The organism is Rothia sp. HMSC065G12 (genome assembly GCF_001811455.1).
GTDB classification, from domain to species: domain Bacteria; phylum Actinomycetota; class Actinomycetes; order Actinomycetales; family Micrococcaceae; genus Rothia; species Rothia dentocariosa.
In genome coordinates, this window is record NZ_KV804815.1 from 400,380 (window position 1) to 500,298 (window position 99,919).

Consider the following 99,919-nt stretch of genomic DNA (forward strand, 5'->3'; position numbering starts at 1 on the left):
ACAAATTAACACCCCACCCGGTGCAAGAGCCTGCGCAACAGCATCCAAACATTCCCAAGGCGCAAGCATATCAAGTACCACACGATCGACACTGCCGGGCTGCTCAACTTCGGGAAGTCTCTCTTGGAGATCGCCAATGCTCAGCTTCCACGCTGGATGCGTTCCCCCGAACATAGTCTCAATATTTGCACGCGCGACCTCAGCGAATTCTTCGCGACGTTCAAAAGAATGCACACAGCCATCATCGCCTACAGCTCGCAATAAAGCGATAGAAAGAGCACCGGAACCAACACCGGCTTCGACAACACGAGCCCCCGGAAAAATATCGGCCTTCACAATAATCTGAGCGGCATCTTTGGGGTACACCACGGCAGCACCACGCGGCATAGACAACACAAAATCTTTGTACAGAGGGCGCAGCGCCTGATAAAGAAAACCGTGAGTGTTCTCAATAACAGTTCCTTCAGGCGCACCGATGAGTTCATCGTGTTTGAGGAACCCTCGATGTGAATGGTACTCCCCACCTTGCTGCAGAGTGATGGTGGTGATGCGACCACGCTCGTCGGTTAATTGCACGCGCTCGCCGGGGCGGAATGAACCACGGCGGTTAATGGCACCGGTGGGAGTGGTCATATGCTGTGTGTCTCCTTGTCACGTAGTTTATTTCTATTCTACCGGTTCTATGGATAAACAAAGGTTCCCATATCAAGACTCAAAGCTTAGTACGGGAACCAGTCGTTCATAGTAGAACCTGTTTTAGAGCACAACTCCTAGGCGTGCTGAGAGCGTGTCTCGAATAAGTTCTCCGCCGCCACAAGGCTCAGCGTTACCATCGCGCACCTGCTCAAGAGCCGAAATAGCCCAAGCGTCAAGTGCCATGAGCGCACCTGATGTTTTCAGATCATTCGCCAGATACTCCCGTACCTTCTCTAGCGCCTGTTCAGCCGCAGATGAATCAGTACCGTTAGCGCTTTCAACCGCCTGACGGTAAAGATCTAGGCGAGCCTGAGCCTTCTTAAGATCCTCATCAGTCCAGAACCAATCTTCACGGTAGTGGTGATCCATAATAGTGAGTCGGATCGTATTGGGGTCAACACCCGCTGCACGAAGTTTAGAAACCAGCACGAGGTTACCGCGGGATTTACTCATCTTATGACCATCAAGTCCCACCATCCCAGTGTGCGCATAGTGCAAAGCATGTGGGCGGTTCGAGACGGCCCATGAATGTCCGGCGCCCAAATCATGGTGCGGGAATTTTAGATCGGAACCACCTGCTTGAACCGTCAGCGGACCATCTATAAATTTACGAGCAATCATCGTGCATTCAATATGCCAGCCGGGACGGCCCTCCCCTAGAGAGCCTGCATCCCACGAAGGCTCACCTTCACGCTTAATACGCCACAAAAGCGGGTCTAAAGGGTCACGCTTGCCCGAACGCTCAGGGTCTCCCCCACGTTCAGAGAAAATATCGAGCATCTCATCGCGGCTCATGTGGCTGACTTCGCCAGGAGTCCAGGAATATCCGTCCTCATTCTGTGGAAGTGCCTGTACCGCCTTTAGATCAAGATAGATATCACCGCCGGGGTGCTGCACACCCTTTTCATCGACATACCCCGCCACACGATACGCCAGGGAACGTTCAACAAGATCCTCAATCACCGGGAAAAGCCATTGAATGGATTCAACGACGCCCACATAATGATCAGGCGGAAGCACATGAAGCGCCTCCATATCGGTCCTGAAAAGTTCAGTCTGCTCTTCGGCAAGTTCTTGCCAATCAACGCCAGTAGCAGTGGCACGCTCTAATAGTGGGTCGTCCACATCAGTCACATTTTGTACATAAGTGACAGTTACCCCGGCATCACGCCAGGCACGATTGAGCACATCAAAAGCAACATAGGTTGAAGCATGGCCCATATGCGTTGCATCGTACGGGGTTATCCCGCAGACATACAACCCTGCGTGTTGGGGCTCTTGAAGCTGAACCACAGTGCCCGTCGAAGTATCAAAGATCTGCGGTAGTGGTGCCGACCCCGGCAGAGACGGAACTGTGGGCGTATCCCAAGCTCGCATAGGGCTTCCTTTCAACGACCAAAAATCTACCTACAAGCATACCCGCCCAGCTCAACCTAGCGGACGGGTATAACATGGTGAACGCTCAAAGCGTACTACGACGTAATAAAGCCTGTACCCAGGCCTACGAAAATTAGCGTGCCCAGAATAATGCGGTACCACACGAAAATACTGTATGACCGAGTCGATACGTACTTGAGGAACCAACCGATGATCAAATAACCAACGACAAAAGCAATCACAGTTGCGATGAGCGTGGAGAGCAAACCGTAATACTCTAGGTGTTCTTGACCGATAACCACTTTACTGGCCTTATAAAGCCCAGACATATACACAGCAGGCATCGCCAGCAGGAATGAGTAGCGGGCTGCAGCCTCACGAGTGTATCCCATGAACAAGCCAGCCATAATGGTGCCGCCCGAGCGAGAAACACCTGGGATAAGAGCTAAGGATTGTGCCAAACCATAGACTAGACCATGATTCATATTGAGGTCTTTAAGCTCTCGTTGTTCCTTACCGAAACGATCGGCCACCGCAAGGAAGACAGCAAAAACGATCAGAAGCGCCCCGACAATCCACAAAGACCTGAACGAGGTGTCGATGTAGTCTTCCAAGAGGAAACCCAGAACACCAATGGGGATTGAACCAATAATAATGAGCCATCCCATACGTGCATCAGGGTCATCTCGCTTGACTTTACCGGTGAGCGAACCGAACCAGGCACGAATAATACGCACAATATCACGCCAGAAAAAGACTAGAACCGCCGTCTCAGTCCCCAACTGGGTAATAGCGGTAAAAGCGGCACCAGGATCAACATTTTCGGGCAACAGTTGACCGACAATGCGCAAATGGGCAGACGACGAGATCGGAAGGAACTCGGTAAGGCCCTGTACGAAACCTAGAATAATTGCTTGAATATACTCCACGATAATCAAGAATACCGTACCTGATAACGCATGTCTGGGTTTGTGAACCGTCGTCCTCACGCGTTCCCTAACAAACAGCAGGGTTCTAGCAGCACATGTACCACTAGAACCCCGTGTTTACAGGCAGGATTTACCTTTAGATGGATGATGAATGCGCTTCATCACGCAACGCACGGTTCACAGCTGAAACCATAGCCTTCAGCGCTGCACGAGTGGTCGAGTCATCCACCCCGATGCCCCAAAGCACACGCGCATCAATAGCAACCTCAATATAGCAGGCAGCGTTTGCGGTTGAACTGGAGGACATGGTGTGTTCAGAATAATCGAGCACACGCAGATCTACGCCTTCGTCACGAAGAATACTCTGAAGCGCATCCACGGGACCAGTTCCCGTACCGGTACGGGTAAAGAGATGACCATCAATATTCAGCCCTACGCGAAGGGATGTCGAGCCCGTGTCAGCAGACTCAATATTGATCGACTCAATACGATACTTACCCCAACGAGGCTGATCATCAGGAGCAGGCAAGTATTCATCCGTGAAAATATTCCACAGATTTTGCGAGGTCATCTCGCCGCCGTCGGCATCAGTACGAGCCTGCACAATCTGTGAGAACTCAACCTGGGCACGCTTGGGCAAATCCAGGCCGTAATCCTTCTTCAGCAGATATGCAACACCGCCCTTACCAGACTGCGAATTCACGCGGATAATGGCTTCATAGGTGCGTCCCAAATCTCGTGGATCGATAGGAAGGTACGGAACTTCCCAGAAAACCTCGTCCACAGTCTTACCCTGCTCGGCCGCACTAGTTTCAAGAGCTTCAAAACCCTTCTTGATAGCGTCTTGATGCGAGCCAGAGAAAGCGGTAAACACCAGATCGCCGCCATAGGGGGAACGCTCATGAACCGGCATCTGGTTACAATATTCAACGGTTTTGCGGATTTCATCAATATTAGAGAAATCAATCTGAGGATCGATCCCCTGGGTATAGAGATTCAAGCCCAGAGTAACCAGATCGACATTACCGGTGCGCTCCCCATTGCCGAAAAGACACCCCTCAATGCGGTCAGCACCCGCCAAATATCCTAATTCGGCGGCGGCAACACCCGTACCACGGTCGTTATGGGGGTGTAGGGACAAAACGATGTGGTCACGGTTATTGAGATGACGGTTCATCCATTCCACAGAGTCTGCGTAAACATTAGGCGTTGCCATCTCAACGGTAGCAGGCAGGTTTACGATGAGCTCGCGACCATTGACGCCGACCTCAAGCTCATCTGCGACGGCATTACATACGCGCGCCGCATACTCAAGTTCGGTCCCCGTAAAAGATTCCGGCGAGTACTCATACAGAACCTTGGTATCCGTAATCATTTGCTCTTCGTATTTCTTACACAGGCGTGCACCCTGCAGAGCAATATCCAAGATACCGTCTTCATCTTGACGGAATACTACGCGGCGCTGCAGCACAGAAGTTGAATTATAAAAATGAACAATGGCTCGAGGAGCGCCTTCGATGGCTTCAAAGGTACGAGCAATCAGATGCTCTCGTGCCTGTACCAAAACCTGAATGGTGACATCTTCCGGAATATGTCCGTCTTCTACCAGAGTGCGCACAAAATCAAAATCAGTTTGTGAAGCTGAGGGAAAACCAACCTCAATTTCTTTGTACCCCATACGAACGAGTAAATCGAACATCGCCAGTTTGCGTTTTGTGTCCATGGGATCGACCAATGCTTGGTTGCCGTCACGCAAATCAACTGCACACCAACGTGGCGCTTGAGTAGCTACATGTGAAGGCCAAGTACGATCCGGCAGATCGACTTTAATCTGCTCGTGAAAAGGACGATACTTATGTACTGGCATGGACGAAGGCTGCTGGAAGTTTTGCATACTAAATTCCTTGAGAATCGTGCCTTGAAATTAGGCTCATAAACGGGTGTGATAAATCGCGAAAATGCGCCGCACAAAATACCCGGAACGGGTGCGGAAATAACTAAGCCCCGTTCCGGCGAATAAGGAGAAGCAGATGCGAAACTGCACAGTCGCCGAGAGTCTTCATACCTCAACGCTACCACGAGACAGAAGAGGAGCTATTTCCCAACACTCCTATCGTCCATCATATGGAATAGAAATTTTCCAAGACGTACCTGCCTGAAACAGAAGCGGGAGGTGCAGCCTAAGGTTTTAAACCTTAGGCTGCACCTCCCGTAAGGTAGGCGTCAAAGCCTTACTACATTAGTAAGCAAATGCATGCTGGCAGGTGGCCTGATCAGCAGTCTGACCGGCAGCTCCACCCGCGATCTGCGAATCTTGTTTCTCCATCGCATCGCCACTGGGGAAATCGGTGCCGATGGTAAGCGTTACGCCGATAACCTGAGCGTTCGGCTCTACCCGCGTGATATTCATCTTTGCAGCAATTTCGCGCGCCTCAGCTTCGTAACCCTCGCCATAAGAAATTGTGGTGGTAGAAACAGATTCGGCAGTACTTGCCGGGGTTACACTTGTGTATCCAAGATTACCGATGATACGAGCAAGGGCTGCAGCACGACCGTCAATGCCCGTAGCGTTATACACGGTGATAGGTATCGACTTATCAAGCTGTGCAGGTGCACTATCGCCTTGCTTCGCTTCTTCAACCTTCAACGACTTATCATCACGAAGGCGCTGGAACACCGACTGTGCCTCAGAGGTAAGCTGCAGGCGGTTGGGATCTTGGTTCCACGGCTCGGTTGGGATAGTTGCAAAAACCACCTCGGACAGGTCGATGCCGCCAATAGTCGCACCAATACCGGCAATCTCGTTGGGATTGCCCAGATCATCATCAACCGTGACGTTCTGGGTGATAGCCTCCGCAATATTCAAAAGTTTATTTGGATTATCGAGTGTTCCCTCGGCCTTGACCTTACGAAGCAGAGCTGACAAGAATCCCTGTTGAGCTTGAATACGACCAATATCAGAGCCATCACCAAAGCCGTGGCGTGAACGCAGGAACGCAAGCGCCTGCTCTCCCTCGACCTTCGAGTTGCCAGCGGGTAGATTCAATCCGCTGTACTCGTCATTGACGGGGTTATCTACACAAACTTCAACGCCGCCTACTACGCGAGAGAGTTCTTTAACAGCATTGAAATCTACCAGCATGAAGTGGTCAATGTGTACGCCCGTGAGTTTGCTGATAGTAGCTGCCGTACATCCCGGACCGCCGCGTGCCAATGATTCATTGATTTGTATATCATCCTCAGCTTCATAGGCTTTATTAGTCTTGGGGTCGGTGCATTTTGGGATCGAAACCACCAAGTCACGAGGAAAGGACAGCACATTTACGTTCTTACGATCTGCGCTGATCTGCAGGAGCATCATCACATCGGAACGAGCTTCTGAGTTGCGGTCATCATCGTTCCCGTAGGCGCCATTATTACCTTTACGGGTATCCGATCCGATAATCAGAATGTCGAGTGCACCATTCTCAACTGCACCCGTAAAGTCACTAATATTTAGCGGCTCAGTATGCAAGTTTGCGCGCAGACGTAGCAGAATAGCTCCGCCGAAGCCCATGAGGACAACCAACATGCAGACGCTCAAGAGCGCAATCCACTTGTTACGCGCCGACTTCATGATGCCGTGGCGCATATGGCGACCACTACTCTTCATAGAAGGTGCCTGAGGCATACCAACTCTCTTTCTATGTATCAGGACCGCTTAAAAACCTAAACGATTCAGCGCTCGGGGATCAGATTGCCACTCTTTAGCTACCTTGACATGAATATTGAGGTATGCACGAGTGCCTAGCATAGCCTCAATCTGCTCACGCGCTTGTGTACCAATCTTCCGAAGATGAGAACCACCCTTGCCGATAATAATGTACTTTTGCGATTCGCGTTCCACAAACAGGTTAACATGTACATCCAGCAAGGGGTTATCTTTTGAACGGCCTTCTCGAAAGTTCATTTCCTCAACAGTGACGGCAATAGAATGAGGCAGTTCTTCACGCGCGCCTTCTAAAGCGGCCTCACGCACAAATTCTGCGATCATGGTAGCTTCAGGTTCGTCTGTAAGTTCACCCTCAGGATAGAGCGGAGGTGAAACCGGCATGTAACTTGCCAAAACGTCAGCAACGGCATCGACTTGAAAGTGCTGTACCGCTGAAACCGGGATAATATCAGCCCAACCACCCTGACCATCATGGACTGTGGGCTCATAATTTTTGCCAGTTCGTCGTTGAGCTGCGGGACCTGAACCTTTGGCAAAAGGTATATTTTTATTGTCTTTTTTGCTACGCGATACACGATTCTCACGATGCACAGCTCGGCGGGCTCGATCAGCGCGTTCTGCGCTCATTACCTCTTCACCAAGAGCCTGCACCTTTATAAGCTGTTCGGAGAGCTGGTCGCTACCGACAGTATCAGACTTTGTGACTATTGCCACGACAGGTTTATTACTTGAAGCCACCAACTGAGAAGCAATATAACGGTCACCGGGACCAATTTTCTCGTTTGCTGGGATGCAAAACCCCAGGACATCCACTTGAGAAAGAGTGCCCGCAACAAGATCATTAAGTCGCTCCCCCAAAAGGGTACGAGGGCGGTGAATACCTGGAGTATCAACAAGGATCAGCTGATAATCGTCTCGATGCACAATACCGCGAATCGTGTGGCGTGTTGTTTGGGGGCGACTTGATGTAATCGCCACCTTCTGCCCTACCAAAGCATTCGTAAGGGTCGATTTTCCAGCGTTGGGACGCCCTACTAAAGATACAAACCCTGCACGATAATGCTCAGGGAAAGCATGCTGAGCAGAGCCGCCACGTTCGATATCCATGATTCCTCGTTTCTGATGAAATGCTAAGCGTATAAAAATTAGTTAAATGTTTGCTAAGAAGAAGATGAATCTAGCGGCGTATTGAAACCTGCGCCTTGCGGTGAGTTTGATTCTTCGCCTAAGTGAGGCTGCGGTTCTTGACGGTACACTCGCAACATATCGACTTGATGGCGCCGCCCGCTGCTACCAATGGCACGAATGGTAATACCCTCAACCGTGACTTCAGACCCCACGATAGGTACTTTTCCTAGGTGCTTCGCTAACAAACCGCCTACGGTATCTACATCTTCATCGTCAAGGTCAATCCCAAAAATTTCTCCAAGATCTTCAACGCTTAGACGCGCCGACACTTTGAAGCTTCCATCTTCCTGAAGGGAATACTCAGGTTTCTCGTTGTCATATTCGTCCGAAATATCGCCAACGAGCTCTTCGATAAGATCCTCAAGCGTGACCATACCGGCGGTACCGCCATACTCATCAACCACGACGGCAACGTGCGTTGATTCCCGTTGCATTTGTCGCAAAAGATCCATAACTTTCTTCGATTCAGGCTCAAAACGTGCCTCACGCATAAGAGAGATAATGCTAGGATCTGGCGCATCACCGCGGCTATGGGCAAGATGAGCCTGCATGCAGTCCTTGAGATATAGGATGCCAAGCACATCGTCGTTTGATTCCCCAATCACCGGCATACGCGAATATCCCGAACGCAGAAAAAGGCTAAGCGCGTTCTCGATACTCTCATTAGCCTCAACAGTCAACATATCTGTGCGCGGCACCATAATAGAGCGGATGCGCGTATCATCAAGCTCGAAAACCGACTGAACAATCTGTGCCTCATCATCTTCAATAGTCTCAGCATCAGAGGCACGATCCAGGAACTCGCGAAGCTCATCTTCGGCAAAAACACCGGCGGGACCATCTAAAACACGCTGTGGTGCTGCCTTATGTACAAGTGCATCAAGAAAAGACGATAACCACCCGAGAGTAATCGCGGTGAAATGTACAGGAGCAGCAAGACCTTTTAACATCACGACCGCGCGGTTACGGCCTAAAGCCCGGGCCAACACCGTAAGCAGCGGATATCCCACTAACGCGACACATGCCAGAGTAATAAGCCCAGCCAGCCAGTGATGCTCGACTATGTTAAGGATAGCGACCATAAAGGCAAGAGTAGCCACCCCGGTCGTAAGAACCCGCGCCAACCGCAAGGGATGCGTATACCGCTCGTCATTTCCGGTACTTGCTTCGGTCAAAACCCGTGCAAAAACACTATGTGGGTGTTCTTGTGCGACTTCCTCTGCCTCAGTGCGTGGTAAATAGACAAAGGCGGTTTCCGCAACAGTGATTGTAAACGCTAAAACCGTTGCGATTAGAGCAAGGATAAAGAGTAATAGCCCAGCCATAAATACCCCTAATGTCGGGTCTCGACGGGGGCAGCGCGTCCCAAGAAGCCTTCAAGTAAAGAGCGTTGAAGCCTAAACATTTCAGCTTCTTCCTGTGCAGTCCCATGATCATACCCCAAACAATGGAGAATCCCATGCGTTGTCAGCAGACATAGCTCATCAAGCGTGGAATGCCCGGCGTCAGCACCCTGACGAGCCGCAACCGGCGGGCAGAGCACAATATCGCCCAGCATACCCTGGGTAAGCTCATCTTCAGTGCCGGGAACAAGCTCATCCATTGGAAAGCTCATGACATCGGTTGCCCCAGGTAAGTCCATCCATTCCAGATGAATCTTCTCCATCTGCTTCTCCCCAACAACGGCGATAGAGAGATAAGTATCTTTGCTTATGAAAAGCTTCGCGAAGATGTAATCCACCAGCTTGCTGAGAAATTCGGTATCTACTGACGCAAAAGCATCATGAACAAGCTGAGTCGTGACGTTACCAGGCTTCTCATTAATAATGTCCTCAACATGAAAATCAAGTACAGCCACTAGCGTTGTCCACCCTTCTGCTGTGACTGGTTCTCCCCAGACTCACCACCGTTAATTCCGGCTCGATCCAAAAGTTTCTCAGCCGCAGCTTCAATCGTGGCGCGCTTAACTTTACGATTACGTTTACGTTCCATAGCCTTTTGATCTTCGCCCCACTGATCGTACGCGGAGACAATGTTAGACACTAGACTATGGCGCACAACATCAGATGAATCCAGGGTGCTAAAAACAATGTCATCAACCCCGGTCAAAATATTACGCACCTGTTTAAGCCCCGAAGCTTGACCACCCGGCAAATCAACCTGTGTAATATCGCCGGTGATTACCATCTTGGAGCCAAAACCTAAACGAGTCAGGAACATCTTCATCTGTTCAGCCGTCGTGTTCTGTGCTTCATCAAGGATGACGAAAGCGTCATTCAATGTACGCCCGCGCATATATGCGAGGGGTGCAACCTCAATTGTTCCTGCCTCCATAAGCTTAGGGATAGCCGCCGGTTCAAGCATGTCGTGTAGAGCATCATAGAGAGGACGCAAATAAGGGTCAATCTTATCGTTGAGAGTTCCCGGTAAAAAGCCTAGACGCTCGCCTGCTTCTACTGCGGGGCGAGTTAAGACAATTCGGTTAACCTCGCGGCTTTGTAGGGCTTGCACTGCTTTTGCCATAGCCAAATATGTTTTACCGGTACCAGCGGGACCAATGCCGAAGACAACAGTATTTGCGTCAATAGCATCCACATATTTTTTCTGGTTTACCGTCTTCGGGCGAATCGTCGTACCGCGTGTTGAAAGAATACTCGCTGAGAGCGTATGCGCTGGATTTGAAAGTTCATCACCGAGCATACCCATCAGACGATGGATAACTTGTACTGTAATCTGTGTACCGTGACTAGCGAGTACACGGAGTTCATTGAGAAGCTTCGCAACCGTGGTAACAGATACGGACGGACCGGAAATAAGAAGATCAAGATCCTTGGGACGAATTGAAATATTGTCGAAATAGTCCTCAACAATAGTGAGATGCGCGTCTTGAGGGCCAAGAACCGCTATCATCTCTGCGGCGCTTTTGAAAGATACGGTACGTGCCGTTGAGAGGGGTCGTGAGGTAGTCGTCAAAAGTAAGCTCCTTGGCTTGTTGGTTCTTAAATAAGTGTAACGTTACTTACCAGCGTCCCAACACTACGTTGATAGTGCACAGTGCTGCGGCACCAGCAGTGGAGGCTCGCAGAATTTCAGTTCCTAACAGTGCCTTGTACGCACCCGCCCGCGTGAAAAGTTCGATTTCCCGTTCGGTGATGCCTCCTTCAGGTCCTACAAGAATATAAATTCTGGTGGGATTATCAGGGCTGTACCCAATCTTTCGCAGATATTCGCTTAAGGGTTCAGTGGCCTGTTCATGCAGAATATAGACATACGCTCCCTGATCCGTGAGCTCGCGTATGTGTTCTGCGAGTTCCTGCGAAGAATACAGCTCTTCCACGGTAGGAATGAGCGCTCGACGCGATTGCTTAGCGGCGGCAGAGACAGTATTTTGCCACTTTTGGTGAGCTTTAGTAGCGCGTTCCCCTTTCCACCGCACGATAGAGCGATCGGCACTCCACGGGATAACGCTCCGAATTCCAAGTTCGGTGCCGGTCTCAATTGCCAATATGTCTCGGTTATCTTTGGCGAGTGCCTGCACAAGGGAAACTGAGAGGCTGTTATCATCCTTATCTAGGTTTTGGACTGTAACTTCAAGTCCTTCAGAGGAAATCGCTGAAACAATACCGTGGATACGATGCCCTTGGCCGTCTGCAAGGTCAAGGTTCTCCCCTATAGCTAAGCGTTTCACCTTGGCGTGATGCGCTTCCGGACCAGTTAGAGTAAATGTACTCCCTGCCGTGCAGCTGGCTAGCTCTTTGGCGGTAATGTAGAAAATGGGGGCGCTCATAAGATCCTTGATAAAGCTGTATCCGAAGTGTTTCATCTTACCGTACTAGGATTTTCAGAACACTTCGGATACAAAGAATGTTGTCTATTTAAATTGGTCTTTGAGTCGCGAAAAAAGACCATGTTTTTGTTTGACGTGGGTGCCTTCGTGCAAGTCTTCTCCACGAAGTTCAGCGAATTTTTGGAGCAACTCACGTTGTTCGGAGTTTACATTGGTCGGTGTTGTGACCTGAATACGTACCTGTAGGTCTCCGCGTTTATCGGAGTGAAGGCGGGTAACACCTAAGCCGTTCAAAGTTACGATGTCGCCGCTTTGTGCGCCTTCAGGGATGGTGATCTCTTGAACCCCATCGAAGGTTTCTAAGGGTACGGTGGTTCCTAAAACGGCTGCGACCATAGGAATATTCACCGTTGTGGTGAGATTATCACCATCGCGAACAAAGTATTTATCGCGCTTAACGTTGAGATCAATATAAAGATCGCCATTGGGACCACCATTGAGTCCAGCTTCGCCTTTACCTCGCAGACGTATGCGGGCTCCGTCATTAACACCGGCGGGAACGGTGAAGGTCAGCGGGAGTTTTTCGCCCACACGGCCCTGTCCGTGGCATTCTGGGCAGCGGTGTTTGATGACGGTGCCATATCCCTGACAGCTGGGGCACTCTACCTGCTGCATGACGGTTCCTAGGATGGATTGAACACGGCGCTGCATGAATCCCTGGCCATGACAGGTCTCACAGGTTTCGGGGTGGGTTCCGGGAGCGGTTCCTTCACCTTCACAGGATTTACAAGTGACGGCCGTGTTAAGCTCTACAGTCTTTTCGACGCCAAAAACTGCGTCTTTAAGGGATATCGAGACGTTGATAAGTGCGTCTTGTCCCTGGCGTACGCGGGATGCGGGACCGCTTTGTCCACCGCCTCCGGTAAACATATCGAAAAGGTCTTGGAACCCGAAACTTCCTGAGCCAAAGCCGCCGAACCCTCCTGCGCCTCCAGGGAATCCTGCACGACCCTGTTCATCGCCGGTAGCGTCGTAATTACGGCGTTTCTCGTTATCTGAGAGTACTTCGTAGGCGAGGGTTACACGTTTGAATTCCTCAGCTGCCTCTTCGGATGGGTTAACGTCGGGGTGCAGTTGACGCGCCTTTTTACGGTACGCTTTTTTGATCTCTTCGGGGCTTGCATCCTTCGAGACTCCAAGAGTTGAGTAGTGATCGCTCACGTGTTTCTTCTATCCTTTTCGTACCGGAGTGCTCCGGATATGGTGTCAATATAAAATCGGTAAGTTTACGGGGTTCTGAGGAATTACTCGCACGATGTCATGATGCTCGTGTGCCTAAGACATGACCTAGATAGCGAGCTACCGCGTTCACCGCCGCAATGTTACCACGGTAATCCATGCGGACTGGACCCACCACGCCAAGTTTTGCCGTATGCTTCCCCAAGGCGCCTTCATTATCTGGTAAATGTTGTTTGCCGTATGAAACTACAACGGGTGAATCGTATTCACCAGTGACAATAGAAGCTCCTTGAAGCGCTTGCTCCGTATTCTCGTGACCGATCCTTACACTGTACCCGGCTTCTTGAACCGATGCGTGAGACAGCACGCGAAGCAGCGTAACTTGTTCTTCGAGCGCATCCAAAATGGGAGCTATGCTCGCCGAGAAGTCGTCGTGACTTCGTGCTAGGTTTGAGGTGCCAGAGATCGCGAAGCGAATATCTCGTTCAAAATAAGGTTGTGCTCGCAGATGATCCACGATAGCTTCGGTAAGCTCCGGAGAACGACCTCGCAACGCTGGATGATGCGCTTCTGGCAGCAATGCACTTATGTTTTCGAAGGGTAAACCCTGAAGCATTTTAAGCAGGTTTTCTTTAATCGCTGCAAGAGCTGACACAGTTTCATCATGCGATAAGGCTGTAGTCTCCGGCAATATCACGGTAACCCGGTGGATTGTGCCAAGATCACTGATAAGCAATGCTAAAAGCGTGCGTGAATCTAGGGGTACGAACTCAAGATGCAAGAGAGTTCCAGCGTTACGTGTTGGGTACTGGATAAGTGCTACCTGATGCGTGAGATGCGCAAGTGTTCGGGTGGCGGCTTCAATCATGTCTTCTACGCTGTGTGCGCTTTCAAGAATTTGCCGTAACGCCGAAACTTGGGTTGCAGAGAGAGCACGCGGCGCGGTTAGAGCATCGACGAAGAACCTGTATCCCTGTTCTGTAGGAATACGCCCAGCGCTGGCGTGCGGTGCGCTCAAAAGTCCCTGTTCTTCTAAAGCTGCCATATCATTGCGTATCGTGGCACTGGATACTTGAAGATGGTGGCGCTGTGCCAGCGTCTTTGAACCTATGGGTTCGCCTGTGCGCACGTAGTCTTCAACGATTGCCTGCAGTATGCGCATGCGGCGTTCGTGTGACATGGTACTCCTTGCGACCCTATCGGTGGTTAACAATCTGGAAAAGCATAATCTGGCACTCTTGTTGAGAGAGTGCTAAAAACTACTTTTATCATAGCCGGGTAACCCCTAACGGTACTAGTCTTTCGCCAGAAGCGAGTTATCAATACTTTAGAATTGGATGGGTTCTGCCAGAAGCTAACCTGCGGAAACCAGGCAATATCCGTGGTGCCGTTGTACGAAGGATGCAAGATATGAGTGAACGATACGCTTGGGGTGCACAAGATCTATCACGTGCCTCAATAAATAACAGGCCTGCTTCTCCTCGTCGGGTCGAGCTAAAACGCGGGATGGTCCTTGAGGATCTTAACGGGTGGGTTGGCGAAGTAGTGCGTGCCGAACGTATCGGTGGAGAAATATTTTTCGGGCTTGAAGACGCTCACGGACGGGTCAAAAATTTTCCTTTAGGAATCGGGTACTTTCTTGAGGGCGAACCGGTTGAGATTGTTGCCCCAACACCACGAAAGACCTCAGGGCGCAAAATTTCTCGTTCTGGTTCGGTAGCAGTTGAAAACGCTCCAGCACGGGTGGCGCGCGCATCCAGAATCTGGGTTGAGGGGCTTCATGATGCGGAACTCGTCGAGAAAGTGTGGGGCCATGATCTGCGGGTTGAAGGTATTGTGGTCGAGCCCCTTCATGGTGTTGATGATTTAGCAACTGCCGTTGAAGAGTTCTCCCCCGGTCCAGAGCGACGACTTGGAATTCTTGTGGATCATCTTCTGAAAGGCACCAAGGAAGAACGTGTTGTGGCGGAGGCTTTAGCTGTTCCCGGCGCTGCTGGAAATATTAAGATTGTGGGGCACCCTTTCATTGATATTTGGCAGGCCGTCAAGCCGCAGGTTCTCGGAATTCCGGCATGGCCGCAGGTGCCTCGAGGTGAGGACTGGAAGAAAGGAATTCTACGTCGGTTGGGACAGCCACATCAAAACCAGGAAGACGTGGCAAACGCCTGGAAACGTATTCTTTCCCGAGTTGACTCTTATTCTGATCTTGATCCTACGCTGCTAGGACCTGTTGAGTCGCTCATTGATTTTCTGACTGAATAAGGTAATGTGAGTAGCTCAGGTTGTCTATGCCGCGCCTCTGGCAAGGCGTTCGGTAAAACACGTTACAATAAATAAGGATTTTAGGTTGTACAGGTGCACCAACTGAGGCATGTGTACGGCAGAGCAAAATAGACGAGTAATAATCAGGATTTCTGTGGTTCAAGATACTCGCCCGGAGGGGCATAAACGAAACATTACACCTTTGCCTGTGTCGCAGGACCGGAGCATGGCGACTTTTGCTCACTTTAGCGGCATCATCGGGTTTTTGCCTGCCGCTGCTATCTACTATTTGTATCGTGACCGCGCCCCCTTCACTGAGCAAGAGTCACGTGAAGCCATGAACTTTACGCTTCTGCCTTCAATCATGATTCTTGTTCTTCTCATTTTGAGCTTCGTGCCCGGCATGGCAAGCCTCATGATGTTCTTTACTGCTATTCTGTGGCTTTATATGGCGATCAGTTCCGTAATTGCGGGCATCTACGCCGCTCAAGGAGAACCTCATAGGTACAAGCTCAACCTGCGTATCCTTGACCTTTTCCTCAAGCCTGCTGAAGACTTCAAAGAAAAGAAGAAGCAGCACCGAGAAGAAATGGAAGGGCAACAGCAACAACAGGCAGCCGAGCGCCGCGTATAAACAGACTTATACATCGTATAAGGCAAGGCATCCAGGGTCACTATTTCGATATGGAATATGTGGCCCTTTATTTTTACGCGCATATTACATACCACATAAAACACCTGTTAACGATTGAAGGCCCCTGATACACAAGGGACCTTCAACCGTATTCACTCAACTTCAGCAAAGACGACAACACGCTGTAACATATACCGTCCTGCCAATATAAACTCTACCTTAGTTTCAACCTAATGTCTAGTAATTCAATTATTTTATCCTGAAAGTTAAGGCAATTATATTTTTGGGGTAAGTATTCTCGCATATTTTACGAGACATTTATTTTATATCTGGAAGTAATTCTCGAGTAACAGCATCACCTAAAAGTCGCCCCTGCAGTGTGAGTTTTACCGAAGCATCAGGGTTGGGCGCACCAGTATTTGTAAAAATGTCGGGTTCAATGAGACCTTGCGAGAGCAACCACCGTAAAGAAGACCCCAGGTCAGCGGCAGGATGCACGGCTAGAAGCTCGTGCATAGGCAGCCCCTCACGTACTCGAATCAACAGCATAATCGTCTCAAAAGAACGAGAATCTGAGTCTAAAATCTCTCGCGCTGCGGCCGGCGACTGCCCAGCTCGAACGCGATGCGCATAGGGAACGGGATGTTTAATATTCCACCACCGGGTACCGTTTATATGTGAATGTGCTCCCGGTCCTATTCCCCACCAGTCTTGATTACGCCAATACGCCATATTATGGTCACTTCGAGTATGCTCAGACCGAGAATAATTCGAGACCTCATACCACCGATATCCGGCTTGCATGAGAAGATCTTCTGCACGCAAATACATATCTGCCATGAGGTCATCATCAGGCATTGTATATTCACCGCGCCGAATTTGTGCGGCAAGTTTAGTACCGTCTTCAACAATCAAAGAATATGCAGAAATGTGGTCTGGCTGATAAGAAATCGCCGCTTGCACACTTTGCTCCCACTGCTCCAGCGTTTCTGACGGAGAGCCATAAATTAAATCTATCGATACTTGAAGACCAATATCTCGCGCCCACGCCACAACTTTAGGAACATTTTCGGGCGTATGGGTACGGTCAAGAACTTTCAAAACCTCGGGCACAACAGATTGCATACCAAAAGAAACACGCGTAAATCCGCCGTCTTTTAACGTCTGCAGATCCTCATAGGTGACAGAGTCAGGATTAGCCTCGGTGGTGACCTCAGCACCATCTTCGATACCGAAAATATCAATTGCAGTTCTCAGGATGCGCACCAAATCATACGCAGGGAGTTTCGTGGGCGTACCCCCGCCGAAGAATACCGTATGCAACGGCCGCTTTACCACCCCGGATGCTTCAAGAGCGCGAGCGGCAAAGAAAATCTCAGCTGTAGCATCGTCCGCATACGTACCCAGCCCTATCCCGTCACCAAAATCTTCGGTGGCATAAGTGTTGAAATCACAATACCCACATCGCACTGAGCAGAACGGAATATGTACATAGAGGCTAAAATCACGGTTTTGGCACCCGTGCGCACACGAGGCTGGGATGCGTCCATCACGCGGCGCGGGCGCGCCAACCGGTTGCGCGGGTGCCATACGATGCCTCCTTCATGAGAATCTAGCCGAGTGCATGTGCGTAAAAATGATGGGTAGAGACGCTCTTTTCTTGGAGTCAGGTCTCTACCCGCAAGAAAGACGGTAAAGATTTACTTCTTTTTGTCTTTCTTCTCTTTCTCTTCGCCCGAAGATAGGGCGGCGATGAATGCCTCTTGCGGTACCTCGACGCGGCCGACCATCTTCATGCGCTTCTTGCCTTCCTTCTGCTTTTCCAGCAGCTTGCGCTTACGCGAAATATCGCCACCGTAGCATTTTGACAGCACGTCCTTGCGCATAGCGCGGATATTCTCGCGGGCAATGATGCGAGAACCAATAGCAGCCTGAATAGGAACCTCAAATTGCTGACGAGGTATTAGCTCACGGAGTTTACTCGTCATCATCAAACCGTACGAATAGGCCTTGTCGCGATGGGTAATAGCCGAGAAAGCATCCACTTTCTCACCCTGAAGCAGGATATCGACCTTCACCAGGTCAGCCTCTTCCTCACCATCGAACTTCCAGTCCAAGGATGCATACCCACGAGTACGGGACTTGAGCTGATCGAAGAAATCAAAGACAATCTCGGCCAGCGGCAGGCGGTACCGCATCTCAACGCGATCCTCAGATAGGTAGTCCATGCCGCCCATTTGCCCGCGGCGCGACTGGCACAACTCCATGATCGCCCCAATATAGTCGCTGGGGGCAATAATCGTACATGCCACCATCGGTTCACGAATGGTTGCGACCTTACCCTCGGGGAACTCGCTTGGATTAGTCACGCGCTTTGCATTACCCGATTCGTCCACAACATCGTAGATAACGTTGGGGGCGGTCGAAATAAGGTCGAGATTGAACTCGCGTTCCAAGCGTTCGCGCACGATTTCAAGGTGCAGCAGGCCTAAGAAGCCACACCGGAAACCAAACCCGAGTGCTGCAGAAGTTTCGGGTTCGTAGACAAGCGCAGCATCGTTGAGCTTGAGCTTGTCTAGGGCATCTCGCAACGCCGGATAATCTGAACCATCAATAGGAAATAGCCCAGAGAACACCATAGGTTTCGGGTCTTCATAGCCGCCTAGGGATTCTGCAGCAGGTTTGACGGCAGAGGTTACGGTATCGCCCACGCGGGACTGCCGAACGTCCTTCACGCCAGTGATCAAATAGCCCACTTCACCTACGCTCAGCCCTTTGGAGGGAATGGGGTCGGGTGAAATTACCCCAATCTCAAGCAGATCGTGTTCTGCTCCGGTAGACATCATCTTGATTTTCTGGCGCGGTTCAAGTTTTCCATCTACGACACGCACATAGGTGACCACTCCGCGGTAGGAATCGTACACCGAGTCAAAAATCATGGCGCGGGCAGGCGCATTCGCTTGGCCAACGGGCGCGGGTATACCTTCGACAATACGATCCAGTAGAGCTTCTACACCCTCACCGGTTTTACCCGAAACCCGCAGAACCTCCTCAGGTTCGCAACCAATAAGGTTTGCCAGCTCCTCAGCATATTTATCGGGCATAGCGGCGGGCAAGTCGATCTTATTCAGGACGGGAATAATCGTAAGATCGTTCTCCATCGCTAAGTAAAGGTTGGCGAGAGTTTGGGCTTCAATCCCCTGTGCTGCATCAACAAGAAGCAGAGCGCCTTCGCATGCGGCAAGTGAGCGAGAGACTTCATAGGTGAAGTCAACGTGTCCCGGAGTATCAATCATATTGAGTGCATAGGAAGTACCGTCGATCTCCCATGGCATACGTACTGCCTGGGATTTAATGGTGATGCCTCGTTCACGCTCAATATCCATGCGGTCAAGGTATTGTGCCTTCATATCGCGCGGCGCGACAACGCCAGTTGCCTGAAGCATACGGTCAGCGAGCGTGGATTTTCCGTGATCGATATGTGCAATAATGCAGAAGTTGCGAATAATCGCGGGGTCGGTAGCCGCCGGTATTGGCGGATTTTTCGACAGAGGAGCCACTCGCATATTCCTTTCATGGAGGTTCATCAGGCAGCTGGCACAATTATCTTTTATTTTCCCATAATGCACGCTGGAAGCGCGAACCGGCACGGCTGGCGGGCACAAAGAATTCCCCGCCGGGAGAGAACCGACGGGGAAACCTTATCACTTCGCAATGCGCCTCATACAGAGGCTGACATTAGGAAAGTTTGTTAACCAGATGCGCTAGACCGGACTTCTTGTTAGCAGCGTTCTTCTTGTGCAGAACACCCTTAGAAACAGCCTTATCCAGCTTGCGGCTCACAAAACGCAGTGCCTCTTCGGCAGCTTCCTTGTTCTGTGCCTCAACAGCTTCCTTAACCCGGCGGGTTGCGGTCTTCAGCTCAGATTTAATAGCGTTGTTACGCAGACGAGCCTTCTCGTTGGTGAGGATGCGCTTTTTCTGGGACTTGATATTAGCCACGATTAAACTTTCTGTTTGTCTTATTGGTCGGTGAGGGCTATGCTGACCGATCATCGACTGAGCGGCGTGGGGATGCCTATGGCAACCGGCCAGCAGTGCCTGATGACCACCAGACACTCAACCACAAATCATAGCAGATAAGTGCCTGTAAGAATACCTTTTATTTCAAGGATGATATATGATTTTCGCGCTTTTGAGATAGGTACAATCTCGGACTAACGGCGGTTGTAGGCTTGTTCGATAAGGCGGAAAGTCTCGTGAGGCATAATTGCCCCTTCACGGCGCATGTTCTCAGGACGCACCCGTAGGACGCGATTGAGTTTGACCTCGGAAGCCCGACCCTGGGAATCCCAAGAGCCTGAACCAATATCTAGATAATTAGAATCTGCATGATCGCGGTTGTTGTGGTCTTTGCTGGTCATCATGAAGGCAAGCAGGTATTCCCCGTCACGCCCTACAAGGATGACCGGGCGGTCTTTCCCCTGAGTATGGTCTTCTTCGTAAGGAACCCAAGTCCACACGATCTCACCAGGATCTGGATCGCCGTCCAATGAGGGAGAATACTCAAAGTCAATAGACCCGCGATAGTCTCCTGGATAGTCTGAGCCCTGTCCCTGCGAACTCTGCTGTTGAGAGGGCGCAGACTTAGAAGCACCGGGGCCTGGTTTCGGCGCATTTGATGTCTGAGGTTGTTCAGAATCGTGGTTGGTCTGTGCTTGCGACTGTTGTGCATTATCGCGCAGAGCATCTTCTGCTGCTTTCCGAAGCGAAGGCAAAACGGCGAAGAATGCTTTTTTCAGTGTTTGTAGCATGGAGTCCATTATGCCTTATGACGCAAATCTTTCCCTAGCTCATATATGAGCAAAATAAAAATGCATTTATGAGCGGTTATGAGGCAACGCAATGGCAAGTACCGCGCGTTCAACCGCATATACTGGGTCTAGTCCCTCCCCCTTGAGCTGTGCGTCGGCATCAGCAAGTAGCTGCACGATACGGGCGATCTGTTCCCCGGTGAAACGCCTTCCGTCGCGTTGTGCCTGTTCAACCTGCCACGGAGCCATACCTACCTCACGGGCAAGTTCCTGGGCACTGGCACGCACATGATGCACGCGGGCAATATTGCGAATACGCATGGCAAGTGCCCCCAACAGAGGGATAGGTTCTGTTCCCGTTGCTAAAGCATGTCGTAAAAGCCTAAGCGCTTCTGCTGCGTTTCCCGTAACGGCGGCGTCTCCCACCCGAAAAGCAGTAACTTCGGTTCGCCCGCCATAGTAACGGTTCACGATCTCTTCGGTAATATTTCCCGCAATATCTGCTTGAAGTTGAGCACAGGCAGAGGCAAGTTCGGCGGTGTCGTTGGTAGCGGCTACGAGTAGGCGGAGGGCCCCGGGATCGATAGTGCGTTTAGCCTCTCGGAATTCACTGGTGACAAATTCCGTTTTTTCGCGCTCGGCTTTGAGCGGTTTACAGGGAATAAGAACGTGGTTTTTACGTATGGCATCAATGAGTTTTTTGCCGCGATTGCCGCCAGAATGCTGCATAATGAGCATAATGTCGGATTCTGGGGCAGCAATGTAGCTGAGAACATCGTTAAGGAAGTCTTCACTCATGGTGGCGACGTTGTCAGCATCTATTATTTTGGCAGTCCCGAAGAGCGACGGGCTCGCGAGGAGAGTGAGTTCCCCCGCAGTGTAGGTGGAAGCGTTGATGGTGACTAGGTCTGCATTTGGATAGGTGCTATAAAAAGCGGTGCGCAGACGTTCACGTGCTCGTGAAGCGAAATACTCTTCGGAACCGTGGAGCATGATGACCGGTGCGGGATCTACGGTGCGCCATGCGTTATCAAGCGTTTTATTAGCGCGTTGGCCGCGGTAGTTGCCGCGTGATGAGCTTCCCCTGGGAGTCACGGTACCTCATTGCTCGTTCGGTGTGTTGCTGTTTCTATCATACCGAAGTGTCTTTGACCGATTTGGTGCGTTGGTGATTGACGGCGCGTGCTGGTTGCATGCTGAGTACCGGGTATACGTACATAATCGAGGTGAAGCTCGCGCTTGTAAATACGGTAATCCCAGAGCCATATCAGCAGGCTACCCGCAAAGACAGTAACTCCAGCAAAAGCTACAGATGCCAGAGTAACATCTACATCGAGTGGATTTGCGGGTGCGTGTGCAAAATATTTCGCTATGTATTCGATGCCCTGTACCGGTATTCTACCGAGAATAAGAGCAATATCCGTGATGGCCGTGAAGTTGATGCTGTAGCTCAGGAACGCGGCAAGACCAGCAAACATGGTGATCGCGGTTAGTGGAGCGGCGAGCATATTTGCGGGAATGGTATAGAGCGGTATTTTGCCGCTGATACCTAAAATAACAGGGGTACACCAGAGCGAGGCGCTGGCGGAAGCTGCTATAAGTTCGGCGAGGGTGTGCGGTAGGACGCGCATCAAGAGACGCGTGAGTGAGGGTCCGAGCGCTATCAGCGATGCCGTAGCCACGGTGGAGAGCATAAAGCCGAGGTCACCGGCGAGTTTCGGCGCAGCGATGAGGCAGAACACGATAGTGGTGGCGAGCGCGCTAAGAGTATTTCTCCCGGTGCCGCGGAGCATCGCCAAAGCTCCTAGTGACCCCATGAGAATAGAGCGGATTACGGATCCCTCAAAAGTGAGAATCGTGGAGTAGAGAACGACGGCGGTAATACCCATTCCGATCATAAGGCGGCGTGGAACGCGCACGAGAATTCCAAAACGGTAGCCAGCCATGAAAATGATGGCGATATTTGCTCCAGAGACTGCGGTAAGGTGACTGAGCCCGCTAAGCTTATAGTTTTCCTTACTGGTGTTGGGCATTGCGGAGTCATCGCCATAGGCGGTACCTAGAAGTAACGCCGTGGTTTCGGCATCGAGGTGTCGGCGGGCATAATCGCGCATCCTAGTGTTTAGGGCGCGTGTGTGCTCAAGATTTTGGTTCGGTTGAGGGAATATGCTTGCACCTTTGAGGAATGCGGTGGTGCCTTTATTTTCAAGGGTTCCGAGCGCGTTAACCCGGGTTCCGGGGTTAAGCTGCTGTTTTTGTGTGTTGCTGTAAATACGAATATCTTCATGAATTGGTGCTCGAAGACTACGGTATTGAGCCGTGTCGGTGCTGAGAATGATCATATTCGTATGCGAGTCAAGAGGGCGTATTTCCCTGATGACTCCGGTTATACGTAACGAGGTTCCTTCAGCATCTCTTAGGGTCGTGCGGCTGGAATCCGTTCCGGTCAGCATGAGCAGGACAGCTTGCAGAGTCACCAAGAGCATAATGAACATGAACTGCCCGAGGATAGGACAAAGAATATGGGCGATTTTGCGTCCATAGAAGGTATTAAGCGTTATGGTGATTATTCCAAGCAGGCTAATAGCCACTAAAACGCAGTATTTATAGGGCTGAAAAGTACCGTGATACATGGCGGCCAGCGTGAAAATCCAGAGTACGACCGCCGAGACTATAAGCCGTATATCAAGGTGAATAATGGCACTAACAGCGCGAAACCATTCGTGGTTATGGTCGCGGCGATAGCGCATCCACTCGGTACGGGCGAAATTTCGGGTGAGATATGGTTTGAGCTTAGGCGGAATGTGCAGAAAACTCATGATGCGGCTCATTACCTATATTGTTTGACGCTAACGGATTTAGACTGTGACGAGCGGGCGCAACGAACTCATGAGAGAGGGACCGATGCCAGGTACTGCATCCAGCTCATCAACACTTTTGAAGCCTCCGTGAGCATCACGCCAAGAAATAATGCGGGCGGCTAGAGAAGGACCAATGCGCGGCAAAGTCTGCAGCTGCTCAGCAGTCGCAGTATTCAGGTTGATAGGAGAACCCGGTGCGCCCTGCTGCCCAGTGCCCGCAGAAGATTTCGGTGCCGCAGGATTTTGCGCGGCTCCCGGAGAACCGTTGGGTGAAGCACTGTTTCCTCCGGCTGGTGCGGCAAGTACCGGTGCAGCGGTCTCCCCTGTCTTAGGGATATAAAGCTGTGTGCCGTCGCTAAGGCTGCCCGCGAGGTTTACCCGGTTGAGGTCGGCATCCGGGGTTGCGCCTCCTGCGGCTTCAAGGGCATCAATGGCGCGGGCATCAGCAGGGAGCGTTTGCACGCCAGGAGTTTTGACTGCTCCAGCTATATGCACTCGAATAGTGCCATTCTTATTCGGAATTTTATTCTGCGCAGATGAATCCGAAGGGGTGGCACTCGGAATTACGGATGAGCTAGCCCCTGGCGCCGCCACCTGGGCGCTACTGGTAGACTCTTCGTTTGCTTGCGGAGTGGGTGTAAATCCTAGCAACCCCCAGAGAATAATTCCTAGAACGCCCAAGGCTAAAACGAAGACGGCATAGGGCGGAACCTTCCACCGAAAAGCACGGGTTTTCGCTGGTGTTTCCCATTCGTCCCATTCATCCTGAATGAGCTCTTCGGGCATATTCTCACGCTGTGCAATAACGTGAGTAGTGCGCTCGCCGCGCTGTTCATTGGCAGGGTTGTGCGCAGGTTTTACCGCGGAGATCTGCTGCTGTGTGCCCTCGTAGTAGCTTTCCGCCAAATCGTCTGGTTCGGTGCTATGAGTGGCGCGTTGTCTAGCTCGTCTTAAAAGCTGTTCAGATGCCGACTCATGCTGCTCATACACGGTTTGTTCGTAAGAATCTGAGTAGAGTCTTCGAGGGCTCTTCCCCACCGAGGCAGAAGAAGCAGACCCTTCCGCAAAATCATCATGCGGCATAAGGCGTTCTGTGGGCTCGTCATCCCAGATCCCATAGGGGCTTTGCTTCTCTGTCTGAGCTTCCTGTGCTGGTACCGACGTCTCAGCTCTTTCGGGTAGCGTCTGCATAGAAGAGCTTAGTGGGTGAAATGCTTGGTGGGCGTTATCGCGGGTCATAGTGCAAGCCTAGCCGCGTGCTTATGCCCCTGCCGGGCGGTTCCTATATTCTGTGGATAACTATCCGAGCGGGACATAAAAACCGGCTATCCACAGGGATTGCGCCAATTTTTGCGGGTGAATCGGGTAATTTTAGCGGCTACACAAAGAAAAATGACATTCTCACATCGCATGGCTAATAGATGACAGCGGCAAGTGCACCCAGTCCGGAATGCGCCGCCAATACGGGCGGGAGAGAGCTAAGAACCGCATCCGAAGCGAAGGCTCCCAACGAATCTTGCAAGGCTTTAGCCTCCGCAAAGTTACCCATATGGTGAAGCGCCACCACATGACCGGTTGGCCGCACGCCGTGCTGCGCAGCCGCAGCTGCAGGATGCTTTTTTACCGATTGGTGCTTAGTACAAACGTCACGAATAATCTGCGTGAGGCGTTCTTTCGCGCGCGTTGCGGTACGGGGGCGCTCAACATAGGTCAGTTTTCCATCCGCGACCGTGCCGATAGGCTTGATCTGGAACATCTGCCCGACCATCGCCAACGCGGGCGAGACACGACCCCCGCGGCGAAGCGCATCGAGAGTAGGAATGTAGAAATAAATGTCGGTCTCGGCGCATATACCGGTAACTACTTCGGCAAGTTCCTCAGGACTATCGCAAATATCGGCTACATCATGGGCATGCAGCGCCGCATGCCCATAGGCTCCGGCGACGGTACGGGAATCAAGTACGGTCACTCGCGCTTTAGAAAGCTGCGCACCCACTCGCGCTGACTCAACGGTTCCAGAGAGCTCTCCCGAGAGGTGTATCGACAGAATATGCTCGTACCCTTCATCAACGAGGGCATCGTAGGTATCGGCAAAGACACCGGGGGCAGGGCCGGAGGTATTGACCGTATTTCCGAGGACATGCGCCATTAAAATGGCTTCGTCAATTTCCTCGAGGCTAAGACCGGTTAAATCGCGGGTATTCGTCTCGGTTCGTGTGCCCCTGATGCCTGCGCGTGCGGGCGTCTCTTGAACGGATACCGGCATGGGTACCACAGCAAACCCACCGCGTTCTTGACGCTCCTTAAGAATTTCAGGAGCAATAGCAGCGGCTGAGTCTGTCACAACAGCGATGCGTCCCATAAGGCACCCTCCTGAATCTTAAAAATACGGCAATTTGCAATAACCGACTTTCTCATCATAGCTAAAAAGAATGGTGCCGCCGGAAGCAAAACCCGAAAAGTTTTCTTCCGGCGGCACCGCATCAACGTTCTGAAAACTCTAGATGACGATATTCACCAGTTTGGGGACTCGCACAATCACCTTACGGATTTCGGAGCCTTCCACCAGCTTCGCGATAGTCTCGTCCTCCAGGGCTTGTTTTTCAAGCTCAGCTTCAGAAATATCCTTTGATACCTCAAGGCGCGCCTTCACTTTGCCCTTGATCTGCACGATTGCGGTGACGGTATCATCCACGAGCAGGGATTCATCTACCTGCGGGAAACCTGCGGTCAGCACCGGGTTATCGTATCCCAGCGCGTGCCACATGTCCTCGGCGGTGTACGGCGCGTAGAGTGACAACAAGATCGCAATAGTTTCGGCGGCTTCGCGCACCGCAGGGTCCGCTCCCCCAGGGCCCGAATCGATAGCCTTACGGGTAGCATTCACCAGCTCCATAGTCTTGGCGACCACCACGTTGAACTTACCCGAGTCAAGAAGCTGCTTCACATCATGTATGGTACGCGCCACCAGCTTGTGCAGGTTCGCATCGCCGGATGCCGCATCCACACCAGGTTCGGAGGTAACGTCCTGAGCAATACGCCATGCGCGCGCCAAGAACTTCTGCGAACCGGCGGGCGAAACATCCGCCCAGTCCACATCATCTTCGGGCGGCGAAGCGAAGATCATGGTAGTGCGCACTGCATCCACACCGAACTTATCAAGCTGCTCACCCAGGTTTACACCATTGCCCAGCGATTTCGACATGGCCTTACCGCCGTTGAGAACCTGACCCTGATTCATGAGAGCTTTGAACGGCTCGCCGTGCTCAATCAGCCCCAAATCACGAATAACTTTCGTGAAGAAACGCGCATACAGCAGGTGCAGAATCGCGTGTTCCACACCGCCCACGTACATATTGACCGCGCCCCATTCCCTGATCGCCTGCGGGTCGAAGGGGCCTTCGGCGTAACGGGGCGAAACATAGCGCAGGAAGTACCAGGAAGAATCCACGAAGGTATCCATCGTGTCGGAATCGCGGCGGGCGCTCTTACCGCACTGTGGGCAGGGAACTATAGCCCAATCATCGGCGGCAGCAAGGGGCGACTGTCCCTTGGGCGCCAGCTGCTCGCCACGCAGATTATCCGGCAACAGAACCGGCAGCTGTTCTTCAGGAACCAGCACCTCGCCACAGTCCTCACAGTGAATCACGGGAATAGGCGTGCCCCAGAAACGCTGGCGCGAGAGCAACCAGTCGCGCAGGCGGTAAATAACCTTACCTTCGCCGGTGCCGGCAGCCTCAACCAGCTCGGTAGCCTTCGCAATAGCCTCTGCCTTAGGAAGTCCGGTTAGCTCACCGGAGTTAATGAGTACCCCATCGCCCGCAGTGGCGATACCCGACTCGGCAGGGTCTTCCTCGCCCTCAACATCGAGCACCGTCACGATCGGCAGGTCGAATTTCTTGGCGAAGTCAAGGTCACGCTGATCGTGCGCGGGCACCGCCATAATAGCGCCGGTACCATAATCGGCAAGCACATAATCTGAAGCCCACACCGGCAACTTTGCGCCGTTCAGCGGGTTGATTGCGTAACGCCCAGTAAACATACCGGTCTTTTCACGCTCGGAAGACTGGCGGTCAATATCGCTGAGCGCCTTAATCTGCTCGCGGTAGTCCTCTAGCGCCTGTGCCTGTTCGGGTGCCACAATCTGCTCGGCAAAGGTCGAGTCAGCGGCAACAACAATAAAGGTTGAACCGTAGAGGGTATCTGGGCGGGTGGTGAAGACCGTGAAGGATTCGGCAGGCTGTGCCTCGGTAGCCTCAATCTCGAAGCGAACCTCAGCACCTTCGGAACGCCCAATCCAGTTCCGCTGCATCAGCAAAACACGTTCGGGCCATTTGCCCTCAAGCTGCTCCATATCGTCAAGAAGCTGCTGGGCGTAATCAGTAATCTTGAAGTACCACTGATTTAGCGACTTCTTAGTAACCGTGGTGCCGCATCGTTCACAGGCACCGTTAACCACCTGCTCGTTCGCGAGCACGGTCTGATCTTTGGGGCACCAGTTCACCATCGAGTCTTTGCGGTAGGCCAAGCCCTTCTTATAGAACTGCTCAAAAAGCCACTGGGTCCACTTATAGTATTCGGGGTCTGAGGTGTGCAGGCGTCGATCCCAATCCACGGCGATAGCGTAACGTTTAAAAGATTCTGCCTGCGTGTCAATATTCTTGTAGGTCCACTCTTTTGGGTGGGTACCGTTCTTGATAGCAGCGTTTTCTGCGGGCAAACCGAAGGAATCCCAACCGATAGGGTGCAGAACATCGTAGCCGCACTGCTTGTAGTAGCGGGCATTCATGTCTCCAATAGCAAACGCTTCTGCGTGGCCCATATGCAGGTCACCTGAGGGGTACGGAAACATGTCTAGCACATAGCGGCGACCTTTCGCGGCGTTGCCGGTTGGTTTGAAGACACCCGTTTCTTCCCAGTAAGGGCGCCATTTCGCTTCCTGTGCACGGAAGTCATACGCATTCTCGATGCGTTCGGTCTCTACCTCAGCAGACACTACTACGATTCCTTTGACGTTTGATTTTCGCTAACCAACCTATTCTAGCGTGTACCCACAAAGGTTTCTTGATGTATTCATAAACTTACGAGTTCCCGTTTCATATCGTGGATGCGCCTCACCGCCCGCGCCCGCTTCGCCTTCGTTGCCGCCAGAGCAACCCCGCGCGCGTAAACCATTTTTAGCCGTATACGACGAAAAACTCTGAATATTGTTTGACTTTTCATCTAAATCTCCAGCACCTACACAGAAATTCCACGTACACTGAGAGAAATCATTGCGTGTGTAAGCCGGTTTACGCACGCCCTCCGTGAATCTCCCGCAGGGATTTACAGCGACCGAGCCCGCAACACACGAAAGGCACCCGCCGTGACATCACCCAGTACCGTTCTTGAAGGTGTGCCGGGGGCACTCATCCCGGGCACTAGATTTGAAATAGAGCTGTTTGGGGCAACTACACGGTATTGGCAGTATGGTGCGGGCATGGGCCCCGGCGTTTTTCCTGTCGAAAGCTCTCCAAAGATCCTGCTGATTCACGGGTTCCGCGGCGATCATCACGGGCTTGAGATTATTGCGAACAGGCTTCTGAAGCTTTTACCCGAAGCTAGTATTATCAGCCCTGACTTACCGGGTTTTGGGCGTTCAGAAGACCTGCCCATGACTGTTTCTTTGCAGGGCTATACCGCATGGCTGCACGCGCTTATTGAGCAGATAAACCCTGCATGCCCTGATGGCTCTGATATTCACGTGGTAGGACACTCGTTTGGATCTATCGTAACCGCCGCTTATGCCGCCGAATATCCACATGGACTTGACCGCCTAACGCTCATTAACCCCATTAGCGAGCCCGCACTTGAAGGGTCACAGAAGATTGCCTCGCGGGCGGCATCGTTCTACTATCGCGTGGGCGCTGCGCTTCCCGAAAAAATTGGTTATCCATTGCTGCGTTCACAGCTGATTACCCGTGTGACGAGCGAGTTGATGATGCGCACCCGCGAACCCGCCATGCGCCGCTTTATCAATAACCAGCACGCCGCCTATTTTGGGTCTTTCGGCTCGCGTAAGGGTGTTTTGCAGGCTTATGAGGTTTCGATTTCGGCAACCGCTGCCGAGTTTGCCCCGCAGATTCGGGTTCCCGTGCAGATGCTTGTTGCTGAAGATGATGATTTGGGTACCCCACAGACGGCACGCGCCATGTTTGCCGCGCTTGAGGGGCGCCCGCACTCCCCTGGTGAACGTTTTGAGATGATTCCTGAGGTTGGGCATTTGATTCATTATGAGACGCCTACATTGGCGGCAGGTTTGATTGCAGAATTCACGCACGAAGATTTTACGGTGTAATCCCAAGGAGAATCCTATGAAACTTATGGTTGACGCCCGTTATACACGCATTGGCTTTCACGACGGCATTAGCCGGTATACCGCTTCGCTTTTGGGCGCGTTGAAGGATTTGATGGATTCCGGTGCTCCTGAGGTTGCCGATCTGCAGTTGGTGATGGTGATTAGTGATGAACGCCAGCTGCAGATGCTGCCTGATCTGCCGCATGTGAATATTTGTTCGCCGACCGGCCCCTTAGAACCGACTGCTGCCCTTCAGCTCAATAAGTACAACCCTGATGTGGTGTTTTCCCCTATGCAGACTATTGGTTCGGTGGGGCGCAAGTTCAAGCTGGTGCTGACCCTGCATGACCTGATTTATTATGCGCACCCGACTCCTCCGGGGTTTTTGCCTGCACCGGTGCGTGCTGGGTGGCGGCTATTCCATAAGAGCTATACACCGCAGCGCATGCTGCTGAACCGGGCAGATGCCGTGGTGACGGTTTCGGAGTCTACGGCGCGGTTGATTCGTGAGCACCGGCTGACGGAGAAGCCGCTACATGTGGTGCCGAATGCCCCGCAGCCGGGGTCTGTGGTGAGCGAGGATGAGGCTCTGCACCGTGCAAAGTCACGGGCTGAGGGCGCGAGCAGGCACCTGGTGTATATGGGCTCGTTCATGCCGTATAAGAATGTGGAGACTCTGCTGTATGCCATGCGTGAGCTGCCGGGGTACACGCTACATCTGCTGTCGAAGATGCCGGATGCGCGCCGCGCCGAGCTCGAAGATCAGGAGTTACTCTCTCCCCTGGCAGCAAGCTCGAACGTGGTGGTGCACAACGGGGTTTCCGATGAAGAGTATGCGGAACTGTTAGAGTCTGCGCATGCACTGGTGACAGCCTCTCGGGCTGAGGGGTATGGGCTGCCCGTGGTGGAGGCTCAAGCGGCGGGCTGCCCCGCCGTGATTAGCGATATCGATATTTTCCGCGAGATCGCCCCGCACGCCGTTTTCGCTCCTGTCACAGAGGATCCACAGGCGGATGCGCCCGCCTGGGCTGAGGCAATCTGCTCCCTCGAAGACGATGCGGTACGCGACCGCGTCATCCTCGAAGGCTTGCAGGATGCTTCACACTATTCCTGGCGGGATTCGGCGTTGAAGCTGGTGAGGGTTTTGAAGGGGCTATAGAAGAGTTGTCCCATAAGTAAAATGATAACTACCATATTTAGATTTTTAATAAACCCCAGCGTTTATATATAATTATAAAGTATGTTATATAGCAAATAAATAAAATACAAATATACAAACTATAAGCAGGTACCATTCCCTGCATTAATAGCAGCATAATTGGGGCTATTATAGGAAAATATAGACATTTATTTATAAGTTTTCCAGAATATCCTACTAAAATTGCAGAAGAAAAAATGTATGCTACATATGAAATTAAAGCATAAATTCCCATTACATTCTTATCATACCCGTCGAAAACATTATAAAGTACGTAATTGCCGGAAAACATACTTAATGAAAATATTGCTAAGATTAATAGAAGAATAATTACTTTTAATGAAGGCTTTATTGCCTTCAGTAAAGAACTATTCTTATCTGTTAACGCCCTATAGTATACGTACTTATCTGAAATATCAATATTAATATGATTACGTACGAGTTTAAGGTTTCCTAAACTACTAATAATAGTTACAGGAATATAGAGGAGTATACACATTGAAAACACGGAACCAATAAAAGCAAGATATAATTCAGTAAATGATTTATCATTTATTCGCACATCGTAAAAATAGAATGCTAACATAACCATAAAAGGAGTGGAAGAGATATATAAAAAATTTCTTCTTCGGAGAGAGTGTTTATATATAGATTCTTCCACAGACCTATCAGGCTTAGTGCAACGATAGATATATTCAGATACTACATAGGGAACTGAGGAATAGTCTTTAAAATAATTAAGATGGACTGTTAAAGGGCTTCCGGGAATTCCTACTGGTCTTATGCTAGGATATTTTTTACTATCGTTACTATTCTTATGTAGAAAATATAGAGGAGATAAACGCCCTACTATATCATGTACGGATGAGTATTCTTCCCATACCTTTATATCTAAAGGATTAATGGTAATTTTGAGTATAATTTTACTAAATATATAAATAACTGTATGTGCAAGCATTAATATAGCTAGGAATAAGCTGAATTTAATTATATCTACCCAACCAATAAAATTAATAGCTCCTGAGGCATTCATGGACTGAGCCCCCAGTGCGCCGAGAAACATTTGAATGGGATTTAAATCAACTATAATAATCTTTATCAACTGATAAAATAGATATATAGAAGAATCTCCAAGGAATAACGTTCCCAAAATCACCAATGAGATAAATAGCAAAAATAAAAACCAACTATAAATGATCCTTTTCATAGATGCTTCTTTTAATATAGTTATTGGTATAATACCGCTACCTACACAGAACAGTCTATGTACCTTCTTGGCTTCTGGTGACTTATTTTCTAATAATTTATACGCAAGGTAACCACCTTGAGAGTGAGCTACTATAGATATCTTTTTTACTGTCTTTGGAAATAAAGATATATCTTTACGTATTCCTTCCTCTATATCTAGTAATTCCTTCTTTCCCTCTACCGCAATACGTATGTAATTAAACAATTTTATAATAGCTATAAAAGCTAGAATAATCAGAACCAGTAGTATCAAGTATACAATTAGAATAGAGGTATTAGAATACTCTCCTCTAAATATATAACGTATAGTTAATATAGGGATAGATGATAGAGACAAGCCTATGGTTATTCTGATTAGAATTCTAAATATTTTAGACAGAGTATTTTTACTCGATAAATCTCTCCAATCATAGAAAAAGAAAATTAGAATTAATGGTATTCTGATCAAAAGCCACAGTATTTTTTGTTTAGAAGCATTTTTAAAAGTATTATTATCTGACCAGTGACTTTCTCGGATATATACTTTTTTATAAGGAGATGAGAATCCGCAATCTATAACATATTCTTTACTTGTTTTCTTAAGGGGGTATTCACTTTGCCGAAAATTTTCAGAACTAGCTAGATTTGCAATTTCACCTGCAATTACTTTTCCTTGCTTGCGTAAAGTGCTACCCCTTTTTCTGTTGCCTATACCATGTATTAATAAAATGCCATGATCAGGCTTTTCTATATTTAATGACTTCTTACCTTTGCTCCTACTCATCCTTACCTTCCATCTGAATATAGAATCCTCTTCCATGATGTCCAACTAACGTACAAAGTATCGAAAGTTCACGTAGGAATCAAGAAAAAACTCATATAAGCATGAAATATTTCTATAACTTTTAGAGTAAAGTAAATGCTATCTTGTATAAAGCTTAGTGATTAGACGACATCCAACCCATCGCATCGAACCTGCACCGCTCCGACACGCTTAAGCGCTGATAGTGCCGCACGCACGGAGCGTAACTCGTGGGTGACCTGCGGTGCTTGAGCGTAGGAGAAGAAGAGAATAGCGCGCCAGTCGCCGGGAACCGCATTCTCGGTTCCTGGGGGTGAAAACTCAGATATATCGCCCTCTCCCCCGCTCTCGGTACCGGCATGCACAGGCTGGTGCGCAAAGAAATCTTCGTCCAGCGGTATAGGCCCGGTCACCCGAACTCCTTCCGGCAGGTACAGCTCCGCCAGGAATGCCTGAACATCGTCCTCGGTACCCGTAATGGCCGCCGTGCGTACCGCCGGGGGCAAACCGATCTGCGACCGCTCATCCAGCTCATACAGGGCAAACCAGGTGGGATCCCACCGAACCAACGCCTGCTCCACCGGCGATGGCGAGGCAGTCGTCACTACAACCCCACCCTGAGCCGCAGAACGCACCAGCGCGGCCGCGTTAAACCAGCGCCGCAATGCGGCCTCCGGGGCACGCAAAGAATCAAAACGAAGCATCGCATCCGCGTCCAAAAGCAACGCCGCCGCATAACCGCCAAACGCTACCGGCTCAGCCCCCGGGGTCGCCACCACCAGCGCAGATTCGGCACCCACCGAAGCGCGCACATGGTCCCCCACCGAAGAAATTACCGGAACGCCCCGGAAGGCGCGCCCCAGCTCCTCTGCGGTGCGCAAAGCCCCCACAGTACCCGAACGCCACTGATCATACCCGCACTCTGCACACCGCCACTGCTGTGCCAAACGCCCGCACCACGAACAACTCGGCACCGAAGCACTCGCCGCCAACGAGAGCGGCCCCCGACACGTATTACAGCGCGCAGGCATGCGGCACCGCTGGCACGAAAACGACGGAACATACCCGGCGCGGGCAACCTGCACCAGCACTGGGCCATGCTGCAGAGCCACACGCGCACGCTCAAACGCCAACCGAGGAATACGTGCCACAGCCGCCAACGGGTCACGCGCCAACTGATAGTCATTACCCGTCGAAAAAATGCGCGGCGAAAACTCGTGCACTATCGCCCGAGGTGCCCGCACATGCGAAGCCCACCGGGTGCGTACCAATCGTGCCGACTCGCTGCTCATTGCGTAACCGGCGAACAGTGCCGCCGCATCCGTTGCCTGGGCACGCAATAACAGCACATCGCGCGCATGGCAATAGGGCGAACGGCGCTCCACAAGCGAAGAATCGCCGTCATCCCAGCACACCACCAGCCCCAAATTAGCAACCGGGGCATAGGCTGCCGCACGAGTACCAATCACAATAGGCACCAGCCCCAGGCGCGCTTTCAAATAGGCGTGATACCGGCTATGCGGTTTATCGCTCGAACTCAACCGAACATAAGCGCCTGCTGGCACCCGACGTTTCAGCGCGGACTCAAGCCTATCGAGGGTCTTCTGGTCGGGAGCCACCGCTAAGGCACCACGGCCATTCGCAGCCGCCGTCACCACGGCAATAGCCAGCAGTTCAGCCCAATCGAACTCAGGATGCGCGGGCAGCACATTTATAACCGCGCGCGCTGGAGACCCAGCCGCTAGATCCTCTAAAAACTCAGCGCCATTCTCATAATCGCTAAAGGCACGGGAGTCTTCTGCCGAAACCTGGGCGGCAGGAGGGTGAATCTGGTAGGGCGCGAAACCGCCCAAGAGGAAACCACGAATATCATCGGTCAAAGAGGGCGAACCACTGGTCGGTGCTTCTTCAGGAGCTTCTTCCTGCGGCTCGTGGTCGGTATCTGAGTCATCTTCGGCGACCGATTCAGAAGTGCTATCTTCCGCCTTATCGGCGGTTTCATCAGATCCTTGCGGCAGACCCATGAGCTCGGAAAACGTAGGCAAAAACTGTGCATACTGTTTATCAAGAGATGCCACGCGCGGCGTCACCGCAAGCCGCAAAACATTCGCCACGGTTGAGGCATACCGATCGGCAAGCGCCTCTGCAAGATCAAAAATCTCGGCAGAAACCGCAGGAATCCTCGACAGGACCGATAAAAGCGGCTGCAGACCCTTAGCAACATCGGTCGTTTCGGCGCGCTCCGCGATAAAACCCGTAACCCGCTGCGAACCGAACCGCACACGCACACGAGCGCCGGGAACCGCATCTTCGCTCAGCTCAGCGGGAACCTGGTAGTCAAAGGTACGGTCAAGATGCGGCAGCGTATTATCCAACCGAACCCGCGCCACCGGGTACGGTACCCCGCTCTGGGCAAGCCGCTGGTGTACATCAACCGGCTCAGGCTCGGGAGGAATCAGGGCATCGCGGAGAGCAGGAAATCCCTGCAACAGATCAGGCTGTTGCAGGGATTCCTGCTGAGCGGGCTCAGAAGCCGAAACGTTCATCGACGAAGTATCGGTAGGGTTCTGAGCATCCGCGTCATTGGGCTGCATACTCGCAGGTTCACGCATTAGGATGCTGAAACCGCCGAACGCAGAGCCTCAACACGGTCCAAGCGCTCCCACGTAAACTCGGGTTCATTGCGGCCAAAGTGACCGTGAGCCGCGGTCTTTTTATAGACGGGTCGGCGCAAATCAAGGTCATTGATAATAGCCAACGGACGCAGGTCAAAGACCTCACGCACAGCCTTCTCAATCTTGAGGGGATCAACCTTTTCGGTTCCGAAAGTCTCGACGTACAGACCCACAGGTGCCGCCTGCCCAATAGCGTAAGCGACCTGAACCTCGGCACGGTCGGCAAGACCAGCGCCCACAATATTCTTGGCGACCCAACGCATAGCGTATGCCGCAGAACGATCAACCTTCGAGGGATCCTTGCCCGAGAACGCGCCGCCGCCGTGACGAGCCGAACCGCCATAGGTATCAACAATAATCTTGCGACCGGTCAAACCGGCATCGCCTACGGGACCGCCCTGCACAAAACGACCGGCAGGGTTCACAATAAACTTCGTGTTCGAGCTATCAAACTCGGCGGCATCCAGCACCGGAGTAATCACGTGTTTGATAATATCCGCACGCAAATCCGCTAAATCGTAATCGGCGGTGTGCTGGCTAGAAACCACCACGGTATCAACCGAAACAGGCTTATTATCGGCGTCATACCCCAAAGTGACCTGAGTTTTGCCGTCCGGGCGCAGGTTCACCAGCGTACCGTTTTTACGAACATTCGTCAGACGTTCCGAGAGACGATGCGCCAGCCAAATCGGTGCGGGCATCAATACGTTCGTCTCGTTCGAAGCGTACCCGAACATAATGCCCTGGTCGCCCGCACCCTGGCGGTCATAATCATCAACCGCGATACCACTGCGAGCCTCTAAAGACTCATACACACCAGCATTAATATCGGGTGACTGCTCGCCAATCGATACCGATACGCCGCAGAATTCACCATCGAAACCGCGGGTCGATGAATCGTAGCCAATACCTAGAATAGTTTCACGAACGATCGATGGAATCTCAACATAGCTTGAGGTTGTCACCTCGCCAGCAACATGAACCTGTCCGGTTGTTACCATTGTTTCGACAGCAACGTTCGCGGTGGAATCCTGCGCGATAATGCCGTCAAGAATCGCATCAGAAATCTGGTCACAAATTTTATCAGGATGCCCTTCAGTCACCGACTCGCTGGTGAAAAGGCGTAGATGATTATTACTCACGGTTTCTACTCTACTAGGTTTGGGGCACGCGGGATACAGTACCCAAGGATGTGAACTCGTGTATCAATTATGACAGAACGTTACACGGGTTCGGAGGGAGGGAGTCACAAACTTAATCGGCTCGTATTTCTGCTTTTCTCAGGGCTTTACATACTGTGCAAGAGTGCGCAATATCTGATCGGAAACGACCTGTTTAGAGCCTGAAAAAACAGGTTCCCGATCTGTGAACGAAGAGAGCAACGTAATCGTATTATCATCGGTTCCGAAACCCTGGTTTACGCCCACCGTGTTGAGAGCCAGAAAATCACAACCCTTACGCGCCAGCTTCTCGCGCCCAAGCTCAAGCGGAGTTCGCTCAGCTGACCCAGTCTCTGCGGCAAAACCCACAATCAAGTGCGCACCGGCACCTGTCTTCTGTCGAAGCTCCACGACTTCACGCAGAATATCCGGGTTGCGTACCAGCTGAATCGTGGGAGCGTCCGAAGAATCTGCGGTCTTCTTAATCTTGTACTCGGCGTATTCGGCAGGCCGAAAATCTGCAACCGCTGCAGACATAATAAGCATATCGGCGTTGTTCTGAGCTTCCAGCACGGCATCGCGTAGTTCACGGGCGCTCACTACTCGGGTTACCTGTACTCCCTCGGGCGCGGGGACTTCAAGGTTAGCGCCGATTAGATGCACCGATGCCCCTAGATCACGCGCAGCCTGGGCCAAAGCTACACCCTGTTTACCTGTTGAGCGGTTACCCAAAAAACGCACCGGATCCAAGGCCTCACGGGTGCCTCCCGCCGTAATCACGATGCGTTTCCCCGCCAAAATTCCAGGCTCAGGCTCAATACCTAATGCAAATGAGCTGCTAGGCTCTTCCGCCGAGCCAGCATTTACCAGGCGTGTGGGCGTATATCCCGGAATCTGCGAAGGATGCTGCTCCCCCTTCGGAAACTCAGCAATTACGCACTGCGCCGCCTCAAAAATATCTTCCGGCTCCGGCATGCGGCCCACACCCGAATCGGGACCCGTTAGACGCCCAATCGCCGGTTCAATCACGTGATACCCAAGTTCGCGCAAAGCCTGCACATTCGTTTGCGTTGCTGGATGTTCCCACATCTGAGTGTGCATAGCGGGAGCCATAATCACCGGTGCATGGGTAGTCAGTACTGTAGCAGAAAGCAAATCATCGCAGCGCCCCGCCGCCAACCGAGACATCAAATCGGCGGTCGCCGGTGCTATAACAATCGCATCCGCTAGCTCGGCCTGGCGAACATGGTTAACCTCAGGAACACGCTCAAAAACGCTCGTGGAAACCGGGTTGCCGCTCAGGGCCTCGAAGGTAGCTTTACCCACAAACTCCAGGGCAGCTTCGGTGGGCATGGCAATAACCTCATGCCCATCTTTTGCGAAAAGACGAAGGAGCATTACCGCTTTATATGCGGCAATGCCCCCTCCAATACCAACGATAATGCGCATGGTATTTACAAACGTTCCTTACTCAGCGGAGTCGTCAATAACAACCTCTTCAAGAGCAATAACCTCTTCGGTACCGGCAGGAATATATTCCTCCTCGATAGCACCGAAATCGGCGTCGCCCAGACCCAAGGATGTGAATTCCTCAGGAACCAGGTAACCATCTTCGTTGAAGTGCCCATCCGGCACGTGATCGGCAACAATCTGATCTGCCATAATTTCACGCATTGCAACCGAAAGAGCCTTGTCATTAGCCTCAGACTCAACCAGAGGACCAACGTGGTCGCCCGCACTCTCCTGCAGATTCGCGTAATAAGCGTTAATCTGGCGAGCACGACGAGCACCGAAAATCACCAGCCCGTACTTAGACTCAGCCTTCTGAATCAGCGCATCCGCGCTGGGGTTCACAATCCCCTCGGGAGCTACGCCATCAACGAAGTTGTAGTCTTCGTGCTCTTTGATTTCGTTTACCACAGAAACTCCAATATGTTGTCTTTGTACACTGCTGACATTCATGTACACGAACTCAGCCAAAACTAAAGCAATATTCTACCGCTAAACTCGGTAAAAATCACGTACCTTAACGAGAAAGCACAGTAATACCCGGCACGCCGCCAAAATACGTACCCTATGCTTCAGCAGATTCAGCACCCACGATGTGCACAATCTCCTGCGCTGCGCGCTCTACCGAATCATTGACCACGGTTACGTCGAACTCGCTTTCAGCCTCAAGCTCGATTTTGGCGGTCTCAAGACGCCGCTGCTGTTCCTGCTCCGATTCAGTACCGCGCCCTACCAATCGAGACACAAGCTCATCCCAGCTGGGCGGTGCCAAGAAAATCAGCTGTGCCTCCGGCATAGACTCCCGAATCTGCCGAGCCCCTTGAAGATCAATCTCAAGGATTACCGGGCGACCAGCATTTAGAGCTTCCTGAACCTTAGCACGCGGAGTACCGTATTTATTCTTACCGTGCACTACCGCATACTCAAGCATCTGTCCGTCAGCGATCATCTGATCAAATTCCTCATGCGAGACAAAATAGTAGTGCACCCCCTCTTCTTCGCCGGGGCGAGGGTCACGAGTAGTTGCCGAAACGGAAAACCAGACGTTCGGATAGTGCTCACGAATATACTGGCAGACGGTTCCCTTACCCACGGCAGTGGGACCAGCCAGAACGGTAAGTCTAGGTTGAGCAGTCATCGGGTTCTTCCTACGGTGTGATGTAATAATGCGTATTTTATTCGGCGGCGAGAACTATCGACCGCTGCGGCGGCGTGTATGCCGAACATTGCGGTTAAAATACTCCACCATTTTACGGCGTTGATGCACACCAAGACCGCCCAAACGACGGGTCGGCGCGATCTGCAGTTCTTCCATAATTTTCTCGGCACGCACAGCACCAATTCCCGGAAGGGCACGGAGCATTTGATCCACAGGCATCTTTGCAAGAGCTTGGTCGTCATCGACCAGATCGAGTACCTGACGTACCGACAGCTCACGGGTAGAAAGTGCCTGCTTAACTTCCTGGCGGCGAGTACGGGCAAGCAACGCCTTTTCACGTGCTGATGCACGCACCTCATCGGTTAGCGGCGTAATCGGCATGGGGTCTCCCATCAAGCGATATATGTATATAAATCAGCGTTCTTACGTTTTCTAACTTAGCATGTTGCACTGTAAAACGATGAACCGAGGTTCGTAACGTAAAGCCTTTCAGGCTCAACACAGCGCAATGGCGCACAGAGCAGATAAACTCTGTACGCCACTACGCAATCACAACGAGTTACGATGTGCCACGTGCACGCACTAAATCGTCACGTGCACTCTGCGCCGCCCGCGCCAGGTCAGTCGGCTGCGGACCTGCAGAGAGCACGCCACGGCTGGAATTCACCAAAACCTGATATTCAACACCTGCAAAAATTCGGTATAGGTCCTCAGCGCTAGCCCCTTGGGCACCATATCCCGGCGAAAGAATGGGACCGTTGAAAGTGGTGCTCAGGTCTATCGCCAATTCCTTGAGGGCCTCCCCCACGGTGGCACCCACAACTAGACCACATGAACCCATGCGTTCCCAAGTTTGCGCAGTGTTCTCTGCAGTGGCTGCGGCAATAACCTGCTTCGCTACTGCTCCGGTATCTTCTGCTTTGCCCACATGCTGCACACTCTTACCCTCAGGGTTTGAGGTCAGCGCCAGCACGAAAGTTCCACGCTGGTTCGCAGTTGCCGCATCCAGCGCTGGGCGAAGCGACTCGAAGCCCAAATATGGGCTTAGCGTGACCGAATCCGTGCCGAGTGGTGAAGAGGTACCGAGCCAAGCATCCGCATAGGCTTTCATAGTCGAGCCAATATCACCGCGTTTTGCATCCGCCACGATTAGAACCCGGTCTTCGGCGGCGCGAGCAAAGAGCTCTTCCAACACGGCAAGACCTGCGGAACCGTGGCGCTCAAACAGGGCAACCTGGGGTTTGAGCGCTGCGGCGTAGGGGGCGCATCCTTCGTAGACATTCATAGCGAAAGTACGCAGAGATTCGGCAGAATCTTCCAGTCCCCACGCCTGCAGCAGGTTCGGATGTGGGTCAATACCCACACACAACGGACCGTATTCGTCCATCGCAGCCGCAAGACGATCACCGAAGGGGATCACGAAAGTTCCCCCTCACGCACCTGTTCGCCCTTGTCCTGCCCCTGCTCGCCGGTGCTGGCGGTCCGCAAGAACTCACCATGTTCTTGCAGATTTATAATCTCCCAGCTACGCTCGCGCAGCGCAGTGATAGCCTGAACAGCAGCCGCGAACTCCGAAATCGTGGTCATCACAGGGCACCCGACACTGACCGCCGCCGCACGGATCTCGTAACCATCGCTACGAGCAGCACCACCGGCAGGCGTATTCAAAATCAGATCAATTTCGCCGTTGCGCACCATATCAACGATCGAATGCTGACCGTTTGCTTCCGCAAACTTGGATGCAACCGTTGAGTTCACGCCATTGCGACGAAGCACATCTGCAGTGCCGCCGGTAGAGACAATCTCGAAGCCCAGCTGTTCAAGCATCTTGGCATAGATAATCACATTGCGCTTATCATGGTTAGCCACCGAAACGAAGACCTTGCCCTCGGTCGGTAGCGGTGACCCCGCACCTGCCTGGGCTTTCGCAAAGGCAGTGTCGTAGAGGGTATCAAGACCCATGACTTCGCCGGTCGAGCGCATTTCGGGACTAAGTAGGGAATCAACCACCACACCCTCAGGAGTGCGGAAGCGGCTAAACGGAAGAACCGCTGCCTTAACTGCAATTGCAGTATTCTGCGGCAGGGATGCACCATCCATGTTCTTAGGCAAGTATCCCTCTGCCTTCAGTTCAGCAATACTCTTCCCCAAACCGATCATCACGGCAGCCTTTGCCAGCTGCACGCCGGTTGCCTTTGAGACAAACGGTACGGTGCGAGACGCACGTGGGTTTGCCTCAATCACGAACAGATTCTCGGAGACGTAGGCAAATTGAATATTAATCAGGCCCCGCACTCCGGTACCACGCGCAATAGCCTCGGTTGCTTCTTTAACCTTGGCGATCACATCGGGACCCAAGGTAATTGGTGGCAAGGTGCAGGAGGAATCGCCTGAGTGAATGCCAGCCTCTTCAATATGTTCCATGACACCGCCCAAGTAGAGCTCGGTGCCGTCAAAGAGCGCATCCACATCAATCTCAATAGCGTCTTCCAGGAACTTATCGATAAGTGCTGGCTGAGAGGGAGAAACCTCGGTCGCATTTTCAAGGTAGCGTGCAAGATTTGCTTCGTCATAGACGATCTCCATACCGCGCCCGCCCAGCACATAGGAAGGACGGACCAACACCGGGTACCCAATCTCATCGGCAACACGTTTGGCGCCCTCGAAGGTATATGCGGTACCATTCTTCGGCGAAATCAAACCGCCTTCCTCCAGCACGCGCGCAAACTCGCCGCGATCCTCAGCAAGGTCAATAGCTTCGGGAGTAGTACCCAAAATCGGGACCCCAGCATCTTTGAGGGCTTTCGCAAGCTTTAGTGGAGTCTGTCCGCCCAACTGCACGAAAACGCCCAACAAGCCGCCCGTGCGGCGCTCTGATTCAACAATTTCGAGCACATCTTCCAACGTCAGCGGCTCAAAATACAGGCGAGTCGAAACATCGTAGTCAGTTGAAACAGTCTCCGGGTTACAGTTCACCATAACCGTCTCGTACCCCAGAGAACGCAGCACCAGAGAAGCGTGCACGCAAGAATAATCAAACTCGATACCCTGGCCAATGCGGTTCGGCCCCGACCCCAAAATCATGATGGAGGGAGTCTCATGGTGAGCGACCTCATCCTCAGAATCATAACTAGAGTAGTGATAGGGGGTAAACGCCTCGAACTCAGCGGCACAAGTATCAACAGTCTTGAATACGGGGCGAATACCTAGGGCATGGCGCACACCGCGCACAACGTCCTCAGAAGATCCGATAATCTCTGCGATTTGCGGGTCAGAAAAGCCGTGGCGTTTTGCCAGCTGCAGGATTTCAGGGGTCAAGTTATCGCGATTTTCCCGCACAATCCCGGCGACTTCATTCAGCAGCACCAGCTGATCTAAGAACCATGGATCAATCTTGGTGGCTTCAAAAACCTGCGCAATAGATGCGCCCGCCAAAAGTGCCTGCTGCACCTGATAGATACGCTGCGTGGTGGGTATCTTGGTCTTCTCGATAAGCGCGTCAAGTTCTTCGGCATTCAGTTGCTGCTTCGTGAACGAGAAAGAAGCACCTTTCTGCTCTAGAGAGCGCATAGCCTTCTGGAGTGCTTCGGTGAAGTTACGGCCCAGCGCCATTGCTTCACCCACCGATTTCATGGTGGTTGTGAGAGTCGGATCAGCGGCCGGGAACTTCTCAAATGCAAAACGTGGTACCTTGACGACCACATAGTCGAGGGTCGGTTCAAAGGATGCGGGCGTCTTCTGAGTAATGTCGTTCGGAATCTCATCCAGGGTGTACCCCAGCGAAAGTTTGGTCGCAATTTTAGCGATCGGGAACCCGGTTGCTTTAGACGCAAGCGCTGAAGAGCGTGAAACGCGTGGGTTCATTTCGATAACGATGATGCGCCCGGTCTTAGGGTCTACGGCAAACTGAATATTGCATCCGCCGGTATCAACCCCAACTTCGCGGATCACGTTGATAGCGATATCGCGAAGTTTTTGGTACTCACGGTCGGTGAGGGTGAGGGCAGGCGCTACCGTGATGGAGTCGCCGGTGTGCACGCCGACCGGGTCGAAGTTTTCAATCGAGCAGACGACCACGACGTTGTCATTTTTGTCGCGCATCATTTCGAGTTCGTATTCTTTCCAGCCAAGAATAGATTCTTCGAGCAGAACCTCGGAGGTAGGCGAATACTGGATGCCTGCACCGGCAATGCGGTAAAGATCTTCTTCGTTGTAGGCCATACCAGAGCCAAGTCCGCCCATGGTGAAGGAAGGACGCACGACCATGGGGTAACCGAGCTCTTTGGCCGCTTCAAGAGCTTCCGGCATGGAGTGCACAATGATCGAACGCGCCGATTCGCCGCCCGCGCGCTCTACCACGCCTTTGAACGCTTCACGATCTTCGCCCAGATTTATGGCTTCGATATTTGCGCCAATGAGTTCAACATCATATTCGCACAGAGTTCCCTGCTTATCGAGAGCGATAGCGGCGTTGAGCGCAGTCTGCCCGCCCAAGGTAGGAAGAATGGCGTCTGGACGTTCTTTTTCGATAATCTTAGCGATGACTTCGGGGGTAATCGGCTCAATATAGGTGGCATCTGCAAACTCAGGGTCGGTCATAATGGTCGCCGGATTGGAGTTTACGAGGACAACACGCACACCTTCTTCTTTGAGCACGCGTAGAGCCTGAGTGCCGGAGTAATCGAATTCGGCTGCCTGACCGATGACGATCGGACCTGAGCCGATGACAAGGACGCTGTTAAGGTCGGTACGACGTGGCATTTAGGCTTCCTTTGCAGTCTTCTTGGTGGAGGTCATGAGGTCAATAAAACGGTCGAAAAGATATGCGGAGTCGTGCGGACCTGCGGCTGCCTCCGGGTGGTATTGAACCGAGAACGCGGGAATATCTTTGCAGGTTAGCCCCTCGACCACGTTATCATTCAGCCCCACATGGGAAACCATGACCTCGCCGAATTCGGAGTTGGGGGCGGTTACGTATTCACCGATAGGCGCATCGACGGCGAACCCGTGATTTTGGGCGGTTATTTCAACTTTGCCGGTGGTTTTATCCATGACGGGCTGATTGATACCGCGGTGTCCAAAGGGCAGCTTGTAGGTCCCGAACCCGAGCGCACGGCCGAGAAGCTGATTGCCAAAGCAGATACCGAAGAACGGGGTGCCCTGGCGCAGTACACCCTGCAGGAGTTCAACCTGTTCGTCAGCAGTCGCCGGGTCGCCGGGACCATTGGAGAAAAATACGCCGTCTGGGCGAAGCGTATTTACGGTCTCAAGGGTTGTGTTTGCGGGCAGTACATGTACACGCACGCCGCGTTCCGCGAAACGCTGCGGGGTCATAGATTTGATGCCAAGATCGAGTGCAGCAATGGTAGCAACCGGCGGAACGAACCAGCCGTATTGGTGAGGTTCAACTGTGTAGGCTTCCGTCACGGAAACGGTATCGGCAAGTTTACGGCCCGCCATCGGCTCGGAGGCGCGCACCGCTTCCAAAAGTTCGGCTTCGGGGCGATTGGCGTGACGTCCCGAAAAAATGCCTGCACGCATTGAACCGCTGGAGCGTAGGCGGCGAGTCAGCGCACGAGTATCAATGCCTTGAATGCCCACGATACTTTGGGTCCTGAGCTCGTCATCCAGGGTACGTTCTGCACGCCAGTTGGAGGCAACACGTGCGGCATCTCGTACCACGTACCCGGCAACCCAAATTTTGCGGGATTCTGCATCTACCTTGTTCACACCGGTGTTACCGATATGAGGCGCGGTCTGCACCACGATTTGCCCAGCGTAGGATGGGTCGGTCAGCGTTTCTTGGTAGCCGGTCATGCCGGTGGAAAATACTGCTTCGCCTAAGGATGCGCCAATTGCTCCATACCCATAGCCTCGGTAGATGGTGCCGTCCTCAAGAACGAGTAACGCGCGGTCCGTGCCCAAAGCACCGGAACGTGTCATCTCAGTCATGCTCTTACTTTCCTTTTCTCGGTGGTCTGTTCCCCTGCTTGTGCCCGTTATAAGTGGAACACTGTGTGCAGGAAATTCTTGGTATGCCGTTCGCAATTAGCGGGCATTTTGTGGGTGAGTTGTCTGTGTATTAGTGATGTGCTGTCTCTTCCAGCCCCCATTTTTCGGGGCTATCGACCGCATCCGGCGAGATCTCACGAAGCTTCTCAAGTGCGATTTTTTTCTGATCGGCATAGCGAGTGCGAAATCCGGTCTGCACGCGGTGACCGTCAAGAGTCCAACCGATCACGATAAGTCCGTCACGTTCTACAACCTTGCCGATCATTCCCTGCCCGGTGGTAATGACCGCAAGTTTCTTTGCGGGAATCCACAGGTCTTTAGCCCCGTTGCGGGTGAAAATAATGCCGTCCGAGTAGATCAGGAGCGTGGATTTTGTTTTGAACCCTAGCTGGTCGAATCCCACACGGTTCAGTTCATCACCGAATATCGTAGTGCTCACATACTCCCCCTCAAACGCCGCCTCGGCTTCAAACCCGTCGTAGCGTGCGGGAACGTCTTTGAGCGAACCGAACATCGTGGACTGCCGCTTGAGCCGGGATTTCCAACCGCGCCAAATACCAAAGAAGCACAGTGCCACCACGGCAACGCAGATAAGGGTGGGAATCAGTTTTTCCACGGTTCTTCTTTCTTCTCGGTTTATTGCGGTGGTTTTACCCCTATATTGGGAACGATCAAGCCTGCCGGCGAGGACTCGCGAGCTCGCCGTTCAAAACGGTTGGATGCCCCGCGTAAAAGGTTGCACGCACAACACCGGGAACCTCCATCCCGCGATACGGGTTGTTCTTGCCCTTCGTGGCCTGATCCTCAGGCTTAATCGCACGGCTAGCCTTCGGATCAACCAACACGATATTTGCTGGTTCACCTTCGGCAAGCGGACGGCCCTGCTCAGCATCCAGGCTGCCAATTTTCGCCGGAGTTTCGCTCATAATCCGTGCGACATCGGCCCAGGTAATATGCCCCGGCTCCACAAGAGTCATCTGAATAATCGAGAGTGCCTGCTCAAGACCGGTCATGCCGTTTGCAGCACACGCCCATTCACATTCTTTGCTTTCTGCCGGATGCGGTGCATGGTCGGTACCAATAACATCAATAATGCCGTCGGCAACAGCTTGGCGCAGAGCAAGCACATCCTCTTCGGTACGTAAAGGCGGGTTCACCTTAAAAATCGGGTCGTAGGTGCGTGCCTTTTCATCGGTCAGAATCAGGTGATGCGGGGTGGCTTCGGCGGTTACCTGCACGCCGCGAGATTTAGCCCAGCGCACAACCTCTACAGAGCCTTTAGTCGAGAGGTGGCAAATATGCAGACGTGAATTCAAATGCTCAGCCAGCAGAACATCGCGGGCGATAATAGCTTCTTCCGCGACAGCGGGCCAGCCGGTAAGCCCCAGGTCGGCTGAAACCTTGCCTTCGTTCATCTGAGCGCCCTCAGTTAGGCGGGGCTCCTGCGCATGCTGGGCGATCACACCGTCAAAAGTCTTTACGTATTCAAGAGCACGGCGCATAATCGCCGGATCGTAGACGCACATGCCGTCATCCGAGAACACACGAACCTTCGCCTCAGAGGTCGCCATAGAACCAATGTCCGAGAGGAATTCACCTTTCAACCCAACTGTCACCGAGCCGATGGGCTGCACTCGGCACCAACCAGACTCTTTACCCAGACGGTCAACCTGCTCAACTACAGCTGCAGTATCTGCAACGGGAAGTGAGTTCGCCATCGCAAAAACAGCCGTGTAGCCGCCTAAAGCCGCCGCGCGAGTACCGGTCTCAACGGTTTCAGAAGCCTCATATCCTGGCTGGCGCAGGTGAGTATGAATATCGACCAGACCCGGAAGAGCAATCTGACCAGAAGCATCAACGACCTGAGCGTCTGCGGCTTCTATATCTTGACCGATACGCGCAATTTTGCCATCCTCAATCAGGATATCGGCAACGCGCTCACCCAGCAGGGAGGCGCCTTTAATAAGGTACGTGCTCATGTGTATTCCTTCTTTCGGATAGCGTTAAGATTCGTCGCCGGAGTATAGTTTCTCGCTTGACCCGTCAGTCAAGAGCAGGTACAGCACCGCCATGCGAACCGCCACGCCGTTACTGACCTGGCGCAACACCCAGGCGTTCTGAGAATCGGCGGCTTCGGCGCACAGCTCCAGCCCTCGGTTCATGGGACCGGGATGCAGAATTGCGATTTCTTGAGGCTGCGCCAGCAGATTCTCGAAACGTTCTTTGGTGAGTCCCCACAGGGCGGTATATTCCTCTGCTGAGGGAAAGTAAGCGGCGTTCATACGCTCTTTTTGGATGCGCAGCATCATCACCGCGTCAGGTTTTGTAGCGATTGCGTCATCGAAATCGTGGAAAACCTCAAGTCCCCAATCCTGCTTCCAACGCTCAGTATGCACAGGCAAAAGCGTAGGCGGAGCCACAAAAGCGACATCAGCCCCCAGATTTTTTAGCAACCACAGATTCGACCGCGCCACGCGAGAGTGCAGAATATCCCCCACGATCAGCACACGCATGCCGTTTAAATCGGTTCCTCGCGGTGATTCCAGACCATCACGCTGAGCCTTAAACTGGCGCATCGAAACCGCATCTAAAAGAGCCTGCGTTGGATGCGCATGCGTGCCGTCCCCCGCATTCAGCACGGGAATATTGGTCCATCCGGCCTCGGCAAGACGCTGCGGAGCCCCCGAAGCCGAATGACGAATCACGAAGGCATCCGCACTAATCGCTTTGAGAGTCTGAGCAGTGTCTTTGAGGGATTCTCCCTTAGAAACCGATGAACCACGCGCAGCAAAATTGGTGATATCGGCGCCCAGACGTTTCTCTGCGGATTCGAAGGACAGTCTGGTACGCGTTGAGTCTTCAAAGAAAAGGTTGACTACAGTCTTGCCGGCAAGCACATTGAGCTTCCGGTTTTCTGCCTTAACCTGTGCCATATAGTCTGCAACGTCGAGTATTTCAATGGCCTGAGTTCGTGTGAGATCGCGAGTGTCAAGCAGATGTTTCATGAAATCTGTCCTTCCAGCTGAATGATATCAACGCGGTCTGTGGCGTTATCCGTTTCTTCGAGTACCACACGAACCTTCTCTAAGGCACTGGTCGGAAGGTTTTTCCCCACGTGGTCGGCGCGAATTGGGAGTTGCCGGTGCCCGCGATCAACTAACACGGCAAGACGCACCAGAGCCGGACGTCCGTATTCGTTAAGGGCGTCCAAGGCGGCCCGAACAGTGCGGCCGGAGTACAGAACATCATCGACGAGAACCACATTTTTGCCGTCGAGACCCCCCACCGGGATCAAGGACTCCCCCGCGCTGCGGTTTTCATATTCCTCATCGGTGAGGTCATCGCGATACGAGGTAATATCGAGAGCGCCCAGGCCATTTTTGAGATCAAAATTTGAGTCATTCGTCTGGATGCGCTGTGCCAGACGCTGTGCTAACGGGTATCCACGAGACCGAATACCTAAAAGCACTAGGTTATCAGTTCCCTTATTAGACTCAAGAATTTCAAAAGCAATACGTGTAAGAGCGCGACGGATCTCATCGTCGCTAAGGATAGTGTGCCCTTCATTGGGCGTTTTTATTGGCGCGCCTATGGGATGCGCACCAGGCTCATAGGGTACAGATGTCCCCGACACAGCCGACTCCTTCCCCGCCTCACGGGACGGATTTAAAGGTCTGTTGCTTTTACCAAGACTACCATACGTACCACGCAGTTCAGGGGTATGTGTTTCTGAAGTTTTAATTTTTTTTTGGAGTCAAAAATCCTCTATATATCATGCAATAAACGCTCATGTTCCCTGAACAAAGACTCATAAAACGTCGAGAGTCCATTATGCTAGTAAAAGCATCACCGATAGTACAACCACACCGAGGACTGCATCATGGAAGATCTCTTTGAGGGCCTGGTAAGAATTATCTTTGGGATTCTTGCAGCCCCTATCGTTTTCGTGGCGCACCGCTACTTTAAGCGCCGCAACCGAATGCGCACCCGGCAGCTTACGGAGCTTGGCTTTGCTTCTTCCACTCAGGTGATTCGGCATACTCTTGGAGAGACTCAACGCAACTCATACTTCTCGGTTATCGGTGCAGTCCTCTTCGGACTATGTACTCTCATCATGGCATGGATTTGGGTATCTTCCTCTTTTGACACTATCGCTACTGTCCTACTGAGCGTCGTTGCTCTATGCACTCTTATCTTCATCTGGTACTACCGCCGATCCTACGTTGAGTTCAGGCTATACGAGTTTATGAGATCCCGACTTGGCGAGGGCGTTATCACTCTTGACTATGCTGATATTGATGCCTATACATTTACCTACAATAAGTTTGAAACCGCTCTTAAAATCACCACGGTATCCGGCATATCATTTGAGCTCGATCCCGCTATTCAAGACTGCCGTTACCTCTGTGCCATGATCGCTATGCGTATGCGTTCTAATCGTTGGCCCGATCCGTCCTCAGACCGTGATATGAGCGTTGTGCTTCATATGATGCGCACACAACACTGGCTCAAGTTCCTACTGCACGTACGTGAAGGGTCTAACCTTGCTGTTAATAATCTCGCTTCTACCCAGCATCGCAATACTCGGTACACCCATGAGGGCAGCGAACTTTTTGAAGAGGCTAAACGCCAGCTCGGGTTCTATGCATAACCCGGCTTGATCCATATGAATGTATACTAAAAGCCGCCTCAAACCCCTAAAAAGCAGGGGTTTGAGGCGGCTTTATAACTGAGCCGTTTAAGCAAGCAGAGTCGGTTTTACCTGGCGCAGCTTATCCAAAAGACCGTTAACAAATTTCGGTGAATCGTTTGTAGAGAGCACACGCGCCAAACCGGTTGCCTCCGAGATAGCAACCGCATCTGGAACATCATCATTATAGAGAAGTTCCCACGCGCCGATCCGCAAAATTACGCGGTCGACAGCTGGCATACGCTCAAACGACCAGTCACGCGCATAGGTCTCAAGGTATTCTCGAATCTCGTCATCATGTTCACGTACGCCGCGCACGATCTCTTCGGCATAGGCCGAGATCTGAGCGGCAGTATGCAGACGGCGTCGCTTCAGCACATCAATAATGTCTTCTTGACGCTGATCGGCTTCAAAAAGTACCTCGACGGCACGTAAGCGGGCTTTGGTACGAGAGTTCATTAGTCGTTAACACGGCCCAGGTAATCGCCGGTACGGGTATCAACCTTCACCTTGGTGCCTGTCTCCAGGAATAGTGGAACCTGAATTTCATAGCCGGTCTCAAGAGTTGCAGGCTTATTGCCACCAGTGGAACGGTCACCCTGCAGGCCAGGCTCGGTGTAGGTAATTTCAAGAACAACAGAGGCAGGAAGCTCAACATATAGCGGAGTACCCTCATAGAGGGCTACAGTCGCGGTCTGCGACTCCAGCATGTAGTTAGCAGCATCGCCCACCACAGCTGCAGGAACATTAATCTGATCATAGGTCTTCAGATCCATGAAGACGTAGTCTTCGCCGTCCTGGTAGAGATACTGATAGTCGGAACGATCAACAGTAGCAGTCTCAATCTTAGCGCCAGCATTGAAAGTGCGGTCGACAACCTTACCGGAGGTTACGTTACGCAACTTGGTACGCACAAACGCACCACCCTTACCGGGCTTTACATGCTGGAACTCAACAACGGACCACAGACCGCCATCAATCTTGAGGATTGCACCGTTTTTAATATCAGTGGTAGATGCCATGCGGCTCTCCTTCGTATTGTCGACGCTTACACACAACACGATGCGTGTTGCCGCAGGCGCTAAGTTATCAATGAGCAAATAATGTCGCCCTTTAGTTTACACTATGGCACCGCTACTATGACATATCTAAGTAAAATTCCCATCACGTTCTGCATGTTTGACTGCCTAGACATGGGTACCCCCTGTAAAAGCACCTAAATTGCAGTTAGTTATTCGGCGATTTCTTGGTATGTCATATACAGGATGGAGTCATCGGGAACCTCATAAACACGCGGTTTACCCAGTTCTTCCAAAACGATAAAACGCAAAAGCGAGCCGCGCGCTTTTTTATCCCGGCGCATAGTTTCGAGAAGCTCTTTCCAGCGATCCCCCCGGTATCCCACTGGAAGATTCAAAGATTTGAGAATGGCACGGGTGCGATCAACAATTGTTTCATTAAGATACCCAGCGGCAAGCGCGAGCTCGGCCGCATACACCATCCCCACCGCAACGGCTGCGCCGTGGCGCCACTGGTATCGCTCGGCACGTTCAATAGCGTGCCCTAAGGTATGCCCGTAATTGAGAATTTCGCGGCGACCGGATTCGCGCAGGTCTTCAGAAACAACCTCCGCTTTCACCCGAACGGCACGCTCAATCAGGTCACGCACTATTGACGACTGAGAATCCCGAATCTTTTCTGGGTTAGCCTCAATACTGTCAAGAATCTGTGGGTCAGCAATGAACCCACACTTTACGACCTCCGTCATACCTGTTAAAAGCTCATGCTCCGGCAAGGTACGCAGCGTACCAATCTCGCAGAGCACTGCAGAAGGTGGCCAAAATGCCCCCACAAGATTCTTTCCCTCGGCGGTGTTAATACCTGTTTTTCCTCCCACAGCGGCATCGACCATGCCAAGAAGAGTGGTCGGAATGTGAATCACACGTACCCCGCGCAGCCAGGTTGCCGCCACAAAACCGGCAACATCAGTAATGGCTCCGCCGCCCACTGAAATAATTGCATCCGTGCGTGTAAAGTCGTTCTGACCTAAAACCTGCCAGCAAAATGCGGCCACTTGATGGTGCTTAGCTTCTTCAGCATCAGGAATTTCAGCGCTAAAAGACTGGTAGCCAACTTTACGCAGATCTTCCATAACAAGCTCGCCGGTAGCCCGTAGGGCGCGCGGGTGGATCACCAAGATTTTATGCGCTGTGTTACCTAGAATATCGGGGATTTTCTTAAGCAAATTATGCCCCACCAGAACATCGTAGTTCTCGCGTGGTGAGCTGCCTGTGACGGGTATATAGGTAATGTCTTCCTCACCGGAAGCTCCGAAAGTTGGAGCTATAGAGGTTTCGGACTCAGCGGCGTGATGTGACTGTTCAATCATGAGAGTGTTCCTTTCGGAAGGCAAGAACAAAGTTCTGAATTTCGGCGGTCATAACGCTAATATTTTTTTCTCCACGCGCATCCAAAGTATGCTGTGCAAGTTCCTCGTACCGGTGCTGCCTATGCTCAAAAATCTCAGACCAGCGCTCTACCGGGTTAGGCTCTAGAAGCGGGCGGGTTTTATTGCCGGTAATGCGCGGCTCAACCGTATCTACATCGACCAGAATGTAAACCACGCATTCGTCACGCAAAAGGTCAGCAACCGCATCAGTCATAGGGGCACCGCCGCCCAGCGAAAAAACTGTGTTGCGATAGGTTGGCGAGGTCAGCACATCTTCAATAGTCTTGCGTTCAAGTTCCCGAAAATAGGCTTCACCAAAGATTTCAAAAATCTCGGACACCTCACCATAACGTTCCACAATCAGCTGGTCGGCGTCAAGAAACTCATAGCCGTAAAACCGCGCAAAATGGGTGCCAATATAGGTTTTTCCCGCCGCCATAGGACCGATAAGAACTACCGGACGGGCACGTTCGGCAAATTCTTCCTGAAGCTCACGTACCTGCTGCGGATGTATGCGAAGGGTATTTTCCTCGCTTTTCTCCTTAGAGATGCTTTCGCGCTCTGATTCTAAACTAGCAACGCCGTGCCTCAGGTGTGCAGCCCGTGCCATACGCGCTGTAATCGCGGCAAAACTTGCGGATTCATGCGGCTGTTCAGACACAGGTGCCCGTTCCAAGTCATCATTTTTACGTGAAGCCTGTTCCGCAACGACGCGCGGGCGCGCGAAGATTGCGGGCGTCGGTATAGTGTCTGATTGCTGACCGCGTGCAGCCTTGTTCGTCTCCAATACTTCAGACTCTTCAGGAACTTGAGGACTCCCCTGTTCGTCCTGCGGTTTATGAGGTTCTACAGTAAAGCCTGCTAATTTTTCACGAAAAACGCTTGAAGCGAGAGGGGCCGGTGTGGCCGAATCAGATGAAGCATATACCCGTACCTTCGATGCAGCACGCGGGGCAGCTTTCCCAAATTTCCCAAAAACTGTGAGTGGGCTGGGAACAGCCGCTTTGCGAGCAGAATGAAGTTCTTGAGTGTGTGAGCCTACCTCATGCTGTTCAGCCGTGTTCTCCTCAGGTTCCGAAAGCTTTGACTGCGGGCGCGAGGCATTCCCCTCTCGGGCACGGCGCGCTGCTTCCGCTATGCGAGAGAAAGGGTTCGTCTCCGACGATGCGCGCCCGGAAGGCGCTGGATCCTCAGCAGCCACAGTCTAGGAATCCCATCCCGCAACATTAGATTCCCAAGCCAACGATTCGGGAATCTCTGCCAGATAAGAGTCCATATTTCGACGTGTCTCGCCGATGGAATCGCCACCGAATTTCTCCAGTGCTGCCTGTGCGACTACAAGGGCGACCATAGCCTCCGCCACCACACCGGCGGCTGGTACAGCACATACATCAGATCGCTGATGATGCGCCTTCGCGGGTTCCCCGGTTGAAGTATCAATAGTTTTGAGTGCCTTGGGAACAGTAGCGATGGGCTTCATAGCGGCACGAACACGCACAAGATCGCCTATACTCATACCACCTTCAATGCCGCCGGCTCGATTCGTATCACGAGTCACGCCATGTTCACCAACCGAAATCTCATCGTGTGCGGCGGTACCAGGACGGTCTGCAGTCGCAAAGCCATCGCCAACTTCGACACCCTTAATAGCTTGAATCCCCATCAGGGCCGCGGCAAGGCGGGCATCCAGACGACGGTCCCAATGCACATATGACCCGAGTCCTGGGGGCATACCATAAGCCAAAACCTCGACGACACCGCCAAGTGTTTCTCCATCTTTGTGCGCCTCATCAACCCGGGCGACCATAGCATCTGAAGTAGCTTTATCGAAGCACCGAAGAGGATCAGCGTCAAGAGCAGCAACATCACGGGGAGCAGGCACCGACGCTCCATCGGGCGCGTGTACTCCGCCCACTGCAACAGTATGCGATACAAGCTCAACACCAAGTGCTTTTAAAACCTGAGCTGCGACCACACCCAGAGCTACCCGAGTCGCAGTTTCGCGTGCCGATGCGCGTTCAAGAACAGGACGAGCCTCCGCAAAGTTATATTTCTGCATACCCGTAAAATCCGCGTGACCGGGGCGCGGGCGTGTCAGGGCAGCATTGCGGGCACGCCCTTCAATAAGTGCGGGATCTACCGGATCTGAGCTCATGACATCAACCCATTTAGGCCATTCAGTATTCGCGATTTCAAGTGCTACGGGGCCACCCTGCGTCAGGCCGTGCCGCACCCCGCCCAGAATACGTACTTTATCTTCTTCAAACTTCATACGAGCGCCGCGGCCGTACCCTAGACGGCGGCGAGCCAGCGCATCACGCACCATCTCGCTGGTAAGCTTCACGCCGGCGGGGACTCCTTCGATAATACCGACCAGCGCTTCACCGTGAGACTCCCCCGCGGTCAGCCAACGTAGCTCCATGTATTTCCTCATCTCCGTTTTGCCGTCTTGAGAGTTTCGGCACCGTCAAAGTTTGAATCTGTATATAAATTCTAACGTCTCTTTTAACACACAATGTCAGGAAGCTGTTCACGCGGAGCAAGATTTACAGCGGCACACATCGCATTGAGCACATCAAGCTCGTGCGGGAGATGCTGATCTATAGCATGCCCGGTAAAAACGCGTACCTGGTCGAGAGCCTGATAGAGAAGCATTTCAAGGCCCGATACGACGCGCCCGCCGCACCGCTCCCAAATCTGCGCTAGCTGAGACGGCCACGGATCATAAGCTACATCCAGTAGAACAGCGTACGGGTAGACCTTGTGTATGTTTTCAGTAAAATCATCCGCAGCATGAGCGGGGAGAGTCGAGATCACCGAGTAATACGCGGCGCAGTCTTCCGGAAACCGGGCAAGAGGCTCTGTCTGGACCTCAAGACTTAGACGTTTTGCTGCGTCATATATGGTAGAGAGCTTATGCAGTGAGCGCGCATACACCGTCACACGAGTGTACCCCAAACGGTGTAAGGCGGCTAGAGCAGAAACAGCGGTTGCGCCGCCGCCCAGGATAGCCGGTTGTGTCGTTGCTTGGTGAGTTTCAAGCCCAGCATGTAGAAGTGCATTGACGATGCCGCCGACATCTGTATTATGACCACGCGGCAACGGTACTTCGGTATCTTCCGTCTTTCTCCAGAAAACGGTGTTAACCGCCCCAGTCACCTGGGCCAAAGCGGTTGTTGAGTGAAGATACCGAATAATATCGGTCTTGAGCGGCATTGTGACCGAAAACCCGCAGATTGCTTCTCCGGCCTCTGCCTCATCCATGAGAGCCGGAAGATCCGCGGAGAGTGTGTCACGACGGGCATACGCAATGTTCTCTTTGAGTACCTGGTACGCAGCGGTATGTAAAACTGGCGAGAGCGAATGCGCTATAGGATGCCCCAGCACATAGGCTCGTCGTGCTGCCGCTGCCTTAGTCATGGTATTCCCTTCCCACGAGATGCCGTCTAGATTGTCCGTCACTTTACGCACATAAACGGAACGGATGCTCCTTCCAGTTTAGTGGAAGGAGCATCCGTTCCGTCTTACGAAGAACCGTACAGAACCTACAAATACGGTGCCTCAGTACTGACCATGCAGTATCTTACTTACAGCGACCTGAGTGTTCCTCACACCACTGGTTGTACTCGTCAACGTACTTCTGGTGTTCCTTATAGGTGCGCGAGTACTTCGTCTCACCCGTGTCAAGGTCAACTGTTACCCAGTAGTAGTATGGGTTGTTCTCGGGATTTGCTACCGCTTTGATTGAGGATAACCCTGGCGATGCAATCGGGCCTGCCGGCAACCCTGTATTTGCATAGGTGTTGTACTTATTATTCTTATCTGCCTTTTGCTCTTCCGTGAGGTGATATGAACGTACGCCCAAGCCATAGGTCACGGTAGCATCGGACTGAATCAAACCGTTAGTCTCCCCCTTGGGGTTATTGAGGCGGTTATTGATAATGCCCGCAACGGCCACATAGTCCTTAGGCTGTGCTTCAAGCTCCACGATAGAAGCCTTAGTCAGGACCTCAAAGGTTCGTTGGTCTCCGCTAACTCCTGCTTCCTGCAAATCAGCCTTTGTTCGCGAAACCATAGCCTCAATAATTTTCTTGGCGTCGGTCCCTTCCTTCGGAATTCGGTATTCGCCCGGGTGCAGCCAGCCTTCCATAGAGGGGAAGTTCTTCGGGATACCGTATTCTTCGGGGTGAGACATAGCAGCTTCAATATCGCGACGACTTATCTTGCCTTCGGTAGCTTTAGCGATAATATCGACCGTCTCGTTCATACGCTTACCCTGCTGAACCGCGATATAGAAAATATTATTATCGCTATCTACCAGGTTCTTCACGACCGAAGAGCTGCTCATTTGCTTCTGCAACTCATAGGTACCAGCCTTAAGAGTTTTACCGTTAGCCTCTTTCTGGTACACGTCAATAAACTTGCCGGGATCGGCAATAATGTCTTTTTCTTTGAGCGCCTGCGCAATCTGCGCGGTACTCTCACCCTGCTCAATCGTAAAGCTTACCGGCTCGCCATTTCCCGACCCCGAGTAGTCACGATTTTTGAAGGGGTTAATGTCGTAACGCTGCACGAAGACCACCCCAAGCACAATAAGTACCACGGCAAAGACGCTCAAAGCTGTTGCCATGATGGTGTGGCGGCGACGCTTACGTGCGCGTAGCTCCCTAGCGGTTACCACCTCATCCTCAAGGGTGATACCGCGAATGCCAGCCTGGCTTTCGGCGAGTGTCGGACTGAGAAGCTCGCTTAAGCTACTCTCTCGCGTCCGCTGTTTTGTAGGTTCTTCGGTCACTGAAGGTTCTCCGTTTCGTTGACGGGGCCGTCTATAGTCTCTTGCAGATGGGAATCTTCGCGGGGTGATTCATACACCAGATATCCAGCGACAGCTTGCCCAGCTTTAAGAGCATCCAGACTGTACTGCAATATGTTAACAGCAGCAACCTGGTCAACCATAGTCTTGAAATTTCGGCTGGATACACCAGCCTCGTGGAGGGAACGATGCGCACTCACCGTGGTGAGACGCTCATCGACCAGCCAAATGTTGATGTGTGTATTTCCTTCTGCATCCAATTCAGAGCGCAAAGCGTGGGCGTAATCCCGTGCCATGCGGGTGGAGTCCGACTCTCCTCCCCGCATGGTTTTGGGAAGCCCCACAAAGATCTCTTTCACGTCGTTAACCTCCACAAGTTTGCGGAGAACTCGACGGTCCGAGTTCTTCTTGCTGTCACGACGGAGTGTCTTGAGCGGAGTCGCCAGAATGCCGTCTGGATCGCTCAATGACGTGCCAACGCGGGCATTACCCACGTCAACACCCATCCGTACTCCTCGTTGAAATTCAGTCAAGTTATGCCTGCGCTATCGCGTTGCGAATAGCATCCAGTGCTTCTGAAACCTTCGAAGCATCCTGTCCGCCACCTTGTGCAACATCGTCTTTACCGCCGCCACCGCCGCCGAGTACACCTGCTGCGAGTCGCACCAAGGCACCGGCTTTAATGCCAGCTTCACGGGCACCTTCATTTGTGGCGACAAGAATAACCGGGCGACCATTGGTCACGCCAGTCACCGCCACAACGGCAGCTTCAGAGCCGAAGCGTGAACGTAAATCTAACGCTAGCGAACGAACACCGTTGGCGTCCAGCTCTCCCGCATGATGTGTAAGAACTCGTACGCTGCCGATGGTTTGCGCGTTTTCTAAAAGCTTACCAGCCTCAGCCTGAAGCTTCTCGCGGCGCAGCTTTTCAAGTTCTTTCTCAGCTGACTTTAGTTTCGCCAACGTCTGGTTAATTTTCTCGGGTAGCTCGGACGAAGACTGCACCTTCATCATGCCGGTCAGCTGATTGACTAGGGTACGCTCAGCGGCAAGATGCTCGAAAGAATTCATACCGACCAGTGCCTCAACGCGGCGGTTACCCGAGCCCACAGACTGTTCGGTGAGCAGAGTCAGAGAACCAATCTCAGATGAAGTTCCTACGTGGGTACCGCCACAAAGCTCACGCGAAAACTCTCCACCGATTTCGACCATACGCACAATGTTGCCGTACTTCTCGCCGAAGAGGCTCATAGCGCCTAGGGCTTTAGCCTCGGCAAGAGGCATCTCACGCGCAATAACTTCGTGGTTATCCCGGATAGCAAGGTTTGCTACCTCCTCGACTTCACGCTTAGCGGAGTCAGATAGGCTCTCACCCCATGCGAAGTCAAAACGCAGGTAGCCTTCCTTATTGAAGGAACCACGCTGAGTTGCCTCATTACCCAATACCTGGTGCAAAGCCGCATGAACAATATGGGTACCCGAATGTGCTTTTTCACCGTCTCGACGTCGCTGCACATCAACCTGCGCCACAACCTCAGCGCCCGGATGTGCTTCACCTTCACGAACAACGGCGCGGTGAACGCTCAAGCCCTTGACAGGCTGCTGCACGTCCTGAACATCAATCACGAAACCGTTTCCAGTAATCACGCCGGTATCAGCTGCCTGTCCGCCGCCCTCCGCATAGAACGGGGTTTCATCCAAAACAACCTCGATCTTATCGCCCGCTTTAGCTACGGGAACGGAAACCCCATCCTTCAGCAAAGCACGAAGATGAGTCTCAGTGCGAAGTTCGGTGTACCCGGTAAAGATAGAACCACGTTCATCCACGAGCTTACGAAGCTCAGAGAGGTCTGCGAAAGAACCTTTTTTAGCCTTAGCATCAGCCTGAGCACGGTGACGCTGCTCAGCCATCAGTTCGCGGAACGCCTTCTCATCAACCTTTACGCCTGCTTCAGCGGCCATTTCAAGGGTCAGGTCGATTGGGAATCCGTAGGTATCGTGCAGTGCGAATGCTTCTGCCCCAGAAACAGAGTTTGACCCGTCTTTCTTAGCCGTAGCAACGGCTTCTTCCAAACGCTCAGTGCCGGTTTCAATCGTATGCAAGAATGCCTTTTCCTCGGCATAAGCGATGCGGGAAATACGCTCGAAATCATCCGCCACGTAGGGGAAAGCACCAGCCATCGCATCGCGAGAAGCGGGGAATAGGATAGGCAGGCACGGTTCAGTAACGCCCAGCAGACGCATCGCACGAATAGCGCGGCGCATCAGGCGGCGTAGAATATAGCCGCGTCCTTCGTTGGAGGGAGTCACACCATCGGCAATCAGCATGAGAGAAGAGCGAATATGGTCCGCGACCACACGCATGCGCACATCGTCTTCATACCCCGGATCTTCGGGAGATTCAGAGCCGTGGTATTTTTTCCCGGAGAGCTTCGAAGCGGCGTCAAGTACCGGGCGCACCTGATCGGTTTCGTAGAAGTTTTCAACACCCTGCAGAAGCATCGCCAAACGCTCAACGCCTAAACCGGTATCGATATTCTTCTTGGGCAATTCACCCAGAATCTCGAAGTCTTCCTTACCGATCCCTTCACCACGCTGATACTGCATGAACACAAGGTTCCAGATCTCAATATAGCGATCGTCGTCTACCGCCGGACCGCCTTCTTTGCCGTATGCGGGTCCGCGGTCGTAGAAAATTTCGGAATCGGGGCCTGCAGGACCAGGCTGACCTGTAGACCAGTAGTTTTCCTTCATGCCCATGCGTTGAATACGTTCTTCTGGGAATCCTACGGTTTTAGTCCATACGTCGAAGGCTTCGTTGTCTCCTTCGTAAATGGTCACCCACAGACGTTCCGGATCTAACCCGTAACCGCCTTTATCCTGGCTAGCAGTGAGTAGTTCGTAGGCGAAAGGAATAGCTTGCTCTTTGAAATAGTCGCCGAATGAAAAGTTACCCGCCATCTGGAAGAAGGTGCCATGACGGGCGGTCTTACCTACTTCTTCAATGTCGAGGGTACGAATACACTTCTGAACGCTTGTTGCACGCGAGAACGGAGGGGTCTCTCGTCCAAGAAAATAAGGGATAAATGGCACCATACCCGCAATGGTAAACATGGCACCGGGTTCGTTTGAGATGAGTGATGCAGAAGGCACCACGGTATGTCCGCGCTTCTCGAAAAATTCGATCCAGCGCTTAGAAATTTCCTGTGAGAGCATCGCTTTCCTTAGACAATTCTGTGTGAAATTCTACGAAATCTATCAAGTTCGTCATGCCGTCATTACGGCTACGTTACAGTACCGGCTAGTTAAAGAAATCTTCACCCAGCTCTCGGTCACGTTGGATGCGGGCGGAGCGAAGTTCCTCCTCTGTAGCGGCAATCCGCGATTCCACGTCGAGCAGTTCCCGCTCGGCAGCAGCCCGATTTGTGGAAGCAATTTCTTGCTCACTCATCTGACGGTCCCAGGTATCTATAGAACCAGGACGTATATCCTGTTTCTGTCGCTCAACTTTAGCATGAAGTTCAGCTTCTTTTTCCTGCATGCCTTCACGAACACGCGCAGCAAATTCGACAGCTTTAAGCGCATAGGGTTGAAGAGGCTTACCAACGGGTGAATCGAAAAACTTTCCCACCTGTGACTCCGGGTTAAGAGCGAGTGTACCCTGTTGGTACTGAACAAGAGCGCCTGTTTTCTTTTCGGGCGATGCGCTGGCACGTTTTGACGCGAAATAGCCTACCGCTGCGCCCGCTCCCACAAGAAGAACTGACCGAAATAAACCCAATTACTGTTCACCTCCCTGTGAAGTACCAGCTGCACGATCGTCGTCACCAGGCTTCTTACCGCGGAATGCCTGACGGACACCGTATGAGAACGAAGCAACTTTAATAAGGGGCTGCCCCACAGTTGAGGTCACCAAAGAAGACAGGGCAGAAACGTTCGCGGAAGCATCGGATACGTTAGAGGTGATACCGTCTACCTTCTCAAGCTGCTCATTCGTGGTAACGACTGTTTTAGTAACTTCGTCGATCAAAGGTGATGTGCTCTGGTTGAGCGAACGAATGGTCACGATAAGTTCATCGAAAACTTTAGTCAGGCGAATAATAGGTAAAGCAAGTAACGCCACAAGAATTGCGAAAACACCAGCAGCTATCAGACCTGCAATGTCTCCACCACTCATCACGACCTCTTTCCTATATCAACCAGTAAAACACAGTGAGCGCCCGCGAGAAACAAGTTTTGAAGCGAGCACACAGAAAAACCGTACCCACGGCTTACTCCATCATAAATGAAAAACCTTGTGCATGCCCATTTTGAACGCCGCTTGTCGTCAAAATATACAGCTCTACCAGGGGTTTTATAAAAAATTTACACTTACTGCGGTATCTCGTTACAGTTCAGATTCCACGTTTATTACCCTCATCAAACTCTATAAGACATGCATAAGATGCAACATCAAGGAATAATCCTCAGGTTTAGTCATACACCACCGACCTGAATTTTGGGTTCCGAAGCAAGTAAACACCTTCAATAAATGTTGTACCGTCTATTAAACCGGTAATAGCTCACAAGACATCATGCAATAAAAATAACCCCTCCTACAGCCGAACCGTAGGTAGGGGTTACCTTCTCGAAAATTCGAGATTATGCTAGGCGTGAGTAGTACTCAACAACCAGCTGCTCATCGCAGACCACAGGGATCTCTTCGCGCTTGGGGGCTCGTTCGAGCTTAGCGTGCAGCTTCTCGATTTCGACGTTCAGGTATGCCGGAACCTCAGGCAGAACTGCCTGGTTCTCGCCCGCAGCTGCGACCTGGAAAGGAGTGGTCTTCTCAGACTTCGGGTGAACGTGAATCAGCTGACCGGGCTTGACGCGGAACGAAGGACGATCCACGCGCACACCGTCAACCATAATGTGACGGTGTACAACCATCTGACGAGCCTGTGCAATGGTGCGAGCAAAGCCCGAACGCAGAACCAGAGCGTCAAGACGGGTCTCAAGGTGCTCAACCAGGTTCTTACCGGTCTGACCCTCGACACGTTTTGCTTCAAGGTATGCGCGGCGCATCTGTGCCTCACGAATGTTGTACTGAGCGCGCAGACGCTGCTTTTCCTTCAGCTGGGTAGCGTAGTTAGAATCAGCCTTCTTGCGGGCACGACCATGCTGACCGGGGCCATAAGGACGGCGCTCAAGGTACTTTTCTGCCTTCGGGGTCAGTGCGATGCCCAAAGCACGGGACTGACGCACGGTACGGCGGGTGCGGTTATTTTTAGCCACAATTACCTTTCATAGTGCAGAACCCCCATGTATTCACGCTAAGGGCTCTTATCTTTTTGGAGCTGGCCTCCTCGGTTTACCCGCACCGGGTGGTGGGGCGGAGAGTTTGGGGCAGAGTACCCCAGCACTACGTCAGCGTTATTCCCACTGAACACAATATACTGAGCTATATAGTGGGTATAACGAGACTGCCAGACCCATCAAGTCTACCGTGGTTCGCATTCAGAATCTAGCTGAGTACCGCACAAATTTTGTGTTCTCAACCATGCGCAAGAACACATTATGACACTCCCTCAAAACTTTATGACAGAAGTTCCTTTACCGAATCTTTACCATGTCATAGAATAAAGGCAGTACACCGGATGTGCGACCGACTTCCGGGCTCATAAGAGTCTGGTGCGCATTCGGAGTTTATCTATCACATCTCACTCTAGCGGTATACACCACGGCCGAGGTGGTGCATACCGCTTTTCTGTTCGGTTAGCTATCGGCTCGATTCAGAATTTCTCGGATACGCTCGCGCCGTTCAGCCAGGGTTCGTTCAAATCCGTATGGCGTCGGCTCGTAGTAGACCTTATCCCGCAAGGTATCCGGCATATACTGCTGAGCCGCCACATGCCCCGGCTCGTCGTGCGCATAAATATATCCGTCACCGTGTCCCAAGTCGGCGGCGGCCGCATAGTGGGCGTCTCGAAGATGAGCTGGAACCTGCCCCGAAAGCCCAGATCGTACATCCGCTATTGCCTTATTAATAGCCACATATGCCGCATTTGATTTGGGCGCTAAGGCACAGTAGATCACCGCCTGCGACAGAATAATACGCGCCTCTGGCATGCCGACCAACGCCACCGACTGGGCGGCGGCGGTCGCTACTTGAAGCGCCTGCGGATCGGCAAGACCGATATCTTCACTCGCCGCAATCATAATGCGCCGCGCCACAAAGCGTGGGTCTTCGCCGCCTTCGAGCATGCGCGCTAGATAGTGGACGGCGGCATCAGCATCGGAACCGCGTATAGATTTAATGAAGGCGCTAATCACGTCGTAGTGCTGATCGCCGCCTTTATCGTAGCGAACGGCAGCCCGGTCAACGGCTTCCTGGGCATGTGCCAGAGTAATGCGCACGGGTTCTCTAGGGTTTACCTCTCCCCCAGATTCCGCGTTCTCGTCCGGGGATTCGACCTGTTCATGCTCGCTGAAGGCTATGGCGGCGGCCGCTTCTAAAGAAGTCAGCGAGCGGCGTGCATCGCCACCGGAGACTGCGGCAAGGTGGGCACGAGCATCTTCATCAATCACAGCAGCACCCTTGAACCCGCGGGGGTCTTCGAGCGCTCGGTTAATTAAAGACTCAATATCGGCTGGCTCCAAAGAATGCACTCGAAGCAAAAGTGAACGTGAAAGAAGAGGCGAAATCACGCTGAACGAGGGGTTTTCCGTCGTTGCCGCCACAAGAATAACCCAGCGGTTTTCGACTCCGGGCAGCAGCGCATCTTGTTGAGCCTTTGTAAACCGGTGAATCTCGTCAAGAAAAAGCACTGTTGTGGTGCCGTACATGTCACGGTCTAAAAGTGCTTGGTCCATAACGGCGCGAACGTCTTTAACTCCGGCGGTGATAGCGGAAAGTTCGACGAATTTACGCCCCGGCGCACGTGCGATGACATGCGCCAATGTGGTTTTCCCGGTGCCGGGAGGGCCGTACAAAATAACAGACGAAGGTCCTGCTGGTCCAGACTTATCGGCACCGGCAAGCACACGAAGTGGAGACCCTGGGGTCAGCAGATGGGCTTGTCCAAAAACTTCATCGACGTGACGCGGGCGCATACGTACTGCCAAGGGCGCTTGGGATGCGGTACGTGAAGACGGTGCGGACGTAAATTTTACGCGATCTTCGTCGTCTGGAAGGTCAAGGTCAAAAAGCGAATCTGCCATGTTTCAACTCTACCGTGCGTACATGCGGTATCTAGAGGGTTTCGCTATCGAGAATGAGGGTTACCGGCCCGTCATTAACGAGTTCAACCTGCATATCGGCGCCGAAAACTCCTGTTTCAACACGGAGCCCGATAGCGCGGAGCTTCTGGACAAAAGCCTCAAAAAGCGGCTCGCTGACAGCGCCCGGAGCCGCTTTCGACCACGACGGGCGCCTGCCTTTTTTCGCATCTCCGTAGAGCGTGAATTGACTAACGGCGAGAACGGGCGCATCAACCTCAAGCGCGGATTTTTCGCCATCAAAAAGGCGCAGGTTAGCGGTCTTATCCGCCATTTTCGCCAGTTGGGCCTCGCCGTCCTCATGGGTAATACCGACGAGTGCAAGATACCCGGTTTCTTCAATCGCCCCAACGATTTTATTCTCTACACGCACGGATGCGCGGCTTACACGCTGCAAAATAACTCGCATGGGTATGCTCTGCCTTTCGATGTTTATAAGACGTTCAGATACTTCCGCGAAGCTGTACCGCTTGCAGAAATTTCTCTGCTTCACGGGGTGTTCGGAATTCGATATATCGTTTGTCAGGGTGATTTCTGCGTGCTTCGGCCATCAGAGGCGCATATTTAGGGTAGCTGCTCCAGGTGTAGCGAATCATATTTTCGGGGTCGGTAAAAACGCTCCACAGAGGCGGCTCAGTATTTCCGGCCCAAAGTTCTTCACGAGTCACTGCTCGGTGCAGGGTTCTTCGAATAACCCGCTGCTCAACAAACCATCTCGGATAATGCAGGTAAATGACGGTATCAGCACGCTCTAGAAGACGCTCACGTACCTGCGAATACTGCCATTCTGTAATCCACGAATCCTGCGCCGCGAGCTCATCCACATCTGCTTCAAAACTGGGGCGGGGCGTCCAGTTCTCGCCCCAATGCAAAGAATCCATTTCGGTATGCGGTATGCCTAAAATCGCACCAAGTCTTCCGGCAAATGTGGTTTTGCCGCTGCCACTGGCGCCTGTCATGAGGATGCGCATAGGTTCATGCCTTTCGTACGGGGACTCTTTCCAGAATAGCTAACCCATACACGAATGCGCGCCGAAACGACGAAAGCGGGCTGCATATACACCTTGGTGTATCTACAGCCCGCTTTCCTCTCAGCGCTCACACGCAGGAATTTTCAAGTAAGAACTACTTCTCGTCTTCATCCTTCTTCTTCGGCTTGAAATCAACGCCTGCTTCCTTGCGCTGCTGCGGCGTGATCGGCGCGGGTGCGGCAGTCAGCGGGTCATAGCCGTTACCGGTCTTCGGGAAGGCAATAACCTCGCGAATTGAATCTACCCTCGCAAGAAGCGAGATAATGCGATCCCATCCGAATGCAATACCGCCCATCGGAGGTGCGCCGTACTTGAAGGCGTCCAGCAAGAAGCCGAACTTCTCCTGTGCTTCTTCCTCGCCAATTCCCATGACCGCAAAAACACGTTCCTGCACGTCACGGCGGTGGATACGGATAGAACCGCCACCGATCTCGTTACCATTGCAGACAATATCGTAGGCGTATGCCAGCGCCGAACCGGGATCCTTGTCGAAGGTATCCAAGAACTCGGGTTTTGGCGCCGTAAAGGCGTGGTGCACGGCAGTCCATGCTGAGTGCCCCAGCGCGACATCTCCTGACTCGGTGGCCTCTGCGGCAGACTCGAAGAGAGGCGCATCTACTACCCACAGGAACGACCACTCGCCGTCCTTGATAAGGCCGGTACGGTGGCCGATCTCAACACGGGCAGCGCCTAGCAGAGCACGCGCCTGTTTAGCTTCACCGGCGGCGAAGAAGATGCAGTCCCCGGGGTTGGCGCCGGTTGCTGCAGCAAGACCTGCACGTTCCTCATCGGTGATGTTCTTCGCAACAGGACCAGTCAGTTCGCCGTCTTCCTGCACGAGTACATAGGCCAGACCTTTCGCACCGCGCTGCTTTGCCCATTCCTGCCATGCATCCAGGGTGCGGCGCGGCTGAGAAGCACCGCCAGGCATCACCACGGCACCCACGTAGGGAGCCTTAAACACACGGAAAGTGGTGTTGGCAAAGTAATCGGTAAGTTCGGTCAACTCAAGACCAAAACGCAGATCTGGCTTGTCGGTACCGTATTTCTCCATCGCTTCGGTATAGGTCATACGGCGAATAGGACGGGGAATATGCACATCAATCAGGTTCCAGACAGCCTCGACAATGCGTTCGCCTAGGTCAATAATGTCATCCTGATCTACGAAGGATGCCTCAATATCGAGCTGAGTGAACTCAGGCTGACGGTCCGCGCGGAAGTCCTCATCGCGGTAGCATCGGGCAATCTGGTAGTACTTTTCAATGCCGCCCACCTGCAGGAGCTGTTTAAACAGCTGAGGTGACTGCGGCAACGCATACCAAGAACCAGGTGCCAAACGCGCAGGAACCAGGAAGTCACGGGCACCTTCGGGCGTTGATCGGGTAAGAGTGGGGGTTTCAATCTCTAGATAACCGTCATCAGCAAGCAGGTTGCGTGCCGCGCGGTTAGCGTCGGAACGCAGGCGCATGATGCGAGCGGGTTCGGGGCGGCGAAGATCGAGGTAACGGTAGCGCAGACGCGCCTCTTCACCAACCTCAACATGCTCGTCAATCTGGAATGGAAGCGGTGCCGCAGTATTGAGAACCTCGACCGCAGAAACTTCAACCTCAATTTCACCGGTTGCAAGATTCGGGTTTTCATTTCCCTCAGGGCGCTTGGTCACCTGACCGGTTACACGCAGAACGTATTCATTGCGTAGGTGTTCAAAATCATCTTCGTTATGGAACACGCACTGGGTAACGCCCGCGCGATCACGCAAATCGACGAAAGCTACGCCGCCGTGGTCACGACGACGAGCTACCCAGCCGGTGAGGGTTACGGTTTCTCCGATGTTGGCGGCGGTGAGCTCGCCATTGGTATGGGTGCGAAGCACTGCATTCCTTTCATTGCAGGCACCTCACGACTATAGACAGTAGCCGGGTGCATGCGCTTGATTTTTAAGATACGCACACTGCGTGCGCATTTTCCCATTGTAATGCCGCCACTCACTATAGTGTGGCGACACCCTCAATATTTTATGAGCTGATGCTCTCGGCAGGCACTACACGCACGTTCAGGTCTTCTTCTGGCGGCATCCAGCTCGCGGGGTCCGCAGCAACTTGTTCCCCCGAACGGATATCCTTGACCTCGTGCGCCAGCTTGCCGTCATCCTCCGTCGAAATAAACCATACGAAGGGAATACCGCGTTTTTCAGCATATTTGATTTGCTTACCGAATTTGGCTGCATTCGCCGAAACTTCACAGGCGATACCACGCGACCGGAGTGCATCAGCAACATCGTTAGCGGCAGACCAGCCTTCATCATTAGTGAGGGCGATAAATACCGCAGAGGGAACCTTACGGGTAGCCTGCGCAAACCCCTGCGAGAGGATGCGCGCCACCAAGCGGGTTACCCCAATTGACAGCCCGACTCCGGGATAGGTTTTCTTCCCGTTCGAGGCCAGCGACTCGTACCGACCGCCCGAGCAAATCGACCCCAAAGATTCATGTCCCACGAGCACAGTCTCATAGACAGTACCGGTGTAATAATCCAGCCCGCGTGCGATAGATAGATCGGCAAGAACTTTTCCGGGAGCGCGGCGGGCAGCCTCATCGATAACTTCGGCAAGCTCTGTAACACCTCGATCAAGAAGTTCATGCCCAACCTTGTACCGCTCAGCGAGTTCACGGACCTGAGCCGCAAAAGATGAATCCTCGGTACGAATCTGCGCAAGCTCTAGGGCTGCCTGAGCCTGCTCTTCAGAGGCGCCAACCTCACGCTGAAGTTCCTGCGCCACCGCATCCGCGCCAATTTTTTCAAGTTTGTCAATGGAACGCAGCACCGCGGCTGTATCGGTAAGTCCCAGCCCAAGATAAAAGCCCTCAGCAAGCTTGCGGTTGTTCACCCGAAGTTTGAAATCGGGAATAGGAAGTTTTGAGAGTGCATCCACGACAACGAGAGCGAGGGTTACATCGTAGCGGAAAGGCAGTTCACCATCACCCACAACATCAATATCAGCCTGGGTAAACTCACGTGCACGCCCTTCTTGTGGGCGCTCGCCGCGCCAAACTTTCTGAATCTGGTATCGAGAGAATGGGAAATTCAGATACCCGGCGTTTTCAACGACGTACCGCGCGAAAGGCACGGTCAGATCGAAATGCAGAGCAAGTTTTTCTTTAGCTTTAGTGGCGTTATCATCCAACAGGCGAGAGACCGAGTAAACTTCCTTATCAATATCACCCTTGCGAAGAAGCTGCTCAATAGTCTCAACCGAACGGGTCTCAATCGAAGAAAAACCGTGAAGCTCGAAGGTCTTACGCAGAGTGTCAAGAACATAGTTCTCAACAAGTCGTTCAGCCGGTAAATACTCCGGAAAACCAGACAGCGATGCCTTACGAGCCATATGCTTCTCTCCTTGAAATCGTGGTATCAGATGTGCGCCATATTATGTGACGCGCACAGCCTTTTAATGATAGCAAGGATGCGCCCACAGCGAACCGCAAAACTTCGCGCCTATTCTGGCGCGTCACATGCTGCTATAGGATGTATAAACTGTATACACCCGCTATGCTGTATAGATGCGCTATATGTTTCGACCTATAGCCATGAGACGTTTCCCCGGCATGACATAGAGCCTATTCTTCCGATTGGTTTTTCATGCCCCTAGTGAATGAGAGTTATAGCGGTGACTATTAAATCCGACGACACCCAGGTAAACCTTGAGCAGGCACGTAAGTTTGGTCGTGTATCCGATGACGGTCATGTTTTTGTGATTGTTGAGGGTGAAGAGTACGCCGTAGGGCAGTTGCCCGGTGCCTCCGAAGAAGAAGCCCTGGCATATTTCGCCCGCAAGTTCGAGAACGTTGAGGCACAGGTCTCTCTGCTCGAATCGCGTGTCGAGAATAATTCCCCGGCGGCAGATCTGCAAAAGGGTATCACCTCCATCGGTGCGCAAATTGGTGTGCGCAATATGGTGGGCGATTACGCAAGCTTGCAGGAGCGCCTGTCCGCATTGAACGAACGCATTATTAAGCTGGGCGAGGCTCAGCAGCAGGAACGTGCCGAGAACCGTGAACGTGCTCTGGCGGCGCGCGAAGAGATCGTTGCTGAGGCTGAGCAGATTGCGGCTCAGGATGTTGAGAAAATCCATTGGAAGAATTCTCACGCCCGTATGAACGAACTCTTCGATGCGTGGAAACAAGCCCAGCGTGAAATTCATTTGGCGAAATCAGTTGAAGACGAGCTGTGGAAACGATTCCGCGCCGCCCGCACCACCTTCGACCGCAACCGTCGGGCGCATTTCTCGCAGCTTGACGACCGTAACGCCCGCATCAAACGCGCGAAGGAAGAGCTGATCGCTCGCGCTGAACAGCTGTCTTCTTCAACCGATTGGTCTGAGACCTCACGTGAATACGGCAAGTTGATGCGTGCTTGGAAGGAAGTTCCGCGCGGTTCTCGCCGTGAGGACGATAAACTGTGGGCGCGTTTCCGTGCCGCTCAGGATGTCTTCTTTGATGCCCGCAACGCCGCCGAAGCACAACAGGACGAAGCATATGCCGAGAATCTCAAGGTTAAAGAGGCTCTGCTAGTTGAAGCTCGCGCCCTGTTGCCGGTAACCGACATTTCTGCCGCTAAAAAGGCTTTTGAGAAGATCCTTGATCGTTGGGATGCAGCCGGTCGAGTTCCGCGCGCAGATTTGCGCCGTATAGATTCTGAACTTCGTAAGATTCAGGATGAAATCAACGGTGCAGAAGCCGCTAAATGGAAGAAGAACGATCCCGCTAAGGCAGCCCGCGCAAACTCGCTGCTCACCCAGATCCAGGATTCGCTCGCCGAGCTTGAGTCTGAGCTACAGGCAGCACAGGCCTCCGGCGATGCTAAGAAGATCGCCAAGGCGCAGGAGGCTTTGGAGGCGCGCCGCGCCTGGGCGGCAACCCTTGAAGGTTTCAACGCCTAAAGCTTGTTCCTCCTTTCTTACGAAGGTACAAAAATTCCGGGGTGTTCCCTATCTGGGAGACCCCGGAATTTTTGTGTTTATCTGCCTAGCTATGCCCTGCTTACACGCTTTACACACCCTGCGCAGATTTTCATGCACCTACTGTAGACTATGCAGCCGCTGGTTTGGCACCGGTGAGACGATACGCCTTATAGACGCCCGCAACGTTACGCACAACGTTCAAGACATGCTCCAGCATAAACCTGTCCCCTAGCTCAACCGCAAACCGGTCGATGACAGTACGATCCTCAGAGGTATGCACGCGCGCATCCAGAATGCTTACTCCGGCCTCTGAAATAGCTCGGATGAGGTCGCTGAGCAGACCCTTACGGTCCAGGCCCTCCACCTGAATCTGCACGCGGTACATGACATCAGGTGAGGAAGCCCACTCCACCGTGGTAATACGGGGTTCCTCGTCGGCATTACGCATATTGGGGCAGTCGCGCCTATGTACCGAAATACCGTTGTACCGAGTCACCATGCCAATAATGTCATCGGGCGGAACCGGTGTGCAGCATCGTGCAATCTTCGTCAGCACGCCCTCGGCACCTGGAACGACCACGCCGTTATCGCTGACGGCACGGTGAGTCTGCTTAAGCAGGGTCTCATCAAAGTCGCTAACCTCAACCTCAGATTCTTCAATCTGGTCGCCGTTATAGAGCTCGACAAGAGAATTAATCACCTGCTTTGGCGATATTTCGTTCTCACCAATTGCCCGGTATAGTGTTGCAACGTCATTCTTGTGCAGCTGTTGAGCTACCTGCGTCATGAGCTCCGGGCTCATCATCTTCTGCAGCGGCAGCTCATTATTGCGCATGCTCTTAGTGAGAGCTTCACGCCCGCGATCCAGAGCCTCAAGACGGCGTTCTTTTGCGAAATGCTGACGAATCTTTGTTCGCGCTCGTGATGAACGCACGAATTTGAGCCAGTCCTCGCTGGGACCAGCATCCTCATTTTTGGTGGTCGTAATTTCGACTGTTGAACCCGTGGGCAGTACTGTATGAAGTGGCACTAGACGCCCATTCACCTTAGCGCCAACGGTACGATCCCCCACTTCAGAGTGAATAGCATAAGCAAAATCTACGGGAGTTGAACCGGCGGGAAGAGCGATTGCTTCACCGTCGGGGGTGAGCACCACGATCTCATCGGTATCGAGAGTTTCCGCCAAAGACTCATAGAATTTATCTGACTCGGGGTTGGAATTAGAGATTTCGGCAATAGACTGCAAAATCCCCACATTCATGGCGGAGGTATGCGCCCCCGGCTCGTGTTTCTGCTGGGTTATTTTCTCCCCCCGCGAAGCCGCTTTATATCGCCAGTGTGCGGCAACACCGTATTCCGCTTCCTCATGCATCTTATAGGTGCGGATTTGAATTTCCAACGGTAAATTACCCGGCCCATAAACCGTCAAATGTAATGATTGATAATTGTTATTTTTAGGATTCTTAATATAATCTTTGAAACGCCCCGGCATAGCGGGCCAGAGTGAGAGTATATGCCCTAAAACGGTGTAACATTGTTCATCCGTTTCGACCATAATGCGCACCGCGAGAATATCGTTAATCTCGTCAAAACTACGCCCTTTGGTTTTCATTTTTTGATGAATGGAATAGTAATGCTTCGGGCGGCCTGTCACCGTAGCTTCAAGCCCCACCGAGTCTAAACGCTCTGTAATTTTGCTGCGTGATTCATCAAGAAATTTTTCAAGTTTAGGGGTACGCTCCCCCACCATACGCACGATTTCGGCATATATTTCGGGGCTCATCGCGGCGAAGGATAGATCCTCAAGCTCCCACTTGATGGTGTTGAGTCCCAGGCGATGGGCCAGCGGAGCATAAATTTTAAGAGTTTCTTCGGCTTTCCGCGCCGCCGACCCTGCGGCTACAAAACGCCAAGTACGTGCATTGTGCAGACGGTCGGCAAGTTTGATAAGAAGCACACGAATATCTTTACTCATCGATAGCACGAGTTTGCGAATAGTCTCGATGGATGCGTGCTCTCCATAAGCCATTTTGTCGAGCTTTGTCACACCATCAACAAGGTAAGCAACCTCTTCGCCGAACTCTTCTGTGAGCTCTTCCATAGTGTATTCGGTATCTTCGACTGTGTCATGCAGAAGCCCCGCTGCCAAGACAGGACCGGTCGCGCCCATTTCAGCAAGAATCGCGGTCACGGCAACGGGGTGGGTAATATACGGATCGCCACTTTTACGCTTTTGACCTTCGTGATATTTATTCGCTATGTCAAAAGCACGCTGCAGAACTTGAATATCTTCATCTGGGTGATATTTCCGCACGGCGCGTACAACAGGCGCCAAAAGCGGTGAGAAACGTACAGACGCACTTTCGTTGGCTCCCCCAGATGTTGAAAGCATGCGGCGACCAAAAACCAAACGGTTAGGCACACGTCCGGATGCCGCCATCACACGGTGAGAGCCACGCACAATTTTCTTAGGCGGCTGCGTCTGCATGCCGCCTTCGTTATCGGGGATTACGGGAGATCCTGCTGCGCTCATCTTTCTGCCTTCTTCCTCGTGCCCTCCACGTATTGAGAATCATCGTCGACCCACGCATCACCATAAAACCTGCGATATTACGATATCTTGAGTGAGACTCTCATGTGTTTATTTATCCTACTCACTGTTGTGCAAATGCGGCAAACTCATACAGTGAAACTTTCAAGATTTATTGTAGGTGTTACATAAACCATAGGGGGCGCTCTTGTGAGAACGCCCCCTATGATTATTCACTTATATGCCCCAGTCAAGTTATTGGTCTGCGTTTATAACGTTGACTTCAAAACTCGGTTTACGGCGTTTACGCGGTTTATCATCGTCATCCTCAGATGCGGCATCCGCCTCTGCCTGACCACTCGCGCGGTATTCCTCAACCTTACGTGTGTGGGCGAGGATCTTCCGCTCGCCCAAACGTAGGGTTCCATAAAGCGGCGCCGATACGAAGAGTGTACCGACCATGCCGACCAGAATACCGACGAACAATGACAGTGAGAGATCTTGCAGAGTACCGGCGCCCAGCATAAACGCGCCGATAAAGAGGATCGAACCCACCGGAAGAACACCAACAATAGCGGTGTTAATTGAACGCACTAGCGTCTGGTTAACCGCAAGGTTAATGTCTTCCGCAAATGTCCTGTCTTTACGGGAGAAAGCATCCTCGGTGTTCTCACGGATCTTATCGAAAACCACCACCGAGTCGTACAGTGAGTAGCTCAAGATTGTCAAGAAACCGATGATCGCACTCGGGGTAATCTCGAATCCGAGAGCCGCGTAAATTCCTACCGTAACAACTACGGTAAAAAGCAACCCGGCTATAGAGGCCAGCGACATCTTCCACGTGCGGAAATAGAACGCCATGCCGATCAGGGCAAGGATCACGAACACGATCAACCCAAAGAATGCCTGGCGAGTTACGTCTTCGCCCCAGGTAGGACCAACGTAAGAAGAGGTTACGTCGTTCTCGCTCACACCATAAGCATCTTGCAGAGCTTTCTTGACACTGAGGGTTTCGTTATCAGAGAGCTTGCTCATTTGAGCGCGGATAGTTCCGGGGGCGATATTTGTAACACGCACATCTGAAGCCGAGGGAGCATGCTCTTTCACGGCGTTTTCGCCCTCAGATACCTCAGTGTGAGTGGTTCGAGATACCACAAATTCTGAGCCGCCACGGAAATCAATACCCAGGTTAAATCCACCGCTTACAAGCGGTATGGCAACAGATACCGCCATCAGCAGAACCGCAAGTAAGAGCCAGAGGCGACGCTTGCCGATGAAAGGATAAGACCGGGCACCCGAGTGCAGGTCATTACCGAAGCGCGCAAAAACATTAGGCTTAACTTCAGCAGCCATGATTACGCCTCCTTCTCATCATTTGTTGTTTCTTCCGCAGTGGCGGCGCGCTCAGCACGTCGACGCTCCGCAATACTAAGTGTAGATTCCTTTGACGAGCGGAAACGACCGGCGCCTCGGTATAGGGGCGCTGCCCCCAAGGATTCCGGTGAAAGCCCGGAATGGCGGTGACCCTCGCCAAAGTATCGTGTATTTGCAAGCAGAGTAAGCGCCGGGTGAGTGAAGAGATACACCACAACCAAGTCGGCGATCGCGGTAAGACCCAGGGTAAATGCGAAGCCCTTCACCGAACCAACCGAGACCACATACAGCACTACTGCCGCCAGAAGGTTCACAGCTTTAGAAGCCAGGATAGTTCGGGACGCTCGCTTCCACCCGTGACTGACAGCCGCCGGTATTGTACGTCCGGCACGAATCTCATCACGAATACGCTCGAAATACACAATGAAGGAGTCTGCTGTCGCGCCAATTGCCACAATCAAACCAGCAACACCAGCCAGGGAGAGTCGGTAATTCAAGGCCCATCCCAAGAGCACAATAGCTTCATATGAGATAATGCCCGCGACCACCAAAGAAGCCATTGTCACAAACCCGAGCAGACGGTACTGGAACAGTGAGTACACGAAGACCAAAAGCAGACCAATCAGACCGGTCAGAATACCCACTTTAAGCTGTTCTGCGCCCAAAGTTGCAGAGATCTGCTGCTCTGATTGAATAGAGAAGCTAATCGGGAGAGCACCGTACTTCAGCTGATCGGCAAGATTCTTAGCTTCCTGCTCTGAGAAGTTACCGGTAATCTGCGGCTTACCGTCTGCAATAACCGCCTGCGAGACTGGCGACGACAAAACCTTACCATCGAGCATAATAGCAAAGCGGCTGCGGGGATCGTTCGGACTCTGACCGCGAATAGCGTTCAGACGAGTCGTCACGTTCTTAAAAGTTTCACGGGCCGAGTCGTTGAACTCAATATTCACGGTCCAGCGACCGGTGTTAATGCCCTGCCCGCTAGTTTCTTGCGAGTGACTTGCCGTCGAAATATCGTTACCGTTGAGTTCTACCGGGCCCAAAATGTATTTCTCGTTGCCATCGGTAGAGCACGCCACGATAGCTTTCTTGGGGTCTGCCGCTTCCGCATCTTCATTATTGCCCGCGGAGCAGTCTTTAGCCTCAAACTCTTTATAAAGCTCAGGAGTAATCCAGTTGGTATCCGAACCATCCTGTGGCTCTGCGGTAGGCTTTGGGAGTTTATCGTCAGGAGTGCGTGATTCCTCAGGTACTGCTGTACCGGGCGATGAGGACTGCAGCACCGCGCGGAAGGTCATGTTGGCGGATGCCTGAATAAGCTCACGGGTTTCTGGGCTGATATTTCCAGGAACCGAAACCACAACGTTGTTTCCAGAGCCGAAGGACGTTGTAACTTCTGCTTCCGAAACGCCCGCACCGTCAACGCGCTGACGAATAATTTCAACGGCCTGTTTCAGCTGCTCCTGGCTAACGTTGGTGTCGTTCGACCCGTTCACTTTGGGTGAGAGGATCATCTGGGTACCACCAGATAAATCAAGTGCTAGTTTTGCTCCCCACGACCCACCGGCTTGCGTGGTACCAAAAATACCAGCGGCCATAAGGATCATGAGCAAAACCATCGAGACGAGGGCGCCTCGCGCGGCTGCAAGCGGTGAACGCCTAGCCATATGTGCCCCTTACTAGTTCTATGTTCTAGATATTCTTATGTGCATGAGATAAGGAGCTCCCCCTTTTAGCGGCGAAACTCCTTGACCAGTTATTCTTTGGTCTCTGAAACGTCAGAGCTTGTTTCTTCGGATGCGCCAGCACCTTCGGCAGAATCTTCAGCAGCCGTAATAACCTGCGCAATCGAGTGTGGGTTAATGGTGATGACGGTGCCTTGAGCAATCTCAAGTTTGGCTTTCTGCGCCTCAGCATCAACGGAGACAATTTTGCCGTATAGACCCCCACGTGTCATGACTTCGTCCCCGGGTTTAAGCGAAGCGATCATATCCCGCAGCGCTTGGAACTGACGCTTCTGCCGCCTAAAACTGCTGTAAATTAAAAACCCAGCAAAGACGACGACAAGAATCATCATAAGCGAATTGACGTCCATATGTTTCCTCTCCGTAGGCGCAAGCCCACCGCCGCAGGTTGGTAATTCCTACGGATATTTTGACGTTTTATCTGTGCACTACCTATCCATCCTACGCGAGAGGACTGTGTTTCCCTACTCGTTTCATGATCTGCGTGTAGGTTTTCTCAAGCAATATTCGCCGTTTTGACAATGCTCGGGCACCTTTTATGCGGATAGCTAACGCACCATTTTTAGCTTATAACCCACACAAAGGTGTATCGCAACGAAGACGGTGCCTGTACCTAGTCTCCGCTCTCACTGAGCAGCAGCGGGTACTAGAGGTTAATTTCAGGTGCCTCAAGCCCCAAGTGTTCCCAAGCCGCAGGCAGTGCTACGCGCCCGCGCGGGGTGCGACCGATCAAACCCTCACGCACCAAATAAGGTTCAGCGACAGTTTCTACAGTCTCGGTTTCTTCCCCCACCGCAATAGCAAGAGTTGAAAGACCCACCGGTCCCCCACCGAATTTGTGGATAAGAGACTCTAAAACGGCGCGATCTAGACGGTCGAGGCCGCGCGCATCCACCTCATACATATCAAGGGCGGTCGCGGCATCATGAGAGTTAATATCATGAACATCATTGACGAGCGCCCAGTCTCGCACACGGCGCAGCAAACGGTTTGCAATACGCGGGGTTCCGCGCGAACGACCGGCGATCTCGGCATATCCTTCACTCGTAATACGCATATCCATCAAACCGGCGCTTCGGCGAAGTACAAGTTCTAACTCGGGCACAGAATAGAACTCAAGGTGCCCGGTAAAACCAAAACGGTCACGCAGCGGTCCGGGAAGCAGGCCTGCCCGGGTTGTGGCACCTACCAACGTAAATTGAGGAAGCTCAAGTGGAATCGAAGTTGCTCCGGCGCCTTTGCCAACCACAATATCCACACGGAAATCTTCCATCGCCATATAGAGCATTTCTTCTGCTGGGCGGCTCATACGGTGTATTTCGTCAAGAAAAAGTACCTCGCCCGGTGTGAGTGAAGACAGAATCGCAGCCAAATCACCCGAATGTTGAATTGCTGGTCCGGAGGTAATACGAAGCGGTGCCTCCATCTCAGCGGCAATAATCATTGCCAGGGTAGTTTTGCCCAGCCCGGGAGGACCGGAAAGCAATACATGGTCGGCACTGCGCCCACGCATTTTTGAGGCTTCGAGCACAAGGGAAAGCTGCTGACGCACACGCTTTTGCCCTACAAAGTCGTCAAGCGACTTAGGGCGCAGCGCCGCCTCAATCATTTTCTCCTCAGGTTCTTCTTCCATTGCAACCAGACGTTGCCCAGGAACCTGCCCTGGCGCGTATCCGCCGGATGTAGCGTTATCGTATGGATTCTGAGTCACAATATCGTCCTTTATGGAAGAGAACACCGAGTCTTCTTAGCCTACGGCACTGGCGTACCGCTAATGCCGCCCCACCGTATTCTGCGCTCCCAGAGAGGCAAGTACCCCTCGCAGGGCAGCACTAACGGCTTCCTTTTCTGCATCTGGGTTATGCTGCACGTAAGCGTCGATTGCGGCATCTGCGTCTTTTTCGCTCCACCCTAAAGAGGTGAGCGCATCCATAACCTGGGGCTTCCATGCGATGCCTTGGGCGGGAGCGTTTTCTTCGGCCTGACCTTCGCTCAAAATGAGTTTACCAGCCAGTTCTAGCACAATGCGCCGCGCACTTTTCGGCCCGATCCCCGGAACTTTGGTAAAGGCTTTATCGTCGCCGGTTGCAACGGCTCGCTCAACCTCGGTAGCAGTATGCACACTCAAGACGGCAAGGGCGATACGCGGGCCAATCCCCGAAACCGAAAGCATCATCTCAAAGACCTCTCGCTCTGCAGGTTCTGCAAACCCGTAGAGAGTCATGGAGTCTTCACGCACGATCATAGAGGTCAACAAGGTTGCAGTCGATCCCGTGCGCAGATTTGAGAGGGTACGTGCTGTAGCCCGAACGAGCATACCAAACCCATTGACATCAAGAATTGCGCTCTCTAGCCCTACATGGGTTACATGCCCCGTTAACGACGCAATCATCTTTTCCCTCTCTTGTTACCTTGACCCTGCCAACGTGGGTGCCATCATCCAGTATATTAGAATATTTTTCTGAATGTACAGTTTATAGCAATCTTTATCGAAAATATTTCCGATATAAGTTTAGCGTCGTGTCTTTGCCTCAGCTTCAAGCCAGATTCGTTGTGCTGGTGTCAGCTTCGCATGCTGTGCACGCACGGGGCGTGACCCCTGGTGAGTCTGCGTATTCGCTGACATATTAATGCCAGAACCAATGCCGCCACCGCGCCAGCCATGACAGATTGCGATCGCTAAAGCATCTGCTGCATCGGCGGGTTTAGGAATTTTTTCCAGCCCCAAAATCTTGGTAACCATACGACCGACCGAGGCTTTATCTGCACGCCCCGAGCCGGTAACGGCGGCTTTCACTTCAGAAGGCGTATGAAAGAAGACCGGAATGCCGCGTACTGCCGCGGCAGAAATAACCGCCCCAGAGGCATGGGCCGTACCAATCACCGTATTGACCTGCTCCTGCGCAAAAATGCGTTCAATAGCAAGAGCATCAGGTTGATAGGTATCAAGCCAGGTTTGCGTCACGGTAAAAATCCGCAGAATACGCTCATCAAGAGGCTCAGCGGCGGCGGTTCCCGCGATCCCCACGTTGATGAAGCTGGCTTTGCGGTTGGCGGTCATGTCAATCATGCTAAGCCCACAGCGGGTAAGCCCCGGATCTACACCCATAATGCGGGTGGCGCCAGCAGAGCGCGGCTCATTGCGAAGAGGATGGTTTTCTTGCGTAGATGCGTTCATGGTCCTCTTTCGTTGTTGCGCTGGCTGCGCTGTGTATATAGTTCATGCCCGAGTGGCTGCGATGCCGGTGTCTGGCACCGCATTGTAACCGTGCTCGGGCATGAGGTTAAAAGGCTTTTACTCTGCCTCTAGCTGTTCCATGACGTCAGCAGAGACGTTGGCGTTAGAGTATACGTTCTGCACGTCGTCGAGTTCTTCGATGGCGTCTGCAAGTTTGAGGAATTTCTTAGCGCCTTCAAGATCGAGGTCTACCTGCATGGTGGGGCGGAATACGGGGTCGTCGTTGTTGTAATCAAGTTCCGCTTCATCCAGTGCTTTGCGGATTTCAGGCAGGTCAGTGGGAGCGGATACAACCGTGAAGACATCGCCTTCGTCGAGTACTTCTTCGGCACCTGCGTCAAGCACAGCCATAAGAACATCGTCTTCGGTCAGACCGTCGGTCTTGGTAACTTCGGCAACGCCCTTGCGTTCAAAGAGGAAGGCGACCGAACCTTGATCTGCCATGGTGCCGCCGTTACGGGTGACTGCTAGGCGAACATCTGACGCCGCACGGTTACGGTTGTCGGTAAGGCACTCGATGTAGAGCGCGGTGCCCTGGGGCCCGCGAGCTTCGTACAGGATCTCGGTGTAATCGATGGTTTCACCAGTGAGCCCAGCGCCACGCTTAATAGCACGGTCAATGTTGTCGTTGGGTACAGAGTTTTTCTTTGCCTTGGAGACGGCTAGGTCGAGTGCGGGGTTACCAGAAATATCTGCGCCGCCCATACGAGCCGCAACTTCAATAGCTTTAATGAATTTTGCGAAAGCCTTCGCGCGCTTAGCGTCAATTGCGGCTTTCTTATGCTTTGTAGTGGCCCATTTAGAGTGACCCGACATTCGTATCTCCCTTGTCTCTTCTTCGCCCGTGGCGGCGTACTTGCCCTGTTGCCACGTCACAATACTTTTACACTATACCGGTTTCGCGCGGTTCTCGGATAGTTTCATACCTGCGTTTCGCGGGGTGCATACCGTCAAAGTTTTGGTGTGCACCCCGCGGTTTGTTTGGATGTTGTGGCGAGTATCTGCCCTAGCGGGGGCGTTTCATAGCGGATGCGCGCGCTTTTTCGACCATCGAATCATCAATTTTTTCAGGGGTGAACTCCCCATATTTGCGTTGTGCTGCTGCCTCAATTAGGTAGTCCGAAATCTTCGGGTTCTTCGGCAGAAGCGAACCGTGCAGATAAGTACCCACCACGTTGTGCACGCGAGCGCCTTCGTGATGATCTGTCGAGTTGTTCCCTACGCCTTTGGTCACGGTTGCCAAGGGCTCGCATCCTGCGCCGAGGTAGGTTAGTCCCGAGTGGTTTTCAAACCCCACGATGGTGCCGAATTCTTGTGAGTCTTCAACGATGTTGCCAATCAGACGTTCGTTGCCGCCAACCGTGTAGGCATCAAAGATGTTGATACCTTTGAGGGTTTCGCCTTCGTGGGTGCGGAATTCTTTGCCGAAGAGCTGGTAGAGCCCGCAGATCACGAGCATGGGCATGCCGTCTTCTGCATTCTTTTTGAGCTTGGCTCCTATGGCGTGCAGGTCTTCTTGAATTACGGTTTGTCCGGAGTCTTGGCCGCCGCCTCCGATAATAATATCGACGTCGTCGGGGAAGGTATCTCCGGGGTTGTAGTCGAGAATTTCAACGTCGAACCCATGGGCGTGTGCGCGGCGTGCCAGCGCTAGGGTGTTTCCCCAGTCCCCGTAGATGTTCATATCTTTGGGGTATAGCTGAAGAATGCGCAGGGTTTTGCCGTTATTGGGGCTTGAAACCGGTTCTCCTGCAATGGTGTGGGTCATTACGAAACCCTTTCGACGTCGGTGAATTTGGTGAGCTCTTCGCGTAGGGCGAGCATTGCGGTGTAGGTGCAGAAGATTCGCATGGGCGCGTCACCGCTGGTGGTGATGAATTTCCTGAGGGCTTCGCTGAGATTTTCGTTGACGTCATCCACTCGGACACCGTCGTGTTCGAGGCGCAGCGCCATGTCCCAGGCGCGTACCCCTGAGACCATGTCTACGCCGGTGTCACTCAGCGAGTCGAAGTCTACGTCCCATAGCCATGAGACATCACGACCGTCTGCGTATTGGTCGTTGATGGTGATCATGGTGGCGTAGTCGTCTGCGCTGGCGCTGGCGAGTGAGAGGCGGAATCCGCTGGGGTTCTTAACAAGCAGAAGCTGCAGCGGGCGGCCATTGATGTTGAGGGTTTCGCCGCGACCGAATGCCGGGGTGATTTTAGCGAGTTCGTCGATGAGGGCTTGTTTGTTGAGTTTTTCACCCAGAACCGCACGGATGAGGGCAATGGCGCCGGCGGCGTTGTAGATATTGTAAATGCCGTAGAGGTTGATGTTTCCTTCGCAGGTTTCACCGGCGAGATCGAAGGTTGCGCTGGTACCTGAGAACGCGGTGAGGGTAACGTCTGCGGAGGGCAGTTCGCCGCGATTGTTATTGATTCCGGCGCGCATTTCGTCGTCCGAGGGGAAGAAGGAACGCAGCGTTTCGTTGAGCCCAAAGTAGCTGATGTTTGTTCCGGTTTTTACGGATTGCGCAAGCGAGAGGATGCGCGGGTCTTCCCGGTTGAGTACCACAGTATCGGTGGTGGCTTCGGCTACAGTGGAGAGCATGCGGCGGGTTGTGTCAATTTCGCCGAATCGGTCGAGCTGGTCTCGCAGCACGTTCAGCAGCAATGCGTAGTTTGGTTTGACGGCTTTGACGAAGTGCACGGCGTGGGCTTCGTCAAGTTCTAGTACAGCAATGTCTGCGTCGAGTTTGCCACTAAGGTCCATGGCTCCGAGCAGTGCCGCCGCCACACCGCGCACGAAGTTTGATCCAGTGCGGTTGGTGAAGACTTTAAGTCCCTGTGCTTCGAGGAGCTGCACAGCCATTTTGGTGGTGGTTGTTTTGCCGTTGGTTCCCGAAACGACGACGACGCCATAGGGCAGTTTGGCGAGTTCTTCGGCAACAAATCGTGGGTGTAGTTTTTCCATCACGAGACCGGGGAATGCTGATCCGCCGCCGCGTAGTGTGCTGGCGTAGCGAATGCCCTGTCCGAGAAGGCGAATTAGGGGTTTTGACATGTTCACCATTCTATACCGTTTGTGGTGTATTCCTGTGCGAGGGTCCTTCGCAGCGTAGCACCAGCTATACACCGGGCTGGATACCGCTCCCCTGACTATAAGCACTAAGCATGCGACGATATTCCCCTGTCTGAGATCCTCCAGAGAGTTTTGAACACGACGACCTAGAAAAGCGAGGTCTGTACCGTGACGGCGCTAAGGGTATCTGCCGGTTCCACCACATAGTTAGCGAGTTCTGCAGTGTTGATCAGCACGGCGGCTTCCGGGTCTCCAACGTGAGCGGTCACGAATTTTCCTGCGGCTCCGGTGCAGAAGAAACCTGCCTCGCGGGTTTTGAGGATGCTAGGGAACGCGTCAAGTGGTTCCGGGTTTTGCGCACGCAACGCCGCGTAAGGGCGGCTCATTGCCACGGAGGGAACCCAGGATTCATCTAAGGCGGCAAGCTGCGCTAATAACCCAGATTCGGTAAGTGCTTCATGTGCACGCTCCACTGTGTTTTGATGCGCCGCCCGCAGTTGAGCCCCGGGCAGCGGCTCAGTCCAGGCCCGGTATTTACTCGCTACCTGTTTGACCTGCGGAATATTGGCGATGCAAGTTACCGCATCCTCAGCTTCACGAATCAGCAACCCATCGGGCGCCTGGGCTATATAGGTTGCTGTGGCGACGGCCTGCTCATCCAGACGACGCGGTGTTGAGTGTTGCGAGCTGGTACCGACTTTAGAGCTTCCGTCAGGAAAAGTGGCGATATAAAGCCTGTGGGGTTGCTGTGCGTAGGCGCGCATTCCGGGGGTCAGCGTTCCCGCGTAAAGATGCGCGGTATGCAGAGCCGTGAACTCGTCATGCGCGGCGCAATATTCGCATTGTTTCCCGCTCTCTAGGCGGTTTCCCTGTGGGCACGCTACACGCTGTATCTGCCCGGTTTCTGTATTGCCGCGTGTGTATCCGGCGCAGAACTTTTGGAGGTTCCCAGCACCGTCCAGCGCGAGCCGGAGTCCAAGAAACGCACCCGGAGTCACGGGAACGCTCATAACATCGCCGCTGGGTTTTATGCTTGTGCCGCCTGAGGCATCCGCCAACACCACGGGTTCAAGGCGCAGAATAGGCTGCCTTTCACGCCACTGCACATCACGCCAGATGAGGGCATGTGCGTGTTCGACTGCTGTGGAAACATCAAAAATTGAGTCCAGCAGGTTGGGGTACCTCATACGTTCAGTGTAACCCTGCCTTTCACACGCGAATAGAGCTGTCGTTTTCCTCTGAGGCTAGTACTCCTCATTCTTGAAGAATTCGTCGCTGCTGAGTGAGACGGAGAGCTTTTTCAAAACTTCGAGTTCTTTGATTTTCCAGCCTTCGCCCTTCACATAGACGAACGTGGCTTTCATTTCTCGGTTCATACCGCGGTTGCGGTAGATTTTGTTGTTTTGCAGGCTTTCCTCGTTATACCAGGCGTAGCGGTTGCGTTTGTAGGAATACGTCACTACCCATTCAGCAGAGTCCCCAGAACCGACTTTTTCCGAGCTTAGAATCTCTACCTTATAGAGTGGGTTCACAGGCCAATACCCCGCCGAGGTCATATCGTCAAACTTCATGGACTCTTCGGGCGTATCCCCGCGGTCTTCGGGGGTGCGGGTGTCAAACGTCGAAGGACGCTCGGTAAATTTATAGTCTTTGGTGAAAAATTGCAGCGACTCTTCATCAGTCATTTCGTGGTTGGTAAGAATCTCATACTCATGGAATTTTGCGAGACGTTTAAGCAACGTTTCTGGCCCTTCAATACCCTGCTCTTTGACTTTAGGGTCGAATTCAGGCTCGTGAACGTTATAAGCGGGGTGCTCTTCGGTAGCCGCGACAAATTCTCCGTTGTCATAACGGTTCTGTTCACTGGGTGTCAGGGGTGCTTGAGCGCCGCTAGGCAAGAGTGCAGGCCCACTGGGCTTGATCTTGACAGGGGAAGGTTCCGCTGTCGGCGTTGGGTTGCCGCTGGCGTCGTCATAGGAGTTTCGGTTATCCTCAGATGCCGTCGAATTTCCGCCGCTGTGGCTCATGGGAGAGGATGCCACGCATCCAGGCGTAGCTAAAATACAGCCCGTGAGAGCGAGAGATAAAAGGGTACGCTTGTACCCAGCGGCGGATGTTGTCATCAACAAACCAGCTTTCGAGAGTGGTTGGTATGCGGTTAATTGTTGAAGCCGGAAGAGCGCTTCAAGCGGTGATGTTGCTATCTCTATCCTGCCACATGCACACGCTAAAAGCATTAATGTACCAGATGATGGTTGAGTGTGGAGGATTTCAAGAGCAATTTTGCGATTAAAGAGCAGGTCACGAGCGTATTTTTACGTCGCGTTAAGACTTCGGAACACTCATGAAGTATACCTGCATACGCGGCTTAACGTGAATGTTTCATAGCCCCTCAAAGTAACATAACTGTCGGAAACGTTCAGGCGGGGCTATGAGGGCATGCGAGCGAACCCGTCCGCGATAATCTGGCGCATGTCATCAAGGGTTCGAGACATAGTTTTTGTATGGGCAATAATGGGTAGAAAATTGGTGTCACCGCTCCAGCGAGGAAGAATATGCTGATGCAGATGATCGGCTATACCCGCTCCCCCAACTTTGCCCTGATTCATGCCGATATTGAACCCGTCATTATGGGAAACTTCGCGCAAAACCCGCATCGCACGCTGAGTCAGGCGTGCCATTTCGAGAGTTTCTTCCTCACTCGCCTGATCGTACAGCGGAATATGGCGGTACGGGCAGATGAGCAGATGCCCCGGATTATAGGGGTACAGATTGAGTAGAGCGAAAGCGTGCTCTCCACGATAAACAATGAGCGATTCCTCATCACTGCGCGAAAGGGCTGTGCAGAATGGGCAGGTTTTCTCAGTATGGTCCTGCTGCCCACCACTCACATAAGCGGTACGATGCGGTGTCCAGAGCCGCTGGAACGCATCGGGCACGCCGGGCAGCTCGAAGTCATCGGTGACGTTCGTGTTCTGGGCATTCTGGTTTTCGCTCATACCCCTATTAAACCGTATATTTAACTCCGCGAGCGGCTCACGTGTGCTCTAATCTGAATCACGTCCCAGGCGCACCGCGATCTTCTGACGAATCACCGTGAGCGTCTGCTTAGTCTCTTCCAGCAGTTCCATTGGTTGTTCGGGCTCGTGATCGTCTTCTTCGTTATCAGCATCATGATTGCGGTGGGAGGCGAGAAATTCCTGGGTGAGTTCTTCGGGTGGATGGTGTACCGTGCCGTCTCCCATGCGGATGGCGAGCATCGCCTTCAGCTCGGCGATTTCGGCGTGAAGTGCCTCAATATCAGCTTTTGTTGCAGCGTGGTCTTCTTCAGTGACTCCACTAATTTTTTCGATCACCCAGGTAGCAAGCGCACCGGTAATCACTCCGAACAGACCGACCCCGTATATCATGACAACCACGGCAATAACCCTGCCGGGTACGGTCACGGGGTATACGTCGCCATAGCCCACGGTCGCCAGTGTTGCGAGAGTCCACCAGTACGCCGTCCAGATATCTTTGATGAGGGCACCTGGGGCACCTTGCTCAATGGAGAAGATAGCGAGGGCCGCCATGATCACGAAGATCAGTGTGTATCCAAAGAGTTTAACGGCCAGTTCTGAGAGCAGTTTGTACTGGCGGTTGGCGGTCATGTGGAGCATTGCCAAGAAACTCACGATACGCCATGCTGGCAGAAGCACAATGGCGAGGTTCATCAGGTTGTGCGTGAAGAAGTAGATGCGCCGGGGCGCTAGGTAGAGACGCACACAATAATCGACCGCGAAAAGCGCCCACAGTATCATTTGAAAAATATTGAGGATGCCGTCAAGTGGTGCGCTAATACGCGTGCTTACAATGGGCGCGGCGTAGGCGACAAGATACAGGAGCGAGGCGATAAAAAGCGGTTTATCGGTGCGGCGCTCCCATTCGGTGAGTCCTTCTTCGCCACGGGTAATCTTAGGGCGGCGCTCATTGTGTGGGTGGTCAACTACCGTATCGGCGGAGGTAGTGCTGTCAGGCTCGGGTACGGTACGGGTGTGTGATGTTTCTGTACCGTTTGCCTCTGCCATACTGCCCAGTCCTTACATGCTCTTCGTTGAAGCAGGTCTGCCGTGAATTGTCGGCTCCTGTGCGAACCTTCTGTAGCCATCATATCGGTTTTCTGCAGGTATCTGTGGATGCCGATTACCTCACGTGGGGACACTCGCCGCTCGGGAACGTTGGTTTGCTTCGGGGGTTTGGCCCAGACCAGTACGCTACAGAGATAGAGCCGCATCTGAGAGACTAGAACTATGAGTTCTTCAATCTCTCAGACAGTCCGCGATCTTGCCGAACCAAAACTGGCAGAGTTCACGGCGAAACTGATTCCTACGGTTGATCCTGCGCGGATTTTGGGTGTACGCATGCCCGCGCTGCGCAAGCTCGCTAAGAAGCTGTTGCGTGAACATCCGCAGGAAGTTACGGAGTTTATGGCGGCGGTTCCGCATGATTTTCAGGAAGAAGATCTGCTGCATGTGCTGCTTCTGAACGAGGAACGTGACTTTGCAGCCTGGCATGCGGAAATTACTGATTTATTGCCATATATGACGAACTGGACTCTTACGGATGCCGTCTCCCCGGCCTGTGTAAAAGGCGGCAAAGCAGCGAATCTGCCGAAGTTAGAACGTTCCTGCCTCGACTGGATGCTTGATGACCGTGTATATGTGCAACGTCTAGGCGTGGTAGTGCTCATGTCTCTGCTGAGCACCGAGTCTTTTTCACCGGAGCATCTGCAGGCGGTTGCAGCGTTGGCGGGCAGCGAAGAGTACTATGTTCGGGTTGCTGTTGCCTGGTACTTTACGGAGGCGCTGGCTCGCCAAGAATGTGCAGCTCTCCCCTGGTTCGCGCTCGCCGATAGTTCCGGCAGCACCGATTCGCCCGGTTTACCTGCGTTGACACTTCGCATGGCGATCACGAAGGCTATCGAATCGCGGCGTATTTCGGACGAACTGAAGGCAGAGTTAAGGCAGACTCGTTCCACACTCCCCCGCCGTTCCTAGACTCTACTCAGAGCGGTTTTAGCTCTGGGAACAGAGGTTTGCACAGATTACTCTGCCGGAAACCGCCGAGTAATATCTAACAAAACTCTAGTCACGGCAAAGCGCCTCTGCTAGTCTGAGAAACCATAGTCCGCCGAGCGCTCGCCACCCCACAAGGTTTTACCGGACAGGGTAGGTCACTAGCGCAGGCTATGCAGCCTATCAACCATAGTTAAGGATCGGCGAATGCCTTATCCTATCCCGGAACACCAGCAGGCCCCGCACCAGCCGCATCTGGAAGAAAACTCTACGGCAGAGGATTGCACCTACCGTTCTATTGAGGTTGAGGCTGAGCAGACTCAGGGTTTGCCCGGTGAATACCTTTCAGCATATTCGGCAAAGAACGACAAGCTCTATGTGACCGGTATTTTCAATATCGCTCCGGATCACGGTTCAACGGTGGCAACGATTGCCCGCGTGAACCCGCATACTTTGGAAATTGAGGCAACCGCGAAAATGCCTGTTGCCGCCGAGGTTCACCCGAACCTTGCCGGGCAGTACCAGCTCCGGGGTGCTTTCGGCATAGATATTGATGATGAGCACGGTACGCGCTGGGTGACCGATGCCGGTTCGTATTGTGTCTCAGTGTACCGCCAAGACGCTTTAGAAAACGGGACTCTTGAGCCGCTGTGGACTAGCTATGATCCCGCGAAGGGGCTGTTCGAGCAGGATATTACGCATCCCCGCGAGATATTCGTAGATGCCAAGACTGGTAAAGCGTTTGTTACGGGTATGGGTGGAGTGTGGGTGATTGATACCGCCACCTATGAGGTTCAGAAGATTGACCCGACTCCGGGGCGGCTTACGCACCCGCTTACCTTCGGGTATGATCGGCTGACCGGGCACCTTTACGCGACTGACTACTATCTGGATACCGTCTATGAGATAGATCCGGCAACGAACTCTGTGGTGCGCACTCTGCACGTGCCCGCCGGGGATGTACCGCATTTTACCCGTGTGAAGGTGCATGCGGTGGGGGCCAATAGTTCTTTGGGCGAGATTTATGTTTCGACTCAGGGCTTCGAGGGCAAGAATGCGGGCATTCAGGTGCTCGATCAGGGTACCGGCGAGTTTAAGCGGTTTATACGGTACGGGGTGAACCCGACCGACATGGTGGTTGATGATTCGCGCGACCTCATTTATCTGGGCGATTTCGGTACGGTTCACGCTATGGAACCTAGCGGCGGAACCGTGGCGGTGATTGATGCCCGCAGCGGTGCCGTGTTGGGGCAGGTTCAGGTTTCTTCGGCGAGGATTAATCACCTTACTTTATTGCCTGACGGTTCTGTGATGGTGCTTGATAAGGCGGGTGATTACCCGAATGTGACGGTTGATTTTCATATTGATGCTCTTACGGGTGAGTTCTCGTCAGCCAGTGCAGACGTGCATTCAGGTGTTTCTGTGCCTATTCATGCGGATGCGCTGACGAAGATTAAGGTGCACGATACCGGTACTCAGTCTGGGCATGTGGAGTCTCGCTCTGCGGGTATTCCGTTCACGACGGCAAACAGTGAGGACGGTTCGACACTTGGGGCTCCCGCCGCGGTTGTGCCCGGTGAGAGTGTTGAGCTTTCGGGCGTGGGCTGGTCTGCTGGTGAGAAGAAGCACCCGGATGTTCCGCCGTATTTCCCGGGTTTGAAGGTTCCCGCACAGTTAATAGTGAAGTTTGATGGCGAACACGTCGCAGAGTTTACGGGTAAGCAGCTGGCTCTTGATACGTATTTTGTGACGGAGGCGCATATTCCTCAGAACTGGCGGCCTGGCGAAGAGCACACAATCACCGTCGAGTCGGAGGCTACAGATAGCACTCTCGCGCAGTCAGCAACGGTCACAGTACGTGTGGTGGAGCGCCACGATAATCCGCAGATACAGTACTGCGCTCCGTCAGCGCCCACGGAGACAATTCCGGTGCAGCTGCCGTTCGTCGGTTACCCGCCGGTGGGTGGTGGGGTCTCTGAAACAGCCAGCAACTAGGCAGTCGTAAGTTCAACGTTATGTAGAGGTGGGTCAGTTCTATGCGGGTATAGTAGTGACAGATTATTCGTCTTTTACTATCGATGGAGATACCCGCATGACCGTCGCTCAATTACAACCGGAATCTCCCCAAATTGAGCTTCCTCGACTGCATGAGTTTATGCCAGCCATACTTACATGTTTATGTGATGGATCAGTTCGTACCAGTCAAGAAATACGTACCGCAGTGGCTGATAAATTGCGCCTATCCCCGGAGCAGATGACGGCTAGATTACCATCTAGAAGGCTTGTATATGCAGATCGTACTTATTGGGCGTATAAGTACCTTGAGCAGTGGGGAGCTTTAAAGTCCCCTCAGCACACCCATTTTGTGATCACGGATAAGGGCCGTGCCCTCATGGCCCAGTACCCTCATGGGGTGCCTGCCGAAGTTACCCTGGAAATTACGCGCGCTGGTCGTGCACGACACAAACAACCTAAAGGTTCAGCGAGTACAGACATAAACTCGGTGGATAATGTGCCTGCTGAGGTATCGAGTAGCACCCCGGAAGAGCTGATAACCGCGAATGTTGCGCAGCTTGAGGCGGCACTTGCTCAGGATGTTCTGGAGCGCGTGAGGGTACTCTCCCCTAGCTCCTTCGAGCAGTTGGTGGTAGATGTCCTGCTGGCGATGGGCTACGGCGGTAGTGAGGGCCGCGGCATGGTTACCCAGGCGTCTAATGATGGCGGTATTGATGGTGTGATCGACCAGGATGCTCTAGGTCTGTCAAAGATTTATGTGCAGGCTAAACGCTATGGTGAGAAGAATTCGGTGGGCCGCCCCGAGGTTCAATCTTTTGTGGGCGCAATGCACGGGCAGGCAACACAGGGCGTATTTATTACTTCCGGCTCATTTACGTCCGGTGCACACAACTACGCTCAGAATCTTGGCGGCGAGCTGTCTCTAGGGCTAATTGATGGTGAGCGCCTGGCACGTCTCATGGTTAAGTACCGAGTAGGTGTGCAGGTGACACGCACCTATACAGTCATGAAACTTGACGAAAACTTCTTCGAAGAACCCTAAAGATCAATACAGCAGTTATCATCAAAGAGAGAGTCTGGTGAACCTTCTAGGTGCTTAGTCCTCATAGCCTCAGCCATTGATACGTAGCTCTTGGACGAGTGTACACGATATTCTCCTCCATCGAGCAAGTACCGCAAGGCATAGACGTTATTGATACTGCATATTTCAAACCCATAACCAGTTACAAACACGTAGTAATCAAGCGGATCATAGTCCACGGGAGCCACATTTTCATGGGCATTATTCTGCAGGTTCCTTCTTGCACGGGATCTCTCAGAATACGCAATATTTCTACCGCTAGGTAGATCCCTCTAGGCTTATTAAGTATTAAACTTATCAATTAAATGATCGACATTCTTGGATATAGATAAATAGCCCTTGCCGAAAGTTAACCTTTCAAAATATTCTGTATTCACAGTAGCAGAAAATAGATTATAAAATCACTAAAGGGTATTCATATAGAATTTTTCCATTCTATATGAATACCCTTATGCAAAATAGTTATCTTTTAATGTCATACGTTTTCTTTATTATACACTTTAAAGTATTAAACAACGCTTCTGGCGAATCTTCATATATTTCAAATTGGGCATGTTCCTTTTTGTTATTCCCTGTTCCAGGCTTAGGAACAACACAAGAAAATCCACGAATGCGTTCATCCAAAAACTCTTCGTAAAAACTATTGTGATTTTGCAGCTGCCGATATTGCAAACCAACCTTGACCTTAAAATCTTTAGTAGTTTTACGATACAGAATTGAACCAACACGAACAGCGTTCACATCTATATCCTCCAGAGAGCTTTCTGGAGAATTATCAGAAATACAGATCGAATACTCGTATTTGACGGGGCGATCAGTCGTTCCATTTGATGAATCCTGCCATCTATAAATAAAGTTCTTATCGAGATTATCATTTTCTATCGTATGTGATATTAAATTAAATAAATTTGCAGCTTCTTCATTAACCTCGCACAGTGTATCATACACATCTTTGGAAGTTAAGGGTTTATACCCACGAACTTTACCCTTATCTAGGATCCGTCGAGCACTTAGCGCACGATCCTGTTTAACAATTTCTAAATTATTATAATTTTTCTTATAAATATATGATTTAACATTTTTAATAAAATTTTCATTTTTGTTCAATTTACGAATTTCTTGATAAGAATATTCGTTACTATCTTCAATAAAATCCATAATTATATTGAAAGATATTGTAATATTCTCCTCGGATATCACACTCTTAACCCATTCAACGGAAGCCGAATCATCATGATTATTTGAAATTTGTTTAAATTTTTTTTGTAATCCGGTTATTATTGATAAAACCATAAGAACATGCCATTTTAAGTTTTTATTAAAACTCCTCGGATACTTACGTGTCATAGAGTCATACAGGATAGATGCAAAAGCAGCACCAAAATGTTGAATAGGGTGGTTCTTTTTATTAAATACACTTTCAATGTAGTCAGGCTCGCGAAGAAGACCCGCATAACGAGAAGCTTTATTAGGAAGTCCCAGATACATACTAGCATATGCATTAAGCATTTTTTGAAGATCAATAACACGTATTTGTGGTATTCCACAGCCTAAATTATTGTTTGCACTGTATTCATTGCTTCTGCGTTCATAATAAACAATCTGATTATCATTGCTATCCTTTATTGAATTAAAATAAGCTTGTATCTCTTTAGCTTCTCGCCGTAAAGCGACCAGGTTCTCTTGCGTGATACTTGTTTGGCTATTTGTCGATTGAACAATTTCTGCCATAACTTCGTCATCTTTAGTCTGTATAATCCTGACAGGAATACAAATTTCATATAATTTTTCAGATAACTTATTTCCTGAAAGACCTTCTCTCAAAATATCTAAATAATATTCATATAGAACATTACTGGTTTGACAGCCGTTTACAATCTGAAAATTATCAATATTAAATAGATTACTCGAATCATTATAATTTAGCTCTTGAGTTATTATTGTAATTCCATTATTTAAAACGAAGAACATCCTCCGCTTATTTTCAGATTTTAATGTATCCATTATTTTTAAGTTTACTTCATTCTTCCCTTGATAGCTACGCACATTATCCTCAAAAACTGATTCATTAATTATAAATTTGCCCTCGTTATCACTATTCTTAAACGATATTATTTTTAAAAATTCATTCAATCTTATATATGCCATATAAGATTTCTCTACACCATATGTCTCAGGTGATGAAACTAATCTGTCTACTTTAAATTCAATTGAATTAGACCTAGTATAGGTTTTATACATATCTTTAATTTCGGATAAACTACAAGGTATAAACTTAATACCTCCATTATAATCTGATCCGTAATATTCATTAATCCTATTTATTTTCCGTTTTATGTCGTCATTTACAGCTTCAACTAGAGGGTATTTGGATTGGGTGAAGTAATAAAAGTAAACTGAAGCACGATCAACTTGAGTCCATACGTCCTGAAGAGCATCCCTTACCTCTAATCTATCCTTAAGACTGCTATTTACTGTGCTAACTTCTTCACCTGAGATAAAGCTTTCCATTCCTTCAATAGAATTTATAATTTCATCTTTCTCAAATGATGATGACGTCTTGGCTTGAGTAATAATATAATCAAGATCATACTTTTTATGACCCAAAGACCTTAAACGAGCCTTTACTTCATTTAAATCATCTATATTGTTGATAACATAAGTATTATTTAATACAATAATAACTCCATCGAGCCCTTTTTCGTCCCCACCTCCCAGCGATAGATCCTGTGGTTCTTGCCCCTTTACCGCCATAGGGAACCTCTCATTTAAAGCTATAAAGGAAGTAAATGCCTCAAATTGTTCAGATATTTTTAACTCTTCAAGACCGTATTCTTCTACAAACCTGGAAATATAACTTTGGAGTATCCTGTCTTTTGATTTTTCCTGTGTGTTCGACATTAGTGTTTAACACCTTTCTGTAAGTCTGTTGATTTTTAAATTACAATGTTATTTATTCCTTGGTTAATTACTATTCTCTACAAGTTTACTTGGTTTCTCCCTCCCCACTCGGCTTCGGGTCTTCATTTACCCTATTCCGAATATGGTCGACAATGCGTGCTACCGCCTCGTCAACAGGGACGCCGTTCTCTTGTTTGTTGCCTCGGAAGCGGAATGAGACTGCGCCAGCCTCCGCATCCTCGCCGCCAGCAATCAGAATAAACGGCACCTTCTCGGTAGAGGCGGTACGAATCTTCTTCGTAAACCGGTCCGAACCGTAATCAACCTCAACGCGCACGCCCTGCTCACGAAGCTTATCCGCAATCTCGGTCATATAGTCGTTGAAAGCCTCCGCCACAGGCACGCAAATCACCTGCACCGGCGAGAGCCACGCCGGGAACGCACCTGCATAGTGCTCAGTCAGCACACCCAGGAAACGCTCAATCGAACCGAACTTGGCCGAGTGAATCATCACCGGCTCCTGAATCGAACCGTCCGCAGCCTGGTACTCCAAACCAAACCGGCTGGGCTGGTTGAAGTCATACTGCACGGTAGACATCTGCCAGGTGCGGCCAATCGCGTCCTTCGCCTGCACCGAAATCTTCGGGCCATAGAACGCGGCCCCACCCGGGTCAGGCACCAGCTCAAGACCGGTCTCCTTCGCCACCTGCTCCAGCACGGCGGTAGCCTGCTCCCACTGTTCATCGGTGCCGATAAACTTATCCTTCTTATCGCCCTCAGTGTCGCGGGTCGAAAGCTCCAGGTAGAAGTCCGTCATGCCGAAATCTTCCAGCAGGCTCAGCATGAAATTCAGCAGGTGCCGCACCTCATCGGGGGCCTGCTCCTTCGTCACATACGAGTGCGAATCGTCCTGCGTAATCATGCGCACGCGGGTCAAGCCCTGCAGCACGCCCGACTTCTCGTCACGGTACACGGTGCCGAACTCGAAGAAACGCAGCGGCAGCTCACGGTACGAACGCCCACGCGAACGGTAAATCTCGTTATGCATGGGGCAGTTCATGGCCTTCAAACGGTAGTTGCCGTTATCGAGCTCCATCGCCGGGAACATGCCATCCGCGTAGTACGGCAGATGCCCGGACGTGTAGAACAGGTCTTCCTTCGAGATATGCGGGGTGCTCACGTACTGGAAGCCTTCAGCAATATGGCGGGCGCGCACATAATCTTCCATCTCGCGCTTAATCACGCCGCCCTTAGGATGAATCACCGGCAGGCCGGGGCCAATATTCTTCGGGAACGAGAACAGGTCAAGTTCCTTACCCAGGCGGCGGTGGTCGCGGCGCTCAGCCTCAGCAATACGGTGCTTATACTCCACCAGCTCATCCTTCGTGGGCCAGGCGGTACCGTAAATACGCTGAAGCATGGGGTTCTTCTCAGAACCGCGCCAATACGCGCCGCCGGCACGCATGAGTGCGTAACCGTTAGCAATCAGCTTAGTATTTGGCAGGTGCGGGCCGCGGCACAGGTCATTCCACAGAACCTCACCGGTTTTCGGGTGCACATTGTCATAAATCGTAATCTCACCCGCACCGACCTCAACTGAGGCGCCCTCGGCGGCATCAGCGCCCGAACCGGGGCCTTGGCTAAGCGAAAGCAATTCAAGCTTATACGGCTCGTTCTTCATCTCTTCAACCGCTTCAGCATGGGTCACCACGCGGCGGCGAAACAGCTGGCCCGACTTGACGATCTTAATCATCGACTTCTCGATCTTCTTCAGATCCTCGGGGGTGAAGGGCTCAGCCACATCAAAATCAAAATAGAAGCCATCCGTAATATAGGGGCCAATGCCCAGCTTCGCGTCTTTGCGGTATTCCTGCACCGCCTGCGCCATCACGTGCGCCGCAGAATGGCGCAGCACATTCAAGCCATCGGGCTCGTCAATGAAAACAGGCTCAACGGTATCGCCCTCAGAGAGCTTGTGAGAAAGGTCAACCAGCGTGCCATTCACGCGGGCAACCACAATCTTTGCGTTATCTGCAAAGAGTTCAGCGGCGGTGGCGGCAGTAACCTCGCGCTCCTCACCGGATACGCTGATCTTAATAGGTGCTGACAGTTCAGCGGCAGACATGTGTCTCCTTTAGGTTAGGCACGGGGCCCACTCCCCCAGCGTACGGGGCCAGGATAGGCGCAGCCGCGCAGACTAATCCGCACTGTACAGGTGCACGGACATCACCATTCTACGGCGTTCACAGCAAATTTTCAGGTAACGGCTCAGGGTAGACACAATATCAACGATAGTTTCCCCTCATAATACCTCAGTAAAACGGGTATTCCGGCGTGTAAGCCTAGCCAAAGCTAAGCAGACATAACGTGTGCAAAAGCACATACTGGAAGGATAGGAAGAGAACTATGCCTACACCGGTAAGGAGATTAAGGCCCATGACAGTTGTATCCAATACATCCGAAGCTCTGAACTCCCCCTACACCAACGCCCTTGAGCATATGCTCGCCGAAACCCGCGCGCACGCCCTCGATTCCAGTGTCAAAGAAATTGACAGGCTCGCTATCGCGCACGATGCCTCGCATTACCTGCTGGTACCCGCTGGAATCGTACGCCCCGATTCTGCTGAGGCGGTCGCCGATATTTTCCGTGCCGCCAGCGCCTTCAACCTGCCGCTCACCTTCAGGTCGGGCGGCACGTCTCTATCCGGTCAGGCAAGCGGCGACGGGGTGATGGTCGATACCCGCCGTAACTTCAAGAAAATTGAGGTGCTTGACGGCGGCAAGAGGGTGCGCGTTCAGCCCGGCGCCACAGTGATGGCGGTCAATAATATGCTGGCGCCCTACGGGTATAAGCTCGGGCCTGACCCGGCCTCATGGTCGGCATGCACTATCGGCGGGGTGGTCGCCAATAACTCCTCGGGCATGTCTTCCGGCACCGAATTCAACACCTACAACACGCTGGAATCTATGGTGTTCGTACTCCCCAGCGGAACCGTTATCGATACTTCTGCGCCCGATGCCGATGACCGCCTGCGCGCCCTCGAACCCGAGATTCACGAGGGGCTGCTGCGTCTGCACAAGCGCGTGGTCGAAAACCCGGAGTCGGTTGCGCGCATTCGTCAGCAATACTCCATGAAGAACACCATGGGCTACGGCGTAAACTCCCTGCTGGATTACAGCATGCCGGTTGATATTCTTCAGCACCTTCTGATCGGTTCTGAAGGAACGCTCGGGTTCGTGGCGTCTGCAACCTACCGCACTCTGCCCATTCATAAATTCGTTTCAACCGGTCTGCTCGTGTTCGATAACCTCTTGGATGCTACCCGTTCGGTGCCCGAGCTTGTGGCTAACCGCCTGGCGACAGTTGAGCTCATGGATGCCACCAGCATTCGCGTGGCGCAGCGCACCGGGCAGGCGGCGGAGGCTCTTGCTGCTATTGATGTGCGTGATCATGCGGCTCTGCTTGTGGAATTTCAGGGAAACTCTGAGCAGGAGCTCACCGATCTTGCCGCGTCTGCCGCGCCCATGTTTGATACCCTCCCGGTGGTGTCGCCGGTCGAAATGACCAGCAAACTTTCTGAGCGTAATGCGCTCTGGGCTGCACGTCGCGGACTGTACACCACAGTCGCAGGCAACCGCCCCACCGGTACGAATGCGTTGCTTGAGGATGTGGTGGTCCCGGTGGACGTACTTGGTGCTACCTGCCGCGATTTGACCGCCCTTTTTGATGCCCACGGTTACCAGGACTCAGTCATTTTCGGGCACGCAAAAGACGGCAATATTCACTTCATGCTCAACGAGCAGTTCCGCGATGCCAAGCAGCTTGTGCGGTACCGCGACTTCACCGAAGAAATGGTACAGCTCATTCTGGATGCTGACGGCTCACTCAAGGCAGAGCACGGAACCGGGCGTATTATGGCGCCGTTTGTACGTCGCCAATTCGGTGACGAGCTCTTTGAGGTCATGCGCGAGATTAAGCGCCTGATCGACCCGAAGGGTTTCTTGAATCCGGGTGTGGTTCTTGCCGACGAAGACACCGATTATGCCACCGATCTGAAGGTTGCCGAAACCGTTGAAGAAGAAGTCGATCGGTGTGTGGAATGCGGGTACTGCGAACCGGTGTGCCCGTCTAAGGATTTGACGCTGACCCCGCGCCAGCGCATTGTGCTACGCCGCGAAATTGCTGCAGCAGAGGCTAATGGTGATACTAAACTTGCCGAACGCCTACGCCAAGAATACGAATACTACGGTGTGGATACCTGCGCGGTAGATGGCATGTGCGTTACGCGCTGCCCGGTACTGATCAACACGGGTGATTTGGTGCGCCGTCTGCGTGCCGAGAACCAGGATGCCCTCGGTGCCGCCGGGTGGAAATTCGCCTCAAAACACTGGGGTGCGATCGATAAAGTGGCGGGTAAGGCTCTCACGGCCGCAAAAATGCTGCCGTTCCCGGTGGTACGCGGAGCCACCGATATTGGTCGTAAACTCTTCGGCGAAGACATGGTACCCGCCTATAAGAAGGGGCTTTCTGCCGGCGGCGCGCCACGCGTTCCTCATGCGGAAGCGAATCCCGAAATCGTGTTCTTCCCCGCCTGCGTGAACGCCATGTTCGGCGGTGTTGATGGTGACGGTAAGCACGACCCGGTGAACGCGACCCAGGCGTTCATTCGTCTCTGCGAGCGGGCGGGCGTGAAATACCGGATTCCCGAGGACATCGACCAAATGTGCTGTGGCACGCCGTGGAAGTCCAAGGGGTATACAGATGGCTACTCGATTATGAGCGACCGCGTGCTCAAAGCGCTGTGGCAGGCGACCGACGGCGGGCGCATCCCGATCGTGTGCGATGCTTCCTCGTGCACCGAAGGCCTTGAGGTGATGCGCGCGAAAGTTGCAGCCGCTGTGGAGCATAAAATCACGCAGGGTTTGGGGGCAGACGAGGCCGATTACGCTCAGTTGAAGCTTATTGACTCGGTACAGTTCGCTGCCGATACGCTGTTGCCTAAGCTCACGGTGTCAACTCCCCTGCCGTCGCTGGCGCTGCACCCTACCTGCTCGATGACTCACTTGGGCGTGCAGCCTGCATTTGAGAAGATTGCAAACGCCATGAGCGATCAGGTGTACGTTCCCAAGAACTGGGGATGCTGCGGTTACGCTGGTGACCGCGGCATGCTGCACCCTGAGCTCACGCAGAGCGCTACCCGTGCCGAGACTGCTGAGCTAAACGAGCACGAGTTCGCCGCATATGCGTCATCAAACCGCACCTGTGAACAGGGTATGACCGAAGCAACCGGACATACCTTCCAGAACGTACTGCAGCTTCTAGAGCGAGCCACTCGGTAAAGCTTTGCTCCGTTAAAACTGTAGGGCTGTGGGGCGGCATCGCAAGATGCTGCACCCACAGCCCTATGTTTGTAATGCTTCTTATTTCAACAGCTCAGGAGGCCAGTTTATATTCTGCCTCCCCCGGATATACAAAAACGCTATGTCCTGTTTCTAGCGTCAGAGCTAAATCTTCAGGACATAGCGTTTTTAGCGAAATCGCTAATAATCGTGTTGTGCGGTGCGATATAAGAGCAACCCGGAAGTTTTGTTGCCCAAGGTAACCCTTCAGAACTACCTCACTTCTAACATTAGCCTTATCTGTAAGCGAACTTCAAAGATATTCGGAAATTGTAACCAAATCTTTATGTTTAGCGAAAAGTTCAACCTTTTATCAACATTTTGGTAGTGTCATACTAATTTTTACGACAGGGAGTATACGAGACTTTCTCCTGTACAATAAAACAGTTTTTATATGTGAGGTATTACTCTTTATATACTGACAATCTGTTTACATGTTGGGCCAGGTCGGGTGCAACCGACCCTCACTATCCCCCACCCCCACATCATCCAAATGCCACCGCTGACCCGTATACACATCCACCTTACGCAACTGCGGATTCGGATTCCCCACATCAGGCTCCTCAGGATGCCCCGGACACCCCCGCGCTCCCGGGTCCTCAGTACAGGTCTTGCCCACCGAGTGCACCTCAGACTCCCACACCCGCACCAGCACCGGCTCACTCACACGAGACACCTCGGTTCCGAAAAACTGCCACGGCCCACCATCAATACTGTACTGACCCGCATACGTCACCG

General features: G+C 52.2%; 78 protein-coding genes and 1 pseudogene (1 of these 79 running past the window's edge). 10 read left to right on the forward strand and 69 right to left on the reverse strand.

The window, feature by feature from the left end; all coding sequences use genetic code 11:
• The 12 genes from HMPREF2804_RS06990 to hrcA form a co-directional block, all read right to left on the reverse strand.
• Positions 1-633 carry the 5' portion of a tRNA (adenine-N1)-methyltransferase gene (locus HMPREF2804_RS06990; protein ID WP_070450267.1) on the reverse strand. It extends 423 nt beyond the left edge of the window, so only the first 633 of its 1,056 coding nucleotides appear in the window; its start codon is at positions 631-633; its stop codon lies beyond the left edge, outside the window.
• A 123-nt stretch (positions 634-756) separates the two neighbouring features.
• On the reverse strand, positions 757-2,073 hold the full coding sequence (mshC, locus tag HMPREF2804_RS06995) for a cysteine--1-D-myo-inosityl 2-amino-2-deoxy-alpha-D-glucopyranoside ligase (protein WP_070450270.1): 1,317 nt from the start codon (positions 2,071-2,073) through the stop codon (positions 757-759).
• A gap of 95 nt (positions 2,074-2,168) precedes the next feature.
• Positions 2,169-3,002: an undecaprenyl-diphosphate phosphatase gene (locus HMPREF2804_RS07000; protein ID WP_172884759.1), complete on the reverse strand. Its 834-nt coding sequence runs from the start codon at positions 3,000-3,002 to the stop codon at positions 2,169-2,171.
• Positions 3,003-3,138: 136 nt separating this feature from the next.
• A complete protein-coding gene (gene leuA / locus HMPREF2804_RS07005; RefSeq protein ID WP_070627804.1) occupies positions 3,139-4,896 on the reverse strand; it encodes a 2-isopropylmalate synthase in 1,758 nt (585 codons plus the stop codon).
• 345 nt (positions 4,897-5,241) lie between these two features.
• Positions 5,242-6,672 (reverse strand): LCP family protein, encoded by a 1,431-nt coding sequence (locus tag HMPREF2804_RS07010; protein WP_070450276.1) that lies wholly within the window; start codon positions 6,670-6,672, stop codon positions 5,242-5,244.
• A 30-nt stretch (positions 6,673-6,702) separates the two neighbouring features.
• Entirely contained in the window at positions 6,703-7,821 is a 1,119-nt protein-coding gene (locus HMPREF2804_RS07015) for a GTPase Era (RefSeq protein WP_070450279.1), read from the reverse strand.
• Between the two features lie 53 nt (positions 7,822-7,874).
• Entirely contained in the window at positions 7,875-9,227 is a 1,353-nt protein-coding gene (locus HMPREF2804_RS07020) for a hemolysin family protein (RefSeq protein ID WP_048754040.1), read from the reverse strand.
• A gap of 8 nt (positions 9,228-9,235) precedes the next feature.
• Positions 9,236-9,727 (reverse strand): rRNA maturation RNase YbeY, encoded by a 492-nt coding sequence (gene ybeY / locus HMPREF2804_RS07025; RefSeq protein ID WP_256387509.1) that lies wholly within the window; start codon positions 9,725-9,727, stop codon positions 9,236-9,238.
• A gap of 32 nt (positions 9,728-9,759) precedes the next feature.
• On the reverse strand, positions 9,760-10,812 hold the full coding sequence (locus HMPREF2804_RS07030; protein WP_210398379.1) for a PhoH family protein: 1,053 nt from the start codon (positions 10,810-10,812) through the stop codon (positions 9,760-9,762).
• A 109-nt stretch (positions 10,813-10,921) separates the two neighbouring features.
• On the reverse strand, positions 10,922-11,689 hold the full coding sequence (locus HMPREF2804_RS07035) for a 16S rRNA (uracil(1498)-N(3))-methyltransferase (RefSeq protein WP_070450288.1): 768 nt from the start codon (positions 11,687-11,689) through the stop codon (positions 10,922-10,924).
• A gap of 84 nt (positions 11,690-11,773) precedes the next feature.
• On the reverse strand, positions 11,774-12,910 hold the full coding sequence (gene dnaJ, locus HMPREF2804_RS07040) for a molecular chaperone DnaJ (protein WP_004004697.1): 1,137 nt from the start codon (positions 12,908-12,910) through the stop codon (positions 11,774-11,776).
• Positions 12,911-13,007: 97 nt separating this feature from the next.
• Positions 13,008-14,108 (reverse strand): heat-inducible transcriptional repressor HrcA, encoded by a 1,101-nt coding sequence (gene hrcA, locus HMPREF2804_RS07045; RefSeq protein ID WP_070450291.1) that lies wholly within the window; start codon positions 14,106-14,108, stop codon positions 13,008-13,010.
• 230 nt (positions 14,109-14,338) lie between these two features.
• Here hrcA and HMPREF2804_RS07050 point away from each other — a divergent pair, with 230 nt between their 5' ends.
• Together HMPREF2804_RS07050 and HMPREF2804_RS07055 are read left to right on the forward strand one after the other, a co-directional pair.
• A complete protein-coding gene (locus HMPREF2804_RS07050) occupies positions 14,339-15,190 on the forward strand; it encodes a DUF3097 family protein (RefSeq protein ID WP_246822648.1) in 852 nt (283 codons plus the stop codon).
• Between the two features lie 226 nt (positions 15,191-15,416).
• On the forward strand, positions 15,417-15,824 hold the full coding sequence (locus HMPREF2804_RS07055) for a DUF4870 domain-containing protein (RefSeq protein WP_004004700.1): 408 nt from the start codon (positions 15,417-15,419) through the stop codon (positions 15,822-15,824).
• Between the two features lie 318 nt (positions 15,825-16,142).
• Here HMPREF2804_RS07055 and hemW read toward each other — a convergent pair whose 3' ends face one another.
• The 9 genes from hemW to leuS form a co-directional block, all read right to left on the reverse strand.
• Complete coding sequence (gene hemW, locus HMPREF2804_RS07060) at positions 16,143-17,414, reverse strand: radical SAM family heme chaperone HemW (protein WP_048752135.1); 1,272 nt, start codon at positions 17,412-17,414, stop codon at positions 16,143-16,145.
• A 110-nt stretch (positions 17,415-17,524) separates the two neighbouring features.
• A complete protein-coding gene (gene lepA, locus HMPREF2804_RS07065; protein WP_070450296.1) occupies positions 17,525-19,384 on the reverse strand; it encodes a translation elongation factor 4 in 1,860 nt (619 codons plus the stop codon).
• 178 nt (positions 19,385-19,562) lie between these two features.
• On the reverse strand, positions 19,563-19,826 hold the full coding sequence (gene rpsT, locus HMPREF2804_RS07070) for a 30S ribosomal protein S20 (RefSeq protein ID WP_004004703.1): 264 nt from the start codon (positions 19,824-19,826) through the stop codon (positions 19,563-19,565).
• A gap of 215 nt (positions 19,827-20,041) precedes the next feature.
• Positions 20,042-20,638: a type II toxin-antitoxin system PemK/MazF family toxin gene (locus HMPREF2804_RS07075; RefSeq protein ID WP_048752282.1), complete on the reverse strand. Its 597-nt coding sequence runs from the start codon at positions 20,636-20,638 to the stop codon at positions 20,042-20,044.
• A 66-nt stretch (positions 20,639-20,704) separates the two neighbouring features.
• Positions 20,705-21,733 carry a DNA polymerase III subunit delta gene (gene holA / locus HMPREF2804_RS07080; protein ID WP_070450299.1) on the reverse strand — a complete coding sequence of 343 codons (1,029 nt, stop codon included), beginning with the start codon at positions 21,731-21,733 and terminating at the stop codon, positions 20,705-20,707.
• Positions 21,730-23,457, reverse strand: coding sequence for a ComEC/Rec2 family competence protein (locus tag HMPREF2804_RS07085; protein ID WP_246822649.1), 1,728 nt, complete (start codon positions 23,455-23,457; stop codon positions 21,730-21,732). The genes holA and HMPREF2804_RS07085 overlap by 4 nt, the downstream gene beginning before the upstream one ends.
• Before the next feature lie 39 nt (positions 23,458-23,496).
• Entirely contained in the window at positions 23,497-24,738 is a 1,242-nt protein-coding gene (locus tag HMPREF2804_RS07090; protein ID WP_070450301.1) for a ComEA family DNA-binding protein, read from the reverse strand.
• 175 nt (positions 24,739-24,913) lie between these two features.
• A complete protein-coding gene (locus HMPREF2804_RS07095; RefSeq protein ID WP_070450304.1) occupies positions 24,914-25,861 on the reverse strand; it encodes a DegV family protein in 948 nt (315 codons plus the stop codon).
• A gap of 138 nt (positions 25,862-25,999) precedes the next feature.
• Positions 26,000-28,495, reverse strand: a complete 2,496-nt coding sequence (gene leuS, locus HMPREF2804_RS07100) for a leucine--tRNA ligase (protein WP_070450306.1) — start codon at positions 28,493-28,495, stop codon at positions 26,000-26,002.
• A 369-nt stretch (positions 28,496-28,864) separates the two neighbouring features.
• On the opposite strand from leuS, the gene HMPREF2804_RS07105 reads away from it, so the two are divergent.
• Together HMPREF2804_RS07105 and HMPREF2804_RS07110 are read left to right on the forward strand one after the other, a co-directional pair.
• Positions 28,865-29,836 carry an alpha/beta fold hydrolase gene (locus HMPREF2804_RS07105; protein ID WP_070450309.1) on the forward strand — a complete coding sequence of 324 codons (972 nt, stop codon included), beginning with the start codon at positions 28,865-28,867 and terminating at the stop codon, positions 29,834-29,836.
• Between the two features lie 16 nt (positions 29,837-29,852).
• Complete coding sequence (locus tag HMPREF2804_RS07110) at positions 29,853-30,995, forward strand: glycosyltransferase family 4 protein (protein WP_070450312.1); 1,143 nt, start codon at positions 29,853-29,855, stop codon at positions 30,993-30,995.
• A gap of 37 nt (positions 30,996-31,032) precedes the next feature.
• On the opposite strand, the gene HMPREF2804_RS07115 is transcribed toward HMPREF2804_RS07110, so the two are convergent.
• From HMPREF2804_RS07115 to pyrR, 14 genes are all read right to left on the reverse strand, one after another.
• A complete protein-coding gene (locus HMPREF2804_RS07115; protein WP_141744119.1) occupies positions 31,033-33,081 on the reverse strand; it encodes a hypothetical protein in 2,049 nt (682 codons plus the stop codon).
• Between the two features lie 125 nt (positions 33,082-33,206).
• On the reverse strand, positions 33,207-35,675 hold the full coding sequence (locus HMPREF2804_RS07120; RefSeq protein ID WP_070450317.1) for a primosomal protein N' family DNA-binding protein: 2,469 nt from the start codon (positions 35,673-35,675) through the stop codon (positions 33,207-33,209).
• The gene (gene metK, locus HMPREF2804_RS07125) at positions 35,675-36,880 is read right to left on the reverse strand and encodes a methionine adenosyltransferase (protein ID WP_048754032.1); all 1,206 of its coding nucleotides are present in this window, start codon (positions 36,878-36,880) and stop codon (positions 35,675-35,677) included. The genes HMPREF2804_RS07120 and metK overlap by 1 nt, the downstream gene beginning before the upstream one ends.
• A gap of 138 nt (positions 36,881-37,018) precedes the next feature.
• A complete protein-coding gene (locus HMPREF2804_RS07130; protein ID WP_070450321.1) occupies positions 37,019-38,347 on the reverse strand; it encodes a bifunctional phosphopantothenoylcysteine decarboxylase/phosphopantothenate synthase in 1,329 nt (442 codons plus the stop codon).
• A gap of 18 nt (positions 38,348-38,365) precedes the next feature.
• Positions 38,366-38,818 carry a DNA-directed RNA polymerase subunit omega gene (rpoZ, locus tag HMPREF2804_RS07135; RefSeq protein ID WP_048754030.1) on the reverse strand — a complete coding sequence of 151 codons (453 nt, stop codon included), beginning with the start codon at positions 38,816-38,818 and terminating at the stop codon, positions 38,366-38,368.
• Positions 38,819-38,972: 154 nt separating this feature from the next.
• Positions 38,973-39,545, reverse strand: a complete 573-nt coding sequence (gmk, locus tag HMPREF2804_RS07140; RefSeq protein WP_070450324.1) for a guanylate kinase — start codon at positions 39,543-39,545, stop codon at positions 38,973-38,975.
• A 54-nt stretch (positions 39,546-39,599) separates the two neighbouring features.
• Positions 39,600-39,947 carry an integration host factor, actinobacterial type gene (gene mihF, locus HMPREF2804_RS07145; RefSeq protein ID WP_037230933.1) on the reverse strand — a complete coding sequence of 116 codons (348 nt, stop codon included), beginning with the start codon at positions 39,945-39,947 and terminating at the stop codon, positions 39,600-39,602.
• Between the two features lie 178 nt (positions 39,948-40,125).
• Entirely contained in the window at positions 40,126-40,986 is an 861-nt protein-coding gene (pyrF, locus tag HMPREF2804_RS07150; protein ID WP_070627806.1) for an orotidine-5'-phosphate decarboxylase, read from the reverse strand.
• Positions 40,983-44,327: a carbamoyl-phosphate synthase large subunit gene (gene carB, locus HMPREF2804_RS07155; protein WP_070627808.1), complete on the reverse strand. Its 3,345-nt coding sequence runs from the start codon at positions 44,325-44,327 to the stop codon at positions 40,983-40,985. Before carB ends, pyrF begins: the two co-directional genes overlap by 4 nt.
• Positions 44,328-45,518: a glutamine-hydrolyzing carbamoyl-phosphate synthase small subunit gene (carA, locus tag HMPREF2804_RS07160; RefSeq protein ID WP_070627811.1), complete on the reverse strand. Its 1,191-nt coding sequence runs from the start codon at positions 45,516-45,518 to the stop codon at positions 44,328-44,330.
• Positions 45,519-45,648: 130 nt separating this feature from the next.
• The gene (locus HMPREF2804_RS07165; RefSeq protein WP_070627813.1) at positions 45,649-46,194 is read right to left on the reverse strand and encodes a PH-like domain-containing protein; all 546 of its coding nucleotides are present in this window, start codon (positions 46,192-46,194) and stop codon (positions 45,649-45,651) included.
• A gap of 55 nt (positions 46,195-46,249) precedes the next feature.
• Positions 46,250-47,557 carry a dihydroorotase gene (locus tag HMPREF2804_RS07170; protein WP_070627815.1) on the reverse strand — a complete coding sequence of 436 codons (1,308 nt, stop codon included), beginning with the start codon at positions 47,555-47,557 and terminating at the stop codon, positions 46,250-46,252.
• Between the two features lie 24 nt (positions 47,558-47,581).
• Complete coding sequence (locus HMPREF2804_RS07175) at positions 47,582-48,583, reverse strand: aspartate carbamoyltransferase catalytic subunit (protein WP_070627817.1); 1,002 nt, start codon at positions 48,581-48,583, stop codon at positions 47,582-47,584.
• Complete coding sequence (gene pyrR, locus HMPREF2804_RS07180; RefSeq protein ID WP_305793914.1) at positions 48,580-49,170, reverse strand: bifunctional pyr operon transcriptional regulator/uracil phosphoribosyltransferase PyrR; 591 nt, start codon at positions 49,168-49,170, stop codon at positions 48,580-48,582. Before pyrR ends, HMPREF2804_RS07175 begins: the two co-directional genes overlap by 4 nt.
• A 288-nt stretch (positions 49,171-49,458) precedes the next feature.
• Between pyrR and HMPREF2804_RS07185 the strand changes: the two genes are divergently transcribed.
• The gene (locus tag HMPREF2804_RS07185) at positions 49,459-50,229 is read left to right on the forward strand and encodes a hypothetical protein (RefSeq protein WP_070450353.1); all 771 of its coding nucleotides are present in this window, start codon (positions 49,459-49,461) and stop codon (positions 50,227-50,229) included.
• 87 nt (positions 50,230-50,316) lie between these two features.
• Here the strand turns inward: HMPREF2804_RS07185 and nusB are convergent, their stop codons facing one another.
• The 17 genes from nusB to hisS form a co-directional block, all read right to left on the reverse strand.
• Complete coding sequence (gene nusB, locus HMPREF2804_RS07190; protein ID WP_004004728.1) at positions 50,317-50,727, reverse strand: transcription antitermination factor NusB; 411 nt, start codon at positions 50,725-50,727, stop codon at positions 50,317-50,319.
• Positions 50,727-51,290 carry an elongation factor P gene (gene efp / locus HMPREF2804_RS07195; RefSeq protein WP_004004729.1) on the reverse strand — a complete coding sequence of 188 codons (564 nt, stop codon included), beginning with the start codon at positions 51,288-51,290 and terminating at the stop codon, positions 50,727-50,729. Before efp ends, nusB begins: the two co-directional genes overlap by 1 nt.
• Positions 51,291-51,499: 209 nt before the next feature.
• Positions 51,500-52,657: a 3-dehydroquinate synthase gene (aroB, locus tag HMPREF2804_RS07200; protein WP_070450356.1), complete on the reverse strand. Its 1,158-nt coding sequence runs from the start codon at positions 52,655-52,657 to the stop codon at positions 51,500-51,502.
• A complete protein-coding gene (locus HMPREF2804_RS10815; protein ID WP_246822651.1) occupies positions 52,650-53,918 on the reverse strand; it encodes a shikimate kinase in 1,269 nt (422 codons plus the stop codon). Before HMPREF2804_RS10815 ends, aroB begins: the two co-directional genes overlap by 8 nt.
• A gap of 3 nt (positions 53,919-53,921) precedes the next feature.
• A complete protein-coding gene (gene aroC, locus HMPREF2804_RS07210) occupies positions 53,922-55,139 on the reverse strand; it encodes a chorismate synthase (protein WP_070450359.1) in 1,218 nt (405 codons plus the stop codon).
• An 83-nt stretch (positions 55,140-55,222) separates the two neighbouring features.
• The gene (locus tag HMPREF2804_RS07215; RefSeq protein ID WP_070450362.1) at positions 55,223-56,137 is read right to left on the reverse strand and encodes a shikimate dehydrogenase family protein; all 915 of its coding nucleotides are present in this window, start codon (positions 56,135-56,137) and stop codon (positions 55,223-55,225) included.
• A 163-nt stretch (positions 56,138-56,300) separates the two neighbouring features.
• Positions 56,301-57,512, reverse strand: a complete 1,212-nt coding sequence (gene mltG, locus HMPREF2804_RS07220; RefSeq protein WP_004004734.1) for an endolytic transglycosylase MltG — start codon at positions 57,510-57,512, stop codon at positions 56,301-56,303.
• Complete coding sequence (ruvX, locus tag HMPREF2804_RS07225) at positions 57,509-58,036, reverse strand: Holliday junction resolvase RuvX (protein WP_219619744.1); 528 nt, start codon at positions 58,034-58,036, stop codon at positions 57,509-57,511. Before ruvX ends, mltG begins: the two co-directional genes overlap by 4 nt.
• A gap of 28 nt (positions 58,037-58,064) precedes the next feature.
• Complete coding sequence (gene alaS, locus HMPREF2804_RS07230) at positions 58,065-60,746, reverse strand: alanine--tRNA ligase (protein WP_070450365.1); 2,682 nt, start codon at positions 60,744-60,746, stop codon at positions 58,065-58,067.
• An 85-nt stretch (positions 60,747-60,831) separates the two neighbouring features.
• Positions 60,832-61,311 (reverse strand): hypothetical protein, encoded by a 480-nt coding sequence (locus tag HMPREF2804_RS07235; RefSeq protein WP_004004738.1) that lies wholly within the window; start codon positions 61,309-61,311, stop codon positions 60,832-60,834.
• Positions 61,312-61,707: a DUF948 domain-containing protein gene (locus tag HMPREF2804_RS07240; protein ID WP_004004740.1), complete on the reverse strand. Its 396-nt coding sequence runs from the start codon at positions 61,705-61,707 to the stop codon at positions 61,312-61,314.
• Between the two features lie 464 nt (positions 61,708-62,171).
• Positions 62,172-62,804 carry a 30S ribosomal protein S4 gene (rpsD, locus tag HMPREF2804_RS07245; protein ID WP_004004741.1) on the reverse strand — a complete coding sequence of 211 codons (633 nt, stop codon included), beginning with the start codon at positions 62,802-62,804 and terminating at the stop codon, positions 62,172-62,174.
• A gap of 480 nt (positions 62,805-63,284) precedes the next feature.
• On the reverse strand, positions 63,285-64,730 hold the full coding sequence (locus HMPREF2804_RS07250; RefSeq protein WP_048754017.1) for a replication-associated recombination protein A: 1,446 nt from the start codon (positions 64,728-64,730) through the stop codon (positions 63,285-63,287).
• 31 nt (positions 64,731-64,761) lie between these two features.
• Complete coding sequence (gene dtd / locus HMPREF2804_RS07255; RefSeq protein ID WP_048754016.1) at positions 64,762-65,196, reverse strand: D-aminoacyl-tRNA deacylase; 435 nt, start codon at positions 65,194-65,196, stop codon at positions 64,762-64,764.
• Between the two features lie 34 nt (positions 65,197-65,230).
• Positions 65,231-65,758: a P-loop NTPase family protein gene (locus HMPREF2804_RS07260; protein WP_048752089.1), complete on the reverse strand. Its 528-nt coding sequence runs from the start codon at positions 65,756-65,758 to the stop codon at positions 65,231-65,233.
• 154 nt (positions 65,759-65,912) lie between these two features.
• Positions 65,913-67,691 carry an aspartate--tRNA ligase gene (gene aspS / locus HMPREF2804_RS07265; protein ID WP_070450368.1) on the reverse strand — a complete coding sequence of 593 codons (1,779 nt, stop codon included), beginning with the start codon at positions 67,689-67,691 and terminating at the stop codon, positions 65,913-65,915.
• A gap of 142 nt (positions 67,692-67,833) precedes the next feature.
• Entirely contained in the window at positions 67,834-69,201 is a 1,368-nt protein-coding gene (hisS, locus tag HMPREF2804_RS07270) for a histidine--tRNA ligase (protein WP_070450370.1), read from the reverse strand.
• Between the two features lie 282 nt (positions 69,202-69,483).
• On the opposite strand from hisS, the gene HMPREF2804_RS07275 reads away from it, so the two are divergent.
• Positions 69,484-70,755: a DUF349 domain-containing protein gene (locus tag HMPREF2804_RS07275; protein ID WP_238382381.1), complete on the forward strand. Its 1,272-nt coding sequence runs from the start codon at positions 69,484-69,486 to the stop codon at positions 70,753-70,755.
• A 148-nt stretch (positions 70,756-70,903) separates the two neighbouring features.
• Here the strand turns inward: HMPREF2804_RS07275 and HMPREF2804_RS07280 are convergent, their stop codons facing one another.
• From HMPREF2804_RS07280 to HMPREF2804_RS07345, 14 genes are all read right to left on the reverse strand, one after another.
• Positions 70,904-73,309: a RelA/SpoT family protein gene (locus tag HMPREF2804_RS07280; protein WP_048752082.1), complete on the reverse strand. Its 2,406-nt coding sequence runs from the start codon at positions 73,307-73,309 to the stop codon at positions 70,904-70,906.
• A gap of 252 nt (positions 73,310-73,561) precedes the next feature.
• On the reverse strand, positions 73,562-74,659 hold the full coding sequence (gene secF / locus HMPREF2804_RS07285; protein WP_004004751.1) for a protein translocase subunit SecF: 1,098 nt from the start codon (positions 74,657-74,659) through the stop codon (positions 73,562-73,564).
• A 2-nt stretch (positions 74,660-74,661) separates the two neighbouring features.
• Positions 74,662-76,350 (reverse strand): protein translocase subunit SecD, encoded by a 1,689-nt coding sequence (gene secD, locus HMPREF2804_RS07290; protein ID WP_004004752.1) that lies wholly within the window; start codon positions 76,348-76,350, stop codon positions 74,662-74,664.
• Between the two features lie 89 nt (positions 76,351-76,439).
• The gene (gene yajC / locus HMPREF2804_RS07295) at positions 76,440-76,778 is read right to left on the reverse strand and encodes a preprotein translocase subunit YajC (RefSeq protein ID WP_048752078.1); all 339 of its coding nucleotides are present in this window, start codon (positions 76,776-76,778) and stop codon (positions 76,440-76,442) included.
• A 296-nt stretch (positions 76,779-77,074) separates the two neighbouring features.
• Positions 77,075-78,061, reverse strand: a complete 987-nt coding sequence (ruvB, locus tag HMPREF2804_RS07300; protein WP_172461396.1) for a Holliday junction branch migration DNA helicase RuvB — start codon at positions 78,059-78,061, stop codon at positions 77,075-77,077.
• 138 nt (positions 78,062-78,199) lie between these two features.
• Positions 78,200-78,820, reverse strand: a complete 621-nt coding sequence (gene ruvA / locus HMPREF2804_RS07305; protein ID WP_048752075.1) for a Holliday junction branch migration protein RuvA — start codon at positions 78,818-78,820, stop codon at positions 78,200-78,202.
• A 120-nt stretch (positions 78,821-78,940) separates the two neighbouring features.
• Entirely contained in the window at positions 78,941-79,606 is a 666-nt protein-coding gene (gene ruvC, locus HMPREF2804_RS07310; RefSeq protein WP_013399139.1) for a crossover junction endodeoxyribonuclease RuvC, read from the reverse strand.
• Between the two features lie 117 nt (positions 79,607-79,723).
• Positions 79,724-80,482, reverse strand: coding sequence for a YebC/PmpR family DNA-binding transcriptional regulator (locus HMPREF2804_RS07315; RefSeq protein WP_041321796.1), 759 nt, complete (start codon positions 80,480-80,482; stop codon positions 79,724-79,726).
• A gap of 190 nt (positions 80,483-80,672) precedes the next feature.
• Positions 80,673-81,434, reverse strand: coding sequence for a type 1 glutamine amidotransferase (locus HMPREF2804_RS07320; RefSeq protein ID WP_013399141.1), 762 nt, complete (start codon positions 81,432-81,434; stop codon positions 80,673-80,675).
• A complete protein-coding gene (locus HMPREF2804_RS07325) occupies positions 81,434-82,720 on the reverse strand; it encodes a Mur ligase family protein (protein ID WP_070627819.1) in 1,287 nt (428 codons plus the stop codon). Before HMPREF2804_RS07325 ends, HMPREF2804_RS07320 begins: the two co-directional genes overlap by 1 nt.
• A gap of 155 nt (positions 82,721-82,875) precedes the next feature.
• Positions 82,876-83,916 (reverse strand): DUF2797 domain-containing protein, encoded by a 1,041-nt coding sequence (locus tag HMPREF2804_RS07330; protein ID WP_070627821.1) that lies wholly within the window; start codon positions 83,914-83,916, stop codon positions 82,876-82,878.
• 57 nt (positions 83,917-83,973) lie between these two features.
• Positions 83,974-84,852, reverse strand: a complete 879-nt coding sequence (locus HMPREF2804_RS07335; RefSeq protein ID WP_070627822.1) for a DUF6318 family protein — start codon at positions 84,850-84,852, stop codon at positions 83,974-83,976.
• A gap of 306 nt (positions 84,853-85,158) precedes the next feature.
• On the reverse strand, positions 85,159-85,728 hold the full coding sequence (locus HMPREF2804_RS07340) for an HIT family protein (protein WP_070627823.1): 570 nt from the start codon (positions 85,726-85,728) through the stop codon (positions 85,159-85,161).
• A gap of 48 nt (positions 85,729-85,776) precedes the next feature.
• The gene (locus HMPREF2804_RS07345; protein WP_070627825.1) at positions 85,777-86,796 is read right to left on the reverse strand and encodes a potassium channel family protein; all 1,020 of its coding nucleotides are present in this window, start codon (positions 86,794-86,796) and stop codon (positions 85,777-85,779) included.
• Positions 86,797-87,018: 222 nt separating this feature from the next.
• On the opposite strand from HMPREF2804_RS07345, the gene HMPREF2804_RS07350 reads away from it, so the two are divergent.
• The 3 genes from HMPREF2804_RS07350 to HMPREF2804_RS07360 all read left to right on the forward strand — a co-directional run bounded on the left by HMPREF2804_RS07350 (position 87,019) and on the right by HMPREF2804_RS07360 (position 90,841).
• Positions 87,019-87,765, forward strand: coding sequence for a DNA alkylation repair protein (locus HMPREF2804_RS07350; protein WP_070627827.1), 747 nt, complete (start codon positions 87,019-87,021; stop codon positions 87,763-87,765).
• A gap of 225 nt (positions 87,766-87,990) precedes the next feature.
• Entirely contained in the window at positions 87,991-89,778 is a 1,788-nt protein-coding gene (locus HMPREF2804_RS07355) for a YncE family protein (protein ID WP_070627829.1), read from the forward strand.
• A gap of 160 nt (positions 89,779-89,938) precedes the next feature.
• The gene (locus HMPREF2804_RS07360) at positions 89,939-90,841 is read left to right on the forward strand and encodes a restriction endonuclease (protein ID WP_246824235.1); all 903 of its coding nucleotides are present in this window, start codon (positions 89,939-89,941) and stop codon (positions 90,839-90,841) included.
• A gap of 501 nt (positions 90,842-91,342) precedes the next feature.
• On the opposite strand, the gene HMPREF2804_RS07365 is transcribed toward HMPREF2804_RS07360, so the two are convergent.
• Both HMPREF2804_RS07365 and thrS read right to left on the reverse strand, forming a co-directional pair.
• Complete coding sequence (locus HMPREF2804_RS07365; RefSeq protein ID WP_070627833.1) at positions 91,343-93,781, reverse strand: AIPR family protein; 2,439 nt, start codon at positions 93,779-93,781, stop codon at positions 91,343-91,345.
• A gap of 85 nt (positions 93,782-93,866) precedes the next feature.
• Positions 93,867-95,906, reverse strand: a complete 2,040-nt coding sequence (gene thrS, locus HMPREF2804_RS07370; protein ID WP_070627835.1) for a threonine--tRNA ligase — start codon at positions 95,904-95,906, stop codon at positions 93,867-93,869.
• A gap of 311 nt (positions 95,907-96,217) precedes the next feature.
• Between thrS and HMPREF2804_RS07375 the strand changes: the two genes are divergently transcribed.
• Positions 96,218-99,121: an FAD-binding and (Fe-S)-binding domain-containing protein gene (locus tag HMPREF2804_RS07375; RefSeq protein WP_070450404.1), complete on the forward strand. Its 2,904-nt coding sequence runs from the start codon at positions 96,218-96,220 to the stop codon at positions 99,119-99,121.
• Positions 99,122-99,611: 490 nt separating this feature from the next.
• Here the strand turns inward: HMPREF2804_RS07375 and HMPREF2804_RS07380 are convergent.
• Positions 99,612-99,919, reverse strand: a pseudogene (locus tag HMPREF2804_RS07380) (hypothetical protein); the annotation flags it as partial.

Excerpts from the sequence above, each read along its gene's own strand:
- hrcA (WP_070450291.1), bottom strand. The coding sequence starts at position 14,108 with ATGTCACACGAACGCCGCATGCGCATACTGCAGGCAATCGTTGAAGAC.
- HMPREF2804_RS07240 (WP_004004740.1), bottom strand. The coding sequence starts at position 61,707 with ATGAGTGGTGGAGACATTGCAGGTCTGATAGCTGCTGGTGTTTTCGCA.
- HMPREF2804_RS07015 (WP_070450279.1), bottom strand. The coding sequence starts at position 7,821 with ATGGATATCGAACGTGGCGGCTCTGCTCAGCATGCTTTCCCTGAGCAT.
- HMPREF2804_RS07360 (WP_246824235.1), top strand. The coding sequence starts at position 89,939 with ATGCCAGCCATACTTACATGTTTATGTGATGGATCAGTTCGTACCAGT.
- ruvB (WP_172461396.1), bottom strand. The coding sequence starts at position 78,061 with ATGGAAGAAGAACCTGAGGAGAAAATGATTGAGGCGGCGCTGCGCCCT.
- HMPREF2804_RS07185 (WP_070450353.1), top strand. The coding sequence starts at position 49,459 with ATGGAAGATCTCTTTGAGGGCCTGGTAAGAATTATCTTTGGGATTCTT.
- mshC (WP_070450270.1), bottom strand. The coding sequence starts at position 2,073 with ATGCGAGCTTGGGATACGCCCACAGTTCCGTCTCTGCCGGGGTCGGCA.
- HMPREF2804_RS07355 (WP_070627829.1), top strand. The coding sequence starts at position 87,991 with ATGCCTTATCCTATCCCGGAACACCAGCAGGCCCCGCACCAGCCGCAT.
- HMPREF2804_RS07050 (WP_246822648.1), top strand. The coding sequence starts at position 14,339 with ATGAGTGAACGATACGCTTGGGGTGCACAAGATCTATCACGTGCCTCA.
- HMPREF2804_RS07325 (WP_070627819.1), bottom strand. The coding sequence starts at position 82,720 with ATGGTGAACATGTCAAAACCCCTAATTCGCCTTCTCGGACAGGGCATT.
- HMPREF2804_RS07365 (WP_070627833.1), bottom strand. The coding sequence starts at position 93,781 with ATGTCGAACACACAGGAAAAATCAAAAGACAGGATACTCCAAAGTTAT.
- HMPREF2804_RS07020 (WP_048754040.1), bottom strand. The coding sequence starts at position 9,227 with ATGGCTGGGCTATTACTCTTTATCCTTGCTCTAATCGCAACGGTTTTA.
- HMPREF2804_RS07250 (WP_048754017.1), bottom strand. The coding sequence starts at position 64,730 with ATGGCAGATTCGCTTTTTGACCTTGACCTTCCAGACGACGAAGATCGC.
- HMPREF2804_RS07375 (WP_070450404.1), top strand. The coding sequence starts at position 96,218 with ATGACAGTTGTATCCAATACATCCGAAGCTCTGAACTCCCCCTACACC.
- nusB (WP_004004728.1), bottom strand. The coding sequence starts at position 50,727 with ATGAACTCTCGTACCAAAGCCCGCTTACGTGCCGTCGAGGTACTTTTT.
- leuA (WP_070627804.1), bottom strand. The coding sequence starts at position 4,896 with ATGCAAAACTTCCAGCAGCCTTCGTCCATGCCAGTACATAAGTATCGT.
- HMPREF2804_RS07010 (WP_070450276.1), bottom strand. The coding sequence starts at position 6,672 with ATGCCTCAGGCACCTTCTATGAAGAGTAGTGGTCGCCATATGCGCCAC.
- aroB (WP_070450356.1), bottom strand. The coding sequence starts at position 52,657 with ATGATTGAACAGTCACATCACGCCGCTGAGTCCGAAACCTCTATAGCT.
- HMPREF2804_RS07320 (WP_013399141.1), bottom strand. The coding sequence starts at position 81,434 with ATGACCCACACCATTGCAGGAGAACCGGTTTCAAGCCCCAATAACGGC.
- HMPREF2804_RS07315 (WP_041321796.1), bottom strand. The coding sequence starts at position 80,482 with ATGTCGGGTCACTCTAAATGGGCCACTACAAAGCATAAGAAAGCCGCA.
- alaS (WP_070450365.1), bottom strand. The coding sequence starts at position 60,746 with ATGCTCTCACAGGAAATTTCTAAGCGCTGGATCGAATTTTTCGAGAAG.
- HMPREF2804_RS07055 (WP_004004700.1), top strand. The coding sequence starts at position 15,417 with ATGGCGACTTTTGCTCACTTTAGCGGCATCATCGGGTTTTTGCCTGCC.
- aroC (WP_070450359.1), bottom strand. The coding sequence starts at position 55,139 with ATGGAGCTACGTTGGCTGACCGCGGGGGAGTCTCACGGTGAAGCGCTG.
- HMPREF2804_RS07115 (WP_141744119.1), bottom strand. The coding sequence starts at position 33,081 with ATGGAAGAGGATTCTATATTCAGATGGAAGGTAAGGATGAGTAGGAGC.
- HMPREF2804_RS07215 (WP_070450362.1), bottom strand. The coding sequence starts at position 56,137 with ATGACTAAGGCAGCGGCAGCACGACGAGCCTATGTGCTGGGGCATCCT.
- ruvX (WP_219619744.1), bottom strand. The coding sequence starts at position 58,036 with ATGGGTGTTGACGTGGGTAATGCCCGCGTTGGCACGTCATTGAGCGAT.
- carA (WP_070627811.1), bottom strand. The coding sequence starts at position 45,518 with ATGACTGAGATGACACGTTCCGGTGCTTTGGGCACGGACCGCGCGTTA.
- thrS (WP_070627835.1), bottom strand. The coding sequence starts at position 95,906 with ATGTCTGCCGCTGAACTGTCAGCACCTATTAAGATCAGCGTATCCGGT.
- ruvA (WP_048752075.1), bottom strand. The coding sequence starts at position 78,820 with ATGATTGCGTCGTTAACGGGGCATGTAACCCATGTAGGGCTAGAGAGC.
- HMPREF2804_RS07280 (WP_048752082.1), bottom strand. The coding sequence starts at position 73,309 with ATGAGCGCAGCAGGATCTCCCGTAATCCCCGATAACGAAGGCGGCATG.
- efp (WP_004004729.1), bottom strand. The coding sequence starts at position 51,290 with ATGGCATCTACCACTGATATTAAAAACGGTGCAATCCTCAAGATTGAT.
- secD (WP_004004752.1), bottom strand. The coding sequence starts at position 76,350 with ATGGCTAGGCGTTCACCGCTTGCAGCCGCGCGAGGCGCCCTCGTCTCG.
- HMPREF2804_RS07330 (WP_070627821.1), bottom strand. The coding sequence starts at position 83,916 with ATGAGGTACCCCAACCTGCTGGACTCAATTTTTGATGTTTCCACAGCA.
- HMPREF2804_RS07085 (WP_246822649.1), bottom strand. The coding sequence starts at position 23,457 with ATGAGTTTTCTGCACATTCCGCCTAAGCTCAAACCATATCTCACCCGA.
- HMPREF2804_RS07110 (WP_070450312.1), top strand. The coding sequence starts at position 29,853 with ATGAAACTTATGGTTGACGCCCGTTATACACGCATTGGCTTTCACGAC.
- HMPREF2804_RS07350 (WP_070627827.1), top strand. The coding sequence starts at position 87,019 with ATGAGTTCTTCAATCTCTCAGACAGTCCGCGATCTTGCCGAACCAAAA.
- HMPREF2804_RS07130 (WP_070450321.1), bottom strand. The coding sequence starts at position 38,347 with ATGCGCATTATCGTTGGTATTGGAGGGGGCATTGCCGCATATAAAGCG.
- HMPREF2804_RS07345 (WP_070627825.1), bottom strand. The coding sequence starts at position 86,796 with ATGGCAGAGGCAAACGGTACAGAAACATCACACACCCGTACCGTACCC.
- hemW (WP_048752135.1), bottom strand. The coding sequence starts at position 17,414 with ATGGCACCCGCGCAACCGGTTGGCGCGCCCGCGCCGCGTGATGGACGC.
- HMPREF2804_RS07090 (WP_070450301.1), bottom strand. The coding sequence starts at position 24,738 with ATGACCCGCGATAACGCCCACCAAGCATTTCACCCACTAAGCTCTTCT.
- HMPREF2804_RS07260 (WP_048752089.1), bottom strand. The coding sequence starts at position 65,758 with ATGCGCATCCTCATGACAGGCGCCAGTGGCAGCGGCAAAACCACATTT.
- ruvC (WP_013399139.1), bottom strand. The coding sequence starts at position 79,606 with ATGAACGCATCTACGCAAGAAAACCATCCTCTTCGCAATGAGCCGCGC.
- HMPREF2804_RS07095 (WP_070450304.1), bottom strand. The coding sequence starts at position 25,861 with ATGGGACGCATCGCTGTTGTGACAGACTCAGCCGCTGCTATTGCTCCT.
- gmk (WP_070450324.1), bottom strand. The coding sequence starts at position 39,545 with ATGACTGCTCAACCTAGACTTACCGTTCTGGCTGGTCCCACTGCCGTG.
- hisS (WP_070450370.1), bottom strand. The coding sequence starts at position 69,201 with ATGGCTCGTAAGGCATCGCTGTCTGGTTTTCCGGAGTATTTACCGGCT.
- yajC (WP_048752078.1), bottom strand. The coding sequence starts at position 76,778 with ATGGACGTCAATTCGCTTATGATGATTCTTGTCGTCGTCTTTGCTGGG.
- HMPREF2804_RS07175 (WP_070627817.1), bottom strand. The coding sequence starts at position 48,583 with ATGAAACATCTGCTTGACACTCGCGATCTCACACGAACTCAGGCCATT.
- HMPREF2804_RS07035 (WP_070450288.1), bottom strand. The coding sequence starts at position 11,689 with ATGAGCGCCCCCATTTTCTACATTACCGCCAAAGAGCTAGCCAGCTGC.
- mihF (WP_037230933.1), bottom strand. The coding sequence starts at position 39,947 with ATGCCGATTACGCCGCTAACCGATGAGGTGCGTGCATCAGCACGTGAA.
- HMPREF2804_RS07030 (WP_210398379.1), bottom strand. The coding sequence starts at position 10,812 with ATGATAGCGGTTCTTGGCCCTCAAGACGCGCATCTCACTATTGTTGAG.
- HMPREF2804_RS07335 (WP_070627822.1), bottom strand. The coding sequence starts at position 84,852 with ATGACAACATCCGCCGCTGGGTACAAGCGTACCCTTTTATCTCTCGCT.
- secF (WP_004004751.1), bottom strand. The coding sequence starts at position 74,659 with ATGGCTGCTGAAGTTAAGCCTAATGTTTTTGCGCGCTTCGGTAATGAC.
- HMPREF2804_RS07170 (WP_070627815.1), bottom strand. The coding sequence starts at position 47,557 with ATGAGCACGTACCTTATTAAAGGCGCCTCCCTGCTGGGTGAGCGCGTT.
- dtd (WP_048754016.1), bottom strand. The coding sequence starts at position 65,196 with ATGCGAGTTATTTTGCAGCGTGTAAGCCGCGCATCCGTGCGTGTAGAG.
- HMPREF2804_RS07340 (WP_070627823.1), bottom strand. The coding sequence starts at position 85,728 with ATGAGCGAAAACCAGAATGCCCAGAACACGAACGTCACCGATGACTTC.
- carB (WP_070627808.1), bottom strand. The coding sequence starts at position 44,327 with ATGCCACGTCGTACCGACCTTAACAGCGTCCTTGTCATCGGCTCAGGT.
- HMPREF2804_RS07075 (WP_048752282.1), bottom strand. The coding sequence starts at position 20,638 with ATGCTACAAACACTGAAAAAAGCATTCTTCGCCGTTTTGCCTTCGCTT.
- HMPREF2804_RS07120 (WP_070450317.1), bottom strand. The coding sequence starts at position 35,675 with ATGCGTGAACCTGCGAGTATGCAGCCCAATGACGCGGATGCTCAGAAC.